The sequence below is a fragment of the Streptomyces sp. NBC_00158 genome (assembly GCF_045160885.1).
In the GTDB taxonomy this organism is placed as follows: domain Bacteria; phylum Actinomycetota; class Actinomycetes; order Streptomycetales; family Streptomycetaceae; genus Streptomyces.
Map to the genome: position 1 here is coordinate 3,264,280 of NZ_CP108161.1, position 109,240 is coordinate 3,373,519.

The 109,240-nt window shown below is 72.3% G+C and carries 111 protein-coding genes, 1 tRNA gene and 1 riboswitch (2 of these 113 running past the window's edge); of the genes, 49 read left to right on the forward strand and 63 right to left on the reverse strand.

The annotated features are described in order from the left end of the window. Positions 1–140: the 5' portion of a DUF4031 domain-containing protein gene (locus OG553_RS14875; RefSeq protein ID WP_405979454.1), read on the reverse strand. Its footprint begins 133 nt before the window's first position; 140 of the gene's 273 nt are visible here — the first part of the coding sequence; it begins with the start codon at positions 138–140; the stop codon falls past the left edge of the window. A gap of 7 nt (positions 141–147) precedes the next feature. Then, complete coding sequence (locus OG553_RS14880) at positions 148–525, reverse strand: hypothetical protein (protein ID WP_405979455.1); 378 nt, start codon at positions 523–525, stop codon at positions 148–150. A 156-nt stretch (positions 526–681) separates the two neighbouring features. Here OG553_RS14880 and murQ point away from each other — a divergent pair, with 156 nt between their 5' ends. After that, a complete protein-coding gene (murQ, locus tag OG553_RS14885) occupies positions 682–1,620 on the forward strand; it encodes an N-acetylmuramic acid 6-phosphate etherase (protein ID WP_405979456.1) in 939 nt (312 codons plus the stop codon). Positions 1,621–1,665: 45 nt separating this feature from the next. Continuing rightward, a complete protein-coding gene (locus tag OG553_RS14890) occupies positions 1,666–3,165 on the forward strand; it encodes a PTS transporter subunit EIIC (RefSeq protein WP_405979457.1) in 1,500 nt (499 codons plus the stop codon). Here the strand turns inward: OG553_RS14890 and OG553_RS14895 are convergent, their stop codons facing one another. Next, the gene (locus OG553_RS14895; protein WP_405979458.1) at positions 3,166–3,384 is read right to left on the reverse strand and encodes a hypothetical protein; all 219 of its coding nucleotides are present in this window, start codon (positions 3,382–3,384) and stop codon (positions 3,166–3,168) included. Between the two features lie 140 nt (positions 3,385–3,524). Beyond that, positions 3,525–4,709, reverse strand: a complete 1,185-nt coding sequence (locus OG553_RS14900; RefSeq protein ID WP_405979459.1) for a S8 family serine peptidase — start codon at positions 4,707–4,709, stop codon at positions 3,525–3,527. A gap of 383 nt (positions 4,710–5,092) precedes the next feature. Between OG553_RS14900 and OG553_RS14905 the strand changes: the two genes are divergently transcribed. After that, positions 5,093–5,443 (forward strand): protease inhibitor I9 family protein, encoded by a 351-nt coding sequence (locus OG553_RS14905; RefSeq protein ID WP_405979460.1) that lies wholly within the window; start codon positions 5,093–5,095, stop codon positions 5,441–5,443. A 25-nt stretch (positions 5,444–5,468) separates the two neighbouring features. Here the strand turns inward: OG553_RS14905 and OG553_RS14910 are convergent, their stop codons facing one another. Next, positions 5,469–6,218, reverse strand: coding sequence for a beta-glucanase (locus tag OG553_RS14910; RefSeq protein ID WP_405979461.1), 750 nt, complete (start codon positions 6,216–6,218; stop codon positions 5,469–5,471). 55 nt (positions 6,219–6,273) lie between these two features. Further along, entirely contained in the window at positions 6,274–6,888 is a 615-nt protein-coding gene (locus OG553_RS14915) for a phosphoribosylanthranilate isomerase (protein ID WP_405979462.1), read from the reverse strand. A gap of 309 nt (positions 6,889–7,197) precedes the next feature. Between OG553_RS14915 and OG553_RS14920 the strand changes: the two genes are divergently transcribed. Further along, positions 7,198–8,079 (forward strand): hypothetical protein, encoded by an 882-nt coding sequence (locus OG553_RS14920; protein WP_405979463.1) that lies wholly within the window; start codon positions 7,198–7,200, stop codon positions 8,077–8,079. A 59-nt stretch (positions 8,080–8,138) separates the two neighbouring features. Further along, a complete protein-coding gene (locus OG553_RS14925; protein ID WP_405979464.1) occupies positions 8,139–8,717 on the forward strand; it encodes a Uma2 family endonuclease in 579 nt (192 codons plus the stop codon). Positions 8,718–8,809: 92 nt separating this feature from the next. Here the strand turns inward: OG553_RS14925 and groL are convergent, their stop codons facing one another. From groL to thrC, 4 genes are all read right to left on the reverse strand, one after another. Further along, a complete protein-coding gene (gene groL, locus OG553_RS14930; protein ID WP_405979465.1) occupies positions 8,810–10,429 on the reverse strand; it encodes a chaperonin GroEL in 1,620 nt (539 codons plus the stop codon). Positions 10,430–10,763: 334 nt separating this feature from the next. Next, positions 10,764–10,970: a cold-shock protein gene (locus OG553_RS14935; RefSeq protein WP_008743607.1), complete on the reverse strand. Its 207-nt coding sequence runs from the start codon at positions 10,968–10,970 to the stop codon at positions 10,764–10,766. Positions 10,971–11,391: 421 nt separating this feature from the next. Next, entirely contained in the window at positions 11,392–11,670 is a 279-nt protein-coding gene (locus tag OG553_RS14940) for a MoaD/ThiS family protein (RefSeq protein ID WP_405979466.1), read from the reverse strand. A gap of 43 nt (positions 11,671–11,713) precedes the next feature. Then, entirely contained in the window at positions 11,714–12,988 is a 1,275-nt protein-coding gene (gene thrC / locus OG553_RS14945) for a threonine synthase (RefSeq protein ID WP_405979467.1), read from the reverse strand. Positions 12,989–13,005: 17 nt separating this feature from the next. Then, positions 13,006–13,144: riboswitch (SAM riboswitch) on the reverse strand. A gap of 227 nt (positions 13,145–13,371) precedes the next feature. Between thrC and OG553_RS14950 the strand changes: the two genes are divergently transcribed. Together OG553_RS14950 and OG553_RS14955 are read left to right on the forward strand one after the other, a co-directional pair. Next, entirely contained in the window at positions 13,372–14,322 is a 951-nt protein-coding gene (locus OG553_RS14950) for a glucosyl-3-phosphoglycerate synthase (protein ID WP_405979468.1), read from the forward strand. 94 nt (positions 14,323–14,416) lie between these two features. After that, on the forward strand, positions 14,417–15,874 hold the full coding sequence (locus tag OG553_RS14955; RefSeq protein ID WP_405979469.1) for a trehalose-6-phosphate synthase: 1,458 nt from the start codon (positions 14,417–14,419) through the stop codon (positions 15,872–15,874). A 780-nt stretch (positions 15,875–16,654) separates the two neighbouring features. On the opposite strand, the gene OG553_RS14960 is transcribed toward OG553_RS14955, so the two are convergent. Together OG553_RS14960 and OG553_RS14965 are read right to left on the reverse strand one after the other, a co-directional pair. After that, the gene (locus tag OG553_RS14960; RefSeq protein ID WP_405979470.1) at positions 16,655–16,969 is read right to left on the reverse strand and encodes a 4a-hydroxytetrahydrobiopterin dehydratase; all 315 of its coding nucleotides are present in this window, start codon (positions 16,967–16,969) and stop codon (positions 16,655–16,657) included. Position 16,970: 1 nt separating this feature from the next. Then, positions 16,971–18,218, reverse strand: coding sequence for a Twin-arginine translocation pathway signal (locus OG553_RS14965; RefSeq protein WP_405979471.1), 1,248 nt, complete (start codon positions 18,216–18,218; stop codon positions 16,971–16,973). Positions 18,219–18,463: 245 nt separating this feature from the next. Here OG553_RS14965 and OG553_RS14970 point away from each other — a divergent pair, with 245 nt between their 5' ends. Further along, positions 18,464–18,718 (forward strand): hypothetical protein, encoded by a 255-nt coding sequence (locus OG553_RS14970; RefSeq protein WP_405979472.1) that lies wholly within the window; start codon positions 18,464–18,466, stop codon positions 18,716–18,718. A 558-nt stretch (positions 18,719–19,276) separates the two neighbouring features. Here the strand turns inward: OG553_RS14970 and otsB are convergent. From otsB to OG553_RS14985, 3 genes are all read right to left on the reverse strand, one after another. Beyond that, a complete protein-coding gene (otsB, locus tag OG553_RS14975; RefSeq protein WP_405979473.1) occupies positions 19,277–20,146 on the reverse strand; it encodes a trehalose-phosphatase in 870 nt (289 codons plus the stop codon). Positions 20,147–20,395: 249 nt separating this feature from the next. Next, on the reverse strand, positions 20,396–20,677 hold the full coding sequence (locus OG553_RS14980) for a DUF3263 domain-containing protein (RefSeq protein WP_405979474.1): 282 nt from the start codon (positions 20,675–20,677) through the stop codon (positions 20,396–20,398). Positions 20,678–20,721: 44 nt separating this feature from the next. Continuing rightward, positions 20,722–22,011, reverse strand: coding sequence for an extracellular solute-binding protein (locus tag OG553_RS14985; protein ID WP_405983041.1), 1,290 nt, complete (start codon positions 22,009–22,011; stop codon positions 20,722–20,724). A gap of 225 nt (positions 22,012–22,236) precedes the next feature. Here OG553_RS14985 and OG553_RS14990 point away from each other — a divergent pair, with 225 nt between their 5' ends. The 3 genes from OG553_RS14990 (at position 22,237) to OG553_RS15000 (ending at position 25,350) form a co-directional block, all read left to right on the forward strand. Further along, positions 22,237–23,169, forward strand: a complete 933-nt coding sequence (locus tag OG553_RS14990; RefSeq protein ID WP_405983042.1) for an ROK family protein — start codon at positions 22,237–22,239, stop codon at positions 23,167–23,169. After that, positions 23,169–24,320, forward strand: coding sequence for an N-acetylglucosamine-6-phosphate deacetylase (gene nagA, locus OG553_RS14995; RefSeq protein WP_405979475.1), 1,152 nt, complete (start codon positions 23,169–23,171; stop codon positions 24,318–24,320). The genes OG553_RS14990 and nagA overlap by 1 nt, the downstream gene beginning before the upstream one ends. Positions 24,321–24,423: 103 nt before the next feature. Beyond that, positions 24,424–25,350, forward strand: coding sequence for a 1-phosphofructokinase family hexose kinase (locus OG553_RS15000; RefSeq protein ID WP_405979476.1), 927 nt, complete (start codon positions 24,424–24,426; stop codon positions 25,348–25,350). 113 nt (positions 25,351–25,463) lie between these two features. Here OG553_RS15000 and OG553_RS15005 read toward each other — a convergent pair whose 3' ends face one another. After that, positions 25,464–26,504: a CBM35 domain-containing protein gene (locus tag OG553_RS15005; protein ID WP_405979477.1), complete on the reverse strand. Its 1,041-nt coding sequence runs from the start codon at positions 26,502–26,504 to the stop codon at positions 25,464–25,466. Between the two features lie 68 nt (positions 26,505–26,572). Then, positions 26,573–28,324 (reverse strand): diguanylate cyclase CdgB, encoded by a 1,752-nt coding sequence (gene cdgB / locus OG553_RS15010; protein ID WP_405979478.1) that lies wholly within the window; start codon positions 28,322–28,324, stop codon positions 26,573–26,575. A 303-nt stretch (positions 28,325–28,627) separates the two neighbouring features. Between cdgB and OG553_RS15015 the strand changes: the two genes are divergently transcribed. After that, positions 28,628–29,200: a flavin reductase family protein gene (locus OG553_RS15015; RefSeq protein WP_405979479.1), complete on the forward strand. Its 573-nt coding sequence runs from the start codon at positions 28,628–28,630 to the stop codon at positions 29,198–29,200. 28 nt (positions 29,201–29,228) lie between these two features. Here OG553_RS15015 and arfB read toward each other — a convergent pair whose 3' ends face one another. Continuing rightward, positions 29,229–29,654, reverse strand: coding sequence for an alternative ribosome rescue aminoacyl-tRNA hydrolase ArfB (gene arfB, locus OG553_RS15020; protein WP_405979480.1), 426 nt, complete (start codon positions 29,652–29,654; stop codon positions 29,229–29,231). A gap of 144 nt (positions 29,655–29,798) precedes the next feature. On the opposite strand from arfB, the gene OG553_RS15025 reads away from it, so the two are divergent. Then, the gene (locus tag OG553_RS15025; RefSeq protein WP_125603209.1) at positions 29,799–30,374 is read left to right on the forward strand and encodes a TerD family protein; all 576 of its coding nucleotides are present in this window, start codon (positions 29,799–29,801) and stop codon (positions 30,372–30,374) included. A gap of 114 nt (positions 30,375–30,488) precedes the next feature. Here OG553_RS15025 and OG553_RS15030 read toward each other — a convergent pair whose 3' ends face one another. Together OG553_RS15030 and OG553_RS15035 are read right to left on the reverse strand one after the other, a co-directional pair. Further along, on the reverse strand, positions 30,489–31,892 hold the full coding sequence (locus OG553_RS15030) for a M1 family metallopeptidase (protein WP_405979481.1): 1,404 nt from the start codon (positions 31,890–31,892) through the stop codon (positions 30,489–30,491). 29 nt (positions 31,893–31,921) lie between these two features. Further along, entirely contained in the window at positions 31,922–32,452 is a 531-nt protein-coding gene (locus tag OG553_RS15035) for a heme-binding protein (RefSeq protein WP_405979482.1), read from the reverse strand. A gap of 498 nt (positions 32,453–32,950) precedes the next feature. Between OG553_RS15035 and OG553_RS15040 the strand changes: the two genes are divergently transcribed. Further along, entirely contained in the window at positions 32,951–34,147 is a 1,197-nt protein-coding gene (locus OG553_RS15040; RefSeq protein WP_405983043.1) for a sensor histidine kinase, read from the forward strand. Continuing rightward, positions 34,144–34,767 carry a response regulator transcription factor gene (locus tag OG553_RS15045; protein ID WP_007265532.1) on the forward strand — a complete coding sequence of 208 codons (624 nt, stop codon included), beginning with the start codon at positions 34,144–34,146 and terminating at the stop codon, positions 34,765–34,767. The genes OG553_RS15040 and OG553_RS15045 overlap by 4 nt, the downstream gene beginning before the upstream one ends. Here OG553_RS15045 and OG553_RS15050 read toward each other — a convergent pair. Then, complete coding sequence (locus OG553_RS15050; RefSeq protein ID WP_405979483.1) at positions 34,764–35,495, reverse strand: helix-turn-helix domain-containing protein; 732 nt, start codon at positions 35,493–35,495, stop codon at positions 34,764–34,766. The genes OG553_RS15045 and OG553_RS15050 overlap by 4 nt on opposite strands. Positions 35,496–35,726: 231 nt before the next feature. Between OG553_RS15050 and OG553_RS15055 the strand changes: the two genes are divergently transcribed. The 4 genes from OG553_RS15055 (at position 35,727) to OG553_RS15070 (ending at position 40,773) form a co-directional block, all read left to right on the forward strand. After that, positions 35,727–36,950, forward strand: coding sequence for a serine hydrolase domain-containing protein (locus tag OG553_RS15055; protein ID WP_405979484.1), 1,224 nt, complete (start codon positions 35,727–35,729; stop codon positions 36,948–36,950). Between the two features lie 220 nt (positions 36,951–37,170). Beyond that, positions 37,171–38,262 carry a M4 family metallopeptidase gene (locus OG553_RS15060; protein WP_405979485.1) on the forward strand — a complete coding sequence of 364 codons (1,092 nt, stop codon included), beginning with the start codon at positions 37,171–37,173 and terminating at the stop codon, positions 38,260–38,262. A gap of 71 nt (positions 38,263–38,333) precedes the next feature. Next, entirely contained in the window at positions 38,334–38,837 is a 504-nt protein-coding gene (locus OG553_RS15065) for a hypothetical protein (protein ID WP_405979486.1), read from the forward strand. 115 nt (positions 38,838–38,952) lie between these two features. Beyond that, the gene (locus OG553_RS15070) at positions 38,953–40,773 is read left to right on the forward strand and encodes a serine/threonine-protein kinase (RefSeq protein ID WP_405979487.1); all 1,821 of its coding nucleotides are present in this window, start codon (positions 38,953–38,955) and stop codon (positions 40,771–40,773) included. A gap of 72 nt (positions 40,774–40,845) precedes the next feature. Here OG553_RS15070 and OG553_RS15075 read toward each other — a convergent pair whose 3' ends face one another. Genes OG553_RS15075 through OG553_RS15085 form a run of 3 tightly spaced genes read right to left on the reverse strand, consistent with a single transcriptional unit; the run spans position 40,846 to position 42,963 of the window. Then, a complete protein-coding gene (locus tag OG553_RS15075) occupies positions 40,846–41,517 on the reverse strand; it encodes a pentapeptide repeat-containing protein (protein WP_405979488.1) in 672 nt (223 codons plus the stop codon). Next, complete coding sequence (locus OG553_RS15080) at positions 41,496–42,023, reverse strand: GNAT family N-acetyltransferase (protein WP_405979489.1); 528 nt, start codon at positions 42,021–42,023, stop codon at positions 41,496–41,498. The genes OG553_RS15075 and OG553_RS15080 overlap by 22 nt, the downstream gene beginning before the upstream one ends. Before the next feature lie 28 nt (positions 42,024–42,051). After that, on the reverse strand, positions 42,052–42,963 hold the full coding sequence (locus tag OG553_RS15085; protein WP_405979490.1) for an aminoglycoside phosphotransferase family protein: 912 nt from the start codon (positions 42,961–42,963) through the stop codon (positions 42,052–42,054). Between the two features lie 50 nt (positions 42,964–43,013). On the opposite strand from OG553_RS15085, the gene OG553_RS15090 reads away from it, so the two are divergent. Further along, entirely contained in the window at positions 43,014–44,402 is a 1,389-nt protein-coding gene (locus tag OG553_RS15090; RefSeq protein WP_405979491.1) for an NAD(P)/FAD-dependent oxidoreductase, read from the forward strand. Between the two features lie 69 nt (positions 44,403–44,471). Here OG553_RS15090 and OG553_RS15095 read toward each other — a convergent pair. Beyond that, positions 44,472–44,546, reverse strand: a tRNA-Thr gene (locus tag OG553_RS15095). Positions 44,547–44,763: 217 nt separating this feature from the next. On the opposite strand from OG553_RS15095, the gene OG553_RS15100 reads away from it, so the two are divergent. The 3 genes from OG553_RS15100 (at position 44,764) to OG553_RS15110 (ending at position 47,265) form a co-directional block, all read left to right on the forward strand. Beyond that, positions 44,764–45,840 carry an ABC transporter ATP-binding protein gene (locus OG553_RS15100; protein WP_405979492.1) on the forward strand — a complete coding sequence of 359 codons (1,077 nt, stop codon included), beginning with the start codon at positions 44,764–44,766 and terminating at the stop codon, positions 45,838–45,840. A 189-nt stretch (positions 45,841–46,029) separates the two neighbouring features. Then, positions 46,030–46,440 (forward strand): hypothetical protein, encoded by a 411-nt coding sequence (locus tag OG553_RS15105; RefSeq protein ID WP_125813845.1) that lies wholly within the window; start codon positions 46,030–46,032, stop codon positions 46,438–46,440. 54 nt (positions 46,441–46,494) lie between these two features. Further along, entirely contained in the window at positions 46,495–47,265 is a 771-nt protein-coding gene (locus OG553_RS15110; RefSeq protein WP_405979493.1) for an NDP-sugar synthase, read from the forward strand. A gap of 138 nt (positions 47,266–47,403) precedes the next feature. On the opposite strand, the gene OG553_RS15115 is transcribed toward OG553_RS15110, so the two are convergent. The 6 genes from OG553_RS15115 to OG553_RS15140 form a co-directional block, all read right to left on the reverse strand. Then, positions 47,404–48,957, reverse strand: a complete 1,554-nt coding sequence (locus OG553_RS15115; protein WP_405979494.1) for a DoxX family membrane protein — start codon at positions 48,955–48,957, stop codon at positions 47,404–47,406. Between the two features lie 166 nt (positions 48,958–49,123). Then, positions 49,124–50,095, reverse strand: a complete 972-nt coding sequence (rlmB, locus tag OG553_RS15120) for a 23S rRNA (guanosine(2251)-2'-O)-methyltransferase RlmB (RefSeq protein WP_405979495.1) — start codon at positions 50,093–50,095, stop codon at positions 49,124–49,126. Positions 50,096–50,196: 101 nt separating this feature from the next. Then, the gene (gene cysS, locus OG553_RS15125; protein ID WP_405979496.1) at positions 50,197–51,597 is read right to left on the reverse strand and encodes a cysteine--tRNA ligase; all 1,401 of its coding nucleotides are present in this window, start codon (positions 51,595–51,597) and stop codon (positions 50,197–50,199) included. Between the two features lie 115 nt (positions 51,598–51,712). Continuing rightward, positions 51,713–52,210: a 2-C-methyl-D-erythritol 2,4-cyclodiphosphate synthase gene (gene ispF / locus OG553_RS15130; RefSeq protein ID WP_405979497.1), complete on the reverse strand. Its 498-nt coding sequence runs from the start codon at positions 52,208–52,210 to the stop codon at positions 51,713–51,715. Beyond that, entirely contained in the window at positions 52,200–52,946 is a 747-nt protein-coding gene (ispD, locus tag OG553_RS15135) for a 2-C-methyl-D-erythritol 4-phosphate cytidylyltransferase (protein WP_405979498.1), read from the reverse strand. The genes ispF and ispD overlap by 11 nt, the downstream gene beginning before the upstream one ends. 377 nt (positions 52,947–53,323) lie before the next feature. After that, positions 53,324–53,806, reverse strand: coding sequence for a CarD family transcriptional regulator (locus OG553_RS15140; RefSeq protein WP_003953493.1), 483 nt, complete (start codon positions 53,804–53,806; stop codon positions 53,324–53,326). A 555-nt stretch (positions 53,807–54,361) separates the two neighbouring features. Here OG553_RS15140 and OG553_RS15145 point away from each other — a divergent pair. Next, on the forward strand, positions 54,362–55,033 hold the full coding sequence (locus OG553_RS15145) for a DUF461 domain-containing protein (RefSeq protein ID WP_405979499.1): 672 nt from the start codon (positions 54,362–54,364) through the stop codon (positions 55,031–55,033). Between the two features lie 269 nt (positions 55,034–55,302). On the opposite strand, the gene OG553_RS15150 is transcribed toward OG553_RS15145, so the two are convergent. Together OG553_RS15150 and OG553_RS15155 are read right to left on the reverse strand one after the other, a co-directional pair. Further along, positions 55,303–55,983 (reverse strand): response regulator transcription factor, encoded by a 681-nt coding sequence (locus tag OG553_RS15150; protein ID WP_007265514.1) that lies wholly within the window; start codon positions 55,981–55,983, stop codon positions 55,303–55,305. Beyond that, positions 55,980–57,218, reverse strand: coding sequence for a sensor histidine kinase (locus tag OG553_RS15155; protein ID WP_405979500.1), 1,239 nt, complete (start codon positions 57,216–57,218; stop codon positions 55,980–55,982). The genes OG553_RS15150 and OG553_RS15155 overlap by 4 nt, the downstream gene beginning before the upstream one ends. Positions 57,219–57,445: 227 nt before the next feature. Here OG553_RS15155 and phoU point away from each other — a divergent pair, with 227 nt between their 5' ends. After that, complete coding sequence (gene phoU / locus OG553_RS15160; RefSeq protein ID WP_007265512.1) at positions 57,446–58,123, forward strand: phosphate signaling complex protein PhoU; 678 nt, start codon at positions 57,446–57,448, stop codon at positions 58,121–58,123. Positions 58,124–58,243: 120 nt separating this feature from the next. Then, complete coding sequence (locus OG553_RS15165; RefSeq protein ID WP_165365008.1) at positions 58,244–58,393, forward strand: hypothetical protein; 150 nt, start codon at positions 58,244–58,246, stop codon at positions 58,391–58,393. 64 nt (positions 58,394–58,457) lie between these two features. On the opposite strand, the gene OG553_RS15170 is transcribed toward OG553_RS15165, so the two are convergent. Next, the gene (locus tag OG553_RS15170) at positions 58,458–59,216 is read right to left on the reverse strand and encodes a phosphoglyceromutase (protein ID WP_405979501.1); all 759 of its coding nucleotides are present in this window, start codon (positions 59,214–59,216) and stop codon (positions 58,458–58,460) included. A gap of 138 nt (positions 59,217–59,354) precedes the next feature. Between OG553_RS15170 and OG553_RS15175 the strand changes: the two genes are divergently transcribed. Continuing rightward, on the forward strand, positions 59,355–60,638 hold the full coding sequence (locus OG553_RS15175) for an MDR family MFS transporter (RefSeq protein WP_405979502.1): 1,284 nt from the start codon (positions 59,355–59,357) through the stop codon (positions 60,636–60,638). A gap of 190 nt (positions 60,639–60,828) precedes the next feature. Here OG553_RS15175 and OG553_RS15180 read toward each other — a convergent pair whose 3' ends face one another. Both OG553_RS15180 and mshA read right to left on the reverse strand, forming a co-directional pair. Continuing rightward, positions 60,829–61,320 (reverse strand): YbjN domain-containing protein, encoded by a 492-nt coding sequence (locus OG553_RS15180; RefSeq protein ID WP_405979503.1) that lies wholly within the window; start codon positions 61,318–61,320, stop codon positions 60,829–60,831. Then, positions 61,313–62,695 (reverse strand): D-inositol-3-phosphate glycosyltransferase, encoded by a 1,383-nt coding sequence (gene mshA / locus OG553_RS15185; protein WP_405979504.1) that lies wholly within the window; start codon positions 62,693–62,695, stop codon positions 61,313–61,315. The genes OG553_RS15180 and mshA overlap by 8 nt, the downstream gene beginning before the upstream one ends. A gap of 221 nt (positions 62,696–62,916) precedes the next feature. Between mshA and OG553_RS15190 the strand changes: the two genes are divergently transcribed. The 3 genes from OG553_RS15190 to OG553_RS15200 all read left to right on the forward strand — a co-directional run bounded on the left by OG553_RS15190 (position 62,917) and on the right by OG553_RS15200 (position 66,804). After that, a complete protein-coding gene (locus tag OG553_RS15190; RefSeq protein ID WP_405979505.1) occupies positions 62,917–63,729 on the forward strand; it encodes a class I SAM-dependent methyltransferase in 813 nt (270 codons plus the stop codon). Positions 63,730–63,962: 233 nt separating this feature from the next. After that, positions 63,963–65,093 carry an NlpC/P60 family protein gene (locus OG553_RS15195; protein WP_405979506.1) on the forward strand — a complete coding sequence of 377 codons (1,131 nt, stop codon included), beginning with the start codon at positions 63,963–63,965 and terminating at the stop codon, positions 65,091–65,093. A 436-nt stretch (positions 65,094–65,529) separates the two neighbouring features. Further along, the gene (locus OG553_RS15200) at positions 65,530–66,804 is read left to right on the forward strand and encodes a PP2C family protein-serine/threonine phosphatase (protein WP_405979507.1); all 1,275 of its coding nucleotides are present in this window, start codon (positions 65,530–65,532) and stop codon (positions 66,802–66,804) included. A gap of 6 nt (positions 66,805–66,810) precedes the next feature. On the opposite strand, the gene OG553_RS15205 is transcribed toward OG553_RS15200, so the two are convergent. The 3 genes from OG553_RS15205 to OG553_RS15215 form a co-directional block, all read right to left on the reverse strand. After that, positions 66,811–67,149: a DUF2516 family protein gene (locus OG553_RS15205; protein WP_405979508.1), complete on the reverse strand. Its 339-nt coding sequence runs from the start codon at positions 67,147–67,149 to the stop codon at positions 66,811–66,813. A 116-nt stretch (positions 67,150–67,265) separates the two neighbouring features. Beyond that, positions 67,266–67,835, reverse strand: coding sequence for a hypothetical protein (locus tag OG553_RS15210; RefSeq protein ID WP_405979509.1), 570 nt, complete (start codon positions 67,833–67,835; stop codon positions 67,266–67,268). Positions 67,836–67,858: 23 nt separating this feature from the next. Beyond that, positions 67,859–68,293, reverse strand: a complete 435-nt coding sequence (locus tag OG553_RS15215) for a helix-turn-helix domain-containing protein (protein ID WP_405979510.1) — start codon at positions 68,291–68,293, stop codon at positions 67,859–67,861. Between the two features lie 118 nt (positions 68,294–68,411). Between OG553_RS15215 and OG553_RS15220 the strand changes: the two genes are divergently transcribed. Next, a complete protein-coding gene (locus tag OG553_RS15220) occupies positions 68,412–69,074 on the forward strand; it encodes a maleylpyruvate isomerase N-terminal domain-containing protein (protein WP_405979511.1) in 663 nt (220 codons plus the stop codon). Between the two features lie 97 nt (positions 69,075–69,171). On the opposite strand, the gene OG553_RS15225 is transcribed toward OG553_RS15220, so the two are convergent. Continuing rightward, on the reverse strand, positions 69,172–69,525 hold the full coding sequence (locus tag OG553_RS15225; protein WP_405979512.1) for a winged helix-turn-helix transcriptional regulator: 354 nt from the start codon (positions 69,523–69,525) through the stop codon (positions 69,172–69,174). A 66-nt stretch (positions 69,526–69,591) separates the two neighbouring features. Between OG553_RS15225 and OG553_RS15230 the strand changes: the two genes are divergently transcribed. Together OG553_RS15230 and OG553_RS15235 are read left to right on the forward strand one after the other, a co-directional pair. Then, positions 69,592–70,509 (forward strand): NAD(P)-dependent oxidoreductase, encoded by a 918-nt coding sequence (locus OG553_RS15230; RefSeq protein ID WP_405979513.1) that lies wholly within the window; start codon positions 69,592–69,594, stop codon positions 70,507–70,509. Positions 70,510–70,665: 156 nt separating this feature from the next. Then, positions 70,666–71,007 carry a DoxX family protein gene (locus OG553_RS15235; RefSeq protein ID WP_405979514.1) on the forward strand — a complete coding sequence of 114 codons (342 nt, stop codon included), beginning with the start codon at positions 70,666–70,668 and terminating at the stop codon, positions 71,005–71,007. 33 nt (positions 71,008–71,040) lie between these two features. On the opposite strand, the gene OG553_RS15240 is transcribed toward OG553_RS15235, so the two are convergent. From OG553_RS15240 to OG553_RS15255, 4 genes are all read right to left on the reverse strand, one after another. Beyond that, positions 71,041–71,946 (reverse strand): sigma-70 family RNA polymerase sigma factor, encoded by a 906-nt coding sequence (locus tag OG553_RS15240; protein ID WP_405979515.1) that lies wholly within the window; start codon positions 71,944–71,946, stop codon positions 71,041–71,043. 30 nt (positions 71,947–71,976) lie between these two features. Beyond that, positions 71,977–72,762: a putative protein N(5)-glutamine methyltransferase gene (locus tag OG553_RS15245; RefSeq protein ID WP_405983044.1), complete on the reverse strand. Its 786-nt coding sequence runs from the start codon at positions 72,760–72,762 to the stop codon at positions 71,977–71,979. A 93-nt stretch (positions 72,763–72,855) separates the two neighbouring features. Next, complete coding sequence (locus tag OG553_RS15250; protein WP_405979516.1) at positions 72,856–74,100, reverse strand: GNAT family N-acetyltransferase; 1,245 nt, start codon at positions 74,098–74,100, stop codon at positions 72,856–72,858. 126 nt (positions 74,101–74,226) lie between these two features. After that, positions 74,227–74,814: an AmfC protein gene (locus OG553_RS15255; protein WP_405979517.1), complete on the reverse strand. Its 588-nt coding sequence runs from the start codon at positions 74,812–74,814 to the stop codon at positions 74,227–74,229. A 132-nt stretch (positions 74,815–74,946) separates the two neighbouring features. Here OG553_RS15255 and dtd point away from each other — a divergent pair, with 132 nt between their 5' ends. After that, entirely contained in the window at positions 74,947–75,372 is a 426-nt protein-coding gene (gene dtd, locus OG553_RS15260) for a D-aminoacyl-tRNA deacylase (RefSeq protein WP_042801357.1), read from the forward strand. Between the two features lie 13 nt (positions 75,373–75,385). Here the strand turns inward: dtd and OG553_RS15265 are convergent, their stop codons facing one another. The 13 genes from OG553_RS15265 to OG553_RS15325 all read right to left on the reverse strand — a co-directional run bounded on the left by OG553_RS15265 (position 75,386) and on the right by OG553_RS15325 (position 84,997). After that, positions 75,386–76,354 (reverse strand): YgfZ/GcvT domain-containing protein, encoded by a 969-nt coding sequence (locus tag OG553_RS15265; protein ID WP_405979518.1) that lies wholly within the window; start codon positions 76,352–76,354, stop codon positions 75,386–75,388. 20 nt (positions 76,355–76,374) lie between these two features. Further along, on the reverse strand, positions 76,375–76,824 hold the full coding sequence (locus OG553_RS15270) for a Fur family transcriptional regulator (protein ID WP_405979519.1): 450 nt from the start codon (positions 76,822–76,824) through the stop codon (positions 76,375–76,377). Between the two features lie 70 nt (positions 76,825–76,894). Continuing rightward, a complete protein-coding gene (locus tag OG553_RS15275; protein WP_405979520.1) occupies positions 76,895–77,467 on the reverse strand; it encodes an FABP family protein in 573 nt (190 codons plus the stop codon). A gap of 258 nt (positions 77,468–77,725) precedes the next feature. Further along, a complete protein-coding gene (locus OG553_RS15280) occupies positions 77,726–78,568 on the reverse strand; it encodes a hypothetical protein (RefSeq protein ID WP_405979521.1) in 843 nt (280 codons plus the stop codon). Next, entirely contained in the window at positions 78,565–79,359 is a 795-nt protein-coding gene (locus OG553_RS15285) for a hypothetical protein (protein ID WP_405979522.1), read from the reverse strand. Before OG553_RS15285 ends, OG553_RS15280 begins: the two co-directional genes overlap by 4 nt. Beyond that, positions 79,356–80,141, reverse strand: a complete 786-nt coding sequence (locus tag OG553_RS15290) for a hypothetical protein (protein ID WP_405979523.1) — start codon at positions 80,139–80,141, stop codon at positions 79,356–79,358. Before OG553_RS15290 ends, OG553_RS15285 begins: the two co-directional genes overlap by 4 nt. 116 nt (positions 80,142–80,257) lie before the next feature. Continuing rightward, entirely contained in the window at positions 80,258–80,590 is a 333-nt protein-coding gene (locus OG553_RS15295) for a DUF3099 domain-containing protein (RefSeq protein WP_405983045.1), read from the reverse strand. 58 nt (positions 80,591–80,648) lie between these two features. Then, a complete protein-coding gene (locus OG553_RS15300) occupies positions 80,649–80,939 on the reverse strand; it encodes a DUF1416 domain-containing protein (RefSeq protein WP_007265476.1) in 291 nt (96 codons plus the stop codon). A 69-nt stretch (positions 80,940–81,008) separates the two neighbouring features. Continuing rightward, positions 81,009–81,854 (reverse strand): sulfurtransferase, encoded by an 846-nt coding sequence (locus tag OG553_RS15305; RefSeq protein ID WP_007265475.1) that lies wholly within the window; start codon positions 81,852–81,854, stop codon positions 81,009–81,011. 199 nt (positions 81,855–82,053) lie between these two features. Then, entirely contained in the window at positions 82,054–82,143 is a 90-nt protein-coding gene (locus OG553_RS15310; protein WP_350875872.1) for an Ms5788A family Cys-rich leader peptide, read from the reverse strand. 156 nt (positions 82,144–82,299) lie between these two features. Continuing rightward, positions 82,300–83,007 carry a DUF2993 domain-containing protein gene (locus OG553_RS15315; protein WP_405979524.1) on the reverse strand — a complete coding sequence of 236 codons (708 nt, stop codon included), beginning with the start codon at positions 83,005–83,007 and terminating at the stop codon, positions 82,300–82,302. Between the two features lie 96 nt (positions 83,008–83,103). Beyond that, positions 83,104–84,732 (reverse strand): hypothetical protein, encoded by a 1,629-nt coding sequence (locus OG553_RS15320; RefSeq protein WP_405979525.1) that lies wholly within the window; start codon positions 84,730–84,732, stop codon positions 83,104–83,106. 10 nt (positions 84,733–84,742) lie between these two features. Further along, positions 84,743–84,997, reverse strand: coding sequence for a MoaD/ThiS family protein (locus OG553_RS15325; protein ID WP_361608620.1), 255 nt, complete (start codon positions 84,995–84,997; stop codon positions 84,743–84,745). 502 nt (positions 84,998–85,499) lie between these two features. On the opposite strand from OG553_RS15325, the gene OG553_RS15330 reads away from it, so the two are divergent. The 5 genes from OG553_RS15330 (at position 85,500) to OG553_RS15350 (ending at position 90,988) form a co-directional block, all read left to right on the forward strand. Continuing rightward, the gene (locus tag OG553_RS15330; protein ID WP_405979526.1) at positions 85,500–86,318 is read left to right on the forward strand and encodes a response regulator transcription factor; all 819 of its coding nucleotides are present in this window, start codon (positions 85,500–85,502) and stop codon (positions 86,316–86,318) included. Between the two features lie 24 nt (positions 86,319–86,342). Further along, a complete protein-coding gene (locus tag OG553_RS15335) occupies positions 86,343–87,365 on the forward strand; it encodes a LacI family DNA-binding transcriptional regulator (protein ID WP_405979527.1) in 1,023 nt (340 codons plus the stop codon). 108 nt (positions 87,366–87,473) lie between these two features. Beyond that, a complete protein-coding gene (locus OG553_RS15340) occupies positions 87,474–88,736 on the forward strand; it encodes a S1C family serine protease (RefSeq protein ID WP_405979528.1) in 1,263 nt (420 codons plus the stop codon). 51 nt (positions 88,737–88,787) lie between these two features. Further along, positions 88,788–89,522 carry a response regulator transcription factor gene (locus tag OG553_RS15345; protein ID WP_405979529.1) on the forward strand — a complete coding sequence of 245 codons (735 nt, stop codon included), beginning with the start codon at positions 88,788–88,790 and terminating at the stop codon, positions 89,520–89,522. Beyond that, a complete protein-coding gene (locus OG553_RS15350; protein WP_405979530.1) occupies positions 89,519–90,988 on the forward strand; it encodes a sensor histidine kinase in 1,470 nt (489 codons plus the stop codon). The genes OG553_RS15345 and OG553_RS15350 overlap by 4 nt, the downstream gene beginning before the upstream one ends. On the opposite strand, the gene OG553_RS15355 is transcribed toward OG553_RS15350, so the two are convergent. Both OG553_RS15355 and OG553_RS15360 read right to left on the reverse strand, forming a co-directional pair. Beyond that, positions 90,968–91,915, reverse strand: coding sequence for a phosphatidylinositol-specific phospholipase C (locus OG553_RS15355; protein ID WP_405979531.1), 948 nt, complete (start codon positions 91,913–91,915; stop codon positions 90,968–90,970). The two genes, OG553_RS15350 and OG553_RS15355, sit on opposite strands and share 21 nt — an antisense overlap. Before the next feature lie 61 nt (positions 91,916–91,976). Further along, positions 91,977–92,564, reverse strand: a complete 588-nt coding sequence (locus tag OG553_RS15360) for a TetR/AcrR family transcriptional regulator (protein WP_405979532.1) — start codon at positions 92,562–92,564, stop codon at positions 91,977–91,979. A 127-nt stretch (positions 92,565–92,691) separates the two neighbouring features. Here OG553_RS15360 and OG553_RS15365 point away from each other — a divergent pair, with 127 nt between their 5' ends. Next, complete coding sequence (locus tag OG553_RS15365) at positions 92,692–93,504, forward strand: alpha/beta fold hydrolase (RefSeq protein WP_405979533.1); 813 nt, start codon at positions 92,692–92,694, stop codon at positions 93,502–93,504. Between the two features lie 88 nt (positions 93,505–93,592). Here OG553_RS15365 and OG553_RS15370 read toward each other — a convergent pair whose 3' ends face one another. Beyond that, the gene (locus OG553_RS15370; protein WP_405979534.1) at positions 93,593–95,410 is read right to left on the reverse strand and encodes a bifunctional metallophosphatase/5'-nucleotidase; all 1,818 of its coding nucleotides are present in this window, start codon (positions 95,408–95,410) and stop codon (positions 93,593–93,595) included. A gap of 140 nt (positions 95,411–95,550) precedes the next feature. On the opposite strand from OG553_RS15370, the gene mshD reads away from it, so the two are divergent. Further along, the gene (gene mshD / locus OG553_RS15375; protein WP_405979535.1) at positions 95,551–96,480 is read left to right on the forward strand and encodes a mycothiol synthase; all 930 of its coding nucleotides are present in this window, start codon (positions 95,551–95,553) and stop codon (positions 96,478–96,480) included. A gap of 649 nt (positions 96,481–97,129) precedes the next feature. Continuing rightward, positions 97,130–97,974 (forward strand): IS5 family transposase gene (locus OG553_RS15380; RefSeq protein WP_405979536.1). Its coding sequence is split into 2 segments (ribosomal slippage): positions 97,130–97,460 and positions 97,460–97,974, totalling 846 coding nucleotides; the frame shifts between segments, so codons are not numbered across the junction. 15 nt (positions 97,975–97,989) lie between these two features. On the opposite strand, the gene OG553_RS15385 is transcribed toward OG553_RS15380, so the two are convergent. Together OG553_RS15385 and OG553_RS15390 are read right to left on the reverse strand one after the other, a co-directional pair. Further along, positions 97,990–98,208, reverse strand: coding sequence for a hypothetical protein (locus OG553_RS15385; RefSeq protein WP_405979537.1), 219 nt, complete (start codon positions 98,206–98,208; stop codon positions 97,990–97,992). Continuing rightward, positions 98,201–98,374, reverse strand: a complete 174-nt coding sequence (locus OG553_RS15390) for a hypothetical protein (protein WP_405979538.1) — start codon at positions 98,372–98,374, stop codon at positions 98,201–98,203. Before OG553_RS15390 ends, OG553_RS15385 begins: the two co-directional genes overlap by 8 nt. A gap of 123 nt (positions 98,375–98,497) precedes the next feature. On the opposite strand from OG553_RS15390, the gene OG553_RS15395 reads away from it, so the two are divergent. The 7 genes from OG553_RS15395 (at position 98,498) to pstB (ending at position 108,622) form a co-directional block, all read left to right on the forward strand. Next, positions 98,498–99,718: a helix-turn-helix domain-containing protein gene (locus OG553_RS15395; protein ID WP_405979539.1), complete on the forward strand. Its 1,221-nt coding sequence runs from the start codon at positions 98,498–98,500 to the stop codon at positions 99,716–99,718. A gap of 872 nt (positions 99,719–100,590) precedes the next feature. Continuing rightward, positions 100,591–102,981: an RNA degradosome polyphosphate kinase gene (locus tag OG553_RS15400; protein ID WP_405979540.1), complete on the forward strand. Its 2,391-nt coding sequence runs from the start codon at positions 100,591–100,593 to the stop codon at positions 102,979–102,981. Beyond that, a complete protein-coding gene (locus OG553_RS15405) occupies positions 102,962–103,924 on the forward strand; it encodes a CHAD domain-containing protein (protein ID WP_405979541.1) in 963 nt (320 codons plus the stop codon). The genes OG553_RS15400 and OG553_RS15405 overlap by 20 nt, the downstream gene beginning before the upstream one ends. A 553-nt stretch (positions 103,925–104,477) precedes the next feature. Further along, on the forward strand, positions 104,478–105,617 hold the full coding sequence (gene pstS, locus OG553_RS15410; protein WP_405979542.1) for a phosphate ABC transporter substrate-binding protein PstS: 1,140 nt from the start codon (positions 104,478–104,480) through the stop codon (positions 105,615–105,617). A gap of 126 nt (positions 105,618–105,743) precedes the next feature. Next, a complete protein-coding gene (pstC, locus tag OG553_RS15415) occupies positions 105,744–106,733 on the forward strand; it encodes a phosphate ABC transporter permease subunit PstC (protein ID WP_405979543.1) in 990 nt (329 codons plus the stop codon). After that, the gene (gene pstA, locus OG553_RS15420; protein WP_405979544.1) at positions 106,733–107,815 is read left to right on the forward strand and encodes a phosphate ABC transporter permease PstA; all 1,083 of its coding nucleotides are present in this window, start codon (positions 106,733–106,735) and stop codon (positions 107,813–107,815) included. The genes pstC and pstA overlap by 1 nt, the downstream gene beginning before the upstream one ends. A gap of 30 nt (positions 107,816–107,845) precedes the next feature. Next, the gene (gene pstB / locus OG553_RS15425) at positions 107,846–108,622 is read left to right on the forward strand and encodes a phosphate ABC transporter ATP-binding protein PstB (protein ID WP_401255968.1); all 777 of its coding nucleotides are present in this window, start codon (positions 107,846–107,848) and stop codon (positions 108,620–108,622) included. A 237-nt stretch (positions 108,623–108,859) separates the two neighbouring features. Here the strand turns inward: pstB and OG553_RS15430 are convergent, their stop codons facing one another. Then, positions 108,860–109,240, reverse strand: partial view of an anion permease gene (locus OG553_RS15430; RefSeq protein ID WP_405979545.1) — the end only. The gene runs 618 nt beyond the window's last position; 381 of the gene's 999 nt are visible here — the last part of the coding sequence; its start codon lies beyond the right edge, outside the window; the stop codon is at positions 108,860–108,862.

The following is a 109,240-nucleotide window of genomic DNA, read 5'->3' on the forward strand; positions in this document are numbered from 1 at the left end:
TGGTCCCGTTCGAAGGCGCGCGGCGGGCAGCCGATGCCCGCCGCGAAGGCGTGCAGCTCCTCGTACGAGACGTCGCTGACCAGGTGCGACCACAGGCGGCCGTGGCCCGGCCAGACCGGCGGGTCGATGTACAGCGTCACCGGCGACTCACCGGCCCGGGTGGAAGACGGGGCCGAGACCGCCGACGGCCGCCACCTTCACCCCGGCCTCCGAGCACACCCAGTGCGGGTCGGGCCCCAGCTCCGGCTCCACGTCCAGCGCATGCGGATCCCCGTGCGCGCATACGGGACACAACGGCCAGCGCCCGTACTTCTCCAGCAGGGCGTCCTTCACGTCCTGCGCGACGAGTCCGGCGAGGTAGTCGACTCCCTCCGGCCACTGCTCCACCCACCACCGGCGGTGCGTGACCGAGTCCTCGACGAGGGATACGACATCGGCATCGGCGACCTCACCGGCGGCGAGATCGGCGAGAACGAGCGCACGGGCGACATGCAGCGCCTGCTCCAGGGGGGTGGCGTGGTCCATGGGGACATTGTGAACCCGGACCGGGCCCCAGACGAAGAGCCTCTTTACATGTAATTTGCTCAGATTTTCTATTATTTGTCCTCCTGCCTCGACACCGCACCGGCACCGGGGGCGTGCCTTCTTGCCCCCGGCCCCGCCGGGAAATACGTTCCAGCCGTGAGCGAGAACCGCACCACCGCGTACGCCGACCTCCGCGCGCAGCTCGAAACGCTGACCACCGAGGCCTTCCGCCCCGAGCTCGCGGAGATCGACCGGCTCCCCACGCTGGAGATCGTGCGCCTCATGAACGCCGAGGACGCCACCGTCCCCGCCGCCGTCGCCGCGCGGCTGGAGCCGATCGCCGCCGCCGTCGACGCCATCGCCGAACGGATGGCCCGCGGCGGCCGGCTGGTCTACGCCGGCGCCGGTACCGCCGGACGGCTCGGGGTGCTGGACGCCAGCGAGTGCCCGCCCACCTTCAACACCGACCCGGCGCAGGTCGTCGGCCTGATCGCGGGCGGCCCCGGGGCCATGGTGCGAGCCGTCGAGGGCGCCGAGGACTCGCGGGAGCTGGCCGCCGACGACCTCACCGCCCTCGGCCTGACCGGCGACGACACCGTGGTCGGCGTCTCCGCCTCCGGCCGCACCCCGTACGCGGTCGGCGCGGTCGAGTTCGCCCGCACCCGCGGCGCGCTCACCGTCGGCCTGTCCTGCAACGCCGGATCCGCGCTGGCCGCGGCTGCCGAACACGGCATCGAGGTGGTCGTCGGGCCCGAGCTGCTCACCGGCTCCACCCGGCTGAAGGCCGGCACGGCGCAGAAGCTCGTACTGAACCTGATCTCGACGGTCACGATGATCCGCCTCGGCAAGACGTACGGGAACCTCATGGTCGACGTGCGCGCCACGAACGAGAAGCTGCGCGCCCGCGCCCGCCGCATCGTCGCCCTGGCCACGGGCGCGCCCGACGCGGAGATCGAGGCGGCGCTCGCGGAGACGGGCGGAGGGGTCAAGGACGCGATCCTCGTCCTGCTCGCCGGGGTCGACGGGCCGGAGGCCGCCCGCCTGCTCGCCGAATCCGGCGGGCACCTCCGCGAAGCCCTCGCCCGGACCCGGTAGGACCCGGTAGGACCCGTTCGCCATCCCCCCACGCAAGGCGAGTACATGTCCGCTGAACCCACTGAATCCACTGACAAGAACCGCGCCACCGCCGCCGCGCTCCTCCCCCTGGTCGGCGGCCCGGACAACATCACCTCCGTCGCGCACTGCATGACCCGGCTGCGGATCGGCCTGCGCGACCGCTCCCTCGTGGACGACGCGGCCCTGCGGGCCGTGCCCGGGGTGCTGGGCGTGGTCGAGGACGACACGTACCAGGTCGTGCTGGGGCCGGGGGCCGTCGCCCGGGTCACGCCCGAGTTCGAGGCGCTGGTGGAGGCAGGACGCTCGGCCGCCCCGCGGCCCGTCACCGCCGGGGGCCTCGCCGAGCGGGGCGCGGCGCTGAAGGAGGCGCGGAAGGCGCGGAACGCCACCCCGTTCAAGCTGTTCCTGCGCCGCATCGCGAACGTCTTCGTCCCGCTGATCCCCGCCCTGATCGGCTGCGGGGTCATCGCCGGACTGAACGGCCTGCTCACCAACCTCGGCTGGGCCCCGGCCGTCGTCCCGGCGCTCGCCGCGATCGCGTCCGGGTTCATGTCGCTGATCGCCGTTTTCGTCGGCTTCAACACCGCCAAGGAGTTCGGCGGCACCCCCGTCCTCGGCGGGGCCGTCGCCGCCGTCATCGTCTTCCCGGGCGTGGCGAAGATCGACGCCTTCGGCGAGCACCTCTCCCCCGGCCAGGGCGGGGTCCTCGGCGCGCTGGCGGCGGCCCTGCTCGCCGTGCGCGTGGAGCGGTGGTGCCGGCGCCGGGTGCCGGAAACCCTGGACGTGCTGGTCACGCCGACCCTCACGGTCCTCGTCACCGGGCTGGTCACCCTCTACGGGCTGATGTTCCTCGCCGGTGAGGCCTCCGCCGCGATCGGCGCCTTCGCGAACTGGCTGCTGGCCGCGGGCGGGGCCTTCGCCGGGCTGGTGCTGGGCGGGCTGTTCCTGCCGCTGGTGATGCTCGGGCTGCACCAGGCGCTGATCCCCATCCACACCACCCTCATCGAGCAGTCCGGCCACACCGTCCTGCTGCCGATCCTCGCCATGGCGGGCGCGGGTCAGGTCGGTGCGGCCCTCGCCGTCTACTGCCGCCTCCCGCGCAACGGCTCGGTCCGCAGCACCATCAGGTCCGCGCTCCCGGCCGGGCTCCTGGGGGTGGGCGAGCCGCTGATCTACGGGGTCTCGCTGCCGCTGGGGCGTCCGTTCGTCACCGCCTGCGTCGGCGGCGCGGCGGGCGGGGCCTTCGTCGGGCTGTGCAACCAGCTGGGCGTGGCGTTCGGCTCGACCGCCATCGGCCCGTCGGGCTGGGCGCTGTTCCCGCTGCTGGACGGTACGGCGGGGATGGGCGTGACCGTCGCCGTCTACGGGGGCGGGCTCCTGGTCGGCTACCTGGCCGGCTTCGCCGCGACGTACTTCTTCGGGTTCACGAAGCGGATGCTGGCCGACCTGGACACCGACGCGGAGGCCGGCGCCCCGCCCGCCCCGGCCGGCCCCGCCTCCGCGAAGGAGCCGGTGCCGGCCTGATCAGCCGCCCCGGCGCTGCTGGAGCACGGCGGCCAGCCGCAGCGCGGTGTCGATGTTGCAGCGCCCGAGGTCGACGAGCGGCAGCCCGTACGATCCGGCGGCCGAGACCCGCTCGACGTCCAGGGACGGGAAGACCACCCCCACCCCGTGGAGGGCGTCCTTCAGCTGCGCCACGGCCTCCTCGGCCGCCCGCATCCGCTCCTGCGGGGTGAACGTCATGACGTGCCGCCTTCCACTCCGGGTGTTGGGGTCAGGCACACAGAGTGGCGATCATGGGCCCGGCGTTCAACCGGGCCCGTGCCCGCACGCGGTGTTCCGCCCGCGGGCCCGGGCCACCTTCGCCGCGGCCCCCTGGCAGGTCAGAGCTCGCCGGTGTACAGCAGCCGGTTCGGGCTGCTCTTGCTGATGCTGCCCAGGACGTCCTTGGTGGACTCGTCGTCCAGGAACTCGGCGATCTCCGCCGGGGTCGCCGTCGGGTGCGCCTGCTTGTAGAGGGCAGCGACGCCCGCGACGTGCGGCGATGCCATTGACGTGCCGTCGAGGGCCACGCTGCCGCCGCCGAGCTTGGCTGACACGATGGCCTGGCCCGGTGCGTAGAGGGACACGCACCGGCCGTAGTTGGAGAAGTCGGTCTCCTCGTCGTACTTGTTGCTCGCGGCGACCGTGACCACCCGGGCGGCGGAGGCGGGGGAGACGTTGCAGGCGTCGAGTGCGGAGTTGCCCGCCGCGATGACCGGCAGCACGCCCGCGTCGGAGAGCGCGGTCGCGGCGTTGTTGACCGCGTCCGACCGGTCCCCGCCCAGCGAGCCGTTCAGCACGGCAGGCTGCTTGGCGTTCTTGGCCACCCAGTCCATGCCCGCGAGGATCCCCGACCACGCGCCCTTGCCGTCGCACCCGAGAACGCGCACGCTGACCAGGGTCGCCTTGCGCGCCACCCCGTAGGTCTTGCCCGCGACCGTGCCCGCGACGTGCGTGCCGTGCCCCTGGCAGTCCTGGCCGTTGCGCCCGTCGTTGATCGCGTCGAAGCCCGGCTTGGCGCGGCCCCCGAACTCGGTGTGCGCGTAGTCGATGCCGGTGTCGAGGATGTAGGCCGTTACGCCCGCGCCGTTGCCCTGGGTGGCGAAGACGTCGTCGAGCGGCAGCTCCTTCTGGTCGATCCGGTCCAGCCCCCAGGACGAGGACGGGCCCCTCATGGTGCCCGCGGAGGACTGAACCGGCACGGACTGCACCTGCGCGTCCTCCTCGACCGACTTCACCCCCAGGCTGTTGCGGACGATCGTCAGCTGGAGCGCGGTCATCGGGACCGCGAAGCCGTTGATCGCCGAGCCGTAGACGAACGACGGCTTGAGGCCCAGCTTCTGCGCGGCCTTCACCGCGTCCACCCCCTTCTCCAGGGTCACGATGTACTGGCCGGGCACGGCGTTCGCCGAGGTGTGCAGCGGTGCCGGGGTCGGTTCCGGCGTGTCCGCGGAGGAGGCCGTACCGGCGGCTACCGGTGTCACGGTGAGGAGGGCGGCGGTGGCCAGGCGTGCGAGCAGGCGCATGAAGAGGACTCCCTGAAGGGGAAGGTCGGCATGGGTGAGCCGCCTCCGCACGATGCGAGAACTCGTTCCGGAAGGCGGCCGTCCACTTCATCGGTCTCCGTCCGCGCGGAACTTGAACCGCCCGCCCCGCTTGGCCCATGGGCTGGGTGGCGTCCGTCGGCAGCCGTCCGCGCCCGATGCAAAAAGGATCCTCCCCGATTGACGCCCACGTCCCGCCACCTGCCGGGACGGTCATATGACGGCCCGGCAAGTTCACCCGTACGGGGAACGGGGCACGCAACCGCCGAGGGGGCGCACGCGCACTCGGGCTTCACTCCCGCCCCCGATTCCGCCACGCCGCAGGGTCGTTGACCCGGCGGAGCCCGCGTGATGGCCTCGCGGGCATGCGCACCCGCCCGAGCTGGACCCTGCCCACCGCCGTCGCCGCCGCCGCGCTGGCCGCCGTAGCCGTACTGCCCGCCCTGCCCGCGTGGGCCGTCGCCGATCCCGAAGCCGCGGCCGTCTCCCCCGCGGCCCCGGCCGCCGACCAGCCGTCGTACCTCGTCACCGTCCACGAGGGCCTCGACCCGGCCGCCGTCGCCGACGCCTACGGGATCCGTCCGACCCACGTGTTCCACGAGGTGGCCAACGGCTTCGCCGCCCGCCTCTCCCCCGAACAGGTCGAAGCCCTGCGGGCCACCCCGGTCGTGGTGGCCGTCGAGGAGGACGGCCCCGTCGTGGGCGTGCCCGCCTGACCGCCGGGGCCCCTGAGGCCCGGCCCTACGCCCGGTGGACGCGCAGTTGCGACACCTCGTACGACATCTCGGTGACGCCCGGCCGGGGGGTGGGGTGGTAGCGGCCGGCGCAGACGGACAGGTTGACGATCAGGTACGCGTGCCAGCCGCGGCCGACGCCCCGGCCGTCGGAGTAGACGCGCAGGCCGTTCACCCACCAGATGACGGACCTGCGTCCGAACTCCACCTTCAGGTCGAGCCAGGCGCCGGGGTGGACGGTCGGGTCGTGGAGGTAGCGGTGGGCCTCGCGTACGTGGTTGGACAGTTCCAGCAGGTCGGGGTTGTCGGGGTGGTACTCGAAGACGTCGATCTCCTGGCCGCCGTCCCGCCAGGTCCAGATGGCGGGCCAGGCGCCCATCTCCTCCGGCAGCCGGACGCGGGCCTCCAGCACGTCGCCGGTGCGGACCTCGAAGCCCTCGTCACTGCCCTCGGTGGTGAGCAGCCCGGCGTCCCAGTTCCCGTCGGGGCGCAGGGTCGCGCGGAAGGTGCCGGAGCGGCTGTAGGCGGGGTCGGCGGTGAGGTGGTCGAGCTTGTTGTCGCCGGGGTTGACGGGCCCGCCGTGGGGATAGGCCCAGGAGCGGCCGGCCACCCATTGGGTGGTGGAGGTGAAGTCGGCGGTGAAGACGGGGGTGGGGCGCGGGGTGAACACGGGGAGCAGCCCCCCGCCGCCGCCCGCGGGGGCGAGGCGGCGGGTCAGGCGGCGCAGCCAGCCGTGCGTTTCCGGTTCCGGGTCCATGCGGCGGTTGTGCCCGCCCGGCCCGCCCCGAACCCCCCGTTCTCACTCAGAGTAATCATACGATCGCGCGCGCGGCCTCGATGAAGGCGCGGATCAGCTCGGGGGACTTGACCCCGCGTTCCCGCTCGACCCCGCTGGAGACGTCCACGCCCCAGGCGCCGGTGGCGGAGAGGGCCTCGCGGACGTTGGCCGGACTGAGCCCGCCGGCCAGCAGCCAGTGCCCCTCGGGGGCCGTGAACTGCGCGGATCCCCAGTTCCAGGGCTTGCCGGAGCCGGGGTCGGGGGCGTCGATGAGGAGCAGGTCCTCCCCGTACTCGCCGCAGCGCTCCACGTGCTCGGCGGTGGCGCGCAGCAGCGTACGCCCGGGGGCGCGCAGGCGCGCGTAGTAGTCGGCGGGTTCGTCGCCGTGCAGCTGTACGCCGCGTACGCCGCTCTCCTCGGCGAGCCGGCGCACCTCTTCCAGGGGCTGCCCGCGGAACACCCCGACGGTCAGCACCCCGTCCGGCACCCGCGCGGCCAGTTCCCGAGCCTCGGCGGCGCCGATGGTGCGGGGGCTGCCCGGGGCGAACACGAACCCGACGGCATCGGCCCCGGCCTCCACGGCCACGTCGACGTCGTGCGGGGTCTTCAGCCCGCAGATCTTGACGAACACGCTTTTCCCGTCGCTCATGCCGTCAAGTCAACCAAACGCCGCTCTGCCACGCCGATACGTCCCACGTTCCGGGCGCCCGCCCGGCCCCGGGGCTCAAGCCCCGAGAGTCCGAGCGCTTTGTCTGTGGAATGGGTGGTGGGCGGAGCCCACCACCACCCACCACCCTCCCCAACCCCCGCCCATACCAGGCCGGATGACGATCCGTGACCGGCTTGCCACGCAGGGCCATCAGGCCCTACCTTGCGGCTGGAAACGAAAATCGGCCCCCGCCGGTGCGCCAACACCGAACGAGGGCCTGACCAAACGAGATCGGACCAAACGATCCCCATGGATGACAGCCAGCTTAGTGCTGCCCCGCACCCCCTCGCCAAGCCCGGCTACGGCAAAATCGCCGCACCGGAGCAAGCGCCGCGCACCGCCCGCGACTTCGCGCACCTCCCCGCCCGCGAGGCGGCCGTCGCCGGGTACCTCGACCGGCTGCCGGACGGCGCCGACATCAGCGTGAAGACCCTCGCCGCCGTGCTGCCCCTGTGGGGCCAGTGCGCCCTGCGCACCGCCCTCAACCGGCTGGCCACCGCCGGGCACCTGCACCGCGTACGGCAGCGGCTGCCCGGCCCGGTCACCCGCTGGGTCACCCGTACGTTCTTCTCCCGCACGGCCCGCGACGGCGCCTGGTGGGCCCGGTTCACCCAGAGGGATTCCCCCGCACCGACCGCCCCGCCACCACCCTCACCGGTACCCCCGGCACCGGCACCGGCCGCCGTCGGCCCCGACGCGTACGGCATCCTCACCTCGCTCGGCCGCACCGCCCCCGCCCTGGCGCTGTCCAAGGCCGACTGCACGACCCTCGCCCCGCTCCTGGTCCCCTGGCTGGCCCGCGGCGCCACCCCCGACCGCATCCGGCTCACCCTCACCGCCGGCCTGCCGCCCGTGGTCCACCACCCGGCGGCCCTGCTCCGCAAACGCCTGGAATCCAAACTCCCCGCCGCACCACCCGACCCGGCCCCGGCCCTGCCGGAAGAAGCCCCACCCCCGGTCCGCGCCGAGTGCACCGAATGCCGCGCCCCCGGCCCGCCCGGCGCCTTCGTCGAAGGCCGCTGCCGCGCCTGCCGCCCCGAAGGCCCCCGCCCGCCGGTGTTCACCCCGTCCCTCACCCCGGACGAGGTCCGCGCCCACGCGACCCGCATCCGCGAAAGGAACCGCCGATGACCAGTCCGCCGCTCCACCGGCGCCGAACACGGGCACCATGGAGTCGAGGAGGCGACCCCATGACCCCCAGCACCGCCGCGCACGCCCAGATGCCGCTGAAGGACTTCGAGACTCTGGCAAGTCGCGCACCCGAGACCGTCACGCTCGAATTCATCAACGGAAAGCTGGAGGTCAAGCCGGTGCCCGACGGCGACCACGACGAGATCATCATGTGGGTCGCGGACCAGTGCATGGCGCACCGCCCCGACCTGCGCCTGTACCGCGAGCGCGGCCTCCGCACCGAGCACTACCGCAACGGCCGCGCCCGGCCCGATGGTGCACTCGCCCCGCAACGGCACTTCGCCGGGCACGGTGAGTGGTCCGATCCCGCAGGGGTGCTGATGACCGTCGAGGTCACGTCACATGACCATGACACCGAGGCCCGCGACAGGCAGGAGAAGCGTGACGGTTACGCGCAGGCGGGCATCCCCGTGTTCCTGCTGATCGACCGCGACAGCGACACCGTCACGGTCTACAGCGCGCCGGAAAACGGACGCTACCGCCTGCGGGAGTCCTGCCCCTACGGCCGAACCCTCGCCCTCCCCGAGCCGGTCGGGTTCGCCCTCGTCACCGAGGCGCTCAAGGACTACGCGCACTGAGCCCCCTCCCCGCAAACGCCCGAGGGCGGCACCCCCTCCGTCGGGAAGGGGTGCCGCCCTCGTTCGAGAACAGCCGATCAGCGCGGGGCCGATCAGAAGTCCATGTCACCGCCCGGCATGCCGCCCGGAGCGGCGGCGGCCTTCTCCGGCTTGTCGGCGATGACGGCCTCGGTGGTCAGGAACAGCGCGGCGATGGACGCGGCGTTCTGCAGCGCGGAACGCGTGACCTTCGCCGGGTCGATGATGCCCTCGGCGATCATGTCGACGTACTCGCCGGTGGCGGCGTTCAGACCGTGGCCGACGGCCAGGTTGCGCACCTTCTCCACGACGACGCCGCCCTCGAGACCACCGTTGACGGCGATCTGCTTCAGCGGGGCCTCCAGCGCGAGCTTCACGGCGTTGGCGCCGGTCGCCTCGTCACCCGTGAGCTCCAGCTTCTCGAAGACCGAGGAGGCCTGCAGCAGGGCCACGCCACCGCCGGCGACGATGCCCTCCTCGACGGCCGCCTTCGCGTTGCGGACGGCGTCCTCGATGCGGTGCTTGCGCTCCTTGAGCTCGACCTCGGTCGCGGCACCGGCCTTGATGACGGCCACGCCGCCGGCCAGCTTCGCGAGGCGCTCCTGGAGCTTCTCGCGGTCGTAGTCCGAGTCGGAGTTCTCGATCTCGGCGCGGATCTGGTTGACGCGGCCGCCGACCTGGTCGCTGTCACCGGCACCGTCGACGATGGTGGTCTCGTCCTTGGTGATGACGACCTTGCGGGCGCGGCCGAGCAGGTCGAGACCGGCGTTCTCCAGCTTGAGGCCGACCTCCTCGGAGATGACCGTGCCGCCCGTGAGGATGGCGATGTCGCCGAGCATGGCCTTGCGGCGGTCGCCGAAGCCCGGGGCCTTGACGGCGACGGACTTGAAGGTGCCGCGGATCTTGTTGACGACCAGGGTCGACAGGGCCTCGCCCTCGACGTCCTCGGCGATGATCAGCAGCGGCTTGCCGGACTGCATGACCTTCTCCAGGAGCGGCAGCAGGTCCTTGACCGAGCCGATCTTGGAGTTGACGATCAGGATGTACGGGTCGTCGAGGGACGCCTCCATACGCTCCATGTCGGTGGCGAAGTACGCCGAGATGTAGCCCTTGTCGAAGCGCATGCCCTCGGTGAGCTCAAGCTCCAGACCGAAGGTCTGGGACTCCTCGACGGTGATGACGCCTTCCTTGCCGACCTTGTCCATGGCCTCGGCGATGAGCTCGCCGATCTGGGTGTCGGCGGCGGAGATGGAGGCCGTGGAAGCGATCTGCTCCTTGGTCTCGACATCCTTGGCCTGGGCCAGCAGGGCGGCGGAGACGGCCTCGACGGCCTTCTCGATGCCGCGCTTGAGGGCCATCGGGTTGGCGCCGGCGGCGACGTTGCGCAGGCCCTCGCGTACGAGCGCCTGGGCGAGGACGGTCGCGGTGGTCGTACCGTCACCGGCGACGTCGTCCGTCTTCTTGGCGACTTCCTTGACCAGCTCGGCGCCGATCTTCTCGTACGGGTCCTCGAGCTCGATCTCCTTGGCGATGGAGACGCCGTCGTTGGTGATCGTGGGGGCGCCCCACTTCTTCTCAAGGACGACGTTGCGACCCTTGGGGCCAAGGGTGACCTTGACGGCGTCGGCGAGCTGGTTCATGCCACGCTCGAGACCGCGCCGGGCCTCCTCGTTGAACGCAATGATCTTGGCCATGTGAAGTGGTCCTCCCGGACAGGGGTGGATTGCTCCGGACCGCGCCCGCGCCCGCGACGGACGGCCTGCGGATCCGGCGGTTCCGTCCCGCCGGGTCCTGCGGGCCTCACCGGCCCGGTCCTCGTTTTAGTAGCACTCTCACCGGGAGAGTGCTAACGCCAATGATTAGCACTCGACCCCCACGAGTGCAAGCGGCTTCAGGCAACACGCGGGCGGCGCGGCGGCGACACGGCGGTGACGCGGGGCGACACGCAGGAGGGGCCCACATCCCTGTCCAGGATGTGGGCCCCTCAAGCTCGTGCGTGCGTCGGTGGCCGATCGCGTTCGCTCCGACTCAGCCGGCCGCGAGCTTGACCATGTCCGCCTGCGGACCCTTCTGGCCCTGCGAGATCTCGAACTCGACCCGCTGACCCTCTTCAAGGGTGCGGTATCCGTCCATCTGGATGGCGCTGTAGTGGACGAACACATCCGCACCACCGTCGACCGCGATGAAGCCGTAGCCCTTCTCCGCGTTGAACCACTTGACGGTGCCCTGAGCCATGCCTAACTCCCCTATTACTGGCCCTTGCGCGGGACCGCACTTCGCGGTCCCGGGTCAGAACTTGCGCCGGAACGCCTCGACCGCGGCTGAATGTATCCGCACCGGTGCTGTCTGCAACAGGTCAATCCGACGAGAAATCTGGACACACGGAAAGCTGGAAATAGGGTGAAATCCAGGGGTATTCCAGGGCAACTCGGGCCAGACAAGAGGCACCAAAGGCCCAAAAGGCGCGCTCATGTTGACTCAATGTCAACCATCCGTCGGCCCGCTCATATGCGGCGGGCAAGAACAGCGGAGGGGACTGCCCCAACTCTACCGCGCCCAATCAAGCAGAATTGCCCCCTCCACTTTTAGCGGAGGGGGCAATTCTGATCTGAACGCGTCAGCCGCGAAGCCGGCCGGGGATCAGCGGATCAGCGGATCAGCAGCCGCCGGCCACGGCGGGGATGATCGAGACGCCGGCGCCGTCCGGCGTCGCCGCCTCCAGGCCGCCCTCGAAGCGCACGTCGTCGTCGTTGACGTAGACGTTCACGAAGCGGCGCAGCTTGCCCTGGTCGTCCAGGACGCGCGCGGCGATGCCCGGGTGGCTCTTCTCCAGGGACTCGATGACCTCGGCCAGGGTCGCGCCCTCGGCCGTGACCTCGGCGGCGCCGCCGGTGTAGGTGCGCAGGATGGTGGGGATGCGGACGTTGACGCTCATGGCGCTACCGCCTTTCCGGATGTGTCAGGTCAGGGGGGAAGGGTCAGGCCAGGCCGGCGGCGCGGAACGCGTCCAGGCTCGGGCGGATGGTGGCGGTCTGGCCGCTGTCGGCGGCCACCGCCTCCAGGGTCTTGAGGCCGTCACCGGTGTTCAGGACCACCGTGGTCAGCGCCGGGTCGAGCTGCCCGTTCTCGATGAGCTTCTTCGTCACGCCGACGGTCACGCCGCCCGCGGTCTCGGCGAAGATGCCCTCGGTGCGCGCCAGGATCTTGATGGCCTCGACGACCTGCTCGTCGTTGACGTCCTCGACGTAGCCGCCGGTGCGCCGCGCGATGTCCAGGACGTACGGGCCGTCCGCCGGGTTGCCGATGGCCAGGGACTTGGCGATCGTGTTCGGCTTCTGCGGGCGGACCACGTCGTGGCCGGCCTTGAATGCGGTGGACACCGGGGAGCAGCCCTCGGCCTGGGCGCCGAAGATCTTGTACGGCTTGTCCTCGACCAGACCGAGCTTGATCAGCTCCTGGAGGCCCTTGTCGATCTTCGTCAGCTGGGAGCCGGACGCGATCGGGATGACGATCTGGTCGGGCAGCTGCCAGCCGAGCTGCTCGCAGATCTCGTACGCCAGGGTCTTGGAGCCCTCGCCGTAGTAGGGGCGCAGGTTGACGTTGACGAAGCCCCAGCCCTCGCCCAGCGGGTCGCCGATGAGCTCGGAGCAGAAGCGGTTCACGTCGTCGTAGTTGCCCTCGATGCCGACGAGGTCGCCGCCGTAGACACCGGCCATGACGACCTTGCCCTGCTCCAGGTCGTGCGGGATGAACACGCAGGAGCGGAACCCGGCCCGGGCGGCCGCGGCGCCGACGGCGCCGGCCAGGTTGCCGGTGGAGGAGCAGGAGAGGGTGGTGAAGCCGAAGGCGCGGGCGGCCTCGACGGCGATGGCCACGACGCGGTCCTTGAAGGAGTGCGTCGGGTTGCCGGAGTCGTCCTTGACGTAGAGCTTGCCGGTGACGCCCAGCTCCTTGGCCAGGTTCTCGGCGTCCACGAGCTTGGTGAAGCCGGGGTTCAGGCTCGGCTTGGAGGCCACGTCCACCGGGACGGGCAGCAGCGGCGCGTAGCGCCAGATGTTGTTCGGACCGGCCTCGATCGCGGCGCGCAGGGCCTCCGGGTCGCCGAGCGGGAGCTCGTAGGCGACTTCCAGGGGGCCGAAGCACTCGACGCAGGCGAAGATGGGGCCGAGCTCGAAGCGGGTACCGCACTCGCGACAGGAAAGTCCGGTGGCGGGTCCGAGGTCGACAGAGGTGGCGACAGTCTGTGCAGCCATGATGGCGAGGCCCTTTCTCCTCATCTTCCCCATGGCGCACTTCGCCATGAGACGGAATTGGCACCTTCCCTAGCCGGGGCCTCGCGCTTGCGAGAACCGACTGGAGGGTTGCCGGGGCTTCAACGGGCCGTGTCCCTCTGCCCCTCTGGATGAGCGGTATGGCACCGGCACACGCGCTCTGTGGCGCGCCGGTGCGTTTGTTCCGCGGGACCCCCGGCATGCGGTGGTCTCTCGCGTTGTTCAAGACTGTAACCGAAGGGACGGGTGGTTGAGACAGCCGTCCGAACCGCGAGATGGATCACAATTCGGCGCAAATCCGCCGAGCGTGAGCCGAGCGTGAAGTGTCTGGGTAGTGCCGCAGAGAAGCGCAGGGAGTGCTGAGAGTGCTGGATGAGGTGGAGCGCTGGCTGGCAGACCGCTCCTGGTCCGCCGCCGACCGACCGCTCGACCAGCTGCTCGACCGGAAACGGGCGGCCGGGACGACGGTGAGCGTGGTGCTGCCCGCGCTCGACGAGGAGGCCACCGTCGGGGAGATCGTCGAGATCATCCGGCGCGACCTGATCGAGGCCCCGCCCGTCCCCCTGGTGGACGAGCTGGTCGTCGTCGACTCCGGCTCCTCCGACCGTACGGCGGAGGTCGCCGCGAAGGCCGGCGCCCGCGTGGTGCACCGGGACTCGATCCTGCCCCGCATCCCGACCCTGCCCGGCAAGGGCGAGGTGCTGTGGCGCTCCCTGCTGGCCACCACCGGGGACGTCGTCTGCTTCGTCGACGCCGACCTGCGGGACTTCGACTCCGCCTTCGTCTCCGGGATCGTCGGACCGCTGCTCACCGACCCGCAGGTGCAGTTCGTCAAGGCCATGTACGACCGGCCCCTCGGCGACGCGCCGGGCCAGGGCGGCCGCGTCACGGAGCTGGTGGCCCGCCCGCTCCTCAACCTCCACTGGCCCCAGCTGGCCGGCTTCGTCCAGCCACTGGGCGGCGAGTACGCCGTACGCCGCTCCCTGCTGGAACGCCTCCCCTTCCCCGTCGGGTACGGGGTCGAGCTGGGCCTGCTGGTGGACGCGCTGCACACGGTCGGACTGGACGCGCTGGCCCAGGTGGACGTGGGGGTCCGGCTGCACCGCCACCAGGACGGGCAGGCCCTGGGCCGGATGGCCGCCGCGATCTACCGCACCGCCCAGCTGCGGCTCTCGCGCGGGCACCTGGTGCGGCCGGAGCTGACCCAGTTCGAGCGGGGGCCGGACGGGTTCGTGCCGCGCACGTACGCCGTGGACACGGAGGAGCGGCCGCCGATGGCGGAGGTCAAGGAGTACGCGGGGCGGCGCGTGGCGTGACGCGGCCCTGCTCTGCCCCACCCTTGACCAGTACGTGACGAACCGGACATTTCCCGGACGTTTGAGCGAGCGGGCCCCGGGCTAGGTTCGCGACATGGCTTCTCAGGTACTCGTCGCCGCCAACCGCGGCCCGCTCTCGTACGCCCTCGACGCCGACGGCACCCTCAGCGCCCGGCGCGGCGGCGGCGGCCTCGTCTCCGGACTCTCCGCCGCGCTCGCGGCGCAGCCGGAGGCCCTGTGGATCTGCGCGGCCCTCTCCGAAGCCGACCGGGAGGCCGTCCGCCGCGGAGTCTCCGAGCCGGGCGTCCGGATGCTGGACATCGACCCCGAGGTGTACGACGACGCGTACAACGGCATCGCGAACTCCGTGCTCTGGTTCACCCACCACCACCTCTACGACGTCCCCCGCGAACCCGTCTTCGACGCGGGGTTCCGGCGGCGCTGGGCCTCGTACACCGCCTACAACCGCGCCTTCGCCGAAGCCCTGGCCGAGGAGGCCGCCGAGGGCGCGTCCGTCCTCGTCCAGGACTACCACCTCGCCCTGGTCCCGGGGCAGCTGCGGGAACTGCGGCCGGACCTGCGGATCGCGCACTTCACGCACACGCCGTGGGCGTCCTACGAGTTCCTTCGGATGCTGCCCGACGACGTCCGGTCCCAGCTCATGTGGGGGATGCTCGGGGCGGACGTGGTCGGCTTCCACACCTGGCCGTGGGCGCACGCCTTCATGAACTGCGCGAACATCGACGACGAGCGGGGCATCGCCTCCTCGAAGTTCCCCTCCGGGGTGGAGCCGGCGAAGGCCCGCTACGTCGACAAGCACCCGCTGGGCCCCGTACGGCACAAGCGGACCTACGTCAGGGTCTTCGCCCTCGGGGTGGACGCGGACGACCTGCGGGAACTGGCCCACCGGCCGGAGGTCGACGACAAGCTCGCCGGGCTGCGGGCGGAGGTGGGCGACCGCAGGACCATCGTCCGCGTCGACCGCACCGAACTGTCGAAGAACATCCTGCGCGGGCTCCTCGCCTACCGAGAGCTCCTGACCACCCACCCCGAGTGGCGCGGCCGCGTCGTCCACCTGGCCTCCGCCTACCCCTCCCGGCAGGACCTGAAGGTGTACCGGGACTACACCGAGTCGGTGCGCGAACTGGCCGGGGAGATCAACACGGAGTTCGGTACGGACGACTGGCAGCCGGTCCTCGTCTCCGTCCAGGACGACTTCGCCCGCTCCCTGGCCGCGTACCGGCTGGCGGACGTGGCCCTGATCAACCCGGTGCGGGACGGCATGAACCTCGTTGCGAAGGAGATCCCGGTCGTCTCGGAGGCGGGCTGCGCCCTGGTCCTCTCCACCGGGGCGGGCGCGTACGCGGAACTCCGCGCGGACGCCCTGACGGTCAACCCGTACGACGTCACCGCGACGGCCGAAGCCCTCCACGAGGCCCTCACCATGCCCGCGCACGAACGCGCGGAACGCACGAAGCGCCTGGCCGCATCCGCCACGACCCTCCCCCCGGCGGCCTGGTTCGAAGCCCAGCTGGAGGCCCTGCGGGGGTAAGGGGCTCGCGGTGGGGGCCCGCTATCTCCCCCGCGAGGGGGTGGGGGCGGGGGCGGGTCGGTGGCTGCCCGCCCACCTCCCCGTCTGCGGGGCGGTGGGGTGGGCCGGCGGGGTCCCCTCGGGCGGTCTCAGAGCAGGTTGGGGGCTTCCCGTCAGTCCCATCGTCCTTCCGCGTCGGGCCGGCCTGTCAAGGGCGCTCCCTTCGGTCGCGTCGCTACGCGATGTCGCTTCGCTCCACCCTTGACAGACCGACCCGCCACGGAAAGCCGAAAGACTGCCGGGAAACCCCCAAAAGAACGGCACGGTCCAGAGGAGAAGGGACGGGTGTCGCAGCGATGAGGCGAGGGGCCGGGACCCGGCCCGCCGGGCATCCGAGCCGTGCGATCCGCGATTCAGGGCCGGGGGCACGGCTACCCGCACCAAAAGGCGACCCGAGCGGCCTGCGGAGCCTCCAGACGCAACAGATCGCTACGCGCTCCTCATTTCTCAGCGTCCGACGCCCGTCTAGGGCTGAATACCCGCACCAAAGGACGATCAGAGCAGCGCCGGAAGCGGACGGGCGCGTCAGATCGCTACGCGCTTCTCTGATCTCGGCGGCCGGAGACCGTCCAGGGCTGATACCCGCACCGATCGCCTGTTGCATCACTCCGAAGGTTGGCTGTACCTCTTCAGGGCGTTGGTCTCCATGTCATGTCCTCCCTTCCCGTCTGCGCGGACTCGTGCCATCGGTACCGGCAGAGCGAATCCCAGGGCCTCGGAGTACCGGCCCACTAGGCCGTTTCAGTCCAGGGGGAGGGACTGGTGGGCGGCGACGATCGCGTCGATGCGGTGGGCGAGGTCGAAGTCGGCTGCGGTGAGGCGGTGACCGGCGTCGTGGGTGGTGATCGTCGCCCGCAGGTGGTCGATCCGCAGGTCGAGGTCCGCGTGGTGCTGGATGCGCCTGGACCGGTCGGCGATGGTGACGATGGCTGCCACGGCGGCGTGGTAGCGGATCTCGTAGGTGCGGGTGATCTCGTCGCCCTTGCGTTCCCAGCCGGGCAGCCCGGCCAGGTTCTCGGCGATCTGCTCGTCGGTCAGGACCGTCGGTACGCCCATGTCAGCTCCCCTTGCCAACCGGCGCCAGGATCTCTGCGAGGTCCCGGCCTACGGGGGCATCGTGCCACGGACGCATGGCCCGCTCCAGAGTGAGCAGTTCGCGGAACATGCGGGCGGACCGGGTCTCGATGGCGATGTCGACGGCTTCACGGGCGATCTCCACCGCGTGGTCGGGTTCCCGTGCGGTCGCGGCGGAAGTGGCGTGCCGGGCGAGGTACACGCCCCGGTCCCGCCGTGCGCTCGTGGGCACGACGGAGAGGACCTGTGCCCAGAGCGAGTCCGCCTCCCTGCCCAGGCCCAGCCGCCCGTAGCAGGTGGCGCGTTGGACCTCCAGGTAACCGGGTGTCCTTCGGCAGGCGTTGCCCCAGGGCAGGTCGTCGTCCACGCGGGCCAACAGTCCGTCGGCAGTGTCGATGAGACGATCCACGGTGGTCCGGTCGCCGGTGAGGCTCGCGCCGTGCGCCTGTTGCTGCATGGCCATGACTCGGATCTTGGGCAGGACCACGTCCGACACGTCCAAGGCTGCCTCGCACAGGTCGATCACTCCGTACCCGTCCCGTAGGTCCGTCCGTACGTGTGCCTGGTTGACGAGGCTGTAACCGATGAGCTGAGGGTCACGGGACCGTACCGCCATCTCCTGCGTGACACCGCGCCAGAACGCGGCGGCACCGAGATCGCCCGCGTCCTGGTACAGCCAGCCGACCAGCGCGGCGTAGGCGGCCCCCACCCGCAGAAGGCCACGGCGCGCCTCGCCCCTCGCGGAGCGGATCAGCTTGTCGATCAGCTGGTACTGCGCGCTGACGGTACCGATCAGGTCGTGAGGACCGAGATACATGTCAGCTCGGTAATGCCCTTCGAGCTGCTGCTCGAAGTAGTCGACGAGTGCCGGATCCACGTGCTGGGGCGACATCGGCCCAGGGACAAGCGCGGCGGCGGTGACGGAGACGAACTGTCTTCTGTTCACGTCCTTCTCCTGACGGGCCTCGGGGCGGATCCATCCGGCGGGCACGGTGAATCCCAGATCCTCGGGCCAGCGGCCCAGCACGTCGTGCAGCACGATCGCGGTCTCCTCGGGAGGCCAGCCCGGCCGCTCGCCCTCCCAGCGACGCCAGGTGCGCGGCGACACCTCGAAGTGCCGGTCCTGGAGTAACCGCTGCCCGTGCTCGGACAGGCTCTTCGCCGCCTGGTCCATCGTGCGCCAGCCGACGCGCAGCCTCGCAGCTCGCAGTGCGTCATTGCGTTGACTCATGGACCCAGGTTGAGGCGTCATCGCGTCCATCCGCTCCTGTGGCCGCCACATGGCCACCGATGGCCACACGACGACCTGTCGACCGCCGCGCCTGCCCGCCCGTCATCTCGGCATGACGACGAACAGCGCAGAGGAACGACCCGAGTTGCAGGGATGCTGCCGTCCCAGCCCCGGACTGATCGCCCGCGCGGAAGCCGGCTGGGCGAGGTTCCTGCGCAGCGCACCCGAAGAGGCGGAGCAGGACGATGAGTGAGCAGTACGAGTACGTCCCCCACCGCCTCCTCCGCCGACGCGTCCGCGACATCGCCTCCGGCGCCGAAGGCGTCCTCATGGCCGTGATCAACGAGAACGTCTCGGACACGGGCATCGAGCGCTGGATGGAGCTCGCCTACATCCGTGGCGCCTCGGGCCGCGAATTCACCACCGCCGTCACCAACGTCGAACCCGCCCCGGACCAGCCCAAGACGGCCGTCGGCCGCCGAGATCAGAGAAGCGCGTAGCGATCTGACGCGCCCGCAGGTTTCCCGGCTGTCCTGGTCGTCCTTTGGTGCAGGTATCAGCCCAGGACGGTCGCCGGACGCCGAGGAATGAGGAGCGCGTAGCGATCTGACGCGTCAGGGGGCTCCGTAGGCCGCTCTGATCAACCTCTCGTGCAGGTAGCCGCGCACCCGGCCCGGAACGGCGGCATCTGAGGGCCCGGATGCCCGGCGGGCCGGGCCCCGACGCCTCGCCTCATCGCTGACAGGGTCGTCCCTTCAACCATCGACCGTGCCGTTCTTTTGGGGGTTTCCCGGCAGTCTTTCGGCTTTCCGTGGCGGGTCGGTCTGTCAAGGGTGGCCGAAGGCCATCGCGAAGCGACGCGACGAAGGAGCGCCCTTGACAGGCCGGCACGACACGGAAGGACGATGGGACTGACGGGAAACCCCCAAACCGGCCGTGAGACCGCCCGAGGGGACCCCGCCCACCGGCCCGCAGACGGGGAGGCGGGTGGGCAAACACCGCCCCGCCCCCACCACCTCGAGGGGGAGATAGCGGGCCCCCGCCGCGAGCCCCCGCCCCTACCCCCGCAGTGCCCCCGCCAGCTGGGCCAGGAAGGCCGTTACCGCTGCCGGGCCCGGGAGGACGAGGTCGGCTCGGGATGCCAGTTCGGGGACTTCCGCCGAACCGCTGCACACCAGGAGGCCCGGGAGGCCTTCGGTGCGGCGCTTCTCGACCGCCGAGTACGCCGCGAGGTCGCCGAGGTCGTCGCCCGCGTACAGGACGGCCTCGGCGCCGCGCTCGGTGAGGAACTCGGTCAGGGCGACGCCCTTGTCCATGCCCGGCGGGCGGAGTTCCAGGACGGCTCGGCCCGGCTCGACCATGAGGCCGTGGCGGGCGGCGAGCTCCGCGAGGGGTTCGCGGAGGGCTTCGAAGGCCGCCGCGGGGTCTTCGGCGCGGCGGGTGTGGACGGCGAGCGCCTGGCCCTTCTCCTCGATCCAGGTCCCGCGCCACGCGCCGATGGCGTCGAGGAAGCCCGGTAGCTCGGCCCGTACGGCGGCGACGCCCGGGTGCTCGGCGGGGGCGCGGACTATGCCGGTGACGGCGTCCCAGCGTTCGGCCCCGTAGTGCCCGAGGACGACGAGGTGTTCCAGTCCGGGTACTCCGGCGAAGCCGCCGTGGCGTACGGCGACGCCGGCGGGCCGGCCGGTGACCACGGCGACGGCTTCGACCTGGGGCGCGAGCGCGGCGAGCGCGGGGACGGCGTCGGGGTGGGCGCGGGCCTGGTCGGGGTCGGGGACGATCTCGGCGAGGGTGCCGTCGAAGTCGAGGGCGATGACGGCTCTGCGGGGTGCGCGGAGGAGGGCTTCGAGTCCCTCGCGTCCGGCTGCGGTGGCGGGCACGGGCATCGGCTGCGGCTTCGGCTGCGGGTCGTGCGGCTGGCTCCCCATACGGACGACCCTACCGGCGTGGCGCGAGCCCCGCCCAGCCTTCGCGGAGGCCGCTCCAGGCGGGCTCATGCGGGCCCGGCCCGGCCCGGCCAGTGCCGGCGTCCGGCCACCGGGCGACCAGGGCGGCGCACGGGCCAGGGCACGGGCCGACCGGGGCCGGTGCGTCGGGCATCGGGCGGCCGCGGGGGCGCGGGGCGGCTCATGCGGGCCCGGCGCACCACTGGCCCCGCCCCGAAGCCCGCCCCGGAGCTACCGCCGGGCTCGCTGGGCCGCGCGGATGCGGCGGAGGCGGTTGATGGTGCCGGGGGCGTGGGCGAGGGCTCGGGGGTCGTCCATGAGGGCGTTGAGCAGCTGGTAGTAGCTGACCGGGGTGAGTCCGAGGGCCTCGCGTATCGCGCGTTCCTTGGCGCCGGGGCCGGGCCAGCTGCGGCCCTCGTAGGCGAGTACGGCGGCCTCGGCGGCGGTCAGCGGCCCGGGGGCCGCCTCCGCCGCCGCGCCGCTCGTGTCACCCGCCTGCCCGCCGTCCGTCATACGGCCAGATTAACGCCGCCCACCGACACCCCGTCGGGGACGGGTCAGCGCTCCCCGTCGGCCTTGCGCGCGGCCACGGCGATCTCTTCGAGGACCTTGGCGGGCTGTCCCCCGGGGGCGACGGCCTTGCCGATGTTCTGCTTGACGTCCTCGCTGACCCCGGCCCAGGACTTCTTGCCGACCGGGTAGAGCCGGGCGTTGGGGAGGGCGGTGAGGAAGGTCTTCAGCTGGGTGGCCGAGCCGCCCGTGCTGTTGGCCATGGCCCGGTAGCCGCTGGTGGTGACGGGGAGGAGGTCGTACTGGTTGGTGAAGGTGGTCACGTTCTTCGCGGAGAAGAGGTGGTCCAGGAACTTCCCGGACTCCTTCTTGTGGCCGTTCTTGAAGGCCATGACCCAGTCGGCGACGCCCATGGTGGAGTGGTCGGTGCCGTCGATGGTGGGCATGGCGACCATGCCGAACTTCACGCCCTTGCCGGCGGCCTGCTTGAGCAGGGTGGGGTGGCCGTTGAGCATGCCGACCTCGCCGCGCGTGAAGGCGTCGAAGGCGGTCTGGCGGTCGAGCTTGCCCGGTTCGACGGGGCCGGTGAGCTGCTGGCCGACCATCTTGTCGCGGAGGAACTCCAGCGACTTGACGTTCTCCGGGGAGTCGATCGAGTACGCCTCCTCGTTGTCGGTGTAGCCGCCGCCTCCGGAGAGGAGCCACATCATCGTCTCGGCCTGGGCCTCCTCGCGGCCGAGGGGCAGCGCGAAGGGGGTGGGGACGTTGGCGGCCTTGAGCTTCTTGGCGGCGGCTTCGACGTCCGCCCAGCTCTTGGGCTGCCAGGGGGTGTTGCCGTCCTTGGGGATGATGCCGGCGTCGCCGAGGAGCTTGGTGTTGTAGAAGAGCAGCCGGGTGCTGGCGACGAAGGGCATTCCGTACTGGACGCGCTTGACCTTGCCCGCGTCGGCGAGGGGGGCGAGGAAGTCGGCCTCGGTGGTGACGGAGAGCAGTTCGTCGGCGGTGTAGAGCTTGCCGGCTTCGGCGTAGTCGGCGTAGGCGCCGATCTGGGCTATGTCGGGGGCCTTGCCCGCCTTGACCATCGCGGCGACCTTGGCGTCGACCTCCGACCAGGAGTAGACGCTGACCTCGACGTGGACGCCGGGGTTGTCCTTCTCGAAGGCGGTGGCGAGGTTCTTCCAGTAGCCGGCGGAGGAGTTCTGCGGATTGTCCCCGTAGTCGGCCGCCACGACCCGGAGGGTCACCTCGTTGTCCCCGGTGAGGCCGGACACGGTTCCACAGCCCGCCAGTGTCGCCACGGCCAGGCACAGTGCGGCGCCGGTCGCGGCCGGCCTCAGGTAACGGCCCTTCACAGTTCTTGATCCACCCCTGGTTGTACGTACGATCCGACGTAAGGTCTACACCACTTTGGCGGCTCCTCCACATCCGGAACGGGGTGTGCCGCGGACTGTTTCCGGACTGTGTCCGTAAGGCGGTCCTGATTTGTATGCCCGGTCAACAATCCCCTCCAATGGACTAGACCTTTCCCCGCCGAGCACGCGAGACTGTCTGCTGTGAAACCCGTGAAACACGTCATCGCCCTCGATGTGGGCGGCACCGGGATCAAGGCCGCCCTGATCGGGGCGGACGGAACCCTGCTGCACGAGGCACGCCGCGCCACCGGCCGCGAGCGGGGCCCCGAAGCCGTCGTCGAGACGATCCTGGACTTCGCCGCCGAGCTCCTCGACCTCGGCCGGGAACGCTTCGGCGCGCCCGCCTCGGCCGCCGGCGTCGCCGTCCCCGGCATCGTCGACGCCGAGCGCGGCCTCGCCGTGTACGCGGCGAACCTGGGCTGGCGGGACGTACCGATGCGCGACCTGCTCACCGCCCGCCTCGGCGGGATCCCGGTCGCCCTCGGCCACGACGTCCGCACGGGCGGACTCGCCGAGGGCCGCATCGGCGCGGGCCTGGGCGCCCAGCGCTTCCTCTTCGTCCCGCTCGGCACCGGCATCGCCGGCGCCATCGGCATCGCCGGCCGCATCGAGGCCGGCGCCCACGGCTACGCGGGCGAGATCGGGCACATCGTGGTCCGCCCCGGCGGGCCCGCCTGCGGCTGCGGCCAGCACGGCTGCCTGGAGACCCTCGCCTCCGCCTCCGCCGTCAGCCGCGCCTGGGCCGCCGCCTCCGGCGACCCCGAAGCCGACGCCGCCGACTGCGCCAAGGCCGTCGAGTCCGGCGACGCGGCCGCCCGCGAGGTCTGGCTGGCCGCCATCGGCGCCCTCGCCGACGGCCTGGTCACCGCGATCACCCTGCTGGACCCGAGCACGCTGATCATCGGTGGCGGGCTCGCCGAGGCGGGGGAAACCTTGTTCACACCACTGCGGACGGCCGTCGAGGAGCGCGTGACGTTCCAGCGGCTGCCCGAGATCGTTCCGGCTGCCCTCGGGGACACCGCCGGATGCCTGGGCGCAGGGCTCCTCGCCTGGGACCTACTCGCCACGGAGGTACCTGCCTGATGTCCGGAAGCGCACAGAGCACCGTTCTCTCAGGCGCGAGGGTGGTGCTGCCCACCGGGACCGTGGCGGGCGGCCGCGTCATCGTCGACGGCGCCCGGATCGCGGGCAGCGCCCCCGAGGACGCCACCGTCGTCGACCTGTCCGGGCACTGGCTCGTCCCCGGCTTCGTGGACATGCACAACCACGGCGGCGGCGGCGCCTCCTTCACCTCCGGCACCGCCGAGGACGTCCTCAAGGGCGTACGCACCCACCGCGAGCACGGCACCACCACCCTCGTCGCCTCCACCGTCACCGGCGACCTGGACGAACTGGCCCGCCGCGCCGGACTGCTCGCCGAGCTCACCCAGCAGGGCGAGATCGCCGGCATCCACTTCGAGGGCCCCTTCATCAACCCCTGCCGCAAGGGCGCCCACAAGGCCGACCTGCTGCGCGACCCCGACCCGGCGGAGGTCCGCAAACTGGTCGACGCCGCGCACGGCGCCGCCCGCATGGTCACCCTCGCCACCGAACTCCCCGGCGGCCTGGACTCCGTACGGCTGCTCGCCGAGCAGGGGGTCATCGCCGCGATCGGCCACACCGACTCCACGTACGACCAGACCCGCCAGGCCATCGACGCCGGAGCGACCGTCGCCACCCACCTGTACAACGCCATGCCCGGCCTGGAACACCGGGCGCCCGGCCCGATCGCGGCGCTGCTGGAGGACGAACGGGTCACCGTCGAGCTGATCAACGACGGCACCCACCTGCACCCGGCGATGCTGGAGCTGGCCTTCCACCACGCGGGCGCGCACCGCGTCGCACTGATCACCGACGCCATGGACGCGGCCGGCTTCGGCGACGGCACCTACCACCTCGGCCCGCTGGAGGTGGAGGTCAAGGACGGCGTCGCCCGGCTCGTCGAGGGCGGCTCCATCGCCGGCTCCACGCTGACCCTGGACACCGCGTTCAAGCGGTCGGTGACGGTGGACCGGCTGCCCGTCGAGTCCGTGGTCCAGGCGATCTCCGCCAACCCGGCCAAGCTGCTCGGCCTCTACGACGAGGTCGGCTCGCTGGAGCCCGGCAAGTACGCCGACCTGGTGGTCCTCGACGCCGCGTTCGACGTGAAGGGCGTCATGCGGCGCGGCGAATGGATCGTCAGCCCGCTGGGCTGAACCGGCCTTTCATACGGCGCAAAGGGGGCGGTCCGCCCACGGGACTGGGCCGACCGCCCTCGATTTGGCATGATCCCGGCACACACCAAGACCGGGGCTGGCCATGATCCTCACCGTGACGCTCAACACCGCGCTCGACGTCACCCACCGGGTGCCGCGCATGCTGCCGCACACCTCCCACCGGGTCACCGCCGTCACCGAACGCGCGGGCGGGAAGGGCCTGAACGTGGCCCGGGTGCTCGGCGCGCTCGGCGAGGAGGTAACGGCGACGGGCTTCGCGGGCGGCCCCGCCGGCCGGACCGTGCGCGAACTCCTCGCCGGCGCACCCGGGGTGACCGACGCCCTCGTCCCCTGCGCGGGCACCACCCGGCGCACCCTTGCCGTCGTCGACGAGAGCACCGGCGACACCACCCAGTTCAACGAGCCGGGCCCGCAGATCTCCGCGGCCGAGTGGGCCGCCTTCCTGGAGCGGTACGCCGAACTCCTCACCCGTGCCCGCGCGGTGGCCCTGTGCGGCAGCCTGCCGCCGGGGGTGCCGGTCGGGGCGTACGCGGTCCTCGTGCGGGCGGCCCGCGCGGCCGGACTGCCCGTGCTGCTCGACACCAGCGGCGAGGCCCTGCGCCGCGGGGTCGCCGCCCGGCCGGACATCATCAAGCCGAACGCGGCCGAGCTGGCGGAGCTGACCGGCGCCCGGGACCCGCTCCCCGCCACCCGCGACGCCCGCCGCAGGGGCGCCCAGGCGGTGGTGACCTCCCTCGGCCCCGCCGGCCTGCTCGCCGCCACCCCCGACGGCACCTGGGAGGCGGCCCCGCCCCGCCCGCTGCGCGGGAACCCCACCGGCGCGGGCGACTCGGCGGTGGCGGGCCTGCTCTCGGCCCTGACCCGGGGCCTGGACTGGCCCGAGCGCCTGGTCCGTGCGGTGGCCCTCTCCGCGGCCACCGTGCACGCCCCGACGGCGGGGGACTTCGACCCGCGCACGTACGAGGAGATCGCCCCGCAGGTCAGGGCCGTGGCGCTGCCCTCCCCGTAGGCGCGCGGGAACGGCCGAGGGGGAGACGCACCCGGTGCGTCTCCCCCTCGTGGCTTCCGCCGCGTCGGCCGCGTCCGCCGCGTCCGCCGCGTCCGCCGCCGTCCTTCCGGCCGTCAGCCCTTGGCCCAGCCGGAGGTGAGCCGCAGCTGATCGAATATGGCATCGCACTGGTTGCCGGCCTCGCACGAGATCTTCATCGTGTTCGTGCCCTTCTTGAGGGTGACGAAGGCGTAGGTCCGGGTCCAGCCCTTGTCCCAGGCGCCCGCCTCGGCCTTGGAGAAGTTGGCGAGGTTCAGGGACTGCGTGGGGGTCTGCCCGTTGATCGTCAGCGTGACCTTCGCGTCCTTGCCCGGCACCGCGTAGTTGACGTTCAGCGTGTAGTCGCCGGCTTCGGGCAGCTCGGCCGTCCAGGTCAGCGCGGCGCCCGTCTGGTTGAAGTTGCCGACGTACTGGCCGCCCGAGCTCTTGGAGCCGGAGACGCTGTTCTGCAGCGTCGCCCCACCGGTGAGGGCCATGCCGGCACCGGCCGCCTCGCCCTTGGGCAGCGGGCTCTTCGAGGGCTCCGGGGAACCGCTCGGCTCCGGCTCGGCCTTCGTCGAGGGCTGCGCCGCCTGGGTCGGGCCGGTCGCCTGGTTCTTGTCGCCCTTGTCCTTGTCCTTGCCGAAGACCACGGCCGCGCCGATGCCGATGGCGACGGCCGCCACCACCGCGACCGCCGCGATCAGCATGCCCCGGCGGCTGGAGCCACCGCCGCGGCTGCTGCCGCGACCGCCGCCGCGGCCCGGCTGGGGCTGCATGCTCGTCGTCTGCGCGGACGGCTGCTGCGGGACGCCGTAGCCGCCCGCCTGGAGGGCTTCGGGGGCCTGGTACTGGGCCTGGTAGGCCTGCGGGGGCTGCTGCTGCGGGACGGCGCCGCGCTGGCCGCCGTACGTCCGCTCGCCGACCGTGCGCACCTGGTTGTACGAGGTCCGGGGGACGCCGGGCTGCGCGCCGGGCGGTCCGCCGGCCGTCGGGCCGGGGTAGCCGTATCCGCCGCCCTGACCGGGCGGGGTGGCTCCGGCGGCCTGGCCGTCCGCGTAGAGGTAGCCGAACGGGTCATCGTCCCCGGGCTGGTTCGCCCCACCGTGCGGGCCGTTGTTCGCGGGCGTCGTCATCGCAGGTCACTCCTTTCGACCCACGGGAGCCTACCCCGAACACGTGCGCACACGGGTGGCGCACGGCCTCAGCCGGCCCGCCGGTGCGCCTTGGAGCGGGACCTCTTCTCGATGTACATCCGCTGGTCGGCGGAGCGCAGCACCTCGTCCGCGGACATTCCGCAGCTGGCCCAGCCGATGCCGAAACTCGCTCCCACCCGTACCGCGCGGCCGTCGACCCGGATCGGCGGGATGATCGCGTTGCGCAGCCGGACGGCGAGGTCGGCGGCGTCGGCTGCGCCCAGGCCGTCGGCGAGGACGACGAACTCGTCACCACCCAGCCGGGCGACGGTGTCACCGTCCCTGACGCACGTCGTCAGGCGCCGGGCCACCTCGATGAGGACGGCGTCGCCGGTGTGGTGGCCGAACCGGTCGTTGATCGACTTGAAGCCGTCGAGGTCGCAGAAGAGCACCGCGAGCCCCTTGGTGCCGTCGTCGACGTCCGTGGCGGGGGCCACCGTGTGCACGTGGTGGTCGTACGGGCCGTCCGGGCTGCCCGGGAAGGCGCCGGGGAAGTCGAAGGCGTCGGCGGCCTGCCCGGGGGCGGGGGCGGCGGGGTAGCCGGCGTCGTAGCCGTGGTGCGGCGCGTGCGGCGCGTGGGGCTGTCCGTCGGGTGGAAAGCCGTGCTCGCCGGCACCACCCGCCTCGGGGCGGCCCTCGTACGCCGCGTCGAGGGCCTCGACCGCGCTGGCCCGTACGGACTGGGGGCGGCGGCAGAGGCGGGCGCCGAGCCGGGAGCGCAGTTCGGCGCTGTTGGGCAGGCCGGTGAGGGAGTCGTGGCTGGCGCGGTGGGCGAGCTGGAGCTCGTGGCGCTTGCGTTCCTCGATGTCCTCGACGTGCGTGAGCAGGAAGCGGGGGCCGTCGGCGGCGTCGGCGACCACCGAGTTGCGCAGCGAGACCCATACGTACGTGCCGTCGCGCCGCCCGAGGCGCAGTTCGGCGCGGCCGCCCTCGGCGGAGGTGCGCAGCAGGGTGCCGATGTCCTCGGGGTGGACGAGGTCGGAGAAGGAGTAGCGGCGCAGTACGGAGGCGGGCCGGCCGAGCAGGCGGCAGAGGGCGTCGTTGGTGCGCAGCAGCCGGCCGTGCTGGTCGCCGCCCATCTCGGCGATGGCCATGCCGCTGGGCGCGTACTCGAAGGCCTGCCGGAACGACTCTTCGCTGGCCCGCAGCGCCTGCTGCTCGCGTTCCAGCCGGACGAGGGCGCGCTGCATGTTCGCGCGCAGTCTCGCGTTGCTGATCGCAATGGCCGCCTGGAAGGCGTACATCTGGAGCGCTTCACGTCCCCAGGCGCCCGGGCGGCGTCCGTTGCGCGGCCTGTCCACCGAAATGACACCCAGAAGTTCCCCGCCGGTCGCGTACATGGGGGCGTAGAGGCGGTCCTCGGGGTGCCACTCGTCCAGGAAGCGCGGATCGGGGCCGTCGGTGTGCCATTGGGGGACGTCGTCCTCCATCAGGACCCAGCCCTCGGTGTGCGGGATGAAACGCAGGCCGTCCCAGTCCTCGCCCATGGTCAGGCGGCGTTCCCAGGCGGCGCGGGAGCCGACGCGGCCGGTGATGAGGGCTTCGGCGGCGGAGTCACCTGCGAAGGCGGCCACGACGAGGTCCCCGTCGGGGCGTACGAGGTTGACACAGGCGAGCTCGTAGCCGAGTCCGCGGACGATGCCGTCGACGACGGTCTGCAGGGTGTCGGCCAGGCTCCGGGCCGTGTTGAGCTCGGCCACCACCTGGTGCAGCTGCCGCAGGGTCGCAAGACGGACGTACGGCTCCGACTCGGTCTCCATTGCTCGCTCTCCCCGAGACCTCGACAGCAACTCCAGGTTTGTCATCGGCGTTTCGTTGCGGTGTCCCGTCCACTGAATCACAGTGAGCTGTGCGGCAGGTACACAGGGTCAACAAATCTTGCCCTCTGTGACTCAAGTCACATGAGATGAACAAGGGCGTGCTGGGAGAGGGCCGCGGAGTGGGAGCGCTCCCCCTCCTTCCCGGCAGCAAACGATACGCGGCGACCTAGTCCGCGGGGCGGGGACGCGGCTCGGACCAGGGCCCGATGTGCGCCGCACGGGGACGGGACTAGCGTTCGGTACGTGCCCAAGACGACCCCCGCAGACCCGGCCCCCGTGCTCACCACCCCGCATCCTGAGGGGGTGAGCAACGACGAGTTCCGGGCCGCCATGTCCCGGCTGGCGGCGGGCGTGTGCCTGATCACCGCGCAGGAACCGCCCCTGAGCGCCGACGGACCGCGCGGCGAGGACGTCGGCATGACGGCCACCGCGTTCATGTCGGTCTCCCTCGACCCGCCGCTCGTCCTGGTCAGCGTGCGCGAGGGCTCCCGGATGGACGACCTGCTCGCCGAGCAGCCGCTGTGGGCTGTGTCCCTCCTCGCGGACAGCCAGCTCCAGGTGGCGTCCCGGTTCTCGATGAAGAACCGGATCAGCGACCGGCTGCTGTTCGAGGGGCTGCCGTACGTACGCGGCGCCCTGTCCGGCGCGCCGCTGCTGACGGGCGCGCTGGCCACCCTGGAGTGCCGCACCGAGTCCCGCGTCACCGCCGGCGACCACACCCTCGTCGTCGGCCGCGTCCTCGGCGCCGGCCTGCCGGTCCCGGACGCCCCGCCGCTGACGTACTTCCGCGGCCGCTACCGCCACCTGGCCCCGTAGGACCCCGGGCGCGTACCGCGGACCGCGGCTACCAGTCGCGCGAGCTGCGGTTCCGCTTGGTCTCGCCGCGGGCCTTCTTCTCCCGCAGGCGGCGCTCGTTGATGCCCCGCGGGATCTTCGTCGCCCGGCGCGGCTTCGGCGGCGGGGTCGTGGCCTCCGCCAGCAGCGAGGCCAGCCGGACCAGCGCCATCTCCCGGTTGCGCAGCTGCGAGCGGTGCTCGGAGGCCCGTACCGTCACCACCCCGTCCACCAGCCGCGACGCGAGCCGCTCCAGCGCCCGTTCCTTCCACACGTCCGGCAGCGCCTTGGTAGCCGCCAGGTCGAACAGCAGCTCCACGCGCGAGTCGGAGGTGTTGACGTGCTGCCCGCCCGGCCCCGAGGAACGCGAGAACCGCCAGGCGAGCTCCGCCTCGGGGAGCACGACCGAACCGCGGATGACATGAGGACCAGGCATGGCCCTATGATCGGCCCCCGCCCGCGCCCCCGTCACCCCCATTTCCGGGTCCTGGAACCTCCGCGCCCCCTCGCCGCGTTATGAAGGGCAGCGGTAACTTGACCCCATATCGCGGTCAACCGTCGAGGAAGGACACCAGTCAAAATGGCAGTAAGCCTGTCCAAGGGCGGCAACGTCTCGCTCTCGAAGGAGGCCCCGGGCCTCAGCGCCGTCACGGTCGGCCTCGGCTGGGACGTGCGCACGACGACCGGTGTCGACTTCGACCTCGACGCCTCGGCCATCGCGGTCAACGCGATGGGCAAGGTCGTCTCCGACGGCCACTTCGTCTTCTTCAACAACAAGTCCACCCCGGACCAGACCATCGTCCACACCGGCGACAACCGCACGGGTGCGGGCGCCGGCGACGACGAGGCCATCAACGTCAACCTCGCGGGCCTGCCCGCCGACGTCGACAAGATCGTCTTCCCGGTCTCGATCTACGACGCCGAGAACCGCAGCCAGAACTTCGGCCAGGTCCGCAACGCCTACATCCGCGTCGTGAACCAGGCCGGCGGCGCCGAGATCGCCCGCTACGACCTCTCCGAGGACGCCGCCACCGAGACCGCCATGGTCTTCGGCGAGCTCTACCGCAACGGCGCCGAGTGGAAGTTCCGCGCGGTCGGCCAGGGCTACGCCTCGGGCCTCGTCGGCATCGCCCAGGACTTCGGCGTCAACGTCTGACCCGCGTCCCACCAACCCGAAGCCCCCTGCCCGGCCACGCCCGGGAGGGGGCTTCGGCTTGCCCCCCCGTCCGGCACCACTCCCGCCACCCGGCCTGCGCCTCGGGGCCCCGGCCTACGCCCTGGGGCGGCCCTCCCCGTACAGCCACACGTCCCACACCTTCTTCAGGTCGTGGCCCGTACGCCGCTGCGCGTACGCCGTGAAGTCCGCGGTGCTCGCGTTGCCGTACCGGTGGTCGGCGGCCCAGCCGCGCAGCAGGTCGAAGAACTTCTCGTCCCCCACCTCCTGCCGGATCCGGTGCAGGACCATCGCACCCCGGTAGTACACGGGCGAGTCGGAGACGTGAGCGGCACCGGGCGGAGAGGCGGGCGGGAACGCGGCCCAGTCCCCGCCGGCCTGGTCGTCGACCGAGGTGTCACCGGCCAGGAACGCCTCGAAACGACGCTGCGCGCCCACCCCGCCGTGGTCCTCGGACCACAGCCACTCCGTGTACGTGGCGAATCCCTCGTTCAGCCACATGTCCTTCCAGGACTTCGGCGAGACCGAGTTCCCGAACCACTGGTGGGCCAGCTCGTGCAGCACGAGCTCCTCGTCGGGCGCACCGGAGTAGACCGGCTTGGTCTGCGTCTCCAGCGCGTACGCGAGGGTCCGCGCGGGCATCACGATCGACCCGGCGGTCCCGAAGGGGTACGGGCCGAACTTGCCGCTGGCCCACTCCACGATCTCCGGCAGCCGCTTCAGCGCCGGCTCGCTGCCCGCGGCCTCGGCGGGGGCGACGGCGTCGTACACCTCGACCCCCGAGGGGGTCCGCCCGGTGGTCACCTCGAACCTGCCGATGGCGACGGTCGCCAGGTAGCTCGCCATCGGCTCCGGGCTGTGCCACGCGAACTCGGTCCGCCCGCCCTCCACCGCCCGGCGGGAGCGCAGCCGCCCGTTGGACACCGCCTCGTACCCGTCCGGCACGGTGACCGTCACGTCGTACGAGGCCTTGTCGCTCGGGTGGTGGTTGCCGGGGAACCAGCCCATCGAGCCGACCGGCTCGCCGACGGCGACCGCACCGTCCTCGGTGGTGATCCACCCCTCGTGCGAGCCGTCCGGATCGACGACCGGCTTCGGCCGCCCGGTGTAGTCCACCGTCGTACGGAAGACCTCGCCCTTCTTCAGGTCCTTGGCCGGGCGCACCGTCAGCTCGTTGCCGGTCCGGTTGTACCGGGCCCCCGCGCCCTGCACGTCCACGCCCTCGACCTTCAGCCCGCTCAGGTCGAGGTTGAAGGAGCTGAGCCCCTGCTCGGCGCGGGCGGTGATGACGGCCGTGCCGTGCAGCTGCCCGTCGGCGGGGTCGTACGCGAGGTCGAGCGCGTAGTGCTCGACCTGGTAGCCGCCGTTGCCCGCCCGGGGGAAGAACGGGTCCCGCAGCCCGGACGCACCGGGCCGCCCCTGCACCGTCGCGCCCGTACATCCCGTCGCGAGGACGAGCAGGGCGGTGACGGCGGGGACGGCCAGGCGCTTGAGTTCCACGCCCCGATCCTAAGGAGCGGAGCCGGAACTCACTTCTGCAGGGACTCCACGCCGGCCTTGGCGAACTTCTCGTCCAGGTCGCCGCTCGGGGCGCCTGCCACGCCGATGCCGGCGACCGGGGCGCCGTTCGCCTGGACGGGGGCGCCGCCGCCGAGGAAGAGGGTGCCGGGGATGTCCTTCAGGTTCGGGGCCTGCGCGAGGCGGCCCGCGAGGACGGAGGTCGGGGCGTTCCAGGACACGGCGGTGAAGGCCTTGCGCTGCGCCGACTCGTAGGACTGCGGGCCCGCACCGTCGCCGCGGAGGGTGACGACGGTGTTGCCGTTGCGGTCGACGACGGCGACGGTGACCTTCTGGTTCTCCTTCTCGGCGGCCTCCAGCGCGGCCTGCGCGGCGCGGGTGGCGGCACCGATGGTGAGGTGCGTGGAGGTGGTGAAGTTCTTGTCCGAGTCCTTCTTGGCCGGCGCGGCGGGGGTGGCGCTGGCGCTGACGGCTCCGAAGGTCCCGGCGCCGAGGACGACGGCGAGGGCGGTACCGGTGAGAACGCGGGTGCGGGTGTTCATGTCAGCTCCTGTTGGGACGTCGGCTTGGCTCCCTCCAAGACTCGCCCCGCCGCCCGCCCCGACCCGTCGCCGTACCGGCTGGGGCCGGCGACCGCACCGGTTGACGCGGGGGTCATCCGATCGGTCGATGCGGTGGGGCTGGCCGCCCGTTTTGCTGGTCGGGGGCCGTCCCCCGGGCCGCGCCCGGACCCCTTGCGGGGGCTCCGCCCCCGCACCCCCGCGCCTCAAACGCCGGCGGGGCTACTTATAGCCCCGCCGGCGTTTGTGGCGACGGGGTCAGGGGCGGAGCCCCTGGGAACGGGCGAAGGGCGGGTAGGGGAACCGGCCCCGCGCAGCGGCACCCGCGGCGCCGGACCCCGCCCGGCCAGCGCAACGCCCTCACCCGCAACCGCCCGGCCAGGGCAAAGGCAGTATGGATACCACCACCCCCTCCCCAGGAGCCACGCCGTGACCCGGCACCCCGCGACCACGTCCGACACCCGCGCCCTCGCCACCGTCATGCACACGGCGTTCTTCCTCCTGCTCGGCGCGTCGGTGGCCCGGTTCCTGCTCCGGCACCCCGGCGAGCCCCGCACCCCCTGGGTGATCTCCCTCGGCATCGCGCTCGCCCTGCTGTACGTCCTCGGCCCCGCCGTCGGCGTCACGCAGGCCACCCGGGCCACCGAGGCCACCGACCGCCACGCCCCGGCCCCCACCCTGCGCCGCAGGCTCTGGCTGGGGCTGGTCGTCGTCACCTGGGTGGTCCTCGTCGTGCTCGCGCCGAGCTTCGCCTGGTGCGCCGTGCCGCTGTTCTTCACCGCCCTGCGCACCCTCCCCCCGCGCGCCGCCGTCGCCCTGGTCGCCGTACTCACCGTCTTCGTCGTCGCCGCCCAGATGAAGCTCTCCACCGCCTTCGACCCCAACCTCCTCCTGGCCCCGCCCGCCATCGCCGCCCTGGCCACGGCCGTCTTCGTCCACATGGAGCGCCAGGCCGGCGCCCAGCGGGCGCTGATCGACGACCTGATCCGCACCCGCCGGGAGCTGGCCGCCACCGAACGCCGCGAAGGCACCCTCGCCGAACGGCAGCGGCTGTCCATGGAGATCCACGACACCCTGGCCCAGCACCTGTCCAGCCAGCAGATGCTGCTCCAGGCCGCCGACCGCACCTGGGACAGCGACCCGGCCACCGCCCGCGCCCACGTCCGTACCGCCAACGGCATCGCGGCCCGCGGCCTCGCCGAGGCCCGCCGGCTGGTGCACGACCTGGCCCCGCCCGAGCTGGACAACGGCGCCGGCCTCGCCGAGGCCCTGCGCGCCCTGGACGCCGGCCCCGGCGTCGAGGTCCGCTTCCACCTGGAGGGCGTACCCACCCCCCTCCCGGACCGCACCGAGTCGGCCCTGCTGCGCATCGCGCAGGGCGCCCTGGCCAACATCCGCGAGCACGCGCACGCGCGCAACGCCGCCCTCACCCTGAGCTTCCTCGGCGACCAGGTGGTCCTGGACATCGCGGACGACGGCGCGGGCTTCGCCGAAACCGGCACCGGCACCGTCCCCGGCAGCGGCACCGGCGACCCCGCCCGCGGCCACGGCCTCCCGGCCATGCGCGCCCGCGTGCGCCAGCTCGGCGGCACCCTGACGATCGAATCCACCCCCGGCGAGGGAACCGTCCTCTCCGCCGCGATCCCCCTCTCGACCCCCCTGGAGCCAACGGGATGACGACGATCCTCCTCTGCGACGACCACGTGGTGGTCCGCGCCGGACTCCTCGCGCTCCTCGGCAGCGAGCCGGACATCGAGGTGCTCGGCGAGGCGGGCAGCGGCGAGGAGGCGGTCGCGCTGGCCGCCAAGCTCCGCCCGGACGTGGTCCTGATGGACCTCCAGCTCGGCGAGGGCATCGACGGCGTCGAAGCCACCCGCCGGATCACGGCCCTCCCCGGACCGCCGCACGTCCTGGTCCTCACCACGTACGACACGGACGCGGACATCACCCGGGCGATCGGCGCGGGCGCGACCGGCTACCTGCTGAAGGCGGAACGCCCCGAGGAGCTGTTCGCCGCCATCCATTCGGCGGCGGCCGGCCGCACCACGCTGTCCGCGCCCGTCGCCAGCCGGGTCATGGCCCACATGCGCGGTACGCGGCCCACCCTCACCGACCGCGAACTCGACATCCTGGGCCAGCTGGCCCGGGGCCTGGGCAACCGCGACATCGCCCGCGCGCTGTTCATCAGCGAGGCCACGGTCAAGACCCACCTGGGCCGCATCTACGACAAGCTCGGCGTCGACACCCGCGCGGGCGCCGTGGCGGTGGCCAAGGAGCAGCGCCTGCTGCCCTCCTAGGAGGGCCCTTCGGCGGCGGCGCGCTCGGCCAGCCTCACCCGCCACTGCTCCACGGCCCCGCGCAGGGACTCGTTCACGAGCGTCAGCAGCTCGACGGAGGCCTCGAAGCGCGCCCCCGCCGGAGTCGAGGCCCCCAGGACCTCCGCTCCGCGCCGCGACTCCGCCACCAGCAGGTCGTTCATCCGCGCGGCCGCGAGCAGCGACCGCAGCCAGAGCTCGTCGTCGATGGCGTAGCGCTCGCGGCGCGCGCCGGTGGTCCGTTCCCGTCGGAGCATCCCCTGCCCTTCGAGCCAGGCGACGGCGTGGGAGACGGACGCCGGGCTGACGCGGAGCCGCTCGACCAGCTCGGCGGCGGTGAGGGCGCCGGAGTCCGTCGTGTACAGGCAGGCCAGGACCCTGGACACCATCGGGGGCAGGCCCTGCCCGGCGAGGAGCCCGGTGAAGGACTCCGTGAAGTCCCGCACCTCCTGCGGGTCCCGCCCGTGGCCGCCGTCGGGGACCGGCGGCGGCGTCGGCCGCACCTCCTTGCGCCGGAGCGCACGGTGCCGCGTGGCCTCCTGCGCCCGGTCCGCCCCGTAGTCCTCGGGGCCGCCGTTGCGATGGACCTCCCGCATGACGGTCGAGGCGGGCCGGCCCAGCCGCCGGCCGATCTCCGTGTACCCGAGACCTTCGGCCAGCCAGGTGGCGATGTGCCGGCGGTCCTCGCCGGTGAGCCGTCCTCCGGGCATCGGTGCTCGTCTCCCCTCGTCGACAGCCGCAGTATGCATCCGCCCCCACCCCATTGCAATCCACTCTGCGGCCCGCCATTGCGTTCAGCACCACAGCCATTGCAATCTCAACCCCCAATCCCCCAATCTGTCAGGTCTACTTGGCCCCACAAGTTCGTTGACGGATCCATAAACGCAATGTAGCTTCGAGCGAGTTCAGAGGTTCTCAAACACTCACGGGGAGATTTGACGATGGGACAGAACGGCTTCACCGAGGCGGGCCTGCGCCGGATGCGCGACGTGCTGACCCGGCACGTCGAGACGGGGAAGATCCCCGGCGTCGTCGCCCTCGTCAGCCGCGGCGACGAGACGCACGTCGAGGCGATCGGGACCATGCGCCACGACGGCGGCGCCCCGATGCGCCGGGACACGATCTTCCGGATGGCCTCCACGTCCAAGCCGGTCGCGATGGCGGCCGCGATGGCCCTCGTCGACGACTGCGAGATCCGGCTCGACGACATGGTCGAGCAGTGGCTGCCCGAACTCGCCGGCCGCCAGGTGCTGGCACGGATCGACGGCCCGCTGGACGAGACCGTCCCCGCCCGGCGGCCGATCACCGTACGGGACCTGCTGAACTCCACCTTCGGACTCGGCATCGACCTGACGGCCATGGGCTCCCCGATCACCGCCGCCCTCTTCGAGCGGGGCGTCTTCACCCAGGGCGGGGAGCCCGCGCCCGAGCAGGACGAGTGGATGCGCCGCCTCGGCACGCTCCCCCTGATGCGCCAGCCCGGAGAGCAGTGGCAGTACCACATCAGCCACGACGTGCTCGGCGTCCTCGTCTCCCGGGTCACGGGCAAGCCGTTCGAGACGTTCCTGCGCGAACGCGTCCTCGACCCGCTGGGGATGAAGGACACCGGCTTCCACGTGCCCTCCGACAAGATCGACCGGCTGCCCCCCAGCTACGCCCCCGACCCGCAGACCGGGGAGTTCCACGTGTGGGACGAGGCGGAGGGCGGCCGGTACAGCGCGCCCCCGGAGTTCCAGTCCGGCGGCGGCGGCCTCGTCTCCACCGTCGACGACTACAACGCCTACTTCCGCATGCTCCTGAACCAGGGCACGCACGCGGGCGAGCGGATCCTGTCCCGCCCCGCCGTCGAGCTGATGACCACCAACAGCCTCACGGCCGAGCAGGAGGCCACCCGCTCCGCCCTGGCGCGGGGCAGCGTCCACGTGTCCTTCGGCCAGGGCCAGCAGGGCGGCTGGGGCTTCGGCATGGCCGTCCGCACCTACCGCGGCGACTACGCGCCCGTCGGCCAGTTCGGCTGGGACGGCGGCACCGGCACCTCCGCCTACGCCGACCCGCAGAACCAGCTCACCGGCGTCCTCCTCATGCAGGTCGGCCTCACCAACCCGGCCCCGGCCCGCGTCATCCACGACTTCTGGACGACCACGTACCAGGCCCTGGAGGACTGACGCGCTCCGCTCCCGGCCCCTCCGAGCGCAGGGGCCGGGAGCGGCCGGGAGCGGCCGGGAGCGGCCGGGAGCGGAACCCCCGCCAGGGGACCGGATCCGGACAGTCCGCCCCGCTCTTCGGACAACCCCCCGCCGCACACCTGCCCCGCCCCCGCCCCCCGATGGCACGCTCGGCCCCGCCGCCACCCGGCCACACCCCGGCCACCGCGAAGGAGCCCGCGTGTCACACCCCCACCGCCCCCGCCGCCTCGCCCTCACCGCCGCCACCGCCGCCCTGCTCGCCGCAGCGGCCCTGGCGACCCCCCAAGCCGGCGCCGCCACCGGCAGAGCCGCCGCCCCCGCCACCGGAACCGGCCTCACCCAGTACTCCGGCACCGTCCCCCTCGGCACCACCCACACCGGCACCGCCTACCAGCTCCAGGACCCCACCCGCGGCGGCCAGCGCACCCTCGACGCCCTGAACCAGACCGGCAACCCCGGCGTCCCGTTCACCGACGCCGACAACACCTGGGGCGACGGCACCCCCGCCCACCGCCAGACCGCGGCCGCCGACGTCCACTACGCCACCGCCGTGACCTGGGACTTCTACAAGGCCGCCTTCAACCGCAACGGCGTCCGCGGCGACGGCGTCGGCACCACCTCCCGCGTCCACTACGGCAGCGGCTTCGGCAACGCCTTCTGGAGCGACAGCTGCGCCTGCGTCACGTACGGCGACGGCACCACCCCCGGACGCCCGCCGACCTCCCTCGACGTCGTCGGCCACGAACTCGCCCACGGCCTGACCGCCTCCACCGCCCGCCTCGGCTACAGCGGCGAGGCCGGCGCCCTCAACGAGGGCACCTCCGACATCCTCGCCACCGCCGGCGAGTTCTTCGCGGAGAACAAGGCCGACCCCGGCGACTACCTCCTCGGCGAGCGCGTCTTCGACGGCCCGCCCCGCCGCATGGACCGCCCCAGCGCCGATGGCACCTCCCGCGACTACTGGTCCCCCGACATCGCCGGCCTCGACCCGCACGCCGGCTCCGGCCCCGCCCGCCACTTCTACTACCTCCTCGCCGAAGGCAGCGGCCCCAAGGTCATCGACGGCGTCGCCTACGATTCCCCCACCCACGACGGCTCCAAGCTCCTCGGCATCGGCCGCGACAAGGCCACCCGCGTCTGGTACCGGGCACTGACCCTCTACATGCGCTCCACCACCAACTACGCCGGCGCCCGCACCGCCACCCTCCGCGCCGCCGCCGACCTCTACGGCCCCTCCGCCCCCGAAACCGCCCGCGTCGCCGCCGCCTGGACCGCCGTCAACGTCCGCTGACGACGACCCCCGCACCACCACCGCACCGCCCCCCGCGCCGGGAGAGGCGCACCCGTGACACCATCGGGAACGTGCTCGACATCGGCTACTCCCTCTCCCGGCGCTTCCCCGACCCCCCGCAGACCGACTACCGCTCCGCGGACGTCCACACCCTGCGACACGACCTGTTCTGCGGCGACGTCTACCTCGCCGACACCGAGAAGGACACGGAAGTGTCCACAGCCTGGGGATGGGTACCCGTACTCGACTTCGCCTGGGCGCTGTGCGACATCGTCGAGCAGCTCGACGACGACCCCCGCGGCAGCCGCTCCGCCAACCGCCAGTACGCCGAACTCGACTTCACCGAGTCCGCCGACCGCATGCTCTTCGAACGCCGCTTCGGCTGGGTCGACATCGAAGCCGACTGGATGGCCCCCGAGGAAGAACCCCTCACCTTCAGCCACCGCCTGCTGCGCCGCGAAGCCCGCGACTTCCTCCACGACCTGATCGCCGACCTCGTCGACATGCACGAGGGCCTCGGCGACAACCCGATCATCTGGACGCTCCAGTCCCGCTTCCCCCGCGTACCCGCCTGAGGCGCGCCCGGCGCCCCGCGCCCGACAGCCGGCCGGGGACGGCGTTGGATACCCTCTCCCGGTTGGCTTCGGGCATCGACGGGCTTTGAACTGCCTGACGGGGGACGGTTCTTTCATGAGCGACAGCGGTACGCATCCGGCCGACCTCTTCCGGCCGCTCGCACCCGACGACCCCGCCAGCGTCGGCGGCTACCGGCTCAGCGCCGTCCTCGGCTCGGGCGGCATGGGCAAGGTCTACCTCTCGTACACCCTCGGCGGACGGCCCGTCGCCCTCAAGGTGATCCGGCCCGAGTTCAGCGAAGACCCCGAGTTCCGGCGGCGGTTCCAGCAGGAAGTACGCGCCGCACAGCGGGTCCAGGGCCTGTACACGGCCCCCGTCATCGACTTCGACACCGACAGCGCGCAGCCCTGGCTGGCCACCGCGTACGTACCCGGACCCTCCCTCGCGCACGCCGTCTCCGCCCACGGCCGGCTCCCGCTGCGCAGCGTCCTCCTCCTGACCATCGGCGTCGCCGAAGCCCTCCAGGTCATCCACGGCGCGGGCATCGTCCACCGCGACCTGAAGCCGGCGAACGTGCTCCTCGCCTCCGACGGCCCCCGCGTCATCGACTTCGGCATCGCCCGCGCCGCCGACGCCACCTCCCTCACCGGCAGCGGAGTCAGCGTCGGCACCCCCGCCTTCATGGCACCCGAACAGGCCTCCACCGGCACCGTCACCGCCGCCACCGACATCTTCGCCCTCGGCCAGATCATCGCCTTCGCCGCGATCGGCGCACCCGCCTACGGCGACGGGAACTCGCACGCGATCCTCTACCGCATCGTCCACGAGGACCCCGACCTCAGCGCCCTGCCCGCCGAGCTGAAGCCCCTCGTCACCCGCTGCCTCAGCCGCGACCCCGCCGCCCGGCCCGCCCCCACCGAGATCATCCAGATGTGCCACGCCCTCTCCCCCGCGCCGCTGCGCCAGGGCGAGGACTGGCTCCCCCAGGCCGTCGCCGGTTCCATCACCGAACGCCTGCGGCTGCCCGAACCGGCCGCGACCCCGCCCCCGCAGCCCCCCGCAACACCCACCCCGACCGCGCTCTCCGCACCCGCGCAGCCCCCCACCGCACCGGCCGCGTACCCGCTCCAGCCCCCGGCCCCCGCGTACGCGCCGACGCAGACGGCCCCGCCGTCACCCGCGCCCAACCCCGCATACGCACCGACGGCCCCGGGCTACCCCACCCCGCCACCGGGCTACCAGACGCCCCCGCCCGGCTACCCCACCCCGCCGCCCGGCTACCAGACGCCCCCGCCCGGCTACCCGACCGCCACCCCGCAGAAGTCCGGGCCCAACGGGCGGATCATCGCCGGAGCCGTCATCGGCGCGCTCATCGGCATCGCCGTCATCGTCTCCCTGCTCCCCGACGGCTCCGCCAAGGACAAGGCCGGCAGCTCCGGCAGCAACCGCGGCAGCGCCACCGCCCCCAGCCCCGCAGGCTCCGGCACCCAGAACAAGAACCAGAAGCGGCCCGACCCCACCCCCGCCTCGTACCAGGGCATCGACATCACGGCCAACTACCAGGTCATGCTCGCCGACAACCCGCCCCGCCCGGGCACCGGCGGCAACGCCGGCGTCCTCTACAACGGCGGCGACTTCTTCTACTACTACGACACCCTGTTCGGAGAGACGAAGGTCGGCACCAACAACGGCAAGCTCGTCGTCCTCAACAACGCCCAGAAGGGCTCCCTGGAAACCTGCCGCACGGAGACCCGCTACACCGAGAAGATCGGCCTCGACCAGCTCACCAACGGCTCCGAGATCTGCGTCCTCAGCAACGCCGGACACATCGCCGTGGTCACCTACCGCGGCAAGTCCGACGGCAAGGACGCCAGCAACTACATCACCGTCGACCTCACCGTCTGGCGGGGCGCCGAGGACCCCAAGAAACACTGACGCCACCCCCGCCGCCGCCCGGCCCGTACGACCCCCGTCCGTACGGGCCGGACCCGCGCCCCGAAGCCCCCGCTACGCCACCACCCGCAACCCCAGGTGCGACGCCAGCAGCGGAGCCAGCTCGAACAACTGCCCGGGACTGATCACCGCCCCCGACAGCGCGTCCACCCCCCGCGCGATCCCCAGCTCGGAAGCCCCCCGCAGATCCACGTCCGTCAGCCGCGCACCCGACAGGTCCACCCCCCGCACCACGCAGTCCCGGAACTCCACCCGCTCCAGCACCGCACCCCCGAAGTCCGGCTCCACCAGCACGCACCCCTCGAACACCACGTCCCGCAACCGCGCCATGCGCAGGTTCAGGTAGTCGATCTTCCCGCCGCGTACGAGGACCCGCTCCAGCACCGAACCGTGCAACTGCACCCCGCCCAGGCGCGCGTCCACCAGCTCCACGTCCCGCAACGAAGCCCCCGACAGGTCCGTCCCCACCCCCCGGACCCCCTCCAGCACCGCATCCATGAACCGCGCCTTCGACAGCCGCGCCTCGTCCAGCCCGCACCGCCGCAGCGCGCAGTCCATGAACCGCACCCCGATGCCGTCCTGCCCCGCCAGATCCAGGTCCGCGAACTCCAGCCCGTCGTAATCCCCGTCCGGCTCCAGCCCACCGCCCTCCCACGCCACCAACTCCGGCAGCCGCACCTCCGGCCGCCGGGCCTCCTTCACCTTCACCTGTCCGTTTCGCGCCATACGACCATCCTGGCCCACCGCACTGACAACGCCCCCGCCCCGCCCAGCCGCGCCAGCGCCCCGTCCGTCAGCCGGTACACCGACCACTCCTCCTGCGGCCGCGCGCCGAGCGCCTCGTAGAACCCGATCGTCGGCGCGTTCCACTTCAGCACCGACCACTCCAGCCGCCCGTACCCGCGCTCCACGCACGTCCGCGCCAGCTCCGCCAGCAGCGCCTTCCCGTACCCGCCCCCGCGCACGCCCGGCCGCACGTACAGGTCCTCCAGGTAGATCCCGTGCACCCCGCGCCACGTCGAGAAACTCAGGAACCACACCGAGAAGCCCACCACCTCCCCCGCGTCCGACTCCGCGATGTGAGCGAACACCGCCGGCCGCTCCCCGAACAACGCCTCGCGCAACTGCTCCGGCGTCGCACGCGCCTCGTGCGGCACCCGCTCGTACTCCGTCAACTCGCGGATCATGGAGTGGATTTCGGCAACATCGTCGACAACCGCGGCACGAATCATCCCGCCACCCTAGGCCGTGCACCCACCCTCACCGCCGCCCCAGCAGCAGCCCCGCCACCGCCACCTCACGCCGCGGCAGCCGCCGGCACCCCTCCTCCACCTCCCACAGACAGTTCTGCAGCACCCGCCCCAGCGTCCACGCCCGCGCCCGCTCCCGGTCCGCCCCCACCGCCTCCGTCAGCAGGTCGAACCGCCACCGCACGTCCCGCTCCCGGTACTCGTTCACCAACGACGGCAGCAGCTCGAAACCCGGATCCCCCGCCAACGGCTTCGGATCGATCGCCAGCCACGGCTCACGCTCCCCCGCCAGCACGTTCCCGAAGTGCAGGTCCCAGTGCAGCAGCCGGTCCCCCGGCTCCCCCGCCACCTCCGCCAGCGCCCCCGCACAGTCCCGCAGCACCCGCCGGTCCGCCGCCGAAGCCAGCCCCGCCGCCGCCCCCGGCACCCGCTCCAGCATCCCCGCCGCGATCGCCCCGAGCCCCCGCAGCCCCTCCGGCGCCGGCACCGCGCACAGCCGCGCCAGCAGCTCCCCGATCACCCCGACCGCCACCCGCGCGTCCCGCCGGGCCAGCCCCGACAAGGGCCGCTTCTCGTCCAGCCGCTCCAGCAGCAGCGCCCCCGTCGGCGGGTCCCACTCCAGCAGCCGCACGCTGCCCCGCCCGCCCCACGCCCGCAGCGCCAACGGCTCCCCCACCGTCTCCTCGTCCGGGGTCAGCACCTTCAGCGCCGCCGCCGTACCGTCCGCCCGCTCCACCGGCAGCACCACCGCCGTCATCCCGCGCATCCCCGGCCCGGTCACCCGCAGCCCCCAGCGCTCCAGCAAAGCCTCCGCCACCACCCGGACACCCCTCCCGAACCAGCACGAAACCCCCCGCCACCCTACGGCGCACCACCCCGCCCGCACATCGCACACCCCGCCGCGCAACCGGGCCCCGACCACGACATCCGGTACCTGGACACCCCCGCGCGGGCCCGTGTACCAACACCCCCATGACGATCAACGGCGGTATCTCCTTCTGGTACGCGACCGACACCACGGCCCCCCAGCCACCCCGCGCACCCCTCACCACCGACGCCACGGCAGACGTCGTCATCGTCGGCGGCGGCTACACCGGCCTGTGGACCGCCTACTACCTCAAGCGCGCCGCCCCCGACCTCCGCGTCACCGTCCTGGAGCAGAAGTTCTGCGGCTACGGCGCCTCCGGCCGCAACGGCGGCTGGCTCTACAACGGCATCGCCGGCCGCGACCGCTACGCCACCCTCCACGGCCACGGAGCCGCCCGCCGCCTCCAGCACGCCATGAACGACACCGTCACGGAGGTCATCGACACGGCGGCCAAGGAGGGGATCGACGCGGACATCCACCGCGGCGGAGTCCTCGAAGTCGCCCGCACCCCCGCCCAGCTCACCCGCCTCAAGGCCTTCCACGCCACCGAGCTCTCCTTCGGCGAGACCGGCCGCGAACTGTACGACGCCCCCGCCACCCGCGCCCGCATCGACATCGCCGACGCCGTCGGCTCCAGCTGGACCCCGCACGGCGCCCGCATCCACCCCCTCAAGCTCGTCCGCGGCCTCGCCGCCGCCTGCGACCGCCTCGGCGTCGTGATCCACGAATCCACCCCGGTCACCGAGATCGCCCCCCGCCGCGCCGTCACCCCGTACGGCACCGTCCGCGCCCCGTACGTCCTGCGCTGCACCGAGGGCTTCACCGCCGCCCTCAAGGGCCAGAAGCGCACCTGGCTCCCCATGAACTCCTCGATGATCGTCACGGCCCCCCTGCCCCCGTCCACCTGGTCGCAACTCAACTGGGCGGACGCCCCGCTCCTCGGCGACATGGCCCACGCCTACATGTACGCCCAGCGCACCGCCGACGACCGCATCGCGATCGGCGGCCGCGGCGTCCCGTACCGCTTCGGCTCACGCGCCGCCCACGCCGAGAACACGGGCCGCACCCAGCCGGCCACCGTCACGGCCCTGCGCGACCTCCTGTTCACCTTCTTCCCCCTCCTCACCGGCACCGAGATCACCCACGCCTGGTCGGGCGTCCTCGGCGTCCCCCGCGACTGGTGCGCCACGGTCACCCTGGACGCCACCACGGGCCTGGGCTGGGCCGGCGGCTACGTCGGCTCCGGCGTGGCCACCGCCAACCTCGCCGCCCGCACCCTCCGCGACCTGGTCCTCGGCGACCGCACGGAGCTGACCACCCTCCCCTGGGTCCACCACCGCGTCCGCCGCTGGGAGCCGGAACCCTTCCGCTGGCTCGGCGTCCACGCCCTCTACGCCGCCTACCGCGAAGCGGACCGCCGCGAAACCGCCACCCACCACCCCACGACGACCCCCCTGGCCCGCCTGGCCAACCACATCTCGGGCCGCACCTGAGGCACGCGGAGAAGCCCCCGGGCACGCGGAAGGCCCCGGACCGACACGGTCCGGGGCCTTCACCAGCAGAGCCCCCTGTCGGATTCGAACCGACGACCTACGCATTACAAGTGCGTTGCTCTGGCCGGACTGAGCTAAGGAGGCGGGGCCGCACTCACTCTACACAGGGCCCGATTCCCCGGGCCATCACATTGATCCGCCGCCGGATCCCCGGGCCGCCGCCCCCGTCCACAATCCGGGTCGTCAGATTGCTGACAGGAGGCGTACCGCCAGGTAGCGTCGGGCGGAGTTCAGGTGACTGGACTAGACCTTCCACTCGGATCGTCCGGCACGTTCCTGCCGGTAGAAGGGATTCACCACCATGGCTTCTGTCACCTTCGACAAGGCGACCCGCCTCTACCCGGGCGGCGACAAGCCCGCCGTCGACCAGCTGGAGCTGGAGATCGAGGACGGCGAGTTCCTCGTCCTCGTCGGCCCCTCCGGCTGCGGCAAGTCCACCTCCCTGCGCATGCTCGCCGGCCTGGAGGACGTCAACGGCGGCGCCATCCGCATCGGCGACCGCGACGTCACGCACCTGCCGCCCAAGGACCGGGACATCGCGATGGTGTTCCAGAACTACGCGCTGTACCCGCACATGACCGTCGCCGACAACATGGGCTTCGCGCTCAAGATCGCCGGCGAGGACAAGGCCACCATCCGCCGCAAGGTGGAGGAGGCGGCGAAGATGCTGGACCTCACCCAGTACCTCGACCGCAAGCCCAAGGCGCTCTCCGGCGGTCAGCGCCAGCGCGTCGCCATGGGCCGGGCCATCGTGCGCAAGCCGCAGGTGTTCCTCATGGACGAGCCGCTGTCGAACCTCGACGCCAAGCTCCGCGTGTCCACCCGTACGCAGATCGCCGCGCTCCAGCGCGACCTCGGCATCACCACCGTCTACGTCACCCACGACCAGGTCGAGGCGATGACCATGGGCGACCGCGTGGCCGTGCTGAAGGACGGGCTGCTCCAGCAGGTCGACACCCCGCGCAACATGTACGACCGGCCGGCGAACCTGTTCGTCGCCGGGTTCATCGGCTCGCCCGCCATGAACCTGGTCGAGGTCCCGATCACCGACGGCGGCGTGAAGTTCGGCGAGAGCGTGGTCCCGGTGTCGCGCGAGGCGCTGTCCGCCGCCGCGGACTCCGGCGACAAGACCGTCACCGTCGGCGTGCGTCCCGAGCACTTCGACATCGGCGACACCGGCGGCCTGACGATCACCGTGAACGTGGTCGAGGAGCTGGGCGCCGACGGCTACGTGTACGGCAGCCGCGACGGCCAGGACATCGTGGTCCGCGTCAACGGCCGCCAGGTGCCCGAGAAGGGCTCTTCGCTGCACGTGGTGCCGCGTACCGACGAGATCCATGTTTTCTCGACGTCGACCGGTGCACGGCTGTCCAACTGAGTGACGGGCAGGGGCGTTCCGCCAAGGGACGCCCCTGCCCCGGCAGTTGCGGGGCGGGGTGCGCGAACCCGGCAGACCGGGCCATTCGGCCGCACCCGTCAACCCTTGAATCGAAAAGCCACGTCGAACCATCCCCCGACCGGGTGACTAAATGTCGCCAAATCCTCACCGAGCGCTACTCTCGCCCTCGTGACCCACACTGCCCGCCGAATCGGCCGTTCCCTCGCCCTGGTCCTGCCCGTCGTCCTGGTCCTGTCCGGGACCCTCGCGGTCACCATGGTCCCCTGGGCGGACAACTCCTCCCAGATCCTGACCGCCTCCGCCGAGGACGTCTCCGTCCCGAAGAAGCCGGCCGCGCCGCAGGACCTGCTGCGCGACAAGCTCCTCGGCGAGCTCCAGCAGGGCGAGCAGCCGGGCGCCGTGCTCACGCACCTCCAGCAGGAGGTGAACGGGCGGCCGTCGCTGGCGGAGCACTGCGTGAGCATCGCGCGGGCGCTGGGCCGGGCGGCCGTGGAGGCGTACGGGCCGACGAAGGCCCAGTCGTACGCGCGCCCCGTGTGCGACACCTCGTACGCGACCGGCGTCGCCTCGATGGGCTGACCGCCCGTCGCGCCTGCCCCGTAGGGGGCGGGGGCCGTCCCTACGCTGGCGGCCATGACCGAGACCGTCCCCGAGCCACCCCAAACCACCGATGACGCGGCCGCGTTCCCGGCCCCTCCCACCCAGGCCGTCGTCCTGGCGGGCGGGCAGGGTTCGCGGCTGCGGCCGTATACGGACGACCGGCCGAAGCCGATGGTGGAGATCCCCGGTACCGGACTGCCCATCATCGGGCACCAGTTGGCGTGGCTGGCGGCCGAGGGGGTGACCGACGCGGTGGTGTCCTGCGGGCACCTGGCGGAGGTGCTCCAGGAGTGGCTGGCGACGGCCGTACTGCCGTTGCGGGTGACGACGGTGGTGGAGGAGGAGCCGCTGGGGCGCGGGGGCGGGCTGAAGTTCGCCGCGCGCCGGCTGCCGCGTCCGGACGGGGCCTGGTACGCGACCAACGGGGACGTGTGGACGCGTTTCCCGCTGCGGGAGATGGCGGCGTTCCACGCGGAGCGGGAGGCGGTGGCGACGCTGGCGCTGGCGCGGCCGCGGATGCCGTGGGGGGTGGTGGAGACGAACGGGCTGGGGCAGGTGCTGGACTTCGTCGAGGCTCCGCCGTCGCCGTATCCGGTCAACGCCGGGGTGTACGTGTTCGCTCCCGGATTCGCCCCGCTGCTGCCGGACTTGGGGGACCACGAGCGGACGACGTTTCCGCGGCTGGCCCGGGAGCGGCGGCTGGCGGGCTTTCCGCTGCCGCAGGGGGCGTACTGGCGGGCGATCGACACGGCGAAGGACTTGACCGAGGCGGCGCGGGAGTTGGCGGCGCAGGGCGCCGTCTGAGCGGTTTCCGTGTTGCTACGTCGCCGCGTGCCGTCGGCAGCGTGCGGTCGGCCCCGTGCGGTCGACGGCATGCGGAAGGGCCCGGCGCGCCGTACGCGCGCCGGGCCCTTCGGACGGTGGGTGCCGCTCGGCCGGGGCTCAGCCGAGGAGGCCTCCGACGAGGCCGGGCTTCTTGGCGGTGGTGTCCCCGCCGGAGCCGCTGCGGGTCCCCGAGGAGGTGGCCGGCGGCTGCTGCGGGCTGGACTGCTTCGGGGTGCTGCCGCGCGGGGTCTGGCTGCCGCCTCCGGAGCTCTTGGTGGCGCTGGGCGCGGAGCCGGTGGTGGAGCTGTCGCGGGTGGGGGCGCTGCTGCCGGTGCGGCCGGACTTGGCCGCGGGCTCGGAGGGCGCCGCGGAGGGGGAGGCCTGCTTCGAGGGCTGCTGCTGCCTGCCGGTGGCGGGCTGCTTGGCGGGGGCCTGCGGGAGCGGGCTGCCGGGGAGGTAGTTGCTGGGGGCCTGGCCGGGGCCGGGGACGGTGACGACGGTGGAGGAGCGGACGGCCCCGCCGAGGAGGGAGCCGATGAGGAGGGTGAGTCCGCAGACGACGGTGGCCATGACGGCACCGCGCCGCAGGACGCGGCGGCGCAGCCGCCAGATCTCGGAGCGGGGGCCGAGGGTGCGCCAGGCTTCGCCGGTCAGGCGCGCGTCGAGGGAGTAGACGGGCGCGCCGGCGATGACCAGCGGGCTCCAGGCGGCGAGGTAGATGATGTCGGGCGCGTCGTAGGCGGGGACGGTCTTCCAGCTGACCGTCATGAGGAGGGCGGCGGAGAGCAGGGCGCCGATGCAGGCGGCGAAGCGCTGCCAGAGGCCGAAGACGGTCAGGACGCCCACGATGACCTGGAGGAAGGCGACGCTGAGGCCTGCTCCGACGGGGTGGGCGAGGGCGAAATCGCGCAGGGGTTCGGCGAGGGCCCAGGGGTGCAGGGTCTGGAGCCAGGTGACCATGGAGCCGCGTTCGCCGCCGTCGAAGTAGACGGGGTCGCACAGCTTGCCCATGCCGGCGTAGATGGAGATGAACCCGAGGAAGACGCGCAGCGGGAGCAGCACGACGCCGAGGTTCATGCGGCGGCCGGGGTAGTAGGAGGCCTGGCCGCGGGTGTCGGCGGCGGGGCGCCGGCTGTCGGGGCCGGTGTCGGGGCCGGGGTGGCCGCCGTCGTGGGCGTCGTACGGCGGGTAGGGCTCGCGCGGGAGGTCGCGTACGGCGGCGAGGGGGCGGGTCTCGTCCGGGTCGCCGTAGGTGCGCTGGCCGATGACGGTGGGGGTGGCGAGGGTGTCCTCGCCCAGGTCGTGTGCCAGGTCGACCCGGGGGATGGTCTGGGTGGCGGCTCCGCCGTCGTAGTCGTCGTGGCCGCGGCCTGCTTCGCGTACGGCCTGGAGGAGTCCTCCCATGGCCGCGGCGTCGCCGGGGGCGGACTTGCCGCTCCAGACGACGGGTGCGCGGCGGCGGGTGGCTCCGGCGGTCGCGACGGCGGCGGCGCCGAGGAGGGGCGCGCGGCCGGGGGCTTTCGCGGGCTTGGAACGCGCGCTCGGGCTCGGTGCGAGCCGCACGCGGAAGCTGGCGTGGTTGACGATGACCTGTGCGGGGTCGCACGGCACCTTGACCATGCTCAGCGCGGGCTGGTCGTCGAACCCTGACGTTCTGGTGTCCACACTCATCTAACCGAGTGATGAGTGTTTAGGACACTGCCTTGACACGAGGGATCTGTCCGAGACCCGTCAAGATCAAGTCGCCCCGCCCCTGACGGGCGGGGCGACACGCTCACGGGTCATGTCCCGTGGGCCAAGTGGATCAGGCGCCCGGGGGCGCGTGCGGCCGTCCGGGTCAGACGCGGCCGCGCTGGGCGCGCTTGCGGGCGGCCTCGTAGAGGACGACGCCGGCGGCGACACCGGCGTTGAGGGACTCGGCGCCACCCGGCATCGGGATGCGGACGAGGTAGTCGCAGTTCTCGCCGACGAGGCGGCCGAGGCCCTTGCCCTCGGAGCCGACGACGATGACGACCGGGCCCCCGAGCGCGTCGAGGTCCTGGACCTCGTGGGTGCCCTCGGCGGCGAGGCCGACGACGGTGATGCCGGCCTTCTTGTAGTCCTGGAGGGCGCGGGTGAGGTTGGTGACGCGGGAGACCGGGGTGCGGGCGGCGGTGCCGGCGGAGGTCTTCCAGGCGCCGGCGGTCATGCCGGCGGCGCGGCGCTCGGGGATGACCACGCCGTGGCCGCCGAAGGCGGACACGGAGCGGACGATCGCGCCGAGGTTGCGCGGGTCGGTGACGCCGTCGAGGGCGACGATGAGGGCGTCCTCGCCGTTGTCGTGGGCGGCGTCGAGGAGGTCCTCGGGGTGCGCGTACTCGTACGGCGGGACCTGGAGGACGAGGCCCTGGTGGTTGAGCCCGTTGGTCATGCGGTCGAGCTCGGGGCGCGGGGCTTCCATCAGGTTGATGTTGCCGCGCTCGCCGGCGAGCTTGATGGCGTCGCGGACGCGCTCGTCGTTGTCGATGAACTGCTGCACGTAGAGGGTGGTGGCGGGCACGCCGTCGCGCAGCGCCTCGAAGACCGGGTTGCGGCCGACGACCATCTCGCTGGTGCCCTTGGGGCCGCCGCGGCGGGGCGCGGGGCGGCGCTTGGCGGCCTGGCGGGCCATGGCGTTGGCGATGCGGTTCGCCTTGTGCTTCTTGCGGTCCTCGGCCTTGGGCGTGGGGCCCTTGCCCTCGAGGCCCTTGCGCCGCTGGCCACCGCTGCCGACCGTGGCGCCCTTCTTGTTGGACGTGCGGCGGTTCCTGCGCTGGCTGTTCCCGGCCATGACCTCTACCTGTTTTCGTTCGTGCTGCGATATGTACGTATGAAGAGTGTGCCGCCCGGAAGCCCGGGCGGCACAACACGGCTGGTCCGGGTGGGTCCGGATCAGCGGGGGCCGAGGGTCCAGCGCGGGCCGCTGGGGCTGTCCTCGATGACCAGACCGGACTGGTTCAGCTGGTCGCGGATGGCGTCGGCGGTCGCCCAGTCCTTGCGGGCGCGGGCGGACTCGCGCTGCTCCAGGACCAGGCGTACGAGGGTGTCGACGGCGCCGTGGAGGTCCTCGCCGCGGTCGGTCTCGCCGGCCCAGTGCGGGTCGAGCGGGTCCAGGCCGAGGACGCCGAGCATCGCGCGGACCTCGGACAGCCGGGCGATGGCCTCGTCCTTGTCGTCGGCCGCGAGGGCGCTGTTGCCCTGGCGGACGGTGGTGTGGACGATCGCCAGCGCCTGCGGGACGCCCAGGTCGTCGTCCATCGCCTCGGCGAAGGCCGGCGGGACCTCGGCGGCGGCCTCGACGGGACCGCCCGCCTTCTCGATGACGCGCTGGTAGAAGCCCTCGATGCGGGCGAAGGCGGACTCCGCCTCGCGCAGCGCCTCCTCGCTGTACTCGATCATCGACCGGTAGTGCGGGGTGCCGAGGTAGTAGCGCAGGACGATCGGGCGCCACTGCTTGACCATCTCGGAGACGAGCACCGAGTTGCCGAGCGACTTCGACATCTTCTCGCCCGACATGGTGACCCAGGCGTTGTGCACCCAGTAGTTCGCGAACTCGTCGCCGAAGGCCTTGGCCTGGGCGATCTCGTTCTCGTGGTGCGGGAAGATCAGGTCGAGCCCGCCGCCGTGGATGTCGAAGGCCTCGCCGAGGTACTTGTGCGCCATCGCGGAGCACTCCAGGTGCCAGCCGGGACGGCCGCGGCCCCAGGGGGTCTCCCAGGAGGGCTCGCCGGGCTTGACGGACTTCCACATGGCGAAGTCGCGGGGGTCGCGCTTGCCGGTCTCACCGGTGGACTCCGGCTGGCGGATGTTGTCCAGCTCCTGGCGGGAGAGCGAGAGGTAGCCCGGGAAGGACTTCACGTCGAAGTAGACGTTGCCCTCGGACTCGTACGCGTGGCCGCGCTCGATGAGCCCGCGCATCATCTCGACCATCTCGGTGACGTGCCCGGTCGCGCGCGGCTCGTAGGTGGGCGGCAGGCAGCCGAGGGCGGTGTAGCCGTCGTTGAACGCGCGCTCGTTGTCGTAGCCGATGGACCACCAGGGGCGGCCCTGCTCGGCGGACTTCGCGATGATCTTGTCGTCGATGTCCGTGACGTTGCGGATGAACGTGACGCCGTAGCCGCGGTAGGTGAACCAGCGGCGCATCATGTCGAAGTTGAGGCCCGAGCGGATGTGCCCGATGTGAGGGGCGGCCTGCACGGTCGCGCCACACAGGTAGATCGAGACGCAGCCCTGTTCGAGCGGGACGAAGTCGCGGATCTGCCGGGCGCTGGTGTCGTACAGGCGAATAGTCACGGCATCCAGGGTAGTGCGCCCACGGCAGTGCCCAGCGACCGTTTGAGGCCGCCCGAACGGTTTGTTGCCGAAGAGGTGACATCCGTAACGGGCGGCCCGCGGCCGTGCGTCGTACTCAGTCCCGGTTCGTCCGGTAGACGAGGGCGGTGGCGATGGCGGCGAGGCCTTCGGCACGGCCGGTGAGGCCGAGTCCGTCGGTGGTGGTGCCGGAGACGGAGACGGGGGCGCCCACCGCCGCGGCGAGCGCCTTCTGCGCTTCCTCGCGCCGCTTGCCGATCTTCGGGCGTACGCCGATCACCTGGATCGCGATGTTGCCGATCTCGAAGCCCTCGGCGCGGACGATCCGGGCGGCCTCCGCCAGGAGGGTGACCCCGGCGGCTCCGGACCACTCGGGGCGGGAGGTGCCGAAGTGCGCGCCGAGGTCGCCGACGCCGGCGGCGGAGAAGAGGGCGTCACAGGCGGCGTGGGCGGCGACGTCGCCGTCGGAGTGGCCGGCGAGGCCGTCCTCGCCCTCCCAGAGCAGGCCGGCGCACCACAGCTCGCGGCCGGTCTCGAAGGCGTGCACGTCGGTCCCGATCCCGACGAGCGGGATCAGGGGCAGGTCAGTAGACATCGGTGGCCCTCCTGCGGGCGAGTACGGCCTCGGCGAGGACCAGGTCGAGCGGACGGGTGACCTTGAAGGCCTCCTCGTGGCCGGGGACGGTCACGACGGTGACCCCGGTGCGTTCCACCATGCCGGCGTCGTCGGTGGCGCCCTCGCCGCTGACGGCGATGGCCTCGTGCGCGCGCAGCAGGGTGGCGAGGTCGAAGCCCTGCGGGGTCTGCACGGCGCGCAGCCGGGCCCGCTCGGGCGTGGCGACGACCGGCTCGGGCGCGCCGGGCTCGCCGGGCTCGACCTCCTTGACGGTGTCGGCCAGGGGCAGTGCGGGGACCACGGCGGGGGCTCCGTCGCGGACGGCCTCGACGACGGAGTCCACGGTGTCGACGGGGACCAGCGGGCGGGCCGCGTCGTGGATCAGTACGGAGGTGATGTCGGCGGGCAGGGCGGCCAGGCCGGCGCGTACGGACTCCTGGCGGGTGTCGCCGCCGGGGACGACCCGGATCTCGGTCCGCTCGGGCAGGGCGTGCTCGTCCAGGAGGTTGCGCACCTCGGCCGCGCCGTCGGGCGGGGCGACGACCACGACGAGGGCGACCGCGCGGGAGCGGGCCATGGCGCGGACGGCGTGGATCAGCATCGGGGTCCCGCCGAGGGCCCGCAGGGCCTTGGGGGCGCCGGGGCCGAGGCGTACCCCGCGGCCGGCGGCCGGGATCACCGCGGCGGTGCGGTGGGGGCGGGATTCGTCAGACATCAGTAGCTCCGAGCCAGGTTTGTGACTTCGGCCGACATGGGTATGGCCTTGGGCGTACCCCGGCTCCGGCCGGGGGGAGTGCCGGGTGCGAAGCCCTCGCCCCTTCCGTGACGACCGGTCGAGCCGGCTGCCCGGACCCGGCACGCCAGTACGTGACCGTGCGGGTGTGCACACGCAGGGTACGGCGGGATGAGCGCAGGGTACGGCCGCCGGGGTACGGCTGTGCGACCCGGGGCCGGCTGGGCGTGGTGGGCCGGGCGGGTGTGGTGAGGGTGCCCGGACGCAGACATGCCGCAGCGCCCGGCAACAGCCCTCTCGGATCGAGATCGAGAGGGCGGGTCATCGGGCACCGCGGCACACTGTGGCCGGTTCGTGCGTCAGGACGCAAGAACCTCGTCGAGGAGGGCCTCGGCCTTGTCCTCGTTGGTGTTCTCGGCGAGCGCGAGCTCGCTCACCAGGATCTGGCGCGCCTTCGCGAGCATGCGCTTCTCTCCTGCGGAGAGACCGCGCTCGCGCTCACGACGCCACAGGTCGCGCACCACTTCGGCGACCTTGATGACATCGCCAGAAGCGAGCTTCTCCAGATTCGCCTTGTAGCGACGGGACCAGTTCGTGGGCTCTTCTGCGTACGGTGCGCGGAGCACCTCGAAGACCCGGTCCAGCCCGTCCTGGCCGACTACGTCGCGAACGCCGACGAACTCTGCATTGTCCGCAGGCACACGAACCGTCAGGTCGCCCTGGGCGACCTTGAGCACCAAGTAGGTCTTGTCCACGCCTTTGATCTGGCGAGTTTCGATGGCCTCGATCAGCGCGGCCCCGTGATGGGGATAGACCACGGTGTCGCCAACCTTGAACGTCATGTGACAGGTACCCCTTCCGTGGCTATCCAGGGTAACACGAGAACTGACTGTTATGAATGGCGTTTTCGCAGGTCAGGGCACATCTCGGGGCTTGACAACAGCGACACGAACGTGCTGCGAAAGGGTTCCGGAGGGGGGTATTCGCAGGTCGGAGGCGCTGTGCGGACCGGGCGAAACGACCACGTTACACCTGGCGGACGCGCCCACCAGTGTGACGTACGTCCCGTTTTGCCGGGTTCCCGGACATGAAACCGAAGTACTCCGTTCGACTGGCGGCCACCCGTACGCAGCGGGTTCAGGCCCAATCTGCAATTGATCAAGCAACGGCGTTCGAGGGAATCCAGGAATTGATCACGGAGCCGCTCCGGACGGGATAGCGGAATGCAAGATCGCGGGACCGGCGGAGCGCGGTGCGCGCACTGCGGAGGGTCGGGTGCGGGGGCGGGGCGGCGGCTCGGTAACCTAAGCGCGCTGACACACCCTTAGGGCGGCTTTACCTCGGTCGCCCTGAGCCTGTACCCGTCCCGTCCGTACGTCCAAGGAGTTGCCGCCGCCGTGAGCCGCAGCCTTCGACGCGGCGCTCTCGCCGCTACCGCCGTCGTGTTCTCCCTTGCATCGCTCGCAGCGTGCGGTGCGGGCAACGACGCGCAGACTCTCGAGATCAAGCCGGACAACGCCGCTGTCACCAAGGGCGACATCAAGATCCAGAACGCCCTGGTGATCACCAAGGGCGAGAAGGACAAGAAGGGCCCGGCCGCCGTCTCGGCGACCGTCTTCAACACCGGCACCAAGGCCCAGACCCTGGACGGGATCACCCTGAAGGGTGGCAAGTCCAAGGTGGTCCTGAAGGCCGCCGAGGGCTCCGGCAAGATCACCGTGCCGGCCGGCGGCTCCGTGGTGCTGGGCGGCAAGGGCAACGCCTCCGCCGTCATCGAGGGCGGCCGCGAGGCCGTCCAGAACGGCAACGTCCAGGACGTCGTCTTCCAGCTGAGCACCACGGGTGACGTGGAGCTGGACGCCTTCGTCGTCCCGGCCACCGGCATGTACGCGGGCTACGGCCCGACCGAGGCCCCGGCCGCCGCCCCCGCCCCGGCCCCGTCCGGCAGCCCCTCCGGCTCCCCCTCCCCGGGCGCCTCCGGCTCCCCGGCCGCGTCGGGCTCCCCGGCCGCCGGCGCCACCCCGTCGGGCTCCGCGTCGGCCTCGCCGTCGCGCAGCGCCGGCCACTGAGCGCAGCAGCACCAAAAGGGGAGGGCCCCCGCCGCGATGCGGCGGGGGCCCTCCCCTTTTACCCGGGAACCACTGGAGCCCCGATGCCCTACGGCTCGAACCTGTAGCCCGGGCCACGGACCGTGACCAGGTAACGCGGGGCCCCCGGGTCCGGCTCGAACCCCGTCCCGCGTGCGCCCCTCGCGCGACTCGGCCCCAGGGGCCTCGCCGGCTTCGGGACGCTGCGCCGGCCTCCGGCCGGACGTGGGGCCCACCCGTACGCCGTCGGCCTACGGCTCGAACTTGTAGCCCAGGCCGCGGACCGTGACCAGGTAGCGCGGGGCCCCCGGGTCGGGTTCGATCTTGGCGCGGAGGCGCTTGACGTGGACGTCCAGGGTCTTGGTGTCGCCGACGTAGTCCGCGCCCCAGACCCGGTCGATCAGCTGCATGCGGGTCAGCACGCGGCCCGCGTTGCGCAGGAGCATCTCCAGCAGGTCGAACTCCTTCAGCGGGAGGTCCACCTTGGCCCCGGCGACGGTGACCACGTGCCGGTCCACGTCCATGCGGACGGGCCCGGCCTCCAGGGCCGCCGGGGTGACCTCCTCCGGCTCGCCGCGGCGGCGCAGGACCGCGCGGATGCGGGCGACCAGCTCCCGGGAGGAGAAGGGCTTCGTGACGTAGTCGTCCGCTCCTATCTCCAGCCCGACGACCTTGTCGATCTCGCTGTCCTTGGCGGTCACCATGATCACGGGGACGTTGGAGCGGCCGCGCAGCTGCCGGCAGACCTCGGTGCCCGGCAGGCCGGGCAGCATCAGGTCGAGGAGGACGAGGTCGGCGCCGTTGCGCTCGAACTCGTCGAGCCCGTCGGGCCCCGTCGCGGCGATCGCGACCTCGAAGCCTTCCTTTCGGAGCATGTAGGACAGGGCGTCGCTGAAGGATTCCTCATCCTCGACGACGAGCACTCGGGTCACGGAAGGACCTCCGGGGCAGGAATGACTGGTTCTGGGTCAAGCTGGGGTCTGGCGGGTTCGGGGGCGGTCGCCGGGGCCGGCGCGGCCGCCTCGGGGAGTCGCAGGGTGAACGTGGAGCCCTGGCCCTCGGAGCTCCATACCGACACCTCCCCGCCGTGCGAGGCCGCCACGTGCTTCACGATCGCGAGGCCCAGCCCGGTTCCGCCCGTGGCGCGGGAGCGGGCCGGGTCGACGCGGTAGAAGCGCTCGAAGATGCGCTCGCGGTCCTTCTCCGGGATGCCTATGCCCTGGTCGGTCACGGCTATCTCGATCAAGTCTCCGCCCGGCGCGGTCACCCGGCGAGCGGCGATGCCGACGCGGGTGCGGGCGGGGCTGTAGTTCACGGCGTTCTCGACCAGGTTGCCGAGGGCCGCGGCCAGCTGCCCCCGGTGTCCCCATACCCGCAGGTCGGCGGTGCCGCCGGCGGCCATGGTGATGTGCTTGGAGGTGGCCGTGTGCCGGCAGCGGTCGATGGCCTCCGCCACGAGCGTGTCCACCCGTACCGGCTCGGCGTCCTCCAGTGCCTCGTCGTTCTGCACCCGGGAGAGGTCGATGAGCTCCTGCACGAGGTTGATCAGGCGGGTGGACTCGATCTGCATGCGGCCCGCGAAGCGGGTGACCGCCTCGGGGTCGTCCGACGCGTCCATGACCGCCTCGGAGAGCAGCGAGATCGCGCCGACCGGGGTCTTCAGCTCGTGCGAGACGTTCGCGACGAAGTCGCGGCGCACCGCTTCGATGCGTCGGGCCTCGGTGAGGTCCTCGACCAGCAGCAGCACCAGGCGGGAGCCCAGCGGGGCGACGCGGGCGGAGACCGCGAGGGCCTCGCCGCGGCCGGTGCCGCGCCGGGGCAGGTCGAGCTCGATCTGCCGTATCTCTCCGTCCCGGCGGGTGTCGCGGGCCATGTGGAGCATGGGCTCCACGGCCAGCTTCCCGCCGCGGACCAGCCCGAGCGCGTACGCGGCCGAGCTGGCCTTGACCACCGCGTCGCCCTCGTCGAGGACCACGGCGGAGGAGCGGAGCACGGAGAGGACCGTGTCCACTCCGGGCGGGAGCACCGCGTTGATGTCGGGGCGCATGGAGCTCCGGGTGGGGCGGGCCTGGTCGCGCTCGCTCCAGCGGAACGCCAGCATGGCGATCACACCGGTGCAGAGACCGGCGATCGCCGCAGCTGCGGCGACCGCCGCGTTCACGTCCATGTGTCCAGGTTAAGCAGGCCCGCGGACACTTCCACAGCCGTTCGGGTGGCACCTCGAACAGTCGTCGCCCAGAGTTCACCCTGACGACGGGGTTGATTCATTTGTGGTGCCGGAGTCGGACGCGTTGGCGACCGAACGTGTAAACGTGGGGCCGAACACCCCGCACGAGCAGTAGTGAGCAGACGAGCAGTAGCGAGCAGCAGGCAAGAAGGCCGGAGAGGGACACCATGCGCGACGCGTACCACGAGGAACTGGACTCGATCGGAGAGAGCCTGGTCGAGATGGCCCGGCTCGTCGGTTCCGCGATCGGCCGGGCCACGACCTCCATGCTGGACGCCGACCTGAAGCTCGCGGAGAGCGTCATCGCCGCGGACCAGAAGGTGGACGACCTCCAGCACGACCTGGAGGCCCGCGCCATCGCCCTGCTGGCCCGGCAGCAGCCGGTGGCCACCGACCTGCGCATCGTCGTCACCTCGCTGCGCATGAGCGCCGACCTGGAGCGCTCCGGCGACCTGGCGCAGCACGTGGCGAAGCTGGCCCGGCTGCGCTTCCCGGACACGGCGGTCCCGCGTGACCTGCACGCGACGATCCTGGAGATGGGGCAGCTGGCGCAGCGCCTGATGGCGAAGGCTGCCGAGGTCATCATCACGAAGGACGTGGACCTGGCGCTCCAGCTGGAGCAGGACGACGACGAGATGGACCAGCTGCACCGCACGCTGTTCCAGCACCTGATGGACGACCGCTGGAAGCACGGCATCGAGACGGCCGTCGACGTGACGCTGCTGGGCCGCTACTACGAGCGGTTCGCGGACCACGCGGTGTCGGTGGCGAAGCGCGTGGTGTACCTGGTGACGGGCGAGCACGCGGACGAGCTGCAGCAGCCGACGCAGGTCGAGGGCGTCTGAGCCCCTTCGCGCGGCGCTCGGCGCGGCACGCCCCAATGCGCCGTTGACGCGCCGGTGTGGCTGGGCATGAATGAGGCGAAGGCACCACGACTTCCCGTACGCCGCCTGCGAGGAGGCACCATGCCCGAAACCCCTGTCCCCATCACGCCGGAACAGGAGCAGCCGCCCCGCCCGGAGCCGCTGCGCCTCCCGCTGCTCGCGGCCTGCGGCTGCGGCTCGGGCTGCGGCTGCGGCTGCCAGTCCGGCGCCCCGTGCCAGTGCGGCGGCTGACCCGCCCACGACACCGAGAGGGCCCCGTCCGATCCGGACGGGGCCCTCTCGCGTCTGCGGACTGCTACTTCTTGCCCTGGTTCTTGACGGCTTCGATGGCGGCCGCGGCGGCCGTCGGGTCGAGGTAGGTGCCGCCCGGGTTGAGGGGCTTGAAGTCGGCGTCGAGCTCGTAGGAGAGCGGGATGCCGGTGGGGATGTTCAGGCCCGCGATGTCGGCGTCGGAGATGCCGTCGAGGTGCTTGACCAGGGCGCGCAGGCTGTTGCCGTGGGCGGCGACCAGGACGGTGCGGCCGTCGAGGAGGTCCGGGACGATCGCGTCGTACCAGTACGGCAGCATGCGGACGACGACGTCCTTGAGGCACTCGGTGCGCGGGCGCAGCTCCGGCGGGATGGAGGCGTAGCGCGGGTCCTCGGACTGCGAGAACTCGGTGCCGTCCTGGAGGGCCGGCGGCGGGGTGTCGTAGGAGCGGCGCCACAGCATGAACTGCTCCTCGCCGAACTCGGCGAGGGTCTGGGCCTTGTCCTTGCCCTGGAGGGCGCCGTAGTGGCGCTCGTTCAGGCGCCAGGAGCGGTGCACGGGGATCCAGTGGCGGTCGGCGGCCTCCAGCGCGAGCTGGGAGGTGCGGATCGCGCGCTTCTGGAGCGAGGTGTGCACGACATCGGGGAGCAGGCCGGCGTCCTTGAGCAGCTCACCGCCGCGGACCGCCTCCTTCTCGCCCTTCTCGTTGAGGTTGACGTCCACCCAGCCGGTGAACAGGTTCTTCGCGTTCCATTCGCTCTCGCCGTGGCGGAGGAGGATCAGCTTGTACGGTGCGTCGGCCATGCGTACGAGCCTAGTGGACGCCGTGGGGCGCCCGCGCGCCTCCGATTGACGGCCGGCGTCAATCCAGTGGACGGCGCCGGACCCCGTTCGTAATGTGCCAGCAGATCCAGTGGTACTTACATCATCGGGGGAATCCGTATGTCCGCTGCCAGTTTGAGACGGGCTGCCCGGGAGAGCGTCTCGGGGCTGCCGCGCGCGTTCTGGTGGCTGTGGGCCAGCACGCTGGTCAACCGGCTCGGGGCTTTCGTCGCGACGTTCATGACCATGTACCTGACCCTGGACCGGGGCTATTCGGCCTCCTTCGCGGGACTCGTGGTCGCCCTGTACGGGCTGGGTGGTGTGGTGTCCTCGCTGGTGGCAGGGGTGATGACGGACCGGCTGGGGCGGCGTCCGACGATGCTGGCGGCGAACGTTTCGACGGCGCTGTCGACGGCGCTGCTGGGGTTCATGGAGCACCCGGCGGCGATCGCGGCGGTGGCGTGCCTGGTGGGCATGGCCTCGAACGCCTCGCGCCCGGCGGTCTCCGCGATGATGGCGGACATCGTCCCGCCCGAGGACCGGGTACGGGCCTTCGCGCTCAACTACTGGGCGATCAACATGGGCTTCGGGGTCAGCTCGGTGGTGGCGGGCGTGGTGGCGGAGTACAGCTACCTGGCCGGCTTCCTGGGCGAGGCGGCGCTGACGCTGGTGTGCGCGGTGCTGGTGTTCGCGAAGCTGCCGGAGTCCCGTCCGGTGAAGGAGGAGGCGGAGAAGGGGGCCGAGCCGGAGATCGGGCTGGGGACCGTGCTGCGGGACGGCCGGTTCATGGCGGTGGTCGGGCTGTCGTTCCTGGTCTCGCTGATCTTCACGCAGGGTTCGGTGGGCCTGCCGGTCGCGATGGGGCAGGCGGGCTTCTCGCCCGGGGACTACGGGCTGGTCGTGGCGGCGAACGGGCTGCTGATCGTGCTGCTCCAGATCCCGGTGACGCGGTTCATCGAGCACCGCGACCCGAGCCGGCTGCTGGTGGTCTCGGCGCTGCTGGCGGGGTACGGGTTCGCGATGACGGCGTTCGCGGGGTCGCTGTGGGCGTACGCGCTGACGGTGTGCGTGTGGACGCTGGCGGAGATCGTGAACTCGCCGACGCAGATGGGGCTCGTGGTGCGGCTGTCCCCGGTGCACGGGCGGGGGCGGTACCAGGGGATGTACACGATGTCGTGGGCGGTGGCGGCGCTGGTGGCTCCGCTGATGGCCGGGCTGGTGATCGACCGGTACGGGGCGGGGTGGCTGTGGGGGGCCACCGGGGTCCTCGGGACGGTGGCGGCGGCGGGGTACTGGCTGCTGATGCGGGGGCTTCCCGGTGGGGCGGAGGCCGTCTCCGGCTCCGCCGGTGCGGGGGCGCCTGCGGCGAAGCCGGCTTCGGAGGCCGTCCCCGCCGAGGCCTAGCCGGCCGGGCGGACGGGGTGCGGTGCCGCTGCGGCTGGGCGGGGCGGTGGGTGCGCGGGGTACCGCTGCGCGGGCCGGTTCCCCTACCCGCCCTTCGCCCGTTCCCCGGGCTGCGCCCGGACCCCTTGCGGGGGCTCCGCCCCCGCACCCCCGCGCCTCAAACGCCGGCGGGGCTGATTTCAGCCACGCGTCAGGAAGGCTGCGTCAGGTGCTTGAAGGCGTCCAGGTTGCGGGTCGATTCGCCGCGGGCGACGCGCCACTCGTACTCGCGCCGGATCGCGCTCGCGAAGCCGAGTTCCAGGAGGGTGTTGAAGGCGCCGTCCGCCGCCTCCAGGACGGTGCCCAGGAGGCTGTCCAGGTCCTCCGGGGTGATGACCGACAGCGGGAGCCGGGCCGTGAGGTAGACGTCGCCGAGCTGGTCCACCGCGTACGCCATGCCGTACAGCTTGAGGTTGCGTTCCAGCAGCCAGCGGTGGACGCCGGACTCGTTCTCGTCGGGGTGGCGGATGACGAAGGCGTTGACCGACAGGGAGTGCCGGCCGATGCGGAGCGAGCACGTGGTGCTCAGCTTGCGGGTGCCGGGGAGCTGGACGACGTACGTGCCCGGTTCGGGGCTCTCCCAGCTCAGCTCGGCGCCGGCCAGCGTGGACTCGATGATCGCGGCGGTGTCAGCGTCAGCCATGGTGGGAGCGTACGCGACGGCGATGATCATGCATGGCGGCGGTGTAGACGTCGGCCGTGCCGCCGGCGGCGGTGTCCCAGCCGAAGAACTGCGCGTGCCGTGCGGCCTCGGCGCCCATCCGGTCGGTGAGGCCGGGGTCGTCGACGAAGCGGCGCAGCTCGCGGGCGTAGTCCACGGGGTCGTGGCCGGGTACGAGGATGCCCGTGACGCCGTCGTTGACGGCGACCGGCAGTCCGCCGACCTCGGCGGCGAGGACCGGCGTGCCGGTGGCCTGGGCTTCGATGGCGACGAGCCCGAAGGACTCGCTGTACGAGGGCATGACCAGTACGGACGCGGCCCGGAACCAGTCGGCGAGGCCGTCCTGCGCCACCGGCGGGTGGAAGTGGACGAGGTCGGTGATGCCGAGCTTCGCGGCGAGTTTCTGGAGGCCTTCGGGCTTGGCGAGGCCGCTGCCACTGGGGCCGCCGACGACGGGGACGAAGAGGCGGCGGCGCAGCGAGGGGTCGCGGTCGACGAGTTCGGCGACGGCTCGGAGCAGGATGTCGGGGGCCTTGAGGGGCTGGATGCGGCCGGCGAAGAGCGGTATCACCGCGTCCTGCGGCAGGCCGAGGCGGGCGCGGGCGGCGGCGCGGCCGTCGCCGGTGGTGAAGCGGTCGAGGTTGACGCCGGGGTGGACGACGGCGACCTTGCCGGGGTCGGCCTCGTAGTGTCGTACGAGTTCCTCGGCCTCTTCGGCGGTGTTGGCGATGAGCCGGTCGGCGGCGGCAACGATCTGGGTCTCGCCGATGACGCGGGCGGCGGGCTCGGGGGTGTCGCCTTCGGCGAGCGCGGCGTTCTTGACCTTGGCCATGGTGTGCATGGCGTGGACGAGGGGGACGCCCCAGCGTTCGGCGGCGAGCCAGCCGACGTGGCCGGAGAGCCAGTAGTGGGAGTGGACGAGGTCGTAGTAGCCGGGTCGGTGGCGGGCCCAGGCCTGCATGACGCCGTGGGTGAAGGCGCACAGCTGGGCGGGCAGCTCTTCCTTGGCGAGGCCTTCGTAGGGGCCCGCGTCGACGTGCCGTACGAGGACGCCGGGCGCGAGCTCGACCACGGGCGGCAGGCCGCCGGTGGTGGCGCGGGTGAAGACCTCGACCTCTATGTTGATCGCGGCGAGGCGCTTGGCGAGCTCGACGATGTAGACGTTCATGCCGCCGGCGTCGCCGGTGCCGGGCTGGTGCAGCGGTGAGGTGTGCACGCTGAGCATGGCCACGCGGCGGGGCTTGCGGTGGTGGCCGACGGCCGGGAGGCGCAGGCGGGGGGCGTCGGGGCGGGCGCCGCGGGCGGCGGCGATGCGGCCGCTGATGCTGCCGCCGAGGCGGGACACGTACTGGCTCAAGGGAGCAGTTCCTCTCGCTCGGACGACGGTCGACGGTCCTCTGCGGCCCGCTCCGGCGGCGGGTCGGCAGCGCCGGTGGGGCGGCATGGCTGCGGGAGCGCGGTCGGCGCCCTGCAAGGAGTGCAACCCGGATGGCGGTCCGCCGCATTCCGGGAGCCCGGAAGTTCCTGGCCGTTTGCCGGATTTTTATCTTGGGCGCGTGCTCCGCTTACGCTCGGCTCATGGTCTCCCGCAGTACCCCGCCCTCCCCGAAGCGCCCCGTGGGCACCGTGACGCGCGGGACGACGAACCCGAACCGGCTGCGCCGCATGGACCGCTGGATCGCCGCCGCTCACGGGGCGGCGCTGCGCCGGGCGGACGCGCCGGTGGCGGTGGACCTGGGGTACGGGGCCGCGCCGTGGACGGCGGTGGAGCTGCTGGCGCGGCTGCGGGAGGCGGCGCCGCGGGTGCGGGTGGTCGGGATCGAGATCGAGCCCGCGCGGGTGGCGGGGGCGAAGCCGTACGAGCGGGAGGGGCTGAGCTTCCGGCACGGCGGTTTCGAGGTGCCGCTGGAGCGCGGGGAGCGGCCGGCGCTGATCCGGGCGGCGAACGTGCTGCGGCAGTACGACGAGGAGCAGGTCGCGGAGGTGTGGCAGCGGCTGTGCGGGCGGCTGGCGCCGGGCGGGCTGCTGGTGGAGGGGACGTGTGACGAGATCGGCCGGCGGCACGTGTGGGTGGCGCTGGGGCCGGAGGGGCCGCGGACGGTGACGTTCGCGACGCGGCTGGGTTCGCTGGAGCGGCCGTCGGACCTGGCGGAGCGGCTGCCGAAGGCGCTGATCCACCGGAACGTGCCGGGTGAGCCGGTGTACGCGTTCCTGCGCGACTTCGACCGGGCGTGGGCGGCGGCGGCCCCGTACGCCTCGTACGGGGCGCGGCAGCGGTGGATCCGGACGGCGCGGGCGCTGGCCGTGGACTGGCCGCTGGCGGACGGTCCGGTGCGGTGGCGGCAGGGGGAACTGACGGTGCGGTGGGAGGCGTTGCGCCCGGCGGGGTGAACCTCGCGCGGTGGGGAACCGGCTTCGGGGGCGGCCCGTTGAGTCGGCTGGGACGGTCGGGGGGTGGGCGGTCATGATCGGGGAGGCACCCGGAGGGTGTTGGAATTCACCGAGTCGTGGCACCATCCCGGTGACAGTGCCAAGTTACTGATGAATAGTCAGATGTGATGTCCGGTCCGGTTAGCCCGACTTGTCCGGTGACGTCTGTCTGACCCGGGGTGCCTGGGGGAGCCATGGGGACCGTGAAGCGAGCGTCGTCGCGTCGGCAGGGGTGGCAGGGGCGGCAGGGAGCGTCCGCCCTCACGCTGCTGTGCGCCATGGCGATACTGGCGGCCCCGGGGCTCGCGGGCACCGCGTACGCCGCCCCGGGCGCGCCCTCCGCCCCCTCGGCCCCCGCCGCGCCGGCGGCTCCCGCGCCCGAGCCGGGCGCCAAGTCCCTGGAGCAGGTCCGCAAGGAGATAGAGGGCCTCTACCGGCAGGCCGGCGCCGCGACGGACGCGTACAACCTCGCGGAGGGCGAGACGAAGGCGCAGTCCGAGCGGATCGTCCAGATCGCCAACCTGGTGGTGGCGGGCCAGGACCGGATCTCCTCCCTCAAGGACCGCGCGGGCGCCGCCGCCCGCGCCCAGTACCGCTCGAACGGCCTGCCGCCGGGTGCGCGGCTGGCGTTGAGCGACAGCCCGGCCGACTACCTGGACGGGACGGGACGGTTGCGGCAGGGCGAGAAGGCCACGACCGACCTGCTGTCCGAACTGAACCGCACGCAGACCGACTTGGAGCGGTACGCGAAGGAAGCGGGCGCGCTCTGGCAGAAGATGGAGGACAACAGGGCCAAGAAGGAAGCCGCCAAGAAGGAGATCGAGGAGAAGATCAAGACGGCGGAGGCCCTGGAGAACCGGCTGGCGGCCGAGGAGAAGGCCCGGCTGATACAGCTGGAGCAGGAAGCGCAGTACAAGGCGCAGACGGCGTGGCTGTCGTCGGGCGGGATGAAGGACGTCAAGGGCGCCGCCACGGACGCGGGCAAGCGGGCCGTGCAGTGGGCCACGGCGCAGATCGGGAAGCCGTACGTCTGGGGCGCGACGGGCCCCGACTCCTTCGACTGCTCCGGACTGACCTCGCAGGCCTGGCTGGCGGCGGGGCGGGGGATCCCGCGCACCTCGCAGGAGCAGCTGCGGCTGCTGCCGAAGGTGGCGGTCAAGGACATGCGGCCGGGGGACCTGATCATCTACTTCGACGACGCGACCCACGTCGGGATGTACGTCGGCGACGGCGCGATGGTCCACGCCCCGCGGCCGGGGCGCACGGTGACGATGGCGGGCGCGGGCTCGATGCCGATCAAGGCGGTGGTCCGGCCCGACGCGTAAGCCCTGGCCGGGCGGTGACCGGACCCGGGGCCGCACCGGCCCCGGGAACCCCGCCCCCGGGCTCCCGCCCCGGCCCCCACACGGGGCAGACCCCCGCACCCCGGCCAGGGGCTCCGCCCCGGACGCGGGTTACGGGGCTGCCCCGGACCCCGGTTACAGGGCTGCCCCCCGGCCCCGGTTACGGGGCTGCCCCCGGACCCCGCAGTGCGCTCCGCGCGGGTGCGGGTCACCGCACGGCGCTACCGCGCCCGCGCCTCAAACGCCGGCGGGGCTGAGAATGCCGGTCCGGGGTCTCGGTGGGCGGGACCGGGGGTGGGCGGGCCGTGACGTTGGTCATTTCGGCGGCGCGGTTTTCCCCCGCGATAAGGGCATATGACGGCGGCCCTCCCCCGCCTCCCATTCCGCTCGCCCGCACCCGCCCGCTAGGGTCTGCCGCATGAGCGCACCTTCGGGGGGAGGCAAGGAACCGGAGACGATACCCGTACCCGTACCGCGGCAGCGGGACACCCCGGCACCGCAGGCAGCCGCGGCAGCAGCCGCCGCCGCTGCGGCGTCGCTGACGCTGCTGGTGGTGGAGGACGACCCCGCGGGCGGCCTCACCGTCCCCGAGATCCTCGACGCCGACGGCCACCGGATCCGGATCCGCAGCGCCCGCAACCTCACCGAGGCCGCGCGGCTGCTCACCCCCGACGTGCACTGCGTACTGCTCGACCTGGCCCTGCCCGGCCCCGACGAGGACGGCCTCGGCGCCCTGCGCGAGGTCCTCCGCATCGCCCCGCGCCACGCCGTGCTCGTCCTGACCGGCGAGGCCGACGCCGACCGCGCCGCCGAGGCCGTACGCGTGGGCGCCCAGGACTTCCTCTACCGCGACGAGCTCGACGGCCGGCTGCTGAGCCGTGCCATCCGCTACGCCGTGGAGAGAAAGCGGGCGGACATCGCCCAGTACAAGCTCGCAGAATCGAAACTTCGCGCCCAGGAGAACGCCCGCCTGGAGCGCGGCCTGCTGCCCACCCCGCTCCTGGACGGCTCCGACCTCCGCTTCGCCGCCCGCTACCGTCCCGGCCGCAGCCGGGCCCTGCTCGGCGGCGACTTCTACGACACCGTCCGCACCCCCGACGGCACCGTCCACGCCATGATCGGCGACGTCTGCGGGCACGGCCCCGACGAGGCTGCCCTCGGCGTCGAGCTGCGCATCGCCTGGCGCGCCCTGACCCTGGCGGGGCTGTGCGGGGACGACCTGCTCGCCACCCTCCAGCAGGTCCTGGAGGTGGAGCGGCCCTGCGAGGAGATCTTCGCGACGCTGTGCACGGTGGACATCTCCCCGGACGGCCGACGCGCGGGCCTGTGCCTGGCCGGGCATCCGGCCCCGCTGATATCGAGGCCGGGCAAGCCGGCGCGACTGCTCCCGTACGAGAACAGCGGCCCGGCGCTCGGGCTGCTCCCCCGGGCCCGCTGGCCCCGCCGCCAGGTCGACCTGGGCGGCACCTGGAGCCTGATGCTCTACACCGACGGGCTCATCGAGGGCCGCGTCGGCGACGGCCGCGAACGCCTCGGGCAGGACGGCATGGTCGAGATGATCAACCGGCACATCGAGCGCGGCCTGAGCGGCGAGGCGCTGCTGGAGGCGTCCGTCACCGAGGCCCGCCGCCTCAACGGGGGCGAGCTCACCGACGACGTCGCCGTGGTCCTGCTCTCCCGCGCGGCGGGCTAGGCCGGCTCAGCGGCCGCCGTTGTACGGGCCGTAGGGGCCGTCGCTGCTGCTGCCGCCGCGGCGCGGGCCGCCGCCGGAGACCTGCTTGAGGGCGGGGCGCACGTCGACGAAGAAGACGATGCTCGCGACCAGGCCCGCGATCTGCAGGAACAGCATCCCGAGGAAGAAGTCCACGAGGACGGTCACCCCGAGGATGACCAGCCAGAAGGTCTTCGTCTGCTTGTCGGCGGCGCGGTACGCGTCCTCGCGCGCCAGCAGCGCGAGCACGAAGGCCACGACGGCGAGCGCCAGCATGGCGTAGCCCAGCAACGGGAGCACCCCGTTATCGAACCCCTGCATCAGCATCGTCTCGACCGCCTTCTCGCTTCCGGCACCACTGACTCCACGCTACCGCCGGAGCCGCTTTCCCAAACGACAACGAACCGGGCACCCGTCGGGTGCCCGGCCCGCAATCGGGTGGTTCAGGCCTCTTCGCCGGGCGTGGCGGCGGCCTTCTTGGCCGCGGTGCGGCGCGCGGCGGGCTTCTTCGCGGCGGGCTTCTCCTCGTCGCCGCCCTCGGCCGGCGCCTCGGCGGACGCCTCGGCCGCGGCGGGCTCCTGCGCGGGCTGCTGCGCCGGCTCGGGCTCCACGGCGTCGGCGATGTCCACGATCTCGTCGGCGACCTCGCCGCGCCAGGCGCGTACGGTCTGCTCGCCGTGCTCGGCGACCTTGTCGTAGGTCTCCTTGGCCCGGACGGCGTACTCGGCGGCCACGCCGACCCCGCGCAGCGCGAGGTCCTGGGCGGTCTCGCCGAGCTTCTTCGGGTCGATCGAGCCGAGGACCCCGGTCACCTTGGCGGTGACGGCGTCCTGCACGGCCTTCGGGTCGGTGTTCTTCACGGCCTCGATGCGCGCGGGGGCCTCGGCGCGCAGCTGCTCGATGAGCGCGGGCACCTTCTTGGCCTGCTGGACGGCGAGGTCGGCCGTGCCTGCGGCGAAGTAGAGGGGGGTGGGGTCGGTGAGGGTCTTCTTCAGGTCATCGGCGATGGCCATGTGCGGGTCCTCCCGGATCACAGTCAGTTCGTTGGGGGCATCGCGGCGTCGTCGCCGGCGCTCTCGTCGCTCTCGCGGCTCTCGTCGTCCTCGCCGGAAGCCGCTTCGGCCTCCAGCGCGTTCTCCTTGCGGAACGCGTCGTAGATCTGGAGCAGCACCTGCTTCTGCCGCTCGTTGACCGACGGGTCGGAGAGGATGACGGCCCGCGTCTCCACCTCGTCCCGGTCCCGCTCGTCGAGGATCCCGGCCTGCACGTACAGCGTCTCCGCGGAGATCCGCAGCGCCTTGGCCAGCTGCTGGAGGATGTCCGCGCTCGGCTTGCGCAGCCCGCGCTCGATCTGGCTCAGGTACGGGTTCGACACCCCCGCCGCGTCGGCCAGCTGCCGCAGCGAGAGCTGGGCCTGCCGCCGCTGCTCGCGGAGGTATTCGCCGAGGTTCCCGACGTTGAGCGATGCCATGCCCCGATCCTGCCGCACCCTGCTAACTATTGCAAGCGGTTGCTAGCAACAGCTCGCACCTGTCCGGAGCCCGCACCGTCACCGGCCGCCCCGGCCCGCCCGGTGCTAGCTTGCGGGCGTGGACCTCTTCTCACTGTCGTGGGCGGCGCTGCGCGCGGCGGTCGCCGGACTGGCCGACGAGGACTTCGGACGGCCCTCCGGCTGCCGGGGGTGGCTCGTACGGGACCTGGTGTGCCACCTGGTCATCGACGCCCAGGACGTACTGATCACCCTCGTCACCCCCTCCGACGCGGAGCCCACCCGGGACGCGGCCGGCTACTGGGAGATCGCCGGGCCCCCCGACGCCGAGGACCCGCTCGCGGCGCTGACCGTGCGGCTCGCCGCCGCGTACGGGGAGCCGTGGCTGCTCAGGTTCCACCTCGACGACGTCGGCTCCGCCGCCGGACGCGCCGGCGCCCTCGCCGACCCCTCGGCCCGGGTCGGCACCCGCGACGAGGTGCTCACCGCCAGCGACTACCTGTCCGCGTACGTCCTGGAGTGGACGCTGCACCACCTCGACCTGGTCGCGCACCTCCCGCACGCCCCCCGGCCGCCCGCCGAAGCCCTCGCCGGGGCCCGGGCGCTGCTGGAGCGGGTCGCCGGGGCGGCGTTCCCGGCGGGGTTCTCCGACGAGGACGCGCTGCTGGTCGGCACCGGCCGCCGCGCCCCGACGGCGGCCGAGCGGGCCGCGCTCTCGCAGCCCGGCGGTCCGGGCGCGCGCGTACCGCTCCTCCTCGGCTAGCCCGGCGCCGGAGCACCCCGGGTACCCACAAAAAGGTGGGTACTTGGCGGGCCGCCGACGCCCGGCGAAGCTTGTTCCAGCGGCCGGGAGAAAGGGTTCAGGAAGCCGCGCGGCGGCTCTCCGCCATACGGTCCAGCCGCTGGTGGCCCCAGTCGGACAGCGGCGCCACCGCCTCCGCGAGCGCCCGGCCGAAGTCGGTCAGGGAGTACTCGGTCTTCAACGGCAGTACGTCGTGCACCTCCCGGTGCACGATCTCGTCGGCCTCCATCTCACGGAGCGCCTGGGTCAGCACCTTCTCGCTGAGGCCCGGCATCCGGCGCCGCAGCTCACCCGGACGCTGGGGACCGTCCTCCAGCATCCAGAGCAGGGACGTCTTCCACTTCCCCTCGATCACCGCCATCGCCGCGGTGACCCCGCAGACGTTCGGATCCTGTGCGCGGCTCCGCGTCATCGCCCCGTCCCCCTCCTGCCGGTTCCTTATCGCACCGCCCATGTTTCCACGGGAGTTGATTCCTTCATGTCCACAACCACGTCCACAACCACGTCCACGTCCACCGTCACCGTGCTCGGCCTCGGCCCGATGGGCCGGGCACTGGCCGACGCCTTCCTCGACGCCGGCGTCCGCACCACCGTCTGGAACCGCACCCCCGGCCGCGAGCGGGACCTCGTCGCACGCGGCGCCGTCGCCGCCGCCTCACCGCAGGAGGCCGTCGCCGCCAGTGCGCTGACCGTGGTCTGCGTGGTCAACTACGACGCCTCCGACGCCATCCTGCGCCCCGACGCCGTCACCGCCGCCCTGAAGGGCCGCACCCTCGTCAACCTCACCGCCGACACCCCCGCCCGCGCCCGCGACACCGGCGCATGGGCCGCCGGCCACGGCATCCGCTACCTCGACGGCGCGATCATGACCCCGACCCCCACCATCGGCACCCCCGACGCGGTGTTCATCCACAGCGGCCCCGAGGACCTCTACCGCGAGCACCGCCCGGTCCTCGGCCTCCTCGGCGGCACCCACACCCACCTCGGGGAGGACATCGGCCGGGCGGCCGCGTACGACATCGCCCTGCTGGACGTCTTCTGGACCTCGATGTCCGGCTACGCCCACGCCCTGGCGGTGGCGAAGGCCGAGGGCGTCAGCGCGGGCGAACTGACCCCGTTCGCCAAGGGGATCGCCGCGATCCTGCCGCCGCTCTTCGACGAGTTCGCCGCCGACGTGGACAGCGGCAGCTACTCCGGCCGGCTCAACCCGCTGACCTCGGGGGCCTCCACCATGGCCCACATCATCCACGCCTCCGAGGCGCACGGCATCGAAGCTTCCCTGATGCGCGCCACCGAAGGCCTCGCACAGCGGGCCATCGCCCACGGCCACGGCGGCGACGGCTTCATGCGCGTCGCCGAACTCCTCGGCAGGACGGCCGTGCCCGCCGAGGCGTGAGGCCCGCCGCACCACCCCCGTGACGGCCCGCCGGAAACGAATCCGGAAGCGACTCCGGAAACTCCGGAAAGAAATTCCGGCGGGCTGTCACATCCGCGCGGCGCGGCGGGTCAAAGGGATGTCGCAGCAAGCGAGACCGCCCCGAAGGAGCCCCCGATGTCCACCACCGCCACCGTCTTCACCATCATCGCCGCCGTCCTCGCGATCTACTCGGCGGTCTCCCTGTACACCCGCTCGAAGTACACCGTCGAGCCGCTCGTCCAGTACGGCGTCCCGCAGAGCTGGTGGAACCTGCTCGCCACCGCCAAGCTCGCCGGCGGCCTCGGCCTCCTCGCCGGGTTCGTCGTCCCCGCCATCGGGATCGCCGCCGGCATCGGCCTGGTCCTCTACTTCATCGGCGCCGTCATCACCACGCTGCGGGCCCGGGACTACGCCCACGTCGTCTTCCCGGTGATCTACTCCGCGCCGATGGCCGTCGCCCTCGCCCTGACCGTCTGACGGCCGGGGCGGGGCGGCGGCCCCGCCGCCTCCTCAGCCCTCCAGGGCCGACAGGTCCAGCTCCTTGAGCCGGGCCAGGTCGGACAGCACGTCGATCGCGACGATCTTCCCGCCGACGACCGTGAAGGCCATGACGGCCACCGCGTTCGCCTTCGGCACGACGACCACCCCGGCCGCGCCGTTGACGAGCGCCGGACGGACGAACGGCGTGAGCGCGCGGTAGCCCGCGGCCTGGCTCGCCACCTCCCGCGCACCGCTGAAGACCACCGTCTGCCGGCCCCCCACACCCCCGTCGGAGCGCAGCACCACGTCCGGGTCGAGGACCGCGACCAGCGCCTCGAACTCCCCGTCCCGCGCGGCGGCGAAGAACGCGTCCACCGCCTCCCGCTGACGGGCGAGGTCCGCGTCGGGCGCCGGGGCCTGCCCCTGCACCTTGCGGCGCGCACGACTGGCGAGCTGCCTGGTCGCCGCGGCGGACTTCTCGATCAGCGGCGCGATCTCGTCGAACGGCACCGCGAACATGTCGTGCAGGACGAACGCCAGCCGCTCGGACGGAGCCAGCGACTCCATCACCACCATCAGCGCCAGCCCCACCGAGTCGGCGAGCAGCACCTCCTGCTCGGGGTCGATGCGCCGCGCCGGGCTGATGAGCGGGTCCGGGACCCGCGTCTCCAGCCGCTCGACCGGGTCCTCGCGCCGCGCCTCGCGCGAGCGCAGCAGGTTGAGGCAGATCCGCGAGACCACCGTCGTCAGCCAGCCGCCGAGGTTCTCGACCTCGCTCACGTCGGTGCGGTCCAGCCGCAGCCAGGCCTCCTGGACGGCGTCGTCGGCCTCGCTGAGCGAGCCCAGCATCCGGTAGGAGACCGCCCTCAGATGGCTGCGGTGCTCCTCGAACCGCTCCGTCAGCGCGGACCCCCCGCCGCCCTCGTGCACGTCCACGTAAGCCCCTCCCCTTGTGTCCTCAGGTCCTCAGGCAGCCGGTGCCGGCGCCCGTCCGATGACCACCGTCGCGTACAGCTCCTCCGAGCTGACCGCCCGCACCACGAGGCCGCCCCCGGTCAGCGCGGACGCCGTCAGCGGCGCCTGCCGCGCACTGGTCTCGATCAGCAGGTGGCCGCCCGGCGCGAGCCACTCCAGTGCCCCCGCCGCGACCCGGCGGTGCACGTCCAGGCCGTCCGAACCCCCGTCGAGGGAGACCAGCGGCTCGTGGTCGCGGGCCTCGGGCGGCATCAGCCCGATCTCCCCCGTCGGCACGTACGGGGCGTTGACCACCAGCACGTCCACCCGCCCCCGCAGCCCGTCCGGGAGCGCCGCGTACAGGTCGCCCTCCCACACCGCTCCGCCGTACGGGGCCACGTTGCGCCGCGCGTACGCCAGCGCGCCCGGGTCGATGTCGGCCGCGTGCAGCTCGACCCCGCCCGGCACCTGGGCCGCCACCGCCGCGCCGAGCGCGCCGACGCCGCAGCACAGGTCCAGCACCACCGCACCGGGGCGGGCCAGCTCCACCGCCTCCTGCACCAGGAACTCGGTGCGCCTGCGCGGTACGAACGCCCCCGCGCCCACCTCCACGCGCAGCCCGCAGAACGCCGCCCAGCCCACGACGTGCTCCAGCGGTTCCCCGTCCACCCGGCGGGCCACCATGCCCGCCAGGTGCCCGTCGTCGGTGGCGGCCGCGACCAGCAGGTCGGCCTCTTCCTCCGCGAAGACGCAGCCGGCCGCGCGCAGCCGTTCCACAATCGATGTCACGTGATCAATCCTCTAGGTTCTGCCGGGGGCGACGATAGGCCCCCGACGCCGCCCGGACCCGGCCGGACGGCCCGGTCCGTCATGTCCCCGCCCGTCCGGGCCTCAGAAGACGTCCGGGCACCACGGCCGGCGCGCGGTGCGGAACACCGCGTCGGCGAGCGCGACGGCCCCCGGCTCCAGCTCGGCGACCCGGCCCAGCGCGGCCAGCCGCACCGCCGACGCGTCACCGAGGTACAGGGACCCCAGCGCCGACGCGTCCAGCCGCACCCCGGCCGGCTCCTCCGTACGCGCGCACGTGCCGGCGCCCGCGTCCAGCCGGTAGCGGCCGCCCGCCGGACCGGTCGGGTCCTCGACCTCCAGCACCAGCACCCCGGGCACCTCGTACGTCCGCGCGCCCAGCGCCCGTACGACGTCCAGGACCCGCACCCACAGGAAGTCGGCGGCCGACACCGGCCGGGCCGCCCGCGCGTCGGGCAGCAGCTCCGGCAGCAGGTCGTCGGGGGCACGGTTGCCGGTACGGACCTTCAGCACCCAGTCGACGGAGCACAGGAAGTGCCACAGCGCCCGCTCGGCCTGCGGGGTGGCCGCGAGGAAGTCGACGACCTGGACCGTGTTCAGCGGGGTCTTGGCGTCCGTCCAGTGGTCGTCGGCCTGGTAGACGGCCAGCCCCGCCACCTCGCCGGCCGCGTCCCGGTACACGGCCTGCATCTTCTCCCGGTACGGGCGGTGCGACATCTGCTCCAGGCCCGTCTTCAGGCTCCACCAGCGCGCGTCCCGGTCGACCATGCCGTGCCGGGAGGCCCGCAGCCGGTCGTGCAGCGCGGGGCCCACGCGCCGCACCTCGTCGGCGTCGACCAGGTCGATCCGGCCCCCTTCGACCGGCGCCGGACGGCTGCGGTCCAGGCCGGTGCGGGCGACGTCGACCTCCCACTCGGCGTGCACGGTCGCGGCGCCGTAGCCGTAGCGCCCGTAGATCGGGTACTCGGCGGCGATCAGGGTGGACAGGACGTCACCGCGTGCGTGCGCGGCGGCCAGTTCGGCCTCCATCATGCGCGTCAGCAGGCCCTGGCGGCGGTGCGTGGGCAGCACGGCCACGTTGGAGATCGCGCTGCTGCCGACGGCCGCGCCGCCGGGGACGGTCAGCTCCTGGGCGAAGGAGCGGAAGGTGGCCACGCACCGGCCGGTCTCCTTGTCGAAGGCCCCCTGCACGCGCGAGAGATCGCTGTGCGCGGCGCGCTGGGCCACGTCGGATTCCGTGGGGGCGCCCGGAGTCAGGAAGCCCGTGTTCAGGGTGGTGAGCCAGGCGGGTAGTTCGGATGCGGCGATCGGCCGCACGTCAGCGCTCATAACCGGCCACGCTAACCGCCGCTCCCGGCACCGGTCGCCCCAATTTCCGGCGCCCGGTCCACGCCCCGGCCCACGCCCCGGCCCGCGTCCCGTCCGCGTCCCGCACCGCGCCGCCCGGCGGCCGCCCTACGCCAGCAGGTCGTCCACCTGCGCCTCGCCCTCGCGGTAGCGGCGGGTGATCTCCGCACTGGAGTCGTCGGCCATCCGCTGCAACTGCTGCCGGCGCCGCGACACCTGCTGCTCGTAGCGGACCAGCCGGCCCATCGCGTCGTGCAACTCCCCGTCGGTGCGCGCCTCCAGGTCGGACAGCTCCACGTCGGACAGCATCTCCGCCGCCAGCAGCCGGAACTCCTCGTTGTGCGGGGTGCCGAGGGTGACGTGCCGGGCGGAGGCGCTGCGGGTCGACGGGGCGTCGGCGAGGATCTCCGAGAGCCGGTCCACCACCGGCGCCTCGGTGTCCGTACGGCGGGCCAGTTCGGCGCGCAGGATGTCGATGCGGCCCTGCAGGAGTCTGCGTACGTAGCTCAGGTCGGCCTCGTCGCGCTGCGCGTCGCGCCGCAGCGCGCGCAGCTCGGGCAGGCCGAGGGCGGTGGCGGGGGTGGTCGGCCCCAGCGGCTCGCCGGTGCGCTGCGCGGGAGGCCGTCCCGTGGTGCCCGCGGGGGTGTCCGGAGCGGGTGACGCGGGTGCAGGTGCGGAGGTACCAGAAGTGTTCATGACGTTGTGTCCGTCCCCTCGACCGGTGCTGGGGGCACCGCCTGCGTGCATGGTGCCACTCTCCGTGGTGCGTACGCAGTCCCAGTCCACCCGATCGGCCCCGGACGGGTGCACTCCTGGTACACAGGTGGTATGCGAGCAGTGGTGCAGAGGGTGGACGGCGCGAGCGTCGTCGTGGCGGGCGAGACGGTCGGCGAGATCGTCGGCGAGGGGCTGTGCGTGCTGGTGGGGGTGACCCACGACGACACCCCGGAGAAGGCGGCGGTGCTGGCGCGCAAGCTGTGGTCCGTACGGATCCTGGAGGCGGAGAAGTCCTGTAGCGACGTGGACGCGCCCCTGCTGGTGATCTCGCAGTTCACGCTGTACGGGGACGCCCGCAAGGGCCGCCGCCCCACCTGGAACGCGGCCGCGCCCGGGCCGGTGGCGGAGCCGCTGGTCGACGAGGTCGTGGCGCAGCTGCGGGCGCTGGGCGCGACGGTGGCGACGGGCCGGTTCGGCGCGGACATGCGGGTCTCGCTGACGAACCACGGCCCGTTCACCATCGTCATCGACGTCTGAGCCGTCTGGCCGGTCAGGGCGCTACGACGACCTCCTGCGCGGCCGCCGTGTTCCCGGCCAGCAGCGGGGCGTCGACCGGGACGTTCCGCTTGACCAGGGCCAGGGCGATCGGGCCGAGCTCGTGGTGGCGGACGGCGGTGGTGACGAAGCCGAGCTGGCGGCCGTCCTCGCCGTCCGCGGCCAGCCGTACGGGCGTCCCGTGCGCCGGGAGCAGCACCTCGGAGCCGTCCAGGTGCAGGAAGACCAGGCGGCGCGGCGGCTTCCCCAGGTTGTGGACGCGGGCCACCGTCTCCTGGCCCCGGTAGCAGCCCTTCTGGAGGTGCACGGCGGTGCCGATCCAGCCCAGCTCGTGCGGGATGGTGCGGTGGTCGGTCTCCGAGCCGACGCGCGGGCGGTGCGCCTCGACGCGCAGGGCCTCGTAGGCGAGGAGCCCGGCGGCGGGGCCGTGGGCGGCGGCGAAGGCCTCCAGGTCGGCGCGGGGCAGGAAGACGTCCCGGCCGTACGCGGTCTCGCGTACGACGTGCTCCTTGCCGGCCTCGGCGATGGAGCCGGCCGGGAGGTGGACGACGGCGAAGTCGTCCGTGCGGTCGGCGACTTCGACGCGGTAGAAGAACTTCATCGACTCCAGGTAGCCGAGCAGGGCCTCCTGGGTGCCGGGCTCCACGTGCGCCCAGACGGTCTCGCCGTCGTCGACGAGGTAGAGGGCGTGCTCGATGTGCCCGTTGGCGGAGAGGATCAGCGCCTCGGTGGCCTGTCCGGCGGGGAGGTCGCTGACGTGCTGGGTGAGCAGCAGGTGCAGCCAGCTCAGCCGGTCCGCTCCGGTGACGGTGACGACACCGCGGTGGGAGAGGTCGACGAAGCCTCGGCCGTCGGCGAGGGCGCGCTGTTCGCCGTAGAGCTCTCCGTAGTGGGCGGCGACGCCCTCGTCACGGCCTTCGGCCGCTACGGCGCCGGGGAGATGGAGCAAGGGGCTGCTGGTCATGCCACCAGCCTACGACCCCGCTACGCGGAGCCCTCCTGGCCCGCCCGGCGCTCGGCCGCCGCGCACTTCTTGCACAGCCCGAAGATCGCGAAGTGCTTCATGTCGGTCTCGAAGCCGAAGGTGGCGCGGAGCTTCGCCGTGAACTCGTCGGCGATGTCCACGTCGGCCTCGATGACGCCGGTGCACTCGCGGCAGACGAGGTGGATGTGGTGGTGCCGGTCGGCGAGGTGGTACGTGGGCGCCCCGTGCCCGAGGTGGGCGTGGGAGACCAGGCCGAGCTCCTCCAGGAGCTCCAGGGTCCGGTAGACGGTGGAGATGTTCACGCCGGAGGCCGTCTTGCGGACCTGCACGAGGATCTCGTCGGGGCTGGCGTGCTCCAGGGCGTCGACCGCTTCGAGCACGAGCTGGCGCTGCGGTGTCAGCCGGTAGCCGCGCTGCCGCAGATCGCTCTTCCAGTCGGTGGTCACCACCCGGCCAGTGTAAGCGCGGAAAGGGGACCGCGGTCAGTCCGCGGTCCCCTCCGTTCGTTCGCCCGCCGGCTCAGCGGAAGAAGGCGATGCCGTCTTCCGGGAGCTCCGGGAGGTTGCGCGCCATGTCGGCGATCTCCTCCGGGGTGACGACCTTCTTGAGCTGGGCCGACATGTACGGGCGCAGCTCGACGTCGGGCGTGGCCTTCTCGCCGACCCACATGAGGTCGCTCTTCACGTAGCCGTAGAGGCGCTTGCCGCCGCTGTACGGGCCGGACGCGGCCGTGCGCGCGACCGCGTCGGTGACCAGGTCGATCTGCGGCTTCTGGTCGGCGAGCTCGCCGTACCAGACCTCGACGACGCCCTGGTCGCGGACCATGACGATCTCGACCTTGCGGTCCTTGTCGATGCGCCAGTAGCCCGACTCGGACTCCAGCGGGCGCACCTTCTTGCCCTCGGCGTCGAGCACCCAGGTGTGGGAGGTGTACTCCAGGAAGTCCCGGCCGTCGTGGCTGAAGACGACTTCCTGGCCGAAGTTGCACTTCTCCTCGCCGGGGAAGTCGAACACGCCGGCGCCTTCCCAGGTGCCGAGGAGGAAGGCGAGGGGGACGAGGCCCGGGTTCAGGTCGGACGGGATCTGGATCATGGTTGGCTGCTCAGGCGATCTGTGGGAGGGGTTCCGGGGCGGTCGGCTGGGCGGATGCTCAGCGCTGACCCTGGTACAGCTTCTTGACGGCCAGACCGGTGAAGGCGAGTACGCCGACGCAGACCAGGACCAGCAGGGAGGTGAAGACTGCCTCAAGCACGGGGTGCTCCTCGGAGGATTCGGTGCGGGTGGACGGGGCCGGTCCCCAAGCCTACTGGCCCGGGGCCCGGCGCACGGTGTGAGGTAGGCCGTAGCGGTTCAGTGGAGCAGCTGGTCCTGGAGGATCACCGTCTGGTGGAAGGGGACGGCGGCCACCTTCCCCTTGCGGGTCTGGAGTACGACGGCCTGCACGTCTCCGCCCCTGACGCACCCGGCCTTCAGCTCCTCGTCGCCGGCCGGGGCGGCCTCGGTGAACAGGGACACGTCCGCGAGGTCGGGCGGGTTCTGGCCGTTCTTGGCCTTGCTCCAGTCACTGTCGTGCTCGATGCGGTTGATCCCGTTGAGGTTCATGCCGATGCCGCAGCCCTCGAAGGCGTCGACGAACCCGGACGAGTGGAAGCGCAGCAGGTAGATACGGGTACGGGTGCCGTCGGGCATGGTCCAGCCGCGGGCGGCGATCTGGCGCAGGCCGTCGTCCGTGAAGGCCTGCTTCAGCTTGGTACGGACGGTGGCCTCGTACTCGTCCAGGAAGGTGTCCACGGACACCGCCTGGTCCTTCTCCAGCTTCAGCGCCGCGTCCGGGGCGGAGCCCTTGGGGGCGGGCAGCAGGAGCTGGGACAGCGCGGCGTAGTGGATGCCGTCCTTGTTGTCCGGGGCGAAGGGCTGCGCGGCGCCGGGGGCCAGGGCGGGCTTCGCCAGCGCCGGGTAGGTCCAGCGGCCGTCGTCCAGGGTGGACAGGCCCGGCAGGTCGGTGCGCTCGGCCCGCGTGATCCCGTACGCCGCTCCGGTGCCCACGGCCGCGAAGGCGAGGACGGCGGCGGTCCAGCGGAGGACGGCGAAGGGCCTCCGGCGGTCCTTGGGGGCCGGCGGGGCGGACGGCGCGGGGGTCTCGGCTACAGGTGTCCCGGTGGATTCCGGGGCGGTGGCGGTCTGCTCGGTCACGCGGACTCCCCGGGGGACTTCAGGTGGTTCAACTGCTGCTGGAAGAACTTGACGGCGTCGGCGGACGAGAAGGGCTGGGGCCCGTACGCGCGGAAGTTGACGAGGACGTCGCCCTGGAGCGCCACGCACTCCATCGAGTCGATCCGGTCCTTCTGGTCGTCCTCGCCGAGGGTGACCACGGCGCACTTCGCGTCGGGGAACCCGTCCACCCTGGGGGTCTCGCGCCCCTCCGAGACCGCGTCCATGAGCTTCTTGAAGACCTCGGAGGTCTTGCCCAGGTACTTCGGGTCGGCCTGCATGAGGCGGATCTCGATGACCGACCGGCCCGTCCCGTGCGTGTAGCTGCGGCCGGCCCGGCCATTGAGCTTGAGCTCGGCGAGCGCGTCGTCGCGCTTCTTGCGCTGGCTGTCGGACAGGCCCTTGCGGGCGTCCTTGAAGCTCTGGACCGTGTTGTCGCCGGAGACGAAGAAGTCGTTGCCGTCCTTGCCGAGGTCCGGGCCCGGGAGGTGGCTTCCGGGCACGGGCAGCAGCCTGGCCGCCAGGCCGTGGGGCGGCACGGCCGCGGGTACCTCGGGGCCGCGGGGGCTGACGCCCTCGGCGCTCCAGTAGCGGGTGTCCGCTGTCCGGTCGGCACCGTCCAGCGCCCAAGCGGCCCCGATCCCGCCGGCCGCCACGAGGGCGACGGCGGTCCCGGCGGCGACGTAGGCGCGGGTCCGGCGGCGGGGCGCGGCGACGGCCTCGGCGGGGGCGGAGGTCCCGGCCGGTGCGGCGTCGTTCAGCGGCTCGGTCACAGTCGCTCCAGCTGCTTCTTGGCGAGGTCGATGACGTCGGCCTCCGCGATCTTGCCGCGGTCTTCGTAGTAGTGGATGTCCACGACGATGTCGCCCCGGCGGGCGAGGGCCCGGGCACCGTGGACCCCGTCGGCCTTGACGTCCACCCAGACGTGGCCGAGATCCGGAGCGACACCCGGGATGGACACGCCCCGGTTCCCCGCGAAGTCCGCCTCGGGCATGTATTCCGACTGCCCGCGCTGGAACTCCTGCGCCCCGGCACGCTCGCGGAACTGCAGGAGCTGGACCTCGACGTGCACCTGACCGTTGGTCCACGAGGTCGACGCGACACGCCGGATCTGCTCCTCGGCGAAATCGGCGAGCGCCCCGCCGGGCTCCTGGAAGTAGCCCACGGTGAAGACGTCGAGCGGTATGTAACCGGCACCCTCGGCCTTGGCCCCGTCCGGCGCCGGGAGCAGCAGCTCGACCAGGTCGCCGTCGGTCTTGTGCCAGCGGTTGGCGTTGACCGTCCTGGCCGTCGTCGCGTCGTCCGGCGCCAGCGCCTTCGGCGTGTCCAGCTTCTGCTGCGCCAGTGGCGGGAGGGCCGTCGGCGGGCGGTGGTACTGGACGGCGTAGCCGGTGGCGGTGCCGGCGACCGCGCCCAGGACGAGGGCGGCGGCGATCAGGAGCGTCGTACGGCCGCGCCGGCGCGCGGCGGCACGGGGCGGAACGGGTGCGTCCGGAATGGCCGGGTCAGTCGGCGGAATTTCCGGAGTGCCCGATTCCTGGTTTTCGTTTTCCAAGACGGGTTCCCCCCACGGGAATGGAGCCGCGGGATCGTTCGCCCGCGCACATCCAAGACACCCTGGGGCGGGGAGCCGTTGTACGCATCTTTATTACGCTTTTATATAGACGGCTTTCAGTCTTCCGGCCGCCGCTTTCCGTCCAGTTCGTCCCACCACTCGTCCGATTTCGGATCGCCCGAGGGGTCGTCCCACCAGCGGTCTTCCGGTCCCCGCCGGTTCGCGACCATCGCGGCGACCGGCGGAATGACCATGGCGACCACGCACAGCGCCACCGCCGCCTCCACCGAGAAGAGGCGCACGAAGGACCAGGCGGAGACGAAGAGGAACAGGCATCCGCCCATGAGCCAGAAATAGGCGCGTCGACGCCGCGCGTACATGACTCCAGCGTAGGGCGGGCCCCTGCGAACACAAGGGCGGACGGCGCGAAGGGCCGCACCCCGTTCCAGTGGCGTCCAACCCCCGGGGGTGCGGCCCTTCGGCCGGTTCAGCTGTCGGTCTGGAGTGTCAGACCGCGATGGCGACGTCCGTCACGCCGCCGGCCTCGGCGACGACGACGGCACGGTCGGCCTGGGCACCCGGGACGAGCGCCCGCAGGGTCCAGGAGCCGGTGGCCGCGTAGAAGCGGAACTGGCCCGTCGCGGAGGTGGGGACCTCGGCGGTGAACTCGCCGGTCGAGTCCAGCAGGCGGACGTAGCCGCTGATGGGCTCGCCGTCCTTGGTCACCTGGCCCTGGATCGCGGTCTCACCGGGCTTCAGCGTCGCGAGGTCGGGCCCGCCGATCTGTGCTCCACACATGTTCTCTGTCCTGTCCTAGAGAGGTTCTGCTGCTACGAGGGGCGGGCGTCGCGTGCCCGGCCGCCGGGATTACTTGTTGGGGCCGAGCTCGATCGGCACGCCGACCAGCGAGCCGTACTCGGTCCAGGAGCCGTCGTAGTTCTTGACGTTCTCCTGGCCCAGGAGCTCGTGCAGCACGAACCACGTGAGCGCGGAGCGCTCGCCGATGCGGCAGTAGGCGATGGTGTCCTTCGCCAGGTCCACCTGCTCGGCCTCGTAGAGGGCGGTCAGCTCCTCGTCGGACTTGAAGGTGCCGTCGTCGTTGGCGTTCTTCGACCACGGGATGTTGCGGGCGCTCGGCACGTGGCCGGGGCGCTGCGACTGCTCCTGCGGGAGGTGCGCCGGGGCGAGCAGCTTGCCGGAGAACTCGTCGGGCGAGCGCACGTCGACCAGGTTCAGGGAGCCGATCGCGGCCACGACGTCGTCGCGGAAGGCGCGGATCGAGGTGTCCTGGGCCTTGGCCTTGTACTCGGTGGCCGGGCGGTTCGGGACGTCCTTGCCGTCGACCAGGTCGCGGGAGTCGAGCTCCCACTTCTTGCGGCCGCCGTCGAGGAGCTTCACGTCCTGGTGGCCGTAGAGCTTGAAGTACCAGTAGGCGTAGGACGCGAACCAGTTGTTGTTGCCGCCGTAGAGGACGACGGTGTCGTCGTTGGAGATGCCCTTGGCGGAGAGGAGCTTCTCGAAGCCCTCCTGGTCCACGAAGTCACGGCGGACCGGGTCCTGGAGGTCCTGCTTCCAGTCGATCCGGACGGCGTTGGTGATGTGGTTCTTGTCGTACGCGGACGTGTCCTCGTCCACCTCGACGATCACGACGTTGGCGTCGTTCAGGTGGGCTTCGACCCAGTCGGCGTCTACGAGGACGTCGCTGCGGCTCATGGTGTTCTCCTCCGGGGCAGTTGCGGCGGGGCTGTGCTGGGGCTGCTGCGAAGCGGGCTGTGCTGGTGCGTGCCGTTCCGGGTGCGGCTCTCGGACCCTGCGCGGGGAGGCGTCAGGGGGGCAGGAGGCTGGTGCGCGGCGGTGCGGTCACGCGGATGAAGGGCCGTCGGTCCGGCCGGTGGAGCGGAAGGCTCACACCTCACATGGAGCGACAGAGCATGGCGGCGACGCGACACAGGTCTACTGCCCGCCGCTTCGTGAGGTCCGCCTGCTGATGCTTCATAGCCATGGATCGTAGGGACGAACCGGCCACCCTGTCACCGGCGTGTCATATGTCGAGACAGGATCGTCCGTATTCCGGGATGAGAAAGCCCCGGACGGCCTTCCCGAGGCCTTCCGGGGCTGGTCGCGCGGCCCGTCCTTCTGCGGATCGGACCGCTCCGTCTCACGATCCGGCCAGAGACACGTCCGAACCGCTCAGGGCGAGGTGCACACCGGACTCGTCCGAGGTCAGCGAGGAGAGCTTGAGCCCGGCCGGCAGCCCGTCGTCGATGCGGCGGTCGAAGTCGGTCCGCTTGCGCACCGCGCTCTCGATCCCCGGGATGCCCTCGCCCGGGACGGAGTCCGCGCGGACCCGGACGACCTTGGAACCGCCCGCGTCGACGAGGGCGACGGTGGACACCACGCTGCGGGTCATGGTCTTGCCGAGGAAGTCCAGGGTCGCGGTGACCTTCACCTTGTTCGGCGCCCCGCCGTAGGTGAGGACCACGCCGTTCTGGGAGGCCTTGGTGAGGTCCGCGTACGAGATCAGCGCGGAGCCCTCGGCCCGCTTGGCCGTACCGCCGTTGTAGCCCTCGTTGAGCTTCACCTCGTGGAACGAGGCCTTGAGCTCCGACAGCCGCGTCTTGCGGCCGTCGGCGGTGACGTCGACGCCCCCGAGCTTCAGGTCCACCTGCTCCAGGTCGCGGCTGAGCGCCTGGGTCAGGAAGGGGAACCCGTGGATCTCCACCTCGGCGCTGCCCGCGAGGCCCTGCCGGGACCGGACCTGCTCGGCCAGCCGGTCCTCGGCGTAGCCGACCGCCCAGCGGTCGACGCCCACGAACAGCCCTCCCAGCACCACGCCGATGATCACCACGACACGTATGAAACGCACGTGCCCCTCCCCCAACTAGTCGGTACGTACGTTCTAGTGGACCATGATCGGCCGTGAGGGCGGTGTCAGCGGCGGGGCGGGTTCCCCCCGGGGCCGTCAGCCGACCACCCGGCCCATCAGGTAGACCGCCGGGGCCGCGGCGGCCAGCGGCAGCGCGACACCGGCCGTCATGTGGACGAACTTCGACGGGTAGTCGTACGCGGCCACGCGCAGCCCGATCAGGGCGCACACGCCCGCCGCGAGGCCCACCAGGGCCCCGCCCGCGCCCAGCCCGGTCAGCCCGCCCACCGCGATGCCCGCACCGGCCGCGGCGGCCAGCGAGACGCCGACGGAGGCCGGGGTGGGCAGCGGCAGGGCCCGCGCGAACACGGCGACCGCGACGGCGGCGGCACCGGTGGTCACCGGCTCCCAGTCCGCGGCGAGGAAGCCCGTGCAGACGATGGCCAGCGCGGCGGACGCCACCGAGGCCATCAGCCCGTACATCCGCTCGTCGGGGTCCGCGTGGCTGCGCAGCTGGAGCACCAGCGTCAGCAGCACCCAGGCCCCGAGCGTGCCGATGATCGCACCGGGGGCGTACGTGCCGTCCAGCGCGAGCACCGCGCCGTCGGCGACGAGGGCCCCGGCGAAGGCGAGGACGATGCCCTGTCGGGCCGGCCACATGCCGTTGAGGCGGAACCAGCCGGCCGCGGTGAGCCCCTGGAGGGCGATCAGCGGCACGAGCAGCGCCCACTGGCCGATCACGGCGGCGCCGGCCATCAGCAGGCCGAGGGCGGCGGTGAGTATGGCCGACTGCGGACCGGGGTCGATGATCGGCGACCGGCCCTCGGCGCGGGCCTGGGCCGGGTCGACGGCGCGCAGGGTGTTGCCGCCGAGGGTCGGCGGCGAGTACTCGCCGGACTGACCGGGCACGGCGGCCTGCGGCTGCGGCTCCGCCGGGACCGGGGGGAGGTACGCGGTCTGCGCGGCGGCGTCGACGCCCCCGGCGGGCTCGCGCACCGGCGGCAGGTACGCCGTCTCGGCGGCGGCGGAGGCACCCGCGCCCCACGCGTCCGGCGCGGGCCCCTGGGCCTGCACCGGCGGCAGGTACGCGGTCTGCTCGGCAGCGGAACCGGCGGGCTCCCGCACGGGCGGGAGGTACGCCGTCTCGGCGGCGGCCGCGGAGGGCACACCGCCCCCGGTCGCGTCCGGCCACGGCACGGCCGGGGCCTGGGGCTGCTGCGGCTGGACCGGCTCGTCACGGAACCAGCCGTCGGGCACGGCGGACTGCTGCTGGGGCTGCAGCGGCTGCTGCTGCGCCGGCACGGGCGGCAGGTACGCCGTCTGCGCGGCCGCGTCGGCGCCCCAGCCGCCCTGCACCGGAGCCTGCTGCTGCGGCTGCTGCGGCTGCTCGTCGCGGAACCAGCCCTCGGGCGCGGCGGGCTGCTGCTGCGGCGGCACCGGCGGCAGGTACGCGGTCTCGGCGGCGGCCGCGGCGGGCACACCGCCCCCGGTCGCGTCCGGCCACGGCACTCCACCGCCGGTCTGCCCCCACTGCCCCTGCGGGGCCGCGGCCGGGGCCTGCGGCTGCGCCGGGGCGGCCGGCTGGCCGGGCACCGAGCCCAGCGGCGGCTGCACCGGCTGGTACCCGGTCTCCCAGGTGTCGGCCTGCCAGGTCTGGGTGGAGTACGGGTCCTGCTCCGCGGCCTGCTGCTGCCGCTGCCGCTGCTGTTCTTCGGGAGTGCTCATCGGTTTCCGCTCACCCGCCCGCGAACGGCGGGAGCACCTCGACGGTGCCCCCCTCGGTCAGCAGGACGGCATCGTGCGGGCGCTTGCCCACGGGCTCGTCGTTCACGAGGAAGGAGCAGCGCTGCAGGACCCGGGTCAGTTCCCCCGGATGGCGGTCCCGCACGGCGTCGAGCGCCTCGGCCAGTGTGTGCGCCGAGTACGGCTCCTCCGCCGTCTCGGCCGCGGCCTTCGCCGCCGCCCAGTAGCGGATGGTTCCGGTTGCCACTGCAGCTCCTATCGCTCGGCCGACCGGCCGGTCCCGTGGTCGGCTCCGTCGGCTCTCTACCGTCGGCCTCCATGATGACCCCTCCGGCCCGCCACCCCGGCGTGCCTCAGCGCGCCGTCCGTGCGCCCGGAGGCCCCGCAGGACCGGTCGGCGGACCGCTCGATCCGGCGAAACCAGGGCATACGCAGGAGGAAGGCGTGGCGCGAACCACAGAATGCGGTGCACGGCAGCCCTCGGCCCCCGAAGGGCCGGTGGGCTATTCTGGCGGCGTAGAGGATCCGGGCAACGTAGCCCCCGGGTCCTTTTGTGCTTTCAGCACGTTGAACGGACCGAGAACAGTGGTATCCATCCGGACCCCAGGGCGCGGGGGCCGCGACGGATGCCAGGCAAGGCGTACGAAGCAGTACAGCGCACGTCCTCGACGGGACCGAGGAGGAACCGACGTGATGGACCAGCGAAGCAAACAGGAGCACGGCCGCCCGAACCGGGCAGGTGGCCGGGCATGAGCTCTCTCCTCCTGTTGACCAATGCCCTGCAGCCGTCGACCGAGGTGCTGCCCGCACTCGGCCTCCTGCTGCACAACGTCCGGGTGGCCCCCGCCGAGGGACCGGCCCTGGTGGACACCCCCGGCGCCGACGTGATCCTCGTCGACGGCCGCCGCGACCTGCCGCAGGTGCGGTCGCTGTGCCAGCTGCTGCGGTCCACCGGACCCGGCTGCCCCCTGATCCTCGTCGTCACGGAGGGCGGCCTCGCCGCCGTCACCGCCGACTGGGGCATCGACGACGTGCTCCTCGACACCGCCGGCCCCGCCGAGGTGGAGGCACGGCTGCGGCTGGCCACCGGCCGCCAGCAGCTGGGCTCGGACGACTCCCCGATGGAGATCCGCAACGGCGACCTGTCGGTCGACGAGGCGACGTACAGCGCGAAGCTGAAGGGCCGGGTCCTCGACCTCACCTTCAAGGAGTTCGAGCTGCTGAAGTACCTCGCCCAGCACCCCGGCCGGGTCTTCACCCGCGCCCAGCTGCTCCAGGAGGTCTGGGGCTACGACTACTTCGGCGGCACCCGGACGGTCGACGTCCACGTACGCCGGCTGCGGGCCAAGCTCGGCCCCGAGCACGAGTCCCTGATCGGTACCGTCCGCAACGTCGGCTACCGCTTCGTCACCCCGGAGAAGGTGGAGCGCGCGGCCGCCGAAGCCGCCGCCAAGCAGGCCTCCGGGAAGGCCCCGGCGCAGGCCGCGGACCGTACGAGCGGATCCGTAGGCCGTTCGGAGGAAGCTCCTGTGACCATTCAGTCGGCCAAACACCCTGCCCAGAGGTAGGTCACCCCGCGTAGACTTCCGCGCGTGGCCAAGGTGACGCGGGATGACGTAGCGCGACTTGCGGGTACTTCTACCGCCGTCGTGAGCTACGTCATCAACAACGGACCCCGGCCGGTCGCCCCGGCCACGCGCGAGCGTGTACTCGCCGCGATCAAGGAGCTGGGGTACCGGCCCGACCGCGTGGCCCAGGCCATGGCGTCGCGCCGCACCGACCTCATAGGCATGATCGTCCCCGACGCCCGCCAGCCGTTCTTCGCGGAGATGGCGCACGCGGTCGAGCAGGCCGCCGCCGAACGCGGAAAGATGGTCCTGGTCGGCAACTCCGACTACCGGGACGAGCGCGAGGTCCACTACCTCCGCGCCTTCCTCGGCATGCGGGTGTCGGGGCTGATCCTGGTCAGCCAGGGCATGAGCGAGCGCGCCGCCTCGGAGATCGACGCCTGGGACGCGCGGGTCGTGCTGCTGCACGAGCGCCCCGAGGCCATCGACGACGTCGCCGTCGTCACGGACGACATCGGCGGCGCGCAGCTCGCCACCCGGCACCTGCTCGAACACGGGCACGCGTACGTCGCCTGCATCGGCGGCATCGAGAACACCCCCTCGGTCGGCGACCCGGTCGCCGACCACGTCGAGGGCTGGCGCCGGGCCATGCTGGAGGCCGGCCGGTCGATCGAGGGCCGGCTCATCGAGGCCCCGTACAACCGCTACGACGCGTACCGGGTCGCCCTGGAGGTCCTGGCCCGGCCGGACCGCCCGACGGCGATCTTCTGCGCGACGGACGACCAGGCCATCGGCGTGCTCCGCGCCGCGCGCGAGCTGCGCATCGACGTCCCCGAGCAGCTGGCGGTGGCCGGCTTCGACGACGTCAAGGAGGCGGCCCTGACGGACCCGCCGCTGACGACGATCGCCTCGGACCGCCCGGCGATGGCCCGCGCGGCGGTGGACCTCGTCCTCGACGACGCCCTCCGCGTGGCCGGCTCCCGCCGCGAACGCCTGAAGCAGTTCCCCTCGGCCCTGGTCATCCGCCGCAGCTGCGGCTGCCGCTAGGGCCTGGCCCCCACCGGTCCCGGGCCTTATTCCGGGCATACGCGGTTCTGTCGGGCTTCTCAGCCGGGACTCAGAAAGCTCTCATGATCCGGGGACAGGGTCATAGACATGACCGAGAGCTTCCGCCGCGAAGGCGAGTACCCCCAGGAGAACGGCCCGGCCCAGAACGCGCCCTTCGGGGACGACTGGCAGCGGGGACGCGACCGGCTGGCCCGGGACGCGGGGGCCGCCGCCTATCCGCCGCCGCCCGCCTACCCGCCGGCCGCCCCGGCCCCCGGCTGGCACGAGGCGCACCAGCCCCCCGTGATCCAGGGCGAGACCGTCCCGTCGGGCGGCGGCGGCGGTAGTGCAGGCGGCAACGGCGGCGGGTGGGACGCCTGGGGATCCACGGCCGCCGCCGGCCCCGCAGGCCCCGCGCACGCGGCCCGCGCCAAGCGCCCCGTCGCGCTGCTCGCCGCCGTCGCCCTCGCGGCGGCCGTGGTCGGCGGCGGTACGGCCGTCGCCGTGCAGCAGTTCCTCGGACAGGCCGGCGCCGTCGTCGGCGGCGTGAACGGCACCAACGTCTCGCAGTCCAGCAACGGCACCGTCTCCGGCGTGTCCGAGCAGGTCAGCCCCTCCGTCGTCCGCATCGACACCCGCACCGCCTCCGGCCAGGGCACCGGCTCCGGCATCGTGCTCACCGCCGACGGCGAGATCGCCACCAACAACCACGTCGTCAACGGGGCCTCCGAGATCCAGGTGACGATGAGCAACGGGAAGAAGTACAACGCCAAGATCGTCGGGACCGACCCCGGCAAGGACCTCGCCCTCATCAAGCTCCAGGGGGCCAGTGGCCTGAGGCCCGCCAAGCTCGGCAACTCCGACCGCCTCAAGGTCGGCGACCAGGTCGTCGCCATCGGCTCCCCCGACCGCCTCACCGGCACCGTCACCAGCGGCATCGTCTCCGCGCTGAACCGCGAGGTGAGCGTGCCGAAGTCCGAGAGCCGCCAGCAGCAGAGCCCCCAGCGGCAGCGCGGCGGCGGCTGGCCGTTCTCGTACGACGGCCAGCAGTTCAACGGCGACACCGGCTCCAGCACCACCTCGTACAAGGCCATCCAGACCGACGCCTCCCTCAACCCCGGCAACTCCGGCGGCGCCCTCGTCAACATGAACGGCGAGATCGTCGGAATGCCCTCCGCGATCTACTCGCCGTCCAGCGACGGCTCCAGCGCCGGCAGCGTCGGCCTCGGCTTCGCCATCCCCGTCAACACGATCAAGGCCGACCTCGACTCCCTCCGCAAGGGCGGCAGCGGCGGCACCGGCAGCACCGGCAGCAGCAGCCAGAACGGCGGCTCCGACAACGGCGCCACCGGCTTCGGCACCTCCTTCTGACACCCTGGGACCAGCCCCGCCCACCGACCACCACCCCAAGGGGACGCACGCATGAATCCCGCCGAAGGCGACCCGCAGCGGATCCTCGTCGTCGACGACGAGCCGGCCGTACGCGAGGCCCTGCGCCGCAGCCTCGCCTTCGAGGGGTACGACGTGCGGACCGCCGTCGACGGGCTCGACGCCCTCGACCAGGCGGCCGCGTACGCCCCCGACCTGATCGTCCTCGACATCCAGATGCCCCGGATGGACGGACTGACGGCCGCCCGCCGGCTGCGCGCCGCCGGCAGCGTCACCCCCGTGCTGATGCTGACCGCCCGCGACACCGTCGGCGACCGCGTCACCGGCCTCGACGCGGGCGCCGACGACTACCTCGTCAAGCCGTTCGAGCTGGACGAGCTCTTCGCCCGCGTCCGCGCCCTGCTGCGCCGCAGCTCCTACGCCGTCCCCGCCGCCGGCCCGGAACCGGCCGGGGAGGCCCTCGCCTTCGGCGACCTGCGCATGGACCTCGCCACCCGCGAGGTCACGCGGGCCGGACGCCCGGTGGAGCTGACCCGTACGGAGTTCACCCTGCTGGAGATGTTCCTGGCGCACCCGCGCCAGGTCCTGACCCGCGAGCAGATCCTCAAGACGGTCTGGGGCTTCGACTTCGAGCCCAGCTCCAACTCCCTGGACGTGTACGTGATGTACCTGCGCCGCAAGACCGAGGCGGGCGGCGAACCGCGCCTGGTGCACACCGTGCGCGGCGTCGGGTACGTCCTGCGCTCCGGCGAGGGCGGACCCGAATGACGGGTCCCGCCGCCCGGTTCCGCGCACTGCCGCTGCGCTCCCGGCTGGCCCTGCTCGTCACCGTCGCCGTCGCCGTCGCCGTCGCGGCGGTGGCGGGCGTGTCCTGGGTGATGGTGCGGGCGCAGCTCAACGACCAGCTCAACCAGTCCCTGGTGGCCACCGACCCCAGCGAGCAGGTGCTCCGCACCCTGCGCGAGGGCTGCGTCCTGCGCCCGCCGCCGAACCAGATGGACATCGCCGGCGACCTGAACGCGACCGTGCAGATCGTCACCGCCGAGGGCGGCCGCTGCTGGGTGAGCGGACGGACCGACCTGCCCGCCACGCAGATCGACAAGGACGTCGCGGCGGGCCGCAGCACCGCCAGACTGCACGACGCCACCACCGCCGACGGCGACCGGATGCGCGTCTACACCATCGGCCGGCGCCTCACCACCGGCGGACCCACCTTCGGGATCTCCATCGCCAAGCCCCTCGCCGACATCGACAAGCCCCTGTCCACCCTGGCCTGGGTGCTGCTCCTGGTCTCCGGCATAGGGGTCGTCGGCGCGGGCGCGGCCGGCCTGTGGGTGGCCCGGACCGGCCTGCGGCCCGTGGACGAGCTCACCGGCGTCGTCGAGCACGTCGCCCGCACCGAGGACCTGACGGTGCGGATCCCCGACGAGGGCGACGACGAGATCGCCCGCCTCTCGCGCTCCTTCAACGCCATGACCGCGGCCCTCGCCTCCTCCCAGGAGCGCCAGGCCCAGCTGATCGCGGACGCCGGGCACGAGCTGCGCACACCGCTCACCTCGCTGCGCACCAACATCGAGCTGCTCGCGCGCAGCGAGGAGACCGGCCGGGCCATCCCGCCCGAGGACCGCCGGGAGCTGCTCGCCTCGGTCAAGGCCCAGATGACGGAACTCGCCGCGCTGATCGGGGACCTCCAGGAGCTGTCCCGCCCGGACGCGGCCCCGCACGCCCCGCTCGGGGTGGTGGCCCTGCACGACATCGCCGCCTCGGCGCTGTCCCGGGCCCGGCTGCGGGGACCCGAGCTGCGGTTCGGCTCCGCCCTGGAGTCCTGGTACGTACGGGGTGAGGCGGCGGCGCTGGAGCGGGCGGTGGTCAACCTGCTGGACAACGCCGTGAAGTTCAGCCCGCCGGGCGGCGCCGTCGAGGTCTCGCTGCGGGCGGGCGAGCTGACCGTGCGCGACCACGGGCCGGGCATCCCGGCCGAGGACCTCCCGTACGTCTTCGAGCGGTTCTGGCGCTCCGAGACGGCCCGCGCCCTGCCCGGCAGCGGGCTCGGCCTGTCCATCGTGGCCCGTACGGCCGCCCGCTCGGGCGGCAGCGCCGAGCTGCGCGCGGCGGCGGACGGGGCGGGCGGCACGGAGGCGGTGCTGCGCATCCCGGGCGCGCCGGCGCCGCCGCCGTCGCAGCAGCCGTCGCCGCCCGGGGCGCCGCGGCCGTCAGTTGTGCCGGAGCAGTGAGGCGACGAGGCCGGAGCGGGTGTTCGGGAAGTCCATCGGGACGATGCCGAGGCCGGTGCGGCCGCTGAGTTCGGAGCCGTCGACGAAGCCGTGGACCTGCGGGTTCAGCCGGTCGGAGTTCCAGCGCGGGGGCATGTAGGCGGCGGTGCTGACGTAGTTGACGAAGAGCCTGCCGGGCTCCCGGACCGCCTTGCGGAAGTGGTCCTCGATGCGGACGCGCTTGGCGAAGGGCTCGGTGTTGTAGTCGTCCTGGATGTCGAAGACGCCGTCGCCGTAGCGCAGGCCGGGCAGGCCGGCGTTGTCCGCGAGGAGGACGACCCGGCCGCGGGCCTGCCCGAGCGCGGGCAGGGTGTCGGCGATGCGGAAGAGCGGGCGCCAGCCGCGGTTGTCGAGGTAGTCGTCGAAGACGGCGCGGAAGGTGGCGTCGGAGTCGGAGGAGTACTCCTGCTTGACGCGCATCAGGACCGTCTCGGAGGGGTGCGCGGCGAGGAAGTTCCGGCAGGCGGCGAGGACGTCGCCGAACATCAGGTCCTGGAAGAACGAGCCGTGGTGGATGGCGAACGAGCCGCCCGTGACCCGGCAGCGGACGTCGAGGAAGCGGATGCCGGAGTCGAGCTGCTGGGCGATCGTGGTGTTCTGGCAGGCGACGTAGAGGCCGCCCTTGGTGGCGCCGGAGTCGTGGGTGCCGGGGATGGTCATCCGCTGGAGGGCGGTGGAGTCGGCGAGCCCGGCCATCCAGTCCTGGGTGCCGAGGGTCCGCGCGGGGGCGGGGGCCGCCGATGCGGGGGCCGCCGCGCCGAGTCCGAGGAGCGCGCCCGCGCCCACGGCCGCGGCCCCGGCGAGGAAGGCCCGCCGGTCCGGTGCCGTGCGCGTGCCCTTACGCGTGCCCGTACCCGTACCCTCGCCCGTACCTCTGCCCACGCGCATGCCCCGCCCCTTCGCCGACCCGGTGATGGGACGGGATTATGGCGTGCGGGACCGGCGTTTGCTACCCGTCGGTAGGCGCGGGCTCCTCCAGCAACTCCACCATCCGGCGCAGCCCTTGGGTCAGCTCGCCCCCCGTCGGTGCCTGCCCGGGGTCTGTCAGGGCCTGCACCATCACCCCGCTCAGCAGCGCGAGGTGCACCGACCCGAGGGCCCGTACGTCCTCGTCCGTCACCGCCTCCTCCGGCACCCCGGCCAGGTGCGCGGCCACCATCCGCCGCGAACGGCGCTGCCCCTCGGCCAGGACCGCCAGCAGCTCGGGCGAGGACTGGGCGTGCACGAAGGCCTCGATGTTGGCGATCCACAGCCAGCGCATGTCCAGGAAGTCGCGGGTCTTGCGGTCCCAGGTGTCGGCGTACCGCTCGGCCGCGGTGTCACCCTCGCCCGCGAGCCGCCCGGAACCGGCGGCCCAGTCGTCCATGGCGGCGAACAGGGCCTGGTTGAGCAGCGCCTCGCGGGACCCGAAGTGGTAGCCGATCGCGGCCATGCTCACCTGCGCCGCCGTGGCGATGTCGCGCACGGTCGTGCGCGAGTAGCCCTTCTCCTCAAGGCAGCGGCGGGCGCCGGCCAGCAGGTCCTCGCGATTTCCCATGCTCGGGATGGTATCCGCCCAGGCTTGTTGGGCATCTGCGCAAGACAGATGTATTGCACGCTTGCCCAACTCCTGGCAGAGTGATGCCCGTACCCACCGCAGGCCACGAAACGGGGAGATACGAACCATGCGCGACACGCTGAGCACCGACGGCCGCACGCTCTCGTACCTGGACTTCGGCGGCACCGGCCGACCGCTCCTCGCCCTCCACGGCGGCATGTCCGAAGCCGCGGCCTTCACCGGCCTCGCCGCCGCCCTCGGCGACGAGTGGCGGGTCATCGCCCTCGACCAGCGCGGCCACGGAGACTCCGACCGCGCCCCGCACTACCGGCGCGAGGGTTACGTCGCCGACGCCGTCGCCCTCCTCGACCACCTCGGCCTCACCGAGCCCGTCGCCGTCCTCGGCTACTCCCTCGGCGGGCTCAACGCCTACCACCTGGCCGCCGCCCACCCCGACCGGGTGAGCGCCCTGATCGGCGTCGACGCCACCGTCGCCATCGACATCCCCGCCGGCCCGCAGTGGTTCGACTTCCTCGGCGCCCTCCCCTACTCCGCGCCCACCCGCGAGGAACTCCTCGGCGCCGTAGACCCCGCCGCCCTGCCCTTCGTCGCCGACGGGGTCCGCCCGCTCGCCTGGGGGTCCCCCCAGACGGAGTCCGGGGGAGGCAGCGGCTGGCGGCTCGCCTTCCACGGCCAGGACATGCTCGACTCCATCCACGCCTGCGCCGGCGACCACTGGGACACCTGGACCGCCGGCACCTGCCCCGCCCTGCTCATCCACGGCCGCCACAGCCGGGCCCTCACCCAGGACGTCGCCGACGCGATGGTCGCCCGGCGCCCCGGGACCGCGTACACGGCCCTGGAAGGCGACCACTTCGTCCCCTTCACCGACCCGGAGGGCTTCCACTGCGCCGTCGGCAAGTTCCTGGCCGCCCTCTGACACCGCACCGCCAAAGCCCGAGGGGGCGGCGGGCCGACTCCGGCCCACCGCCCCCTCGGGGACGTACGTACTGCTCGTACTACTCGTACTACTTGACGACCTTGATGCGGTCCGCCGCCGGCGGGGCGATCGGGGCCGCCGCCGACGACTTCGCCAGGAGGGCGTTGAAGGCGTCCAGGTCCGACGCACCCACCAGCTTGTTCTTGTGCTCCTTCAGGACGGTGAAGCCGTCACCGCCGCCCGCGAGGAACTCGTTCATCACGACCCGGTAGGTCTTGGCGGGGTCGATCGCCGCGCCGTTCAGCTTCACCGAGTCCACGACGATCCGGTCCGCGCCCGCCTTCGTCATGTCCAGCGTGTACGTGAAGCCCTTCGAGACCTGCAGGATCTTCGGGTTCGGGCCGTTGACCGTACCGCTGACCTGCTGCTGGAGAGCCGTGATCAGCTGCGCGCCGGTCAGGTCCACGACGTTCATCAGGTTGTTGAACGGCTGGACCGTGTACGACTCGCCGTACGTCACCACACCGTCGCCCTCGTCACCCGAGGCCTTGTACGCCAGGTCGGAACGGATCCCGCCCGGGTTCATGATGGCCAGCTGCGCGCCGCCCTTGTCCGCCGGGGCCGTGGCCTCCAGCTGCGCGTCCGCGATCAGGTCACCGAGGGGCTTCTCCGGCGACTCCGAACCACGGCCCGGGATGTCGGCCGAGATGTAGCCCATCGGACGGTTCGCCACCGGAGCGGCCAGCGCCTTCCAGCGGGTGATCAGCTCGGACATGTCCGCGGCCTTCGGCTGCTCGCGGCCGACGACCTTGTTCACCGGCTTCGGCGACAGGGCCGCCGTACGGACGATGTCCTTGGTGGCCCGGTCGTACGTCAGCGTGGTGTCCGTGTACAGCCGGCCCAGCGAGGCGGCCGAGGTGACCGTACGCGGGTTGCCCGCCGGGTCGGGGATGTTGCACGAGTACGCCTGGTGCGTGTGGCCCGTCACCAGCGCGTCGACCTTCGGGTCCACGTTCTTGGCGATGTCGACGATCGCACCCGAGATGCCGGCGCCGGCACCCGGAACGTCGCAGTCGTAGTTGTACGCGCCGCTCGCGGGCAGACCGCCCTCGTGGATCAGCGCCACGATCGACTTCACGCCCTGCTTGTTCAGCTCGGCCGCGTACTTGTTGATCGTCTCGACCTCGTCGCCGAACTTCAGGCCCTTGACGCCCTCGGCGGTGACGACGTCCGGAGTGCCCTCCAGGGTGACGCCGATGAAGCCGATCTTCACGTCCCCCTTCTTCCAGATGAAGGTGGGCGACATCAGCGGACGCTTGGTCTTCTCGTCCGTCACGTTCGCGGCGAGGTACTGGAACTGCGCCCCGGTGAAGGTCTTGCCGTACTCGAAACAGCCTTCGGTCGGGTGACAACCGCCGTACGCCATCCGGCGCAGCTCGGTCTTGCCCTCGTCGAACTCGTGGTTGCCGACGCTCGACACGTCGAGGTTCAGCTTGTTGAGCGCCTCCACGGAGGGCTCGTCGTGGAAGAGACCGGACAGCATCGGGCTGCCGCCGATCATGTCACCGGCCGCAGCCGTGACGGAGTACTCGTGACCCTTGCGGGCCTCGCGCAGGCTGGTGGCGAGGTACTCGACGCCACCTGCGGGTATGGCCTTGGTGGTGCCGTCTGCCTGACGTTCGCTCACGGTGCCGGACGAACCCTGCGGGGGCTCCAGCGTGCCGTGGAAGTCGTTGAACGAGAGCATCTGTACGTCGACGGTGCGGCCCTTGGGAGGCGTACCGCCACCACTCGCGGCACCGGCCGGCAGTGCGGCGGCGACCATCGCGCCGGCCCCCGCCGTGAGGGCGAGAGCGCCGAGGGTCAACCGGCGGGCCGTACGGGGCCGTTGTGGCTTCGCTGACATTTATTCCCCTTTGTGGACAGCGAGACAACATTTGGGAGGTGCCCGCAGCCTATGGTCAACGCGCGTAGCTACGACAGGGGGTAGCGGGTTGCGAGCTGGTTACGCGCGGCCGTCGGGCAGTCGCGCCGTAGGCTCGGAGCATGACTGACGCAGCAGCGGCCCTGGAGCCGGGACGGCAGATTGAGATCCTCGACGAGCTGACGGAGGAGCAGGCCGACTCCGTACTGGAGCTGATCGGCGAGGCGGCCCGCACCGACGGCACCACCGCCGTCTCCGAACAGGGACGCCTCCAGCTGCGCGGCGGACCGCGCGAGGGGATCCGGCACTTCCTCCTCACCGACGGCGGGCGGCTGAGCGGGTACGGACAGCTGGAGGACACCGACCCGGTGGAGGCCCCCGCCGCCGAACTCGTCATCCACCCCGCCCTGCGCGGCCGCGGCCACGGCCGGGCCCTCGGCACCGCCCTGCTGCACGCCTCCGGCAAGCGGATCCGGGTGTGGGCGCACGGCGGCAAGTCCGCCGCGCGGCACCTAGCCCAGGTACTCGGCCTGACCCTCTTCCGCGAACTCCGGCAGCTGCGCCGCCCCCTGGGCCCCGACGCGCCGCCGCTCCCCGAACCCGCCCTCCCGGCCGGCGTCACCGTCCGCACCTTCGTCCCCGGCCAGGACGACACCGCCTGGCTCGCCGCGAACGCCGCCGCCTTCGCCCACCACCCGGAGCAGGGCGCACTCACGCAGCGGGACCTGAACGACCGGATCGCGCAGCCGTGGTTCGACGCCAAGGGCTTCTTCCTCGCGGAGCGGGAGGGCGAACTGGTCGGCTTCCACTGGACGAAGGTGCACGCCGAGGAGCAGCTGGGCGAGGTCTACGTGGTCGGCGTCCGCCCCGGCGCCCAGGGCGGCGGCCTGGGCAAGGCCCTCACCGCCATCGGCCTGCGCCACCTCGCGGAATCGGGCCTCCCGACGGCGATGCTGTACGTCGACGCGGACAACCCGGCGGCCCTGGCGGTGTACGAGGGCCTGGGCTTCACGACGCACGAGATCGACCTGATGTACCGCACGGAAAGCTGACGGCTCGGGGCGTACGCGTGCGGCGCGGGCCCGCTATCTCCCCCGCGAGGGGGCGGGGCGGGTCGGTGGCTGCCCACCCGCCTCCCCGTCTGCGGGGCGGTGGCCGGGTGGGCGGTATCCCCCCGGGCGGTCTCATCGATGGTTGGGGGCTTCCCGTCAGTCCCATCGTCCTTCCGCGTCGGGTCGGTCTGTCAAGGGCGCTCCTTCGTCGCGTCGCTTCGCGATGGCCTTCGGCCACCCTTGACAGACCGACCCGCCGCGGAAAGCCGAAAGACTGCCGGGAAACCCCCAAAGAAACGGTCGCTGGACAGAGGGCAAGGGACGGGTCCGTCAGGGACCAGGCGAGGGCCGGGAGCCGGCCCGCCGGGCATCCGAGCCCTCAGAGTCCGCCATCCCGGGCCAGAGGCGCGCCTACCTGCACCAAAGGTCGACCAGAGCCCTCGGGGAAGCGGGCAGACGCGCCAGATCGCTACGCGCTCCTCTCGTCTCAGCGTCCGACGACCGCCTTGCGCTGATACCTACACCCAAGGGTGAAATGACCAGCCCAGGAAGCCGAAAGGCGCGGCAGATCGCTACGCGCTCCTCATGTCTCAGCGTCCGACGACCGTCTAGGCCGTGTCTTTCGGATCATCGGATCGTTGGTTGATGTGTGTCGTTGACTGATGCCCAGTGGGCCCGCATCGAGCCGTTGCTGCCGGATCGGGCGCCTCGGCGGGGTGGGCGGTGGCGGGATCACCGGCAGGTGATCGACGCGATCGCGTTCAAGTACCGCACCGGGACGCCGTGGATGGATCTGCCCGAGCATTTCGGGTCGTGGAAGGGCGCCCACAACCGGCTGCGGATGTGGGCGGCCGACGGGACGTGGGCGAAGGTCTTCACCGCTCTCCTTGCGCAGGCCGACGCCGAGGGCGACCTGGACTGGGTTGTCGCGGTCGATTCCACGATCGTGCGAGCACATCAGCACGCGGCCGGGGCCCGCCAAAAGGGGCCCCGGCCGGCGAGCCCGCCGACCATGCCCTCGGACGCTCCCGCGGCGGACTGACCACAAAGATCCACCTCGCCGCGGACAGCCGCTGCCGCCCACTCGCCTTCGTCGTCACGCCCGGCCAGGCCGGTGACGCACCCGCGTTCCCCCAGGTCATGGCCCAATTACGAGTACCCCGACGGACCGGCCGCCCCAGGACCACGCCGGACGTGGTCCTGGCCGACAAGGCCTATTCATCCCGGGCGATCCGCCGTCATCTGCGGCGGCGCGGGATCCGGGCGGTGATCCCGCAGCCCGCCGACCAGGCCGCGAACCGCAAGCGCCTCGGCCGACACGGCGGCCGCCCGCTGGCCTTCGACCGCGAGGCCTACAAGCAGCGGAACACCGTCGAGCGGTGCATCAACAAGCTCAAGCAGTGGCGCGGCCTGGCCACCAGATACGACAAGACCGCCACCATCTACCTCGCCGGACTCCACCTCGCCGCCATCTTCATCTGGTCAGCAAGGTGATCCGAAGGAAACGGCCTAGGGCTGGTCTGGGGCGGGTTCGACGTTGGTGACGGCGGTGGTGAATTCGCGGCCGGAGGCGTTGCGGATGTAGGCGAGCTCCGCCCAGCGCTCGATGGCCGTGTCGGAGACGTTCTCGTTGATCACCGCCATCAGGATGCCTTCCGTGCCTGAGGCGATGTCGCGAACACGGCAGCGGAGGAGGCGGTGCGGGACGTACTCGTAGCACTCACTCATCGGGCGCCGCCTCGAAGGTGCGCAGGAAGCGCTCCCAGCCGGCCAGCGCGCGATCGAGCAGATCAGCGTTCGGCTCGGCCAAGACCGCTGTCCTTGCCGAGGAGTCGGCAGGTCTGTCGATACTCAGCACGTCGCGGCCACAACTGCGCATGATGCGGCTCGTCATGGGGGCACTCCCTACCGTCGTCTGGGTGGTGGAACGGAACTTCTGGCGGTGTGAACCACCATGTCGGGTGCCTCCCGGAGCGATCCACTGCCGCGTCCTATAGGGCCGTCCTATATTTCGGGCATGGAGCCCGAGCTGGATGCATGGGTACACCCCGAACTGCGAGCAGCCGCAGCGGCTGAGGACTGGGCTGCTCTGTTGCGGACGTGGCGGAAGTTGACGCGCAGCAGCCAAACCCGGCTCGGCGCCCTCGTGGGCCTGGCGCAGCCGGACGTTTCCGCCATCGAGAACCGACGCCGCGAGGTGACCTCGGCCGAAGTCCGGCAGCGCATCATCGACGGTCTCGGTGTGCCTCTGGAACTCCTCGGCGCCCGGCAGGAGGGCCTGCCGCTGCCCTCGCTCGTTCTGCCTGGGGTGGTGTCGGAGGCCGACGGTGAGCGGTTGGCCGGGGTGAGGAGGGGTGGGCTGCGGCTGGATGCCGCCTCGGTCGATGCCATGGACGCCTTACTGGCCGCGCACCGGCGGGCTGAGGACACGGTGGGGTCGCGCGTCGTTGCGCCTTTGGTCACCGCGCAGTTCAGGGAGGTGGTCGGGCTGCACGGGCAGGCCCGGGGGGCACTGGCGGACCGGGTGGTGAGGCTGCTCGCCGAGTACGCCCAGTTCCTGGCGTGGATGGCGCAGGACCAGGACGACGCCCCGGTCGCACTGGGTTGGTTCGACCGGTCCTACGACTGGGCGTTGGAGTCCGGGTACGGCGACCTGGCCGCCACCACGATGAGCATGAAGGCCCATCTGGCGTGGTCCGGCGGGAGCGGTCGGCGTTGTGTGCGGCTGGGGGAGGCCGCCGCAGCGATGCCGGGTGCGAGCGAGGCCACGAGGGCCATGGCGGTACAGATGGCCGGCCGAGGATACGCCCTGGAAGGCGAGGGCGACGCGGCGTACTCAAAGCTGGACGAGGCGCAGCGGATCATCGGGAACGCCACCGACGCCCCACCCTGGCTGTACTTCTACGGGGAGTCCTGGTTCGCCGCTCAGCGCGGCATGGCCCGCCTGCACCTGAGGGACTGGGAGGGTGCGGTCGCGTACCTCACTTCGGGGCTGGCCGGCTTCGCACCGGCCTTCCGCCGGGACCGGGCCTGGTACGGCTCCTGCCTGGCCCACGCGTACGCGGGCGCCGGAGAGGCCGAGGCAGCCCTGACCACGGCACTCGGCGTAATCGGCGACGCCTCGGAAGTCGGCCGCCCGCACGCCTGGGCCGAGCTGCACAAGGTAGCGGGTCTCCTGCTCCGTCGAGGCGCCCTCGAAGGCCGGACGCTGGTGGACATGCTCGCCCAGCTCGACTGACATCCCTGACCACCCCCTGGTGCAGGTATCAGCCCCAAGCAGTGGCCGGCCGCCGAGATGAGGGAAGCGCGTAGCGATCTGCCGCGCCCACCAACACCCTGGGCTGCTCCGTTCGTCCTCTGGTGCAGGCATCAGCCCCGGACGGTCGCCGGACGCTGAGACGAGAGGAGCGCGTAGCGATCTGGGGCGCTTGGGGGCTCCGCAGGTCGCTCGGGTCGCCTTTTGGTGCGGGTAGCCGCGCACCCGGCCTCGGAATGGCGACTCCTGAGGGCCCGGATGCCCGGCGGGCCGGACCCCGGCCCCTCGCCTCATCACTGACTGACCCGCCCCTCCCCTCCTCCCCCGTGACCGTTCTTTTGGGGGTTTCCCGGCAGTTCTTCGGCTTTCCGTGGCGGGTCGGTCTGTCAAGGGTGGCCGAAGGCCATCGCGAAGCGACGCGACCGAAGGGAGCGCCCTTGACAGGCCGGCACGACACGGAAGGACGATGGGACTGACGGGAAACCCCCAAACCGGCGATGAGACCGCCCGAGGGGGTCCCGCTCCCCACCCCACCGCCCCACGTCCTTGCCCCCGCCCGCCGGGACCCCGCTCCCCACCCCACCGGCCCGCAGAGAGGGAGGCGGGTGGGCAGCCACCGGCCCGCCCCCACCCCCTCGCGGGGGAGATGGCGGGCCCCCACCCCGCGCCGGCGTACCCCCGCGTCCGGCTTGCCGCGCCGCAGGCCCCGTACCCCAGGCGGAGACAGGAAGCCATACGCCATTAACCGGGCATTCAGACGCGCTTGCGAGTCTCCCGACATGCAGCCCCGACTCCGCCTGACGGCAGACACTTCCGACGCGCCTGTCCTGCCGCGTGCGCGGAAGAATGGAGTCATGAGCCACCAGCCCAGCGCAGGCCCCACCGAGGTCCCCGCCCAGCACACGTCTCACTCCTCCGCAACCGGAAGCGGCACCGGTCCCCGCACCGCCACCGGCGCTGGAAGCAACACCGAAAGCGGCACCACCACCGGCACCACTGGCACCACCACCGGCACCGGCACCGGCGGCAAGGCCGGCCGCGACGCGAAGGAGCAGGCGCGCCTCGGTTCCATAGCCGCCCACCGGCCCCACGCCGCCCGCGTGACCGGGCACGTCGACCTCGATCCCGACCTCGACGCCGATCTGGACGCCTACGAGGACAAGGACGACACCGGCGAGCTCCCCGCGAACCGGTTCCTCGACCGGGAGCGCAGCTGGCTGGCCTTCAACGAGCGGGTGCTCGAACTCGCCGAGGATCCCGCGACCCCGCTGCTGGAGCGCGCCAACTTCCTGGCGATCTTCGCGAGCAACCTCGACGAGTTCTTCATGGTCCGCGTCGCCGGCCTCAAGCGCCGCATCGCGACCGGTGTCGCCACCCGTTCGGCCTCAGGGCTCCAGCCCCGTGAGGTCCTGGACCTGATCTGGACCCGCTCGCGCGAGCTCATGGCCCGGCACGCCGCGTGCTTCCAGCACGACATCGCCCCCCAGCTCGCGGAGGAGGGCGTCCACCTCATCCGGTGGCCCGACCTCACCGAGAAGGAGCAGGCGCGCCTCTTCACCCTGTTCCGCAACCAGATCTTCCCGGTGCTCACCCCGCTGGCCGTGGACCCCGCGCACCCGTTCCCGTACATCTCCGGCCTCTCCCTCAACCTGGCCGTCGTCGTGCGCAACCCGGTCAGCGGCCACCGCCACTTCGCCCGCGTCAAGGTGCCGCCGATCCTGTCCCGGTTCCTGGAGGCCTCCCCGCAGCGGTACGTCCCCCTGGAGGACGTCATCGCCGCGCACCTGGAGGAGCTGTTCCCCGGCATGGAGGTGCTCGCGCACCACATGTTCCGCGTGACCCGCAACGAGGACCTGGAGGTGGAGGAGGACGACGCCGAGAACCTCCTCCAGGCCCTGGAGAAGGAGCTCATGCGGCGCCGCTTCGGGCCGCCCGTGCGCCTGGAGGTCGAGGAGTCCATCGACCCCGGCGTCCTGGACCTCCTCGTGCAGGAGCTGAAGGTCAGCGCCGCCGAGGTGTACCCGCTGCCGGGGCCGCTCGACCTGACGGCCCTCTTCGGGATCGCCTCCCTGGACCGGCCCGAGCTGAAGTACCCGAAGTTCGTCGCCGGCACGCACCGTGACCTCGCCGAGGTCGAGTCCGCGTCCGCGCCCGACATCTTCGCGGCGCTGCGCGAGCGGGACGTGCTGCTGCACCACCCGTACGACTCCTTCTCCACCTCCGTGCAGGCCTTCCTGGAACAGGCCGCCGCGGACCCGGACGTCCTCGCGATCAAGCAGACGCTGTACCGCACGTCCGGCGACTCCCCGATAGTCGACGCGCTGATCGACGCCGCGGAGTCCGGCAAGCAGGTCCTCGTCCTCGTCGAGATCAAGGCCCGTTTCGACGAGCAGGCCAACATCAAGTGGGCGCGCAAGCTGGAGGAGTCCGGCTGCCACGTCGTCTACGGGCTCGTCGGCCTCAAGACGCACTGCAAGCTCTCCCTCGTCGTCCGCCAGGAGGGCGACACCCTGCGCCGCTACAGCCACGTCGGCACGGGCAACTACCACCCCAAGACCGCCCGCCTGTACGAGGACCTCGGCCTGCTCACCGCCGACCCGCAGGTCGGCGCGGACCTGTCCGACCTCTTCAACCGGCTGTCCGGCTACTCGCGCCGCGAGACCTACCGCCGACTGCTGACCGCACCCAAGTCCCTGCGCGACGGTCTGATCGCGCGCATCGACAAGGAGGCCGACCACCACCGGTCCGGCCGCCCGGCATCGGTCCGGCTGAAGATGAACTCGATCGTCGACGAGGCCCTCATCGACTCCCTCTACCGGGCCTCCCAGGTGGGCGTGCCCATCGACATCTGGGTGCGCGGCATCTGCGCCGTGCGCCCCGGTGTCCCCGGGCTGTCGGAGAACATCCGGGTCCGCTCGATCCTCGGCCGCTTCCTGGAGCACTCCCGGGTCTTCGCCTTCGGCAACGGCGGCGAGCCCGAGGTGTGGATCGGCAGCGCCGACATGATGCACCGCAACCTCGACCGCCGCATCGAGGCGCTGGTCAGGGTCACCGACCCGGCCCACCGCGCGGCACTGGACCGGATGCTGGAGACCGGCATGTCCGACGCCACCTCCTCCTGGCACCTGGGCCCGGACGGCGAATGGACCCGGCACAGCACCGACGCCGAAGGCCAGCCGCTGCGGCACGTACAGGAGATGCTCATAGACGCCCGGAGGCGCCGGCGTGGCTCTGCCAAACCATGACGACCTGACCGCAGGTGACGTGCTCGGCGTCTACCTGCGCTCCCAGGCCACCGCTTTCCTGCGCGCGCTGCGCCTGCACGACGCGGGCGCGGCGGGCGGCTCCGCCGCCGACGCGGCGGAGAGCAGCGAGGCGGCGTACGGCCTGCGGGGCGCGGCGCGCCGGATCGCCGGTTCGCTGAGCACGTTCCGGGCGGTGACCGAGACGCGCTGGGCGGATTCGCTGCGCACGGAGCTGGTCTGGCTGTCGTCGACGCTGGCCGACGAGCACGCGTACGCCGCTCGGCTGTCGCGGCTGATGGAGGCGTTGCAGCGGCTGTCGGGCTCCCCCGACCTGCCCTCGCCGCGGGGCGGCGGGGCGGGTTCGGCGGGCGCGCTCACGGTGGGTTCGGCGCGGGCGGGCGCCCTGCTGGAGCGGCAGCTCACGCTGGCGCGCACCCGGGCGCACTCGGCCACCCTGCAGGCGCTGGGGTCGTCGCGCTTCCACGCGGTGGCGGACGCGGTGGCGGTGCTGGCCTCGGAGGTGCCGCTGGACGCGGTGGCGGCGCGGGGGCGGGTCGGGGACGTGCTGGAGCCGCTGGCGGAGGTGACGGGGGACCGCCTCGCGGGGGCCGTTTCCGCGCTCCCCGCCGCGCAGGGCACCCCGTACGCGGCGCACGAGGACGCCTCCTGGCACGAGGTGCGGCGGCTGCTGCGGGTGCACCGGTACGCGCGGGAGGTGCTGGGCGGGGACGTGGCCCGGCTGTCGGCGGCGGGTGAGGCGCTGGACCTGCACCGGGACGCGTCGGAGGCCGCGACGGCCTCGGCGGCGGCCGCCCGTACGCCGCGGATCGCGCCGGCGACGGCGTACGCGCTGGGCGTGCTGCACGCCGACCAGCGGCACGCGGTGGAGGCGGCCCGCCTCTCGTTCCACCACATCTGGCACCCGGCCCCCGCCGTCCCGTAGCGCGGCCGCGTGGGCTGGATGTGCGCAGCACATCTCAGCCCCGCCGGCGTTTGAGGCGCGGGCGCGGTAGCGCCGTGTTCGTAGCCGCGCCGGCGATTGAGGCGAGAACGGTTGAAGGGCGGGGAGGGGCCGGCCCCGCGCAGCGGTACCCCCGGCGCCGCCCGCCCGGGTCTGAGACGCTGGACCGGACGGGCCGAGAGGCCGAGGGGCCGACCCCTGCCCCCTCCCCCGCCCGGCAGGGCCACCGCCGAAATCCGGCCACCCCGCCCGGCAGGGCAACGGCCCCGAGAGGGTAACGGCGTCATAACGGGCGGATAACGCCCGATTGCGCCCAGGTACAAACCACCCCTTCCGCACCGCTCCGTCCGCCATGGTTCACCCCCCGTTCACCAAGCGCGGTCGACCGCTTCACCTGTTCTGCCTAATTTCGGTATCGCACGGTGCGAGCCGATCGGGAAAACACGGCGCCGCACCTCAGCAGCCCCGTAGTCCTCTTCGCACGCCGCCCCGAAACAGAAAGCGGCCGGCGGCTCCTCGGAAGGAACACCCGAAAGTGAAGCTTCAGCGCAAGAACCGGCTTCGTGCCTCCGCCCTCGGGGCCCTCGTCGTGTCCGGCGCCCTGGTCCTCACGGCGTGCGGCTCGGACGACAACACGAAGACCGGCGCCGACGGCACCACGAAGGCCTCGGCCCCGGCGCCCGGCGACGTCAAGTGCGACGGTGCCAAGGGCAAGCTCCTCGCCTCCGGCTCCTCCGCGCAGAAGAACGCGGTCGACCTGTGGGTGAAGAACTACATGGCCGCCTGCTCCGGCGTCGAGGTGAACTACAAGTCCTCCTCCTCCGGCGAGGGCATCGTCGCCTTCAACCAGGGCACCGTCGGTTTCGCCGGCTCGGACTCCGCGCTGAAGCCCGAGCAGGTCGAGGAGTCGAAGAAGGTCTGCACCGGCGGCCAGGGCATCAACCTGCCGATGGTCGGCGGTCCCATCGCGCTCGGCTTCAACGTCTCCGGCGTGGACAAGCTGAACCTCGACGCCGCCACGCTCGCCAACATCTTCAACGACAAGATCAAGAAGTGGGACGACGAGGCGATCAAGAAGCTGAACCCCGGCGTCAGCCTCCCGCCCACCGCGATCCAGGCCTTCCACCGCTCCGAGGACTCGGGCACCACCGAGAACCTGGGCAAGTACCTCAAGGCCGCCGCCCCCGACGCCTGGTCCTACGAGGCCTCCAAGAAGTGGCCGGCCCCCGGTGGCCAGGCCGCCTCCGGCTCCGCCGGTGTCGCCTCCCAGGTCAAGGCCGTCGACGGCGCGATCGGCTACTTCGAGCTCTCGTACGCCACCTCGCAGAGCATCAAGACGGTCGACGTCAACACCGGCGCCGGCGCCCCGGTCAAGGCCACCCCGGAGAACGCCTCCAAGGCCATCGCCGCCGCCAAGATCGCCGGCACCGGCTCCGACCTGGCCCTGAAGCTCGACTACACGACCAAGGCCGAGGGCGCGTACCCGATCGTCCTGGTCACCTACGAGGTCGTCTGCGACAAGGGCAACAAGGCCGAGACCCTCGGCACCGTGAAGTCCTTCCTGGAGTACACCTCCTCGGACGCGGGCCAGAAGGTCCTGACCGAGAACGGCTACGCGCCGATCCCGGCCGAGATCAACACCAAGGTCCGCGAAGTCATCAAGTCGCTCGCCTAGTCCCACCCCTCCCGGCCCGGGCCGATCCGCCGATCGGCCCGGCGCCCGGGACCTTCCCCCGCCAGCCGGGGGAGATCCGGTGCACCGCCGCCAGGGGGCCCGCCCCCCACACAGACCGGAAAGACCATGGCTTCCACCACACCCACCCAGATAGACGCGGCTCCGCCGGTCTCCAAGAGCGGAAGGTCCACCGGTCGCGCCGGTGACAAGATCTTCGCGGGGCTCTCCAAGGGCTCCGGCGTCCTGCTCCTGGTGATCATGGCGTCGATCGCCGCCTTCCTCACCTACCGGGCCACCATCGCCCTGTCGAAGAACCAGGGGAACTTCCTCACCACCTTCGACTGGAACGCGTCGGCCAACCCCCCTGTCTTCGGCATCGCCGTCCTCCTCTTCGGCACCGTCGTCAGCTCGGTCATCGCGATGGCCATCGCGGTCCCGATCGCCGTCGGCATCGCCCTGTTCATCTCGCACTACGCGCCGCGCAAGCTGGCCGCGCCCCTCGCCTACGTGGTCGACCTGCTGGCCGCCGTGCCGTCGATCATCTACGGCATCTGGGGCGCCCTCTTCCTGGTGCCGCAGCTGAACGGGCTGAACCTCTGGCTCGACGAGTACCTCGGCTGGACCTACGTCTTCGACAAGACCCAGGTCGGCGTCGCCCGCTCGCTCTTCACCGTCGGCATCCTGCTCGCGATCATGATCCTGCCGATCGTGACCAGCGTCAGCCGCGAGGTCTTCCTCCAGGTCCCGCGCATGAACGAGGAGGCCGCCCTGGCCCTCGGCGCGACCCGCTGGGAGGTCATCCGGATGTCGGTGCTGCCCTTCGGCCGCTCCGGCGTCATCTCCGCCTCGATGCTCGGCCTCGGCCGCGCGCTCGGCGAGACCATGGCCGTGGCCACCGTCCTCTCCCCGAGCTTCCTGATCTCGCTGCACGTCCTGAACCCGGGTGGCGGCACCTTCGCGCAGAACATCGCCGCGAAGTTCGACGAGGCCAACGAGTTCGGCCGTGACGCGCTCATCGCCTCCGGCCTGGTCCTCTTCCTGCTCACCCTGCTGGTCAACGGCGCAGCCCGCCTGATCATCGCCCGTCGCAAGGACTTCTCGGGGGCGAACGCCTGATGAGCCACGCACTCCAGGACCAGCGCCCCGTCCGGGCCCGCAAGTCCTCCTCCCCCGCCGGCCTGACCCGCGGCGGCCTGCCCCGCTGGGCGCCCGCCGGCACCGCCGTCGCCTCCGCCGTGCTCGGCACCGTCATCGGCATCGTCTTCGACCTGCACAGCAAGGTCCAGTGGGGCCTGATCGCGGCCCTGCTGTTCGTAGGGATCACGTACACCTCCAGCGCGGTCGTCGAGAACCGCCGCCAGGCCAAGGACCGCGTCGCGACCTCCGTCGTCTGGGTCTGCTTCGTCCTCGCGGTCGTCCCGCTGCTCTCGCTGATGATCACCACCGTCAGCCGCGGCATGAAGGTCCTCGACGGCGACTTCCTGGGCCACTCCATGAACGGCGTGACCAGCTTCGAGCAGGGCGGCGGCGTCTACCACGCCCTCCTCGGCACGCTGGAGCAGGTCGGCCTCGCCACCCTGATCGCGGCGCCGATCGGCCTGCTGACCGCCGTCTACCTGGTCGAGTACGGCAAGGGCCGGCTCGCCAAGGCCGTCACCTTCTTCGTCGACGTCATGACCGGCATCCCCTCCATCGTCGCGGGCCTGTTCATCCTCACGACCTGGAACCTGATGCTCGGCTTCGGCCCCTCCGGCTTCGCCGGCGCGATGGCCCTGTCGATCCTGATGATGCCGGTCGTGGTCCGCTCCACCGAGGAGATGCTCAAGCTCGTCCCGAACGAGCTGCGCGAGGCCGCCCTGGCCCTCGGCGTGCCGAAGTGGCGCGTGATCCTCAAGGTCGTGCTCCCCACCGCCATCGGCGGCATCTCCACCGGTGTCATGCTGGCCGTGGCCCGCATCGCCGGCGAGACCGCGCCGATCATGCTGCTGGTCTTCGGCTCCCAGCTCATCAACGGCAACCCCTTCGAAGGCGCCCAGTCCTCGCTCCCCCTCTACATCTGGGAGCAGTACAAGGTCGGCAGTGAAGCCTCCTACGACCGGGCATGGGCCGCTGCGCTCGTCCTGATCGCCTTCGTCATGATCCTCAATCTGGTGGCCCGCGGCATAGCCCGCTGGAAGGCCCCGAAGACCGGTCGCTGACGCGACTGTATGAAAGCGAAGTGACCCCTCATGGCCAAGCGAATCGACGTCAGCGGCCTCTCCGCCTTCTACGGCACCCACAAGGCCATCGATGACATCTCGATGACCGTGGAACCCCGCTCCGTGACGGCCTTCATCGGCCCCTCCGGCTGCGGCAAGTCCACCTTCCTGCGGACCCTGAACCGCATGCACGAGGTCACCCCCGGCGGCCGCGTCGAGGGCAAGGTGCTGCTGGACGACGAGAACCTGTACGGCCCCGGCGTGGACCCGGTCGCGGTCCGCCGCACGGTCGGCATGGTCTTCCAGCGTCCGAACCCCTTCCCCACCATGTCGATCTTCGACAACGTGGCGGCGGGCCTGCGCCTGAACGGCAGCTACAAGAAGTCCGAGCTCACGGACATCGTGGAGCGGTCCCTCAAGGGCGCCAACCTCTGGAACGAGGTCAAGGACCGCCTGAACAAGCCCGGCTCCGGCCTCTCCGGCGGCCAGCAGCAGCGTCTGTGCATCGCCCGCGCCATCGCGGTCGAGCCGCAGGTCCTGCTGATGGACGAGCCCTGCTCCGCCCTCGACCCGATCTCCACCCTCGCCATCGAGGACCTGATCGGGGAGCTGAAGGAGCGCTTCACGATCGTCATCGTGACGCACAACATGCAGCAGGCGGCCCGCGTCTCGGACCGCACCGCGTTCTTCAACCTCGCCGCCGTCGGCCAGCCGGGCAAGCTGGTCGAGATCGACGACACGGACCGGATCTTCTCCAACCCGTCCGTCCAGGCGACCGAGGACTACATCTCGGGCCGCTTCGGCTAAACACCGGACCCCGCCTGGACGTCCTGCGGTGCTGCATGGCGGTGCCACCGCAGGGCGAAAGAAAAGGGCCGGCTCCCCCTGGGTGGGGGGAGCCGGCCCGCTTTCACATCCGCGCTCAGACGAACGCCGGGTTCACGATCCAGAAGCTGACCGCGGCCACCAGCGCCGCGGCCGGCATCGTGATGCTGCATCCCCCGGGGGACGACCCCCGGACCCCCAGCAGGGGGGCGGCTCCGGCTAGACGAACGCCAGGTTCACGATCCAGAAGCTGACCGCGGCCACCAGCGCCGCGGCCGGCATCGTGATGAACCAGCCGAGGATGATGTTCTTGGCGACGCCCCAGCGGACCGCGTTCACCCGCTTGGTCGCGCCCACGCCCATGATCGCCGAGGTGATCACGTGGGTGGTGGAGATCGGCGCGTGGAAGAGGAACGCCGAGCCGAACATGATCGAGGCGCCGGTGGTCTCCGCCGCGAAGCCCTGCGGCGGGTCCAGCTCGATGATCTTGCGGCCGAGCGTGCGCATGATGCGCCAGCCGCCCGCGTACGTACCCAGCGACAGCATCACGGCACAGGCGATCTTCACCCACACCGGGATCGGGTCGCCGGCCGCCGATAC

What these genes read in the sequence shown, in the direction of transcription:
- OG553_RS14880 (WP_405979455.1), bottom strand. Translation starts at nt 525, where the DNA reads ATGGACCACGCCACCCCCCTGGAGCAGGCGCTGCATGTCGCCCGTGCG.
- OG553_RS14890 (WP_405979457.1), top strand. Translation starts at nt 1,666, where the DNA reads ATGTCCGCTGAACCCACTGAATCCACTGACAAGAACCGCGCCACCGCC.
- OG553_RS14895 (WP_405979458.1), bottom strand. Translation starts at nt 3,384, where the DNA reads ATGACGTTCACCCCGCAGGAGCGGATGCGGGCGGCCGAGGAGGCCGTG.
- OG553_RS14900 (WP_405979459.1), bottom strand. Translation starts at nt 4,709, where the DNA reads ATGCGCCTGCTCGCACGCCTGGCCACCGCCGCCCTCCTCACCGTGACA.
- OG553_RS14905 (WP_405979460.1), top strand. Translation starts at nt 5,093, where the DNA reads ATGCGCACCCGCCCGAGCTGGACCCTGCCCACCGCCGTCGCCGCCGCC.
- OG553_RS14910 (WP_405979461.1), bottom strand. Translation starts at nt 6,218, where the DNA reads ATGGACCCGGAACCGGAAACGCACGGCTGGCTGCGCCGCCTGACCCGC.
- OG553_RS14915 (WP_405979462.1), bottom strand. Translation starts at nt 6,888, where the DNA reads ATGAGCGACGGGAAAAGCGTGTTCGTCAAGATCTGCGGGCTGAAGACC.
- OG553_RS14920 (WP_405979463.1), top strand. Translation starts at nt 7,198, where the DNA reads ATGGATGACAGCCAGCTTAGTGCTGCCCCGCACCCCCTCGCCAAGCCC.
- OG553_RS14925 (WP_405979464.1), top strand. Translation starts at nt 8,139, where the DNA reads ATGACCCCCAGCACCGCCGCGCACGCCCAGATGCCGCTGAAGGACTTC.
- groL (WP_405979465.1), bottom strand. Translation starts at nt 10,429, where the DNA reads ATGGCCAAGATCATTGCGTTCAACGAGGAGGCCCGGCGCGGTCTCGAG.
- OG553_RS14935 (WP_008743607.1), bottom strand. Translation starts at nt 10,970, where the DNA reads ATGGCTCAGGGCACCGTCAAGTGGTTCAACGCGGAGAAGGGCTACGGC.
- OG553_RS14940 (WP_405979466.1), bottom strand. Translation starts at nt 11,670, where the DNA reads ATGAGCGTCAACGTCCGCATCCCCACCATCCTGCGCACCTACACCGGC.
- thrC (WP_405979467.1), bottom strand. Translation starts at nt 12,988, where the DNA reads ATGGCTGCACAGACTGTCGCCACCTCTGTCGACCTCGGACCCGCCACC.
- OG553_RS14955 (WP_405979469.1), top strand. Translation starts at nt 14,417, where the DNA reads ATGGCTTCTCAGGTACTCGTCGCCGCCAACCGCGGCCCGCTCTCGTAC.
- OG553_RS14960 (WP_405979470.1), bottom strand. Translation starts at nt 16,969, where the DNA reads ATGGGCGTACCGACGGTCCTGACCGACGAGCAGATCGCCGAGAACCTG.
- OG553_RS14965 (WP_405979471.1), bottom strand. Translation starts at nt 18,218, where the DNA reads ATGAGTCAACGCAATGACGCACTGCGAGCTGCGAGGCTGCGCGTCGGC.
- OG553_RS14970 (WP_405979472.1), top strand. Translation starts at nt 18,464, where the DNA reads ATGAGTGAGCAGTACGAGTACGTCCCCCACCGCCTCCTCCGCCGACGC.
- otsB (WP_405979473.1), bottom strand. Translation starts at nt 20,146, where the DNA reads ATGGGGAGCCAGCCGCACGACCCGCAGCCGAAGCCGCAGCCGATGCCC.
- OG553_RS14980 (WP_405979474.1), bottom strand. Translation starts at nt 20,677, where the DNA reads ATGACGGACGGCGGGCAGGCGGGTGACACGAGCGGCGCGGCGGCGGAG.
- nagA (WP_405979475.1), top strand. Translation starts at nt 23,169, where the DNA reads ATGTCCGGAAGCGCACAGAGCACCGTTCTCTCAGGCGCGAGGGTGGTG.
- OG553_RS15000 (WP_405979476.1), top strand. Translation starts at nt 24,424, where the DNA reads ATGATCCTCACCGTGACGCTCAACACCGCGCTCGACGTCACCCACCGG.
- OG553_RS15005 (WP_405979477.1), bottom strand. Translation starts at nt 26,504, where the DNA reads ATGACGACGCCCGCGAACAACGGCCCGCACGGTGGGGCGAACCAGCCC.
- cdgB (WP_405979478.1), bottom strand. Translation starts at nt 28,324, where the DNA reads ATGGAGACCGAGTCGGAGCCGTACGTCCGTCTTGCGACCCTGCGGCAG.
- arfB (WP_405979480.1), bottom strand. Translation starts at nt 29,654, where the DNA reads ATGCCTGGTCCTCATGTCATCCGCGGTTCGGTCGTGCTCCCCGAGGCG.
- OG553_RS15025 (WP_125603209.1), top strand. Translation starts at nt 29,799, where the DNA reads ATGGCAGTAAGCCTGTCCAAGGGCGGCAACGTCTCGCTCTCGAAGGAG.
- OG553_RS15035 (WP_405979482.1), bottom strand. Translation starts at nt 32,452, where the DNA reads ATGAACACCCGCACCCGCGTTCTCACCGGTACCGCCCTCGCCGTCGTC.
- OG553_RS15040 (WP_405983043.1), top strand. Translation starts at nt 32,951, where the DNA reads ATGCACACGGCGTTCTTCCTCCTGCTCGGCGCGTCGGTGGCCCGGTTC.
- OG553_RS15045 (WP_007265532.1), top strand. Translation starts at nt 34,144, where the DNA reads ATGACGACGATCCTCCTCTGCGACGACCACGTGGTGGTCCGCGCCGGA.
- OG553_RS15050 (WP_405979483.1), bottom strand. Translation starts at nt 35,495, where the DNA reads ATGCCCGGAGGACGGCTCACCGGCGAGGACCGCCGGCACATCGCCACC.
- OG553_RS15055 (WP_405979484.1), top strand. Translation starts at nt 35,727, where the DNA reads ATGGGACAGAACGGCTTCACCGAGGCGGGCCTGCGCCGGATGCGCGAC.
- OG553_RS15070 (WP_405979487.1), top strand. Translation starts at nt 38,953, where the DNA reads ATGAGCGACAGCGGTACGCATCCGGCCGACCTCTTCCGGCCGCTCGCA.
- OG553_RS15075 (WP_405979488.1), bottom strand. Translation starts at nt 41,517, where the DNA reads ATGGCGCGAAACGGACAGGTGAAGGTGAAGGAGGCCCGGCGGCCGGAG.
- OG553_RS15080 (WP_405979489.1), bottom strand. Translation starts at nt 42,023, where the DNA reads ATGATTCGTGCCGCGGTTGTCGACGATGTTGCCGAAATCCACTCCATG.
- OG553_RS15090 (WP_405979491.1), top strand. Translation starts at nt 43,014, where the DNA reads ATGACGATCAACGGCGGTATCTCCTTCTGGTACGCGACCGACACCACG.
- OG553_RS15100 (WP_405979492.1), top strand. Translation starts at nt 44,764, where the DNA reads ATGGCTTCTGTCACCTTCGACAAGGCGACCCGCCTCTACCCGGGCGGC.
- OG553_RS15110 (WP_405979493.1), top strand. Translation starts at nt 46,495, where the DNA reads ATGACCGAGACCGTCCCCGAGCCACCCCAAACCACCGATGACGCGGCC.
- OG553_RS15115 (WP_405979494.1), bottom strand. Translation starts at nt 48,957, where the DNA reads ATGAGTGTGGACACCAGAACGTCAGGGTTCGACGACCAGCCCGCGCTG.
- rlmB (WP_405979495.1), bottom strand. Translation starts at nt 50,095, where the DNA reads ATGGCCGGGAACAGCCAGCGCAGGAACCGCCGCACGTCCAACAAGAAG.
- ispF (WP_405979497.1), bottom strand. Translation starts at nt 52,210, where the DNA reads ATGTCTACTGACCTGCCCCTGATCCCGCTCGTCGGGATCGGGACCGAC.
- ispD (WP_405979498.1), bottom strand. Translation starts at nt 52,946, where the DNA reads ATGTCTGACGAATCCCGCCCCCACCGCACCGCCGCGGTGATCCCGGCC.
- OG553_RS15140 (WP_003953493.1), bottom strand. Translation starts at nt 53,806, where the DNA reads ATGACGTTCAAGGTTGGCGACACCGTGGTCTATCCCCATCACGGGGCC.
- OG553_RS15155 (WP_405979500.1), bottom strand. Translation starts at nt 57,218, where the DNA reads ATGGACGTGAACGCGGCGGTCGCCGCAGCTGCGGCGATCGCCGGTCTC.
- phoU (WP_007265512.1), top strand. Translation starts at nt 57,446, where the DNA reads ATGCGCGACGCGTACCACGAGGAACTGGACTCGATCGGAGAGAGCCTG.
- OG553_RS15165 (WP_165365008.1), top strand. Translation starts at nt 58,244, where the DNA reads ATGCCCGAAACCCCTGTCCCCATCACGCCGGAACAGGAGCAGCCGCCC.
- OG553_RS15170 (WP_405979501.1), bottom strand. Translation starts at nt 59,216, where the DNA reads ATGGCCGACGCACCGTACAAGCTGATCCTCCTCCGCCACGGCGAGAGC.
- OG553_RS15175 (WP_405979502.1), top strand. Translation starts at nt 59,355, where the DNA reads ATGTCCGCTGCCAGTTTGAGACGGGCTGCCCGGGAGAGCGTCTCGGGG.
- OG553_RS15180 (WP_405979503.1), bottom strand. Translation starts at nt 61,320, where the DNA reads ATGGCTGACGCTGACACCGCCGCGATCATCGAGTCCACGCTGGCCGGC.
- OG553_RS15190 (WP_405979505.1), top strand. Translation starts at nt 62,917, where the DNA reads ATGGTCTCCCGCAGTACCCCGCCCTCCCCGAAGCGCCCCGTGGGCACC.
- OG553_RS15195 (WP_405979506.1), top strand. Translation starts at nt 63,963, where the DNA reads ATGGGGACCGTGAAGCGAGCGTCGTCGCGTCGGCAGGGGTGGCAGGGG.
- OG553_RS15200 (WP_405979507.1), top strand. Translation starts at nt 65,530, where the DNA reads ATGAGCGCACCTTCGGGGGGAGGCAAGGAACCGGAGACGATACCCGTA.
- OG553_RS15205 (WP_405979508.1), bottom strand. Translation starts at nt 67,149, where the DNA reads ATGCTGATGCAGGGGTTCGATAACGGGGTGCTCCCGTTGCTGGGCTAC.
- OG553_RS15210 (WP_405979509.1), bottom strand. Translation starts at nt 67,835, where the DNA reads ATGGCCATCGCCGATGACCTGAAGAAGACCCTCACCGACCCCACCCCC.
- OG553_RS15215 (WP_405979510.1), bottom strand. Translation starts at nt 68,293, where the DNA reads ATGGCATCGCTCAACGTCGGGAACCTCGGCGAATACCTCCGCGAGCAG.
- OG553_RS15225 (WP_405979512.1), bottom strand. Translation starts at nt 69,525, where the DNA reads ATGACGCGGAGCCGCGCACAGGATCCGAACGTCTGCGGGGTCACCGCG.
- OG553_RS15230 (WP_405979513.1), top strand. Translation starts at nt 69,592, where the DNA reads ATGTCCACAACCACGTCCACAACCACGTCCACGTCCACCGTCACCGTG.
- OG553_RS15235 (WP_405979514.1), top strand. Translation starts at nt 70,666, where the DNA reads ATGTCCACCACCGCCACCGTCTTCACCATCATCGCCGCCGTCCTCGCG.
- OG553_RS15250 (WP_405979516.1), bottom strand. Translation starts at nt 74,100, where the DNA reads ATGAGCGCTGACGTGCGGCCGATCGCCGCATCCGAACTACCCGCCTGG.
- OG553_RS15255 (WP_405979517.1), bottom strand. Translation starts at nt 74,814, where the DNA reads ATGAACACTTCTGGTACCTCCGCACCTGCACCCGCGTCACCCGCTCCG.
- dtd (WP_042801357.1), top strand. Translation starts at nt 74,947, where the DNA reads ATGCGAGCAGTGGTGCAGAGGGTGGACGGCGCGAGCGTCGTCGTGGCG.
- OG553_RS15265 (WP_405979518.1), bottom strand. Translation starts at nt 76,354, where the DNA reads ATGACCAGCAGCCCCTTGCTCCATCTCCCCGGCGCCGTAGCGGCCGAA.
- OG553_RS15275 (WP_405979520.1), bottom strand. Translation starts at nt 77,467, where the DNA reads ATGATCCAGATCCCGTCCGACCTGAACCCGGGCCTCGTCCCCCTCGCC.
- OG553_RS15300 (WP_007265476.1), bottom strand. Translation starts at nt 80,939, where the DNA reads ATGTGTGGAGCACAGATCGGCGGGCCCGACCTCGCGACGCTGAAGCCC.
- OG553_RS15305 (WP_007265475.1), bottom strand. Translation starts at nt 81,854, where the DNA reads ATGAGCCGCAGCGACGTCCTCGTAGACGCCGACTGGGTCGAAGCCCAC.
- OG553_RS15310 (WP_350875872.1), bottom strand. Translation starts at nt 82,143, where the DNA reads ATGGCTATGAAGCATCAGCAGGCGGACCTCACGAAGCGGCGGGCAGTA.
- OG553_RS15320 (WP_405979525.1), bottom strand. Translation starts at nt 84,732, where the DNA reads ATGAGCACTCCCGAAGAACAGCAGCGGCAGCGGCAGCAGCAGGCCGCG.
- OG553_RS15330 (WP_405979526.1), top strand. Translation starts at nt 85,500, where the DNA reads ATGAGCTCTCTCCTCCTGTTGACCAATGCCCTGCAGCCGTCGACCGAG.
- OG553_RS15340 (WP_405979528.1), top strand. Translation starts at nt 87,474, where the DNA reads ATGACCGAGAGCTTCCGCCGCGAAGGCGAGTACCCCCAGGAGAACGGC.
- OG553_RS15345 (WP_405979529.1), top strand. Translation starts at nt 88,788, where the DNA reads ATGAATCCCGCCGAAGGCGACCCGCAGCGGATCCTCGTCGTCGACGAC.
- OG553_RS15350 (WP_405979530.1), top strand. Translation starts at nt 89,519, where the DNA reads ATGACGGGTCCCGCCGCCCGGTTCCGCGCACTGCCGCTGCGCTCCCGG.
- OG553_RS15355 (WP_405979531.1), bottom strand. Translation starts at nt 91,915, where the DNA reads ATGCGCGTGGGCAGAGGTACGGGCGAGGGTACGGGTACGGGCACGCGT.
- OG553_RS15360 (WP_405979532.1), bottom strand. Translation starts at nt 92,564, where the DNA reads ATGGGAAATCGCGAGGACCTGCTGGCCGGCGCCCGCCGCTGCCTTGAG.
- OG553_RS15365 (WP_405979533.1), top strand. Translation starts at nt 92,692, where the DNA reads ATGCGCGACACGCTGAGCACCGACGGCCGCACGCTCTCGTACCTGGAC.
- OG553_RS15370 (WP_405979534.1), bottom strand. Translation starts at nt 95,410, where the DNA reads ATGTCAGCGAAGCCACAACGGCCCCGTACGGCCCGCCGGTTGACCCTC.
- mshD (WP_405979535.1), top strand. Translation starts at nt 95,551, where the DNA reads ATGACTGACGCAGCAGCGGCCCTGGAGCCGGGACGGCAGATTGAGATC.
- OG553_RS15385 (WP_405979537.1), bottom strand. Translation starts at nt 98,208, where the DNA reads ATGAGTGAGTGCTACGAGTACGTCCCGCACCGCCTCCTCCGCTGCCGT.
- OG553_RS15390 (WP_405979538.1), bottom strand. Translation starts at nt 98,374, where the DNA reads ATGACGAGCCGCATCATGCGCAGTTGTGGCCGCGACGTGCTGAGTATC.
- OG553_RS15395 (WP_405979539.1), top strand. Translation starts at nt 98,498, where the DNA reads ATGGAGCCCGAGCTGGATGCATGGGTACACCCCGAACTGCGAGCAGCC.
- OG553_RS15400 (WP_405979540.1), top strand. Translation starts at nt 100,591, where the DNA reads ATGAGCCACCAGCCCAGCGCAGGCCCCACCGAGGTCCCCGCCCAGCAC.
- pstC (WP_405979543.1), top strand. Translation starts at nt 105,744, where the DNA reads ATGGCTTCCACCACACCCACCCAGATAGACGCGGCTCCGCCGGTCTCC.
- pstA (WP_405979544.1), top strand. Translation starts at nt 106,733, where the DNA reads ATGAGCCACGCACTCCAGGACCAGCGCCCCGTCCGGGCCCGCAAGTCC.
- pstB (WP_401255968.1), top strand. Translation starts at nt 107,846, where the DNA reads ATGGCCAAGCGAATCGACGTCAGCGGCCTCTCCGCCTTCTACGGCACC.